Consider the following 112,647-nt stretch of genomic DNA (forward strand, 5'->3'; position numbering starts at 1 on the left):
GCCCGGTTACATTCCGAACCCGGAAGCTAAGCCTTTCAGCGCCGATGGTACTGCAGGGGGGACCCTGTGGGAGAGTAGGACACCGCCGAACAATTCTTCAGGACCCCTGGTCCCAGCGTTCATGCTGGGACCAGGGGTCCTTTTGTTTTTCCTTGATTTTTCTCCACTGCGCGGCTGAGTGCCGGCTGCGCGAGAATGACTGCAGTACCCGAAGACAGGAGTCACGACCATGCCCACCAACTCTCCCGACGACCGTCCGGAGCGCGAGCCGCGTCGCAGGGACGGTGGTGGTGGCGACCGGGGCGGCTTCCGTGGGCCGCGCCGGGACGACCGTGGCGGCGACAACCGGGGCGGGGGCGGCTTCCGCCGCGATGACCGCCGTGACGACCGTGGCGGGGACAACCGGGGCGACAACCGTGGTGGTGGGTTCCGTCGCGACGACCGTGGCGGCGACCGCCCGTCCTTCCGCCGGGACGACAACCGGAGCGGCGGCGGCGGCTTCCGCCGTGATGACCGTCGTGACGAGCGTCCGTCGTTCCGTCGCGATGACCGCCCTTCGTACCAGCGTGACGACCGTCGGGACGACAACCGTGGCGGTGGCTTCCGCCGTGATGACCGTGGCGGCGACAACCGTGGTGGTGGCGGCTTCCGCCGCGACGACCGTGGTGGGGACAACCGGGGCGGGGGCGGTTTCCGTCGCGATGACCGTCGCGACGAGCGGCGTGATGACCGTCGTGATGAGCGTCCGTCGTTCCGTCGGGACGACCGGCCTTCGTACCAGCGTGACGACCGTCGGGACGACAACCGGGGCGGTGGCTTCCGGCGGGACGACCGTGGCGGCGACAACCGTGGTGGTGGCGGCTTCCGCCGTGATGACCGTCGTGACGAGCGTCCGTCGTTCCGTCGGGACGACCGGCGGGACGACAACCGTGGTGGCGACAACCGCGGCGGTGGGTTCCGGCGTGATGACCGCCGTGACGAGCGGCGTGACGAGCGTCCGTCGTTCCGTCGCGATGACCGGCCTTCGTACCAGCGTGACGATCGTCGGGACGACAACCGGGGCGGTGGCTTCCGCCGTGATGACCGTGGCGGCGACAACCGTGGTGGTGGCGGCTTCCGGCGTGACGAGCGGCGTGATGAGCGTCCCTCGTTCCGTCGGGACGAGCGGCCTTCGTACCAGCGTGACGACCGTCGGGACGACAACCGTGGCGGTGGGTTCCGGCGGGACGACCGTGGCGGCGACCGGCCTTCCTTCCGGCGCGATGACAATCGCGGTGGTGGCGGGTTCCGGCGGGACGACAGCCGAGGCGGTGGCTTCCGGCGGGACGACCGGGGCGGTGACAGCCGTGGTGGGTACGGGCGCCGTGACGACCGGGGCGGTCGGGACCGTGACCGGGACCGTGGTGACCGCGCGCCCGTCAAGCGGCTGCCGATCCCGCCGGAGGTCACCGGCGAGGAGATCGACCCGGACGTGCGCCAGGAGCTGATGAGCCTGCCCAAGGGGCTCGCCGAGGACGTCTCGCGCAACCTCGTCATGGTCGCCCAGCTCATCGACGAGGACCCGGAGAAGGCCTACGGCTACTCCAGGGTCGCCCTGCGGCTCGCGTCCCGCGTCGCCGCCGTCCGCGAGGCCGCCGGCTTCGCCGCGTACGCCACGCAGAAGTACTCCGAGGCGCTGGCCGAGTTCCGGGCCGCGCGGCGGATGAGCGGCGGTGTCGAGCTGTGGCCCGTCATGGCCGACTGCGAGCGCGGCCTCGGCCGGCCCGAGCGGGCGCTCGCGATGGCCGGTGAGCCCGAGGTGCAGAAGCTGGACAAGGCCGGGCAGGTCGAGATGCGGCTCGTGGCCGCCGGCGCCCGCCGGGACATGGGGCAGATCGACGCGGCCATCGTGACGCTGCAGAGCCCCGAGCTCGCCTCCGGCGCCGTTCACCCGTGGACCGCGCGCCTGCGGTACGCGTACGCCGACGCGCTCCTGGCCGCCGGTCGCGAGCAGGAGGCCCGCGAGTGGTTCGGCAAGGCCCTGGAGGCCGACAAGGACGGCGCCACGGACGCCTCCGACCGGCTCGCCGAGCTGGACGGCGTCGAGTTCGTCGACGCGTTCGACGACTCGGAGGAGGAGCACGCGGAGGACTCCGTGGAGGAGACCGGCGGCGTTGTCGTCGACGACGTCGAGCTCGACCGTGACGACCGTGACGACCGCGAGGGCCGTGACGGCGACAAGGGCTGATCCGGGCAGAGGCCGGTGAGTGAGAAGGGCGGCACCCCCGGGTGCCGCCCTTCTTCGTTTCCGGTGGTCCTCAGTCCAGCGCGAGGCTTCTCAGGACCAGGCCCGTCGCCGGCTTCGGGCCGAAGGAGGTCGACTTGCGGGGCATCGTGACGCCCTGGCGGGCCAGGTCCCGGACGACCTCCTCCCGTACCGGGTGCATGAGGACCGCCGTACCGCCCCGGCGTTCCGCCTGGGCCACGGCCGCCTCGGTGTCGTGGATGTAGGCGATGTCCTCGGGGGCGTCCGGGACGTGCCAGACGTGCTCCAGGAGGGCGGAGTGCAGGACGGTCGCGTCCAGCGTGCGCCAGGCCTCGGGGCGGTCCGTACGGATCGTGCGGTCCAGGAGGGCCGGGTCCGGGCGGTCCAGGAGGTGGAAGGCGCCGTCGCCCGCCAGGAGGAAGGCGTTGCCGTCGGCCGTGGCGGTCGCGAGGGCCTCCAGCGCCGCCGGCAGGGGGACGTCGAGGCGGCGCACCCGGAAGGAGCCCTCGACGGCCGCGAGGGCGTCGGCGACCGGGAGGCGGTTGAGGAGGCGGTGGATCGCGCGGACCCGCAGGGGATAGCGGGCGGTGTCGACCAGGAGGACCAGGCCGTGGTTCCAGGGGCCCGGGGCGACGTGCTCCTCGCGCAGGCGCAGGTACGTGGCCCAGCGGTGGTGGCCGTCGGCGATGAGGGCCTGGTGGCGGCCGAGGTCCGCGGCGACGGCTGCCTGCTCGGCCGGGTCGGTCACCGCCCACAGGCGGTGGCAGAAGCCGTCCTCGGTGGTGGTGGAGAACAGCGGTTCGCGCTCCGCGGCCCGCTCGATCACCGCGTCCGCGCCGCCGCCCTCCTCCCCGACGTAGGTGAGGAGCAGGGGTTCGAGGTTGGCCGCGGTCGTCCGCATCAGGGCGGCGCGGTCCTCGACCACGTGCGGCATCACGTCCTCGTGCGGGAGGACGACGCCCGCCTCGGGGGCGGAGAGCTCCAGGGCCCCGATGATCCCGCGCTGGAGGATCCCGTCGCCCCGCTGCTCGTACACGTAGAGCGCGGGCACCGGGTCGGGCGCGAGGACGCCGTCCGCGAGCCAGCGGTCGAGGGTGACGGCGGCCTTGCGGTGGCGGGTGCCGGCGGTGAGCGCCTGCGGGAGGATCAGCCGGACGATGTTGTGCGGGTCCGCCGACTCCAGGTGGAGCAGCCCGTCAGGTCGTACGACGACGTCGTAGGGAGGGGACGTCACGGCGGCGAGGCTGCCGACCCGCTCGGGGACGTACCGCAGCCCGCGGAACGGGGACAGGCGCAGCCCCGCGCTGTCGTCGCGGACGTCGGCGGCCGCGTGACCTGAGGTGTTCATCTCGACATCGTATGTGCGCCGGGGCATGAGCGATGATCGGGGTAGTGGGGGGATCACAACCGGTGAGGCGAGGAGCGAGCGTGACGGTGCACGGTGACCAGGGACGGCAGGGCGGCGGCAGGACGCGGCCGGGGAGCAGCGCGGAGCCGCTGAGCGGGGCGTACGACACGGCCCTCCTCGATCTGGACGGGGTCGTGTACGCGGGCGGTATGGCCGTCCCACACGCCGTCGAGTCCCTCGGGACGGCCCGGGACGGCGGGATGCGCCTCGCGTACGTCACCAACAACGCGCTGCGGACGCCGGAGGCGGTCGCGGAGCACCTCACGGAGCTGGGGGTGCCGGCGGAGGCCGGGGACGTGGTCACCTCGGCGCAGGCCGTCGCCCGGCTGATCGCGGACGAGGTGCCGGCCGGGTCCCGGGTGCTGCTGATCGGCGGCGAGGGGCTCGCGGTGGCGCTGCGCGAGCGGGGCCTGGTGCCGGTGGAGTCGGCGGACGACGACCCGGCGGCGGTCGTGCAGGGGTACGGGGGGCCGGAGCTGCCGTGGAAGCGGTTCGCGGAGGCCGCGTACGCGGTGGGGCGGGGCGTGCCGTGGTACGCCTCCAACACGGATCTGACGATCCCCGGGGCGCGCGGGATCGGGCCCGGGAACGGGGCGGCCGTGGAGGTCGTGCGGATCGCCACCGGCGGCCGCTTCGAGCCGAAGGTCGCGGGGAAGCCGCTGCCGCCGATGCACCGGGAGACGGTGCTGCGGACCGGGGCGGAGCGGCCCCTGGTCGTCGGGGACCGGCTCGACACGGACATCGAGGGCGCGTTCAACGGCGGTGTCGACTCGCTGCTCGTCCTGACCGGGGTGACGGACGTGGCGCAGCTGCTCGCGGCCGCGCCCGAGCACCGGCCCACGTACGTGGCGGCCGATCTGCGGGGGCTGCTCACGGGCCAGCCGGAGGTGGTCGCCGACGGGGACGGCGGGTTCGTGTGCGGGGCGTGGCGGGCCTCGGTGAACGGGGGCGCGCTGGCGATCGAGGGGACGGCGGCCGGGGAGGCCGACCCCGTGGACGGCGTACGGGCCCTGTGCGGGGCCGCGTGGTCGGCGGCGGAGTCCGGCGCGGGTGCTTTGGACGGGGAGAAGGCGATCGCGCGGCTGGGGCTGTAGCCCTGGCTGTTGCTGTTGCTGTTGCTGTTGCTGTTGCTGTGGCCGTGGCCGGGACCAAGTGGCTGGGGACGGGGTGAAGGGCTCTGGTCGGAGGGGGGAGGCGGAGGGGCCGGGGCGGACGGCTGCGGGGCGGTTCAGGAAGTTGGGTAGGCTAACCTAACTCCGCTTGGGTCGTGGTCGTCAGCGTCCGCCACGGTCACGGACGAGGAGATCGGGAGTCGCGGGTATGGCGGGTACGGACGGTCGGCGGGAGCAGCGCCTGCGCGCGGAAGCGGTCACCCTGGCGTACGAGCAGCGGGTCATCGCCCGTGACCTGTCCGTCGAGATCCCCGACAACTCCTTCACCGTCATCGTCGGGCCGAACGCCTGCGGCAAGTCCACCCTGCTGCGCGCCCTCTCCCGGATGCTGAAGCCCACCGAGGGGCGCGTCCTGCTCGACGGGCAGTCGATCCACTCCCTGCCCGCCAAGAAGGTCGCCAAGACCCTCGGGCTGCTGCCCCAGACCTCCCTGGCCCCCGACGGCATCACCGTCTCCGACCTCGTCGCCCGTGGCCGCTACCCCCACCAGGGGCTGCTGCGCCAGTGGTCGCCGGAGGACGAGCGGATCACCCGGGAGTCGATGGCGGCGACCGGCGTCGCCGAACTGGCCGACCGGTACGTGGACGAGCTCTCCGGCGGCCAGCGCCAGCGCGTCTGGATCGCCATGGCGCTCGCCCAGCAGACCCCGCTGCTCCTGCTCGACGAGCCGACGACGTACCTCGACATCCAGCACCAGATCGACGTCCTCGACCTGTGCGCCGAGCTGCACGAGACGCAGGGGCGCACGCTCGTCGCCGTCCTGCACGACCTCAACCATGCGGCCCGGTACGCGACCCACCTCATCGCCGTCCGCGCCGGCGAGGTGGTCGCCGAGGGGCCGCCGTCCGAGGTCGTGACCGCCGAGCTGGTCGAGCGGGTCTTCGGGCTGCGCTGCCAGGTCATCGAGGACCCGGAGACGGGAACGCCGCTGGTCGTGCCCGCCGGGCGGAAGGCGCGCGCCGCCGCGACGGCGGAGCCCGCGCTGCGGAAGTGACGCGGGGCGGGGAGCGGCGCGGGCCGGGGGAGCAGAGCTACAGGAGCGAGCGGAGCCGCAGGAGGTCGCGGAAGCCGGCCTCCAGCCTGACCCGGCCCGAGGCCCAGGCCTTCGCGAAGTTCAGCCGCCCGTCCACCATCGCCACCAGGTCGTCGCCGGTCATCGCGAGCCGGATCTGCGCCTTGGCCGGCGGCGGGCCCTGCACCGTGGAGTCCACCCGGATCCGGCCGTCCGCGAGGCGGCCCGTGAAGGTGGTGTCCAGGTCGGTGACGTGGCAGCTCAGGCTGCGGTCGAGCGCGGCGGCGCCGCGCACGTCGCCGTCCGCCCGCGCGAGGCCGTCGGAAAGTCTGTCCAGTGCGCCGCGGCACTCCGTGATCGTCGCCATCGCCGTCGACGGTACCCCAGGGCTTCGCGGTAGCGTCGGGGCATGAGCGACGCGATGCCGGAGCCGGTGGTGGAAGCGGCGGCGGAACCGGTGGTGGACGACCGGGCCGACGAGGGGTTCGAGGAGGCCGGTGGAGCCCCCGGCGGGGCGTCCGGAGAGGAGTCCGGCGAGCCCGCCGCGCCCGCGCCCCTCGGGGTCGCCCGGGACCGCACCGGCCACCCCGCCGTCGACGCCCGCCTCGCGCGTCTCGCCGAGGTCGACGCCCTCCCGGCGGACGGGCACCCGGAGGTGTACGAGGATGTACACCGTGGCCTGCGCGACGAGCTGACCTCGCTCGACGCGCACCCCGCCCCCCGTCCGCACGACAACAGGAGCTGAACAGAACGTGGCAGGAGTGGCACGCCGCCGTCTCGACGCCGAGCTGGTCCGGCGCAAGCTCGCGCGCTCGCGGGAGCACGCGAGCCAGCTGATCGCCGCGGGCCGGGTGACCGTCGGCAAGACCGTCGCCACCAAGCCCGCCACCCAGGTCGAGACCGCCGCGGCCATCGTCGTCGTCCAGGACGACTCCGACCCCGACTACGTCTCGCGCGGCGGCCACAAGCTCGCCGGGGCCTTCGAGGCCTTCGTCCCGCGGGGGCTCGTGGTCCAGGGGCGGCGGGCCCTCGACGCCGGGGCCTCCACCGGCGGCTTCACCGACGTCCTGCTGCGCGCGGGCGCCGCCCACGTCGTGGCCGTCGACGTCGGTTACGGGCAGCTCGCCTGGTCGCTGCAGAGCGACGAGCGGGTCACCGTGAAGGACCGCACGAACGTGCGCGAGTTGACATTGGACGTGATCGACGGCGTGCCCGTCGACCTCGTCGTCGGGGACCTGTCCTTCATCCCGCTCGGCCTCGTCCTGCCCGCCCTCGCGTCCTGCACGGCGCCGGACGCCGACCTCGTCCTGATGGTCAAGCCGCAGTTCGAGGTGGGCAAGGAGCGGCTCGGCACGGGCGGAGTCGTCCGTTCCGCCGAACTGCGGGCCGACGCAGTGAAGAACGTGGCCCGGCGGGCCGGCGAGCTGGGGCTCGGCGTCCTCGGCGTCACCGCCAGCCCGCTGCCCGGCCCCTCGGGGAACGTCGAGTACTTTCTGTGGCTGCGGGCAGGGGCGCCCGCGCTGGATCCGGCGGACGTCGACCGCGCCGTGGCGGAGGGACCTCGTTGAGCTCAACGGCAGCACCACCAGAGACCGCACCACGCACCGTCTTCCTGCTCGCGCACACCGGTCGGCCGGCCGCCGTGCGCAGCGCCGAACTGGTCGTCGAGGGGCTGCTGCGCGCCGGGCTCGGCGTCCGCGTCCTGGAGGCCGAGGCGGCGGACCTGCCGCTGCCGTCCTCCGTGGAGAAGGTCCCCGAGGCCTGCTCCGAGGCCATCGACGACTGTGAACTCCTCGTCGTCCTGGGCGGCGACGGCACCCTGCTGCGGGGCGCCGAGTTCTCCCGCGCCTCCGGGGTGCCGATGCTCGGCGTCAACCTGGGGCGGGTCGGCTTCCTCGCGGAGGCCGAGCGCGACGACCTCGACCAGGTCGTCGACCGGGTCGTCACCCGGGCGTACGAGGTCGAGGAGCGGATGACCCTCGACGTCACCGTCTACCAGAACGGCGACGTCCTGCACCGCGACTGGGCGCTCAACGAGGCGGCCGTGCAGAAGGTGTCCCCGGAGCGGATGCTGGAGGTCGTGCTCGCCATCGACGGGCGGCCGGTGACCGGCTTCGGCTGCGACGGGGTGATCTGCGCGACACCGACGGGCTCCACCGCGTACGCCTTCTCGGCGGGCGGGCCGGTCGTCTGGCCCGAGGTCGAGGCGCTGCTCATGGTCCCGATCGGGGCCCACGCCCTCTTCGCCAAGCCGCTGGTGACCACCCCCGAGTCGATCCTCGCGGTCGAGGTCGAGCCGCACACCCCGGACGGGGTGCTGTGGTGCGACGGACGGCGGACGGTGGAGCTCCCGGCGGGCGCGCGGGTCGAGGTCCGGCGGGGCGCCGTCCCGGTCCGGCTCGCCCGGCTGCACCACGCCTCCTTCACGGACCGGCTCGTCGCCAAGTTCGCCCTCCCCGTGTCGGGCTGGCGGGGCGCCCCGCGCTGACCGGCCCCGCTCCGCCGGGTGTCCGAACGATCGGCGCGCCGGAGGGTTACGGCCGGGCCGATGTCGCATCGGACCAGGGAAACCTCGTAAGGTCTGGGGCGTGCTGGAGGAGATGCGGATACGGTCGCTCGGGGTCATCGACGACGCTGTGGTCGAGTTGTCGCCCGGCTTCACCGCGGTGACCGGTGAGACCGGTGCGGGCAAGACCATGGTCGTGACCAGTCTGGGGCTGCTGCTCGGCGGACGGGCCGACCCGGCGCTCGTGCGGATCGGCGCGGCGTCGGCCGTGGTCGAGGGGCGGATCAGCGTGCCCCCGGGCGCGCCCGCCGCCGTGCGCGCCGAGGAGGCCGGGGCCGAGCTCGACGAGGGGGTCCTGCTCGTCAGCCGTACCGTCTCGGCCGAGGGGCGCTCCCGGGCCCACCTCGGCGGGCGCTCCGTGCCCGTCGGGCTGCTCGCCGAACTCGCCGACGAACTCGTCGCCGTCCACGGCCAGACCGACCAGCAGGGCCTGCTCAAGCCCGCCCGGCAGCGCGGCGCCCTCGACCGGTACGCGGGCGGGGCCGTCTCGGCGCCGCTCGCCTCCTACGGCGAGGCGTACCGGCGGCTGCGGGCCGTCACCGCCGAGCTGGACGAGATCACCACCCGGGCCAGGGAACGCGCCCAGGAGGCCGATCTGCTGCGCTTCGGGCTCGACGAGGTCGAGGCCGTCGCCCCGCTGCCCGGCGAGGACGCCGAACTGGCCGCCGAGGCCGAGCGGCTCGGGCACGCCGAGGCCCTCGCCTCGGCCGCCGCGCTCGCCCACGCCGCGCTCGCGGGCTCGCCCGAGGACCCCGAGTCCGTCGACGCGACCACGCTGGTCGCGGGCGCGGGCCGGGCCCTGGAGGCCGTGCGGTCGCACGACCCGGCGCTCGCCGCGCTCGCGGACCGGATGGGGGAGATCTCCATCCTGCTCGCCGACGTGGCCACCGAGCTGGCCGGGTACGCCGACGACCTGGACGCCGACCCGCTGCGGCTCGCCGCCGTCGAGGAGCGGCGCGCGGCCCTCACCCAGCTGATCCGGAAGTACGGGGACGGGGAGGGCACCGGCGCGGTCCTGGCCTGGGCGGAGGAGAGCGCGGCCCGGCTCGGGGAGCTGGACAACGACGACGACCGCGTCGAGGAGCTGACCGCCGAGCGGGACCGGCTGCGCGACGAGCTGTCCGCGCTCGCGCAGCGGCTCACCGACGCGCGCACGGAGGCGGCGGACCGGTTCGCCGCCGCCGTCACCGCCGAACTCGCCTCGCTCGCCATGCCGCACGCGCGCGTGTCCTTCGACATCCGGCAGACCGATGACCCCGAGGGCGTCGAGGTCGGCGGCCGACGGGTCGCGTACGGCCCGTCCGGGGCCGACGAGGTCGAGCTGCTGCTCGCCCCGCACCCCGGCGCCCCGCCGCGCCCGATCGCCAAGGGGGCGTCCGGCGGCGAGCTGTCCCGGGTGATGCTGGCCGTCGAGGTCGTCTTCGCCGGGGTCGACCCGGTGCCCACGTACCTCTTCGACGAGGTCGACGCGGGCGTCGGCGGCAAGGCGGCCGTCGAGATCGGCCGCCGCCTCGCCAAGCTGGCCAGGACCGCGCAGGTCGTCGTCGTCACCCACCTCCCGCAGGTCGCGGCCTTCGCCGACCGCCAGCTCCTCGTCGAGAAGACCAACGACGGCTCGGTCACCCGCTCCGGCGTCACCGTCCTGGAGGGCGAGGAGCGGGTCCGCGAGCTGTCCCGGATGCTCGCCGGCCAGGAGGACTCCGAGACGGCCCGGGCCCACGCGGAGGAACTCCTCGCCGCGGCGCGGGCGGACGGGTGAGGCGCGCCGTCTCCTTCGCCGTGGCCGCCGGGGCGACCCGCGCGGTGTACGAGGGGCTGCGCGGGCTCCCGCGCGACGCGCGGTGGACGCGGACGAACCACGCGGGGCGCGAGGCCGACCTGTACGCCGGGCCCGCCGTCGCCCTCGGGGCGGCGGCCGGGAGCGGCAGCGCGCCCGTCGCGTTCGCCGTGCTCGCGGCCGGGGCGTGCGGGGCGTACGACGACGTGAGGGGGGATCACCGGCGCGGTTTCCGGGCGCACTTGGCGGCGCTGCGGGACGGCGAGGTGACCAGCGGGGCCGTCAAGCTCCTCGGGATCGGGGCCGCCTCGCTCGTGGCCGGGGCGCTGCTCAAGGAACGGCCCGTGGACAAGGTCCTCGCCGGGATCGTCGTCGCGGGCAGTGCCCATCTGGTGAACCTCGTGGACGTGCGGCCGGGGCGCGCCGGTCTGGCCGTGCTCGCGCTCGCCGCCCCCGGGCTGCTGCGCGGCTCGCCCGCCGCCGCCCCGATGGGGGCCGTCGCCGCGGTCCTCGCGGACGACCTCGGGGAGTCGACCATGCTCGGCGACACGGGCGCGCACGCGCTCGGCGCCGCCGTCGGCGGGGCCGTCGCGGCCGGGAGCGGGCGGCTCGGGCTCGCCGCGCACGCGGCCGCGCTCGTCGCCGCCGCCGTCCGGGGGGAGCGCGCGGCCTCCTCGCGCGCTCACCCGTGTGAGTGAACTCGTGGGATGAGCCCCGGTGTCGGGCGCCCTCCGCGCAAGGGAAACGACTCCATTTCGGTGCCGGAACGTGCGTACGGTCGCAGGTCCGGACTGGCATCCTTGGGCGCGTGACACAGCTCCGTACGGTCCAAGTGCTGGGCGGCGGCAGCGCGGGCGGCAGCGCTCACGTCCGATCACTCGCCGCGGGGCTCGTGGCGAGGGGCGTGCGGGTGACCGTGTGCGCCCCTCCCGCACTCGACCGCGTCCACGACTACCCCGCCGCCGGCGCGCGCTTCGTGCCCCTGCCGCGCCTCGGCGACCCCGCCGCCGTCACCGCCCTGCGCAACGCCTGCGTCGGCGCGGACGTGGTCCACGCGCACGGCCTCCATGCCTCCGTACGGGCCGCGCTCGCGCTGTCCGGCGGGGCGCCGGTCCCGCTCGTGACCACCTGGCACACCCGCGGCCACGCGGAGGGCGCGCGGGGCGGGCTCCTCCGGCTCCTGGAACGGCGGACCGTACGGGCCGCGAGCGTCGTCCTCGCCACCTCCTCCGAACTGGTCGACCGGGCCCGGCGGCGCGGCGCCCGCGACGCCCGCCTCGCCCCCGTCACCCTGCCCGCCGCGCGCGGACCGGTCTGCCTCCACGACGGCAAGGCGCGCGCCGAACTCGGCGCCGTCGACCGACCGCTGCTCATGGCCGTCGGCGCGCTCGAACGCGGCCGGGGGTACCGGACCCTGCTCGACGCGGCCCGGCGGTGGCGGGACCTCGACCCGCAGCCGCTCCTCGTGATCGCCGGGGAGGGCCGCGAACGGGCCTTCCTCCAGCGGCGGATCACCGAGGAGGACCTGCCGGTCCGGCTGATCGGCAGCCGCGAGGACGTCGCCGAGCTGCTCGCGGCGGCGGACGTCGCCGTCCTCCCGTCCCGCTGGGAGGCCCGCTCCCCGCTCGCCCAGGAGGCGCTGCGGCTCGGCGTGCCGCTCGTCGCGACGGCGGTCGGCGGGGTGCCGGAACTCGTCGGGGACGCCGCCGAACTGGTGCCGTACGGGGACTCCGCGGCCCTCGCGGCGGCGGTCCGGGGCCTCCTGGAGGACGCCGACCGGCGGATGGACCTGGCCGCCGCCGGCCGGGTCCAGGCGGGCACCTGGCCGACCGAGGACGACACGGTGGCGCACGTGCTCAGCGTGTACGACGAGCTGGTGGGGCGCTGAGCAGGGGTTACGTCGTGTGGCGGCGGGCCCTGAGCGCCAGGGACAGGGCCAGGACCGTCTGGGGGTCGTCCAGGTCCGTGCCCAGGAGCTCCGAGATGCGGGCAAGCCGGTTGTAGAGGGTCTGGCGGTTGAGGTGCAGCTCGCGGGCCGTCTCCGCCTTGCGGCCCGCGTGGGCCAGATACGTCTCCAGGGTGGGCAGCAGCGGCGGCCGGGAGGTGCGGTCGTGCTCCTGGAGGGGGCCGATCGCCCGGTCCACGAAGGCCGCGAGCACCGTGTCCCCGTGGAAGTGCAGCCGCCACAGGAGCAGGTCGATGTCGAGGCGCCGCGCGTCGTACCAGGGCAGGTCCGACAGGCCCTGCGCCGCCGTCGCCGTCTCCGCCGCGTGCCGCAGGCCAGCCGAGGCCGCCGCCCAGCCGCCCGCCACGCCCACCACGATCACCGGCGGGTGCGTCCCCGCACGCTCCAGACCGGCCCGCTCCACGCCCGCGCGCAGGGCCGCCGCGACCCGGTCCGCGACCGCCGTGCGCTCGGTCTCCGAACGCAGGCCGAGCAGGAGCGGGACCCGGCCCTCGACCGGGCGGACGCCGAGCAGGACGGGCACGCCGACGGAGGAGAACTCCTCCAGGACCGCCCGGGCGAACAGCGCCCAGTTCCCCGACGGGGAGAGCTCCGGGGCCAGCCGCATCACCACCGGCAGGAGCGGGCCGTCCCCGGGCCTGAAGCCGAGCACCCGGGCCTGCGCCGGGGCGTCCTCGGCCGTGATCCGGCCCTCCGCCAGGTCCGTCAGGAAGTCGCCCCGGCCGCGCGCGGCCAGCTCCTCCTCCTGCCGCGCCTGCATGAGGACGACGGCGAGGAGCCCGGCCGCCCGCTCGGCCGCCATCCGGTGGACGGGGGAGAGGGCGCCGGAGACCGCCAGGAGCACCAGACGGGCCCGCACCGAGCCCGTACCGGGGCCGCCGCCGGGCACGTCCACCAGGACCGTGCCGGTGGGCGGACCGGACTCGCGGGCCGCCCGGCCGCCGCGCAGCCCGTCCCACACCTGGAGCGGGTCGGCGGGCGCGGACTCGGTGCCCGCCGCGTACAGCAGCTGCCCGTCGGGGGTCTCCAGGAAGACCGGGTTGGCGGCGAAGTCGGAGAGGATCCGCAGCACCTGCGGGACCCCGCCGCCGCCGAGCAGGGCCTCCGTGCACTGCCGGTGGACCTCCTCGGCCCGCCGCTGGAGGGCGTAGTGGCCGTTGACGATCTCGGTGTGGATCTCCTCCGTCACCGTCACGAACGGCACCTCGCGGTGGAGCTGCACCAGCGGCAGCCCCGCCGTCCGCGCGGCCTCCACTATGGTCGCCGGGAGGCGGGCGAAGCGGGGCCCCAGCTCCACCACGAGCGCCGCGATGCCCCGGTCGGCGAGCCGCCGTACGAAGGCCCGCTGCTCGGCCGGCCGGGTCCCGAGCCCGAGGCCCGTGGTCAGCAGCAGCTCGCCGCCCTTGAGCAGCGAGGCGATGTTCGGCACCTCGCCCGCGTGCACCCAGCGCACCGTCCGGTGCAGCCGGTCCGCGCCGGCGACGACCTCCGGGAGCCCGCCGCGCAGGCCGGGGAGTTCGAGGGCCCGCTGCACGGTGATACCGCCCTGGTTGTCCATGGCCCCGGACGCTACCCGCGTCCGACTTCCGGCGACATCACCCCACGGTCACGGCGCCGGACACTTCGTACACCGCCCCGACAACTCGTCGCCCCCCGAGGACAATTGCGTGATCATGTGTCGAGTGTGTCCTACGTCACTCCAGGGGGGCGGGGGAGGGGTGGATCTCAGGCCGCCGGGGCGATGTTGTGGTTGAAGCGGAACGCGTTCCCGGGGTCGTACGCCGCCTTCACCTCGGCCGGCCGGCGGGCGTTCTCCGCGCCGAGGCCCGCCACCACCCGGTCCGCGCCCTCGGAGCCGATGAAGATTCAGGTGGACGGCGCCGATCGCCCACGGCCGCACGTCGGCCCGGACGTCCGCACCCGACGGATCGCCCGGCGGTCCACGGCCTCGTCCGGGAAGGCGTCCAGGTACTCGGCCGACCAGTGGTTCCGCCGCCCCGGCGGGTCGTCCGGCATGCACTGGAAGTCGGCGTACGGGATCTCCGCCACCACCGTCACCGCCGGGCCGGGCGCGAGCAGCGGCGCCACCGCCTCCCGCAGCTCCGCCTCGAGCCCCGCGTACGTGACGGCCACGGCGCACATCCGCGCCCCCGCCGACCCCGGTCGTGGACGCCCGGCCGCCGGTCACCGCCACGTGGAACGGCCGGCAGGCGCGGTCCAGGTGCGACATGGTCGCCCCGCCCCCGACCCGTACCGTCATGTGCTCGGGGTCCGCGACCACCGCGTGCATCCGGCGCGGGTCCACCACCAGGCCGCCGTCGTTGAGGGCCGTCCCGGCGACGGCGTGGCCGCCGTCGCGCACCGCGACCGGCAGACCGGCCTCCCGGCCGAAGAGCACCGCGTCGGCGACGTCCTCGGGGGTCGCGCACCGGGCGACGACGGCCGGACGCCGGTCGATCATGCCGTTGAAGACGGTCCCCGCCCCGTCGTAGCCGGGGTCGTCCGGCACGAGGACTCACCCGCCAGGTCCTCCCGGAGACCGGCCGGGGCACTGTCGGGGGCGAGCGTTCGGGGAGCCATGGGGTGCCCCCTTCCTCGCGGGGGACAGGACCCTTTCACCGGAGGTCCGGCCCCCGGCCCGTGCGCCCCGGCCGCCGCGCGCCCCCGCGGGTTCCCGTGCGCCGGCCGCGCCCGGCGGGTCAGGCCCGCAGGTAGGTGAGGACGGCCAGGACCCTGCGGTGGGTCTCGTCCGCCGGAGGCAGGTCCAGCTTGGTGAGGATGTTGCCGATGTGCTTGCCGATCGCCGCTTCGGACACCACCAGCTCCCTGGCGATCGCGCCGTTGGACCTGCCCTCGGCGATCAGTGCCAGCACCTCGCGTTCGCGCGGGGTGAGCCGCTCCAGCGGATCGCGGCGGCGGCGCAGCAACTGGCGCACCACCTCGGGGTCGACCACCGTCCCGCCGTCCGCCACCTCGCGCAGCGCCTCCACGAACTCCTCGACCTGGCCGACCCGGTCCTTGAGCAGGTAGCCGACGCCCGTTCCGTCGCCGGAGTCCAGGAGTTCGGCGGCGTACGCCCGCTGCACGTACTGGCTGAGGACCAGGACCGGGAGCGCGGGGCGCTCCTCGCGCAGCCGCACCGCCGCGTGCAGCCCTTCGTCCTGGAAACCGGGCGGCATGCGCACGTCCGTCACCACGATGTCGGGGGCGTGCTCCTCGACGGCGGACACCAGTGCCCGCGCGTCCCCCACGGCCGACACCACCTCGTGGCCGCAGCGGCCGAGCAGGCCGATGAGTCCTTCCCGCAGCAGCACGCTGTCCTCGGCCAGCACTACGCGGAGCGGCCGGCCGCCTCGGTCAACTCGCAAGGAAACTCCACACGCAACAGAGTCGGCCCACCCGGCGGACTGGTCAGGGCCAGTCTGCCATCCAGGACCGACACCCGGTCCGCGAGGCCGGTGAGACCGCTGCCCGCCGAGGGGTCCGCGCCGCCGCGGCCGTCGTCGCGCACTTCGAGGAAGAGGCGTCCGTCGCGATGACCGCCGTCCACCCGCGCGCGGCCGGCCCCGCTGTGCCGGGCGACGTTGGCCAGCGCCTCGCAGACCACGAAGTACGCCGCGGACTCGACCGCCTCGGCCGGCCGGCCCGGCAGTTCGAGGTCGACGTCGACGGGGACCGCGCAGCGGTCGGCGGCGTCGGTGACCGCGGCCCGGAGGCCGTAGTCCGTGAGGACCTTGGGGTAGACGCCCCGGATGAGCTCGCGCAGTTCCGCGAGCGCCCTGCCCGCCTCCTCGTGGGCCCTGGCGAGCTGGTCGGCGAGCGGACCGGGCGGGGCGTCGAGGCGGGCGAGGCCGAGGGCCATCGACAGGGCCACGAGGCGCTGTTGGGCGCCGTCGTGCAGATCGCGCTCGATGCGGCGCCGCTCGGCCTCGAAGGCGTCCACCAGCCGGGCGCGGGAGCGGGCCAGCTCGACCACCTCGGCACCGAGCTCGCCCTCGCGGGAGGCGATCAGCAGCCGGGCCAGCCCCGCGCGGGCGCCCGCCGCGGCGCAGAGCGCGTACGCGCCCAGGCCCAGCAGGAGCAGACCCGGCACGGCGACGCCGAACGCGGTCGGCCAGGTGGTGACCGTCCACTGCTTGAGCACCTTCGCCTCGTGGCCGTCGCCGACCGTGGCCATCAGCAGCGGGGTGGCGACCACGGACAGCGGGAGGAGCAGGGCGACCGTGACGGCCAGGGCGTCGACCGGCCACAGCAGCACGGCGAACAGCAGCGCGTACCCGAGCTCCCGCCAGGTCGCCTGTTCGCGCAGCCGGGTGGTCAGCCAGGCCCACAGTCCCGGCGCGGCCGGCACCCGGTGCCGGCCGGACACCGGGGCGCGGTCGACCAGGCGCAGCCTGCGCCGCTCCACCCAGGCCACGGGGATCCCGCCGAGGGCGACCAGGACGAGCAGGGGCAGCCCCACCAGGACGACGACGAGCACACCGCAGACCGCCACCGCCGTCACGATCCCCACCAGGACGACGGCACCGGTCACCGCGCCGGTGGACAGGTACGCGGCGGCGCGCCAGGGCCAGGCCGACAGCAGGAAGCCCGGCCGGGACATGGCCTGCCACACGTTTCGAGGGTGCATGCGCATGACCGTAAGGGGCCCCGCCGGTCCGGTGCCATCGGCCCGGGGCCCCTCGGGGGTGGGCCTGGCACTACCTCAAGTCTCCTCCGGGCCGTACTGCGTCACGCGGGGCTTCCGCGGTTTCGTGGGGGGACCGACGAGCCGAGGAGCAAGTCCCGATGGGGGAACACATGAGCAACGACGCGATCCGATTGCGTTCCGTGACCCGGCGGTACGGCGCGGGCGGCACCTCCGTCACCGCCCTCGACGAGGTGTCGCTCACCTTCCCGAAGGGGACCTTCACCGCCGTGATGGGCCCCTCCGGGTCCGGCAAGTCGACCCTGTTGCAGTGCGCCGCGGGCCTGGACCGGCCCACGTCGGGCTCGGTCACCGTGGGCGGCACCGAGCTGACCGGGCTGAGCGAGACCGGGCTGACCCTGCTGCGCCGCGAGCGCATCGGGTTCGTGTTCCAGGCGTTCAACCTGCTGCCCTCGCTGACCGCCGAGCAGAACGTCGCCCTGCCGCTGCGGCTGGCCGGCCGCCGCCCGAAGCGGGCCCGGGTGCGGGAGGTGCTCGAACAGGTCGGGATCGGCGACCGCGCGCGGCACCGCCCGACGGAGCTGTCCGGCGGCCAGCAGCAGCGGGTCGCCCTGGCCCGCGCCCTGATCACCCGCCCCGACGTGCTGTTCGGCGACGAGCCGACCGGCGCGCTCGACTCGCGGACCGGCCGCGAGGTGCTGGCCCTGCTGCGCGGCACGGTCGACCGGGACGGCCGGACGATCGTCATGGTCACCCACGACCCCGTCGCCGCCTCCTACGCCGACCGCGTCGTCTTCCTCGTCGACGGCCGTGTCCACGGCGAGCTGGTCGGCGCCTCCGCCGAGGACGTCGCGGCGCGCATGACCAGGCTGGAGGCGGAGCCGTGCTGACCACCGCGCTGAGCACCCTGCGCACCCGCCGGGTCACGTTCGCCGGCAGTTTCGTCGCCCTCTCCCTCGGCGTGGCGCTGATCGCCGTGATGGGGCTGGCCCTGGCGTCCTCGCTGGACGCGCCCGAGCGGGGGCCCGAGCGGTTCGCCGCCGCGCGGGTCGTCGTCAAGGGCCGGGACACCCTGGAGGTGTCCACCCCGATCGGCGTTCGCGGCCAGGAACTCGCGCAGCCGCGTGCCGTGCCCGCCGGCGTGGTCGCGAAGCTGCGGGACCTCGGGACCGTCGTCGAGGACCGGTCGTTCGCCGTACGGGCCGAGGGCGGGCCCGCCGATCTGGTGGGCCACCCCTGGTCCACGGCGGCCTTCGCGCCGTACGCACTCGACGCGGGACGCGCGCCCCGGGCCGCGGACGAGGTCGTCGTCAGCGGGGACTGGGCCCGTCCGGGCACCCGGGTGCGGACCGACGGCGGCACGGTGCGGGTCGTCGGCACCGTGGCCGGACTCGGCTTCGAGAACGCCGTGTTCCACACCGATGCCCGCGCCGCCGAACTGGCGCCGCGCAGCCTCCAGCTCGTGGTCGACGCCGACGCGGCGGCCGTGCGCGAGGCGGTGCGCGGCGGTGAGGGCGTCCAGGTCCTCACCGGGAACGCGCGCCGGTACGCCGACGCCGACCCCGACCGGGACGCCGAGGCCCTCACCGCGATGAACGCCATGTTCGGCACGGCCGGCGGCGTCACCGGGTTCGTGTCGGTGTTCGTGGTGGCCTCGACCTTCGCGTTCGCGGTGGCCCAGCGGCGCCGCGAGTTCGGGCTGCTGCGCACCGCCGGGGCGACCCCGGGCCAGATCCGCCGCATGGTCCTCCACGAGGCGCTCGCGGTCGGTGTGCTCGCCTCGGCCGCCGGCTGCGTGCTCGGTTCCCACGCGGCCCCCGAACTCGTCGAGTGGGCGGTCGACGAGAACCTCGCGCCCCGCTGGTTCACCCTCGGCGACCACACCTGGCCCTACCACCTGGCGTTCTGGACGGGCCTGCTCGTGGCCCTGTGCGGCGTCCTCGCCGCGTCCTGGCGGGCCGGGCGCACCGGCCCCGCCGAGGCACTGCGCGAGGCGTCCGTCGACGCCCGGCCGATGACACGGGGCCGCCTGCTGTGCGGCACGGCCCTGCTGGTCGCCGCCGCGGCGACCCTGGTCCTGGCCCTGGCGACGGACCCGGGCGGCCTGCTGCAGCGCAAGACCTACGTGAGCCGGCCGATGCTGCTGATCACCGCGGTCGCGCTGCTCGCGCCGCTGCTGGTGCGGCCGCTGGTCCGGCTGATCGCCTGGCTGCCGGCCCGGCTGCCGGGCGCCGGCGGGATGCTGGTGCGGGAGAACGCCGCCGCCGGGGTCCGCCGCACCGCCGCCGTCGCGGCGCCCGTGCTCGTCACGGTCGCCCTCGCGGGCTCGCTGCTCGGCGCCACCGCCACCCTCGACGGGGCGAGGGCCACCGAGGTGCGCGAGCGGACGGCCGCCGACTTCGTGGTCGCTCCGGCGGGCGGAGCGGGCTTCGACGGGGCGACGCTGCGGCGGCTCCGGGCCGTGCCCGGCGCCGAGGTCTCGGCGAGCTCGTCGAGCGCCGTGTACGTCCTGGAGGAAGGGGTGGCGCTCGTCAGGTCCGACGCCAGGGCCGCCGAGCCGGGACCGCTCGCGGCGACGACCCGCCTCCCGCTCGCCGCGGGGAGGGCGGACGACCTGGACGACGACTCGATCATCGTCAACGAGGAGTGGGAGAAGCGCACCGTGGGCGAGCGGGTGGACGTGTGGCTCGGCGACGGCACGAGGAAGTCCCTGAGGATCGCCGCGGTCATGACCGTCGGCACCGGCGACAACGGCGTCTACGTCACCCCGCGCAACGCCCCCGCGGCGCCCGTCGACCGGGTCGACGTACGCCTCGCGCACGGTGCCGACGCGAGCGCCGTGGCCGACGGTCTGCGCCGGGCGGTGCGGGCGTCGGGCGGGGAGGTGCTCACCGGGGAGGCCTGGGTGCGGGCGATGCGTCCCGAGACCGACCGGACGACCCGTACGGGGCTCTTCCTGGTCCTCGGCATCGCCCTCCTCTACACCGGCATCTCGCTGGCCAACACGATGGTCATGGCGACCTCCGACCGGGTCCGCGAGCTGGCCGCGCTGCGGCTGGCCGGCGCCACCGGGGGGCAGGTGCTGCGGCTGGTGGGCGCCGAGGCGCTGATGGTGGTCGCGGTCGGCGGACTGCTGGGAGCGCTGGTCGCCGGGCTCGACCTGGCGGGCATGTGGAGCGCGCTGGGCCTGCTCTCGGTGTGGACGCCGATCGAGGTCCCGTGGGCGACGCTCGGGGCGGTCCTGGGCACCTGCGCGGTGCTCGCCGTGATCTCGGCGGTCGTGCCGGCCGGCCTCGCCCTGCGCCGCGGGGCGGTGGAACTCGCGGGCACGCGAGAGTGACCCTCCGGGCCCGGAGCCGGGCCGCCCCGGTCGTACGCGTCGACGACGACCGGGGCGATCCGGCGCGCGAAGGGGGAACCCTCGGCGCCGGAGGCGTGAGCCCCCGCAGCCCCCTCAGCCCCCTCAGCCGCCGTAGGCGCCGCTCGCCGTCAGGCGCAGCGCCGTGTCGATCAGCGGGACGTGGCTGAAGGCCTGCGGGAAGTTGCCCACCTGGCGCTGCAGCCGCGGGTCCCACTCCTCGGCGAGGAGCCCCAGGTCGTTGCGGAGCCCGAGGAGCTTCTCGAAGAGGGTGCGGGCCTCGTCGACCCGGCCGATCATCGCCAGGTCGTCGGCCAGCCAGAAGGAACACGCCAGGAACGCGCCCTCGTCGCCCTCCAGGCCGTCGACGCCGGCCTCCTCGCCGGCCGTGGGGTAGCGAAGCACGAAGCCGTCCTCCGTGGACAGCTCCCGCTGGATCGCCTCGATCGTGCCGATGACCCGCTTGTCGTCCGGCGGCAGGAACCCCATCTGCGGGATCAGCAGCAGCGAGGCGTCCAGCTCCCGGGAGCCGTACGACTGCGTGAAGGTGTTCCGCTCCTTGTCGTAGCCCTTCTCGCAGACGTCCCGGTGGATCTCGTCGCGCAGCTCCCGCCAGCGCTCCAGCGGGCCGTCGGCGTCCCCGGACTCGATGAGCTTGATCGTGCGGTCCACGGCCACCCAGGCCATCACCTTGGAGTGCACGAAGTGCCGGCGCGGGCCGCGGACCTCCCAGATGCCCTCGTCGGGCTGGTTCCAGTTCTTCTCCAGGTACTCGATCAGCTTGAGCTGGAGCAGGGAGGCGTAGTCGTTGCGGGACAGGCCCGTCATGTGCGCCAGGTGCAGGGCCTCGGTGACCTCGCCGTACACGTCGAGCTGGAGCTGGTTGGCGGCGCCGTTGCCGACCCGGACCGGACCGGAGTTCTCGTACCCCGGCAGCCAGTCGAGCTCGGCCTCGCCCAGCTCGCGCTCGCCCGCGATGCCGTACATGATCTGGAGGTTCTCCGGGTCTCCCGCGACGGCGCGGAGCAGCCAGTCCCGCCAGGCGCGGGCCTCCTCGCGGTAGCCGGTGCGCAGCATCGAGGAGAGGGTGATCGCCGCGTCCCGCAGCCAGGTGTAGCGGTAGTCCCAGTTCCGCACGCCGCCGATCTCCTCGGGCAGCGAGGTCGTCGGGGCGGCGACGATCCCGCCGGTCGGCGCGTACGTCAGCGCCTTCAGGGTGATCAGGGAGCGGACCACGGCCTCCCGGTAGGGGCCGTGGTACGTGCAGTGGTCGACCCACTCGCGCCAGAAGTCGGCGGTCGCCTCCAGGGCCCCCTCGGGGTCCGGCAGCGCCGGCTGGTCCTTGTGGGAGGGCTGCCAGGAGATCGTGAGGGCGACCCGCTCGCCGGGGCCGACGGTGAACTCGGAGTACGTGGTGAGGTCCTCGCCGTGGGTCTCGGCCTCCGCGTCCAGCCACACCGAGTCGGGCCCGGCGACCGCGACCGTGCGGTCGCCCACCTTGTGCACCCAGGGCACGATCCGGCCGTAGCTGAACCGCATCCGCAGCGCGGAGCGCATCGGGACCCGGCCCGAGACGCCCTCGACGATCCGGACCAGCTGCGGCGCGCCGTCGCGCGGGGGCATGAAATCGGTCACCCGGACCGTGCCGCGCGGGGTGTCCCACTCGGACTCCAGGATGAGCGAGTCCCCCCGGTAGCGGCGCCGGTCGGCGGGGGCCGGCTCGCCGTCCTCGGGGCCCGCGGGGGCCACCCGCCAGAATCCGTGTTCCTCGGTGCCGAGGAGTCCCGCGAAGATCGCGTGCGAGTCGAAGCGGGGCAGGCAGAGCCAGTCCACGCTGCCGTCCCGGCAGACCAGGGCAGCGGTCTGCATGTCTCCGATGAGTGCGTAATCCTCGATGCGCCCGGCCACGTGCTTCACTCCAGTCGAACGGCCATGTCCGCCCCTCGGGGCGCTTGCTCCAGATGCCCGGCCGCATATGCCGGCCGGGGTCCGAGTGTGTCAGCGATCGGGGGGTCTGCGACAAGCCTCGGTCCGGGATGGGTCCCCGGGCGTTCGACCCCGGAGGGACAGGCGGTGGCGTCGTCGGCCGGCCGGCTCGGCGGGCCATGTCCGAGCAGGATACGTCGCGCCCCGCGCCACCCGTTGATCACACCGGTAACGTCGTTGCTCCAATCGGGTGAACACCCCCTTTCCCCGCCCGGAGCTGGTCGGACTCCGGTCGCTCGCCGTCCGTGAACACCCGGCTGCCGCGTGTGGCCGGAAGCGGCCTCCCCGGGTCGCTGATACCCTGGTACCCCGTGGACCGGTGGGAAACGGCGACAGCCGAGGACCCCGCAACCGCAGCGACGGCACCCCCCGATTCTTCCGGAGGGGCAGCCGGTACGCACCTCCAGAACGCGACCACGGGAGCCCCCTCTTGGCGATGCCGCCCAACACCACGACGACCAAGCACATCTTCGTCACCGGGGGTGTCGCCTCCTCCCTCGGCAAGGGCCTGACCGCCTCCAGCCTGGGTGCGCTCCTCAAGGCGCGGGGCCTGCGGGTCACGATGCAGAAGCTCGACCCGTACCTGAACGTCGACCCCGGCACCATGAACCCCTTCCAGCACGGTGAGGTGTTCGTCACCAACGACGGCGCCGAGACCGACCTGGACATCGGCCACTACGAGCGCTTCCTCGACGTCGACCTCGACGGCTCGGCCAACGTCACCACCGGCCAGGTCTACTCGCAGGTCATCGCCAAGGAGCGGCGCGGCGAGTACCTGGGCGACACCGTGCAGGTCATCCCGCACATCACCAACGAGATCAAGTCCCGGATCCGCCGCATGGCGACCGACGACGTCGACGTGGTCATCACCGAGGTCGGCGGCACCGTCGGCGACATCGAGTCCCTGCCGTTCCTGGAGACCGTCCGCCAGGTCCGCCACGAGGTCGGCCGCGACAACGTCTTCGTCGTGCACATCTCGCTGCTGCCCTACATCGGCCCGTCCGGCGAGCTGAAGACCAAGCCGACCCAGCACTCGGTCGCCGCCCTGCGCAACATCGGCATCCAGCCCGACGCGATCGTGCTGCGCGCCGACCGCGACGTTCCCACCGCCATCAAGCGCAAGATCTCGCTGATGTGCGACGTGGACGAGGCCGCCGTGGTCGCCGCCATCGACGCCAAGTCGATCTACGACATCCCGAAGGTGCTGCACACCGAGGGCCTGGACGCCTACGTCGTCCGCAAGCTCGACCTGCCCTTCCGCGACGTGGACTGGACCGTCTGGGAGGACCTCCTGGACCGCGTCCACAACCCGGAGCACGAGGTCACCGTCGCGCTCGTCGGCAAGTACATCGACCTGCCCGACGCCTACCTGTCGGTCACCGAGGCCATGCGGGCCGGCGGCTTCGCCAACAAGGCCCGGGTCAAGGTCAAGTGGGTCACCTCCGACGACTGCAAGACCCCGGCCGGCGCGGAGAAGCAGCTCGGCGACGTCGACGCGATCCTCGTCCCCGGCGGCTTCGGCGACCGCGGCGTGAGCGGCAAGGTCGGCGCGATCCAGTACGCCCGCGAGCACAAGGTGCCGCTGCTCGGCATCTGCCTGGGCCTCCAGTGCATCGTCATCGAGGCGGCCCGGAACCTGGCCGACATCCCCGAGGCCAACTCCACCGAGTTCGACCCGGCCACCGCGCACCCCGTCGTCTCCACGATGGAGGAGCAGCTCGCGTACGTCGAGGGCGCGGGCGACCTGGGCGGAACGATGCGCCTGGGCCTGTACCCGGCGAAGCTCGCCGAGGGCTCGATCGTCCGCGAGGTCTACGGCGACGAGCCGTACGTCGAGGAGCGCCACCGTCACCGCTACGAGGTGAACAACGCGTACCGCGCGGAGCTGGAGAAGAAGGCCGGCCTGGTCTTCTCCGGCACCTCCCCGGACAACAAGCTCGTCGAGTACGTCGAGTACCCGCGCGAGATCCACCCCTACCTGGTCGCCACCCAGGCGCACCCGGAGCTCCGCTCCCGCCCGACCCGCCCGCACCCGCTCTTCGCAGGCCTGGTGAAGGCCGCGGTGGAGCGCAAGACGGGCAAGTAGGGCGCAGGCGTTAACGTTGCCGGGGTGCGGGCCCGTTCGGGTCCCGCACCCCGGTTTTCGTATGGGCCGTGTGGCCGTGTGTTCGTGTACGGGAGGACAGCTGATGGAGTTGCAGGACACCCCGCAGGAGTGGCGGGTCGTCGCGACGGAGACACCCTTCCAGGGCAAGAAGACGGGCGTCCGCACGGACGACGTGGTCATGCCGGACGGCACGGTCGCGCGCCGCGACTACCAGGTCCACCCCGGCTCGGTGGCCGTCCTGGCCCTGGACGAGGAGGACCGGGTCCTGCTGATCAAGCAGTACCGGCACCCGGTGCGGCAGAAGCTCTGGGAGATCCCGGCCGGGCTGCTCGACGTGCCCGGGGAGAACCCGCTGCACGCGGCCCGGCGCGAGCTGTACGAGGAGGCGCACGTCAAGGCGGAGGACTGGCGGGTCCTCACCGACTTCTACACCTCCCCGGGCGGCAGCGACGAGGCCGTGCGGATCTTCCTCGCGCGGGACCTCGCGGACGCGGAGGGGGACCGCTTCGAGGTGGCGGAGGAGGAGGCCGACATGGAGGTGGCGCGGGTGCCGCTCGCGGAGGTCGTACGGGGTGTCCTCGCGGGCGACCTGCACAACAGCTGCCTGGTGAACGGCGTCCTCTCCCTGGCCGCCGCCCGCGCCGGCGACGGCCTGGACGCCCTCCGCCCGGCGGAGGCGCCCTGGCCGGCCCGCCCCTTCGAGGCGTAGGCCCCGGCGGGGCGGTGCGGATGGACGGGGCCGATCCGCCCCGGGGCCCGACGGGGCCGGTCCGGACCGATCCGCCCGCCCCGGCCGAGCCGTCGCACCCCCGAGGCGCACCGGGGGGCGGGCACAGCGTCCGGTGTGACCATCTGCTGATCCGATCGGGGGACGTGTCCGCCCTGCTCCGCCGGGTACGCGTCCCGCCCTGAACTACGCTCGGAAACGCCCGCACGGAGCCCCTCCCGCGGGATCGGCTCGTGCGCAGGTGGACGGGAGCGTGGCCCGTGACGGATCAGGCGGTGGCGGCAACCGGCAGCCGGCGGTTCTTCGGCCGCCAGCGCGAGTTGAAGGCCCTGCGCGCCGACATCGAACGGACCGGGCTCGACACCCTCACCGGCCGCAAGGTGCCCCGCGCCCGGGTCCTGCTCGTGGCCGGCCGGCCCGGCTCCGGGCGCACCGCCCTCGCCGAGGAGCTGGCCGCCGCGGTCGCCGACCGGTACCCCGACGGGATCTTCCGCGCCCGGCTCACCGAACCCGGCGGCGTGCCCGTGCCCACCGCCCGGGCCGCCCAGGAGCTCCTCGCCGCCCTCGGGGTCGCCGAACCCCCCGGCGCCGCCGAGGACGAGCTGGCCGAACTGGTCCGCGGCGCCTTCGCCGGGCGCCGGGCCGTCCTGATCCTCGACGACGCCGTCGACGCCGCGCAGGCGGACCCGCTGATCCCCGACGAGCCCGACACCCTGGTGATCGGGGTCGCCGCAGGGCCGCTCACCGGCATCCCCGACGTGCGGCCCTGCACCCTCGGCGGCCTCGACCCCAAGTCGGCCATCGAGCTGCTCACCTCCTTCACCGGCTCCGTCCCCGTCACCGTCGACCCGCAGGCCGCCGAGACCCTCGTCGAGGAGTGCGGGGGGCTGCCCGCCGCGGTCGTCCTCGCCGGCGGCTGGCTCTCCACCCACCCCAAGTCCTCCGTCGCCGACCTCGCCAAGCGGCTGCGCGAGCCGAGCGGCGACCCCCTCACCCGGGCCTTCCTGCTCGCCCACGACGGCCTGCCCGCCACCGCCGCCCGGATACTGCGATTCCTCGCGCTCGCCCCGCTCGGCCGGGCCGACGCCCACACCGCCTCCGCCCTGGCCGGCTGCTCGGTCTCGGCGGCGGCCACCACGCTCGCCGACTTCGAGGCCCTGGGACTCGTCTCGGCCGGCGAGGACGGCCAGTACGAGGTGCGCGCCCACCTCGTCCCCCTCCTGCGCGCGCAACTGGAGGAGCGCGACCGGCCCGCCGAGGTGCAGCTCGCGCGGGCCCGGATGCTGGAGCGGACCGTGCGGCTCCTCCAGTCCTGCCGCGCGGTCACCGAACCCGAGGGCTCGCCCGCCCGCAGGAAGCTGGCCGGGCTGCCGCGCGCCCTGCGCTTCCCGACCGCCGCCGCCGGGGCGGCCTGGCTGGACTCCCGGCGGCCCGTCCTGCTCGCCTCCGCCCGCCTCGCCGTCGCGGACGGGGAGCTCGACACCCTGGCCCGCCGCCTGATCGCCTCCCTCGTCCGGGCGCTCGCCGCGCACCGGGGCGCCGAGGCCGCCGCCCCCGAGCTGTACGGGCTGCACCGGCTCGTCCTGGACGTGGCCGAGCGGCACGGACTGCACCGCGAGCGGGCCGCGGCCCTGCTCAACCTGGCCGACCTCGACGCCCGCACAGGCAGGACGAAGGAGGCTCTGCTGCGATATCGGTCGGCTTTGGAGGCCGGACGCGCAGCAAATGACCCGTACGCGACCGGTCGCGCGATGGAATCCGTAGGTGGCTCCTATCAGGAGCTGGGGGACTGGCAGCGGGCCGGCGACTGGTACGGGCGGGCCCTCGCCCAGCGCCTCGCCCGGGACGAGCGCGCCGACCAGGCCCGGCTGTACGCCCGCCTCGGCGCGGTGCAGACCTACGCCGGGCGGTACGGGGAGGCCCTGCGGAACTGGCGGGCCGCCGCCGCCGGCTACCGCAGGCTCTCCGATCTCCCGGGCTACGCGCGGGCGTTGAGCGAGGCGGCGCGGGTCCAGGAGTACGCCGGACGGCCCGAGGAGTCCCTGCGGACCTGCGAGGAGGCCGTGGAGTGGGCCCGCCGGGCCCAGGACGTCCGGCTCCAGGCGGCGCTCCGGCTGCGCCTCGCCGACACCCTCGACCGGCTCGGCGACCCGGCGGCGGCCCGGCTGCACCGGGCCGGAGCGGAGAGACTGCTGGAAACGGAACCTTCTGCCTACGAAATCCGCAGTGGCTCCGTCAAAGATTAGTACTTTGAAAGGCTAGACAGCGGGAACTCCTTCATTAGACTGGCTCTGCCGCGTTCGAACGTGGTCTGCCCCGGTGCGTCGCGATGCATCCGGGTATGTATCGCAGTGCGCCAGTTATCCCTCCCTGATTCAAGGACCGTGATCGACGATGAAGGTCGGCATCCCCCGCGAGGTCAAGAACAACGAGTTCCGCGTGGCCATCACCCCCGCCGGTGTCCACGAGCTCGTCCGCCACGGCCACCAGGTCTTCGTCGAGCAGAACGCCGGTGTCGGCTCCTCGATCACGGACGCGGAGTACGTCGCCGCCGGCGCCGAGATCCTCCCCACCGCCGACGAGGTCTGGGCCACCGCCGACCTGCTGCTCAAGGTCAAGGAGCCCATCGCGGAGGAGTACCACCGCCTCCGCAAGGACCAGACCCTCTTCACCTACCTGCACCTCGCCGCCTCCCGCGAGTGCACCGACGCCCTCCTGGCCTCCGGCACCACCGCCATCGCGTACGAGACCGTCGAGACCGCGAACCGCGCGCTCCCGCTGCTCGCCCCGATGTCCGAGGTCGCGGGCCGCCTGGCCCCGCAGGTCGGCGCCTACCACCTGATGCGCTCGGCCGGCGGCCGGGGCGTCCTGCCCGGCGGCGTCCCCGGCACCCACGCCGGCCGCGCGGTCGTCATCGGCGGCGGCGTCTCCGGCTGGAACGCCACCCAGATCGCCGTCGGCATGGGCTTCCACGTGACCCTGCTCGACAAGGACATCAACAAGCTCCGCGAGGCCGACAAGATCTTCGGCACCAAGGTGCAGACGATCGTCTCCAACGCCTACGAGCTGGAGAAGGCCGTCGTCGAGGCCGACCTCGTCATCGGCGCCGTCCTCATCCCGGGCGCCAAGGCCCCGAAGCTGGTCACCAACGAGCTCGTCGCCAAGATGAAGCCCGGAAGTGTCCTTGTCGACATCGCGATCGACCAGGGCGGCTGCTTCGAGGACTCGCACCCGACCACCCACGCCGAGCCGACCTTCCAGGTCCACGACTCGGTCTTCTACTGCGTCGCCAACATGCCGGGCGCGGTCCCGAACACCTCCACCTACGCCCTCACCAACGCCACGCTGCCCTACATCGTGTCGCTGGCGAACAACGGCTGGGCCGAGGCGATCCGCCGCGACGCCGCCCTCGCCCTGGGCCTCAACACCCATGACGGCAAGGTGGTTTACAAGGAGGTCGCCGAGGCGCACGGCCTCGAGCACGTCGAGCTGAGCAGCCTCCTGGGCTGACCCCCGCGGCGCCGCGTCAACGCGCGCCGTCAATACCACGCACCCGGCCGGACCTTGTTCGACAAGGTCCGGCCGGACGTGTCTCCGGCCACGCCGAAACGTTCGGGCAACTCGCGGCGAACGTAACTCTTTAACCGTTTCGCGCACCCCGGAAACGTGCGGATGCGTGACCGCGCGCCCTTGACAGAGGCGTGTTCGGTTACCGACACATCGGGCCGGGTCCGGCGGATTGTGTTGCTGCGGACCGGTGACACGCCATAGAGTCGCCAACCGTCGGCATGGTGCCACGCTGACCTATCGATAAATGTTCCCGGTCACACCCAAGGAGGTAAGACGACTTGTGAATGAGTCGACATTTACTCCCGGGAGTGGTGCGCCGGGAGCTCCGATCGGCTCCGTCGCGGTGCGGACCTTCGCGACGCACCAGCCCGTGACGACAGCCCACACGATGAAGACGATGGACGGCCTACACGTGAACGCCACGGCCGGCAACGAGATGGGCCGAGAGTCCACCCACTTCGCCGCCTACGACGAGGTGCCCGAGGGGCACTTCTACGACCCCGACGCCGAGTACGAGCCCGATCCGGAGTACGCGGCCACCCTCGCGCCCGACGCTGCCCGCCAGCGCCGCGAGCGGATCGGCCCGACCGGACGGCCCCTGCCGTACTTCCCGATCCCGGGCCCGCTGACCGACCACGGACCCGCGAAGATCATCGCGATGTGCAACCAGAAGGGCGGCGTCGGCAAGACCACGTCGACCATCAACCTGGGAGCCGCGCTCGCCGAGTACGGACGGCGGGTCCTGCTCGTCGACTTCGACCCGCAGGGAGCCCTGTCGGTCGGCCTCGGCGTGAACCCGATGGAGCTCGACCTCACCGTCTACAACCTGCTCATGGAGCGGGGCATGTCGGCGGACGAGGTCCTCCTCAAGACCGCCGTGCCCAACATGGACCTGCTGCCGAGCAACATCGACCTCTCGGCCGCCGAAGTCCAGCTCGTCAGCGAGGTCGCGCGCGAGTCCACGCTCCAGCGCGCCCTGAAGCCGCTGATGAACGACTACGACTACATCGTGATCGACTGTCAGCCCTCGCTCGGCCTGCTGACCGTGAACGCCCTGACGGCCGCTCACAAGGTCATCGTGCCGCTGGAGTGCGAGTTCTTCGCGCTGCGCGGCGTCGCGCTGCTGACCGAGACCATCGAGAAGGTCCAGGAGCGGCTCAACCCCGAGCTGGAGCTCGACGGCATCCTCGCCACGATGTACGACTCCCGGACCGTGCACAGCCGCGAGGTGCTCGCGCGCGTCGTCGAGGCCTTCGACGACCACGTGTACCACACGGTCATCGGGCGGACCGTGCGCTTCCCGGAGACCACGGTCGCCGGCGAGCCCATCACCACGTACGCCTCCAACTCCGTGGGCGCCGCCGCCTACCGCCAGCTCGCCAGGGAGGTGCTCGCCCGGTGTCACGCCGAGTGAGCCTGCCCGGCGCCGACGAACTCTTCCGTACGACCGGGGGGACGGCGCTGCAGGCGTCCTCACCCCGCCGGGCCGTCCCGGCACCGGCGGGCGAGAGCGACCCGGCGGCGGCCGAGGGCTCCGCGGAGCACGCGGCGGCGGACTCCGAGGCGGCGGAACCGCGCGCCCGGACGTCCCCCGAGACCGAGAAGGCGGCTCCGGCCGCCGCGCCCCGGCGGCGCGGCGGAGGCCGCACCGCGAGCCGGCGGCCCAGCGGCCGCGAGCGCCACGACGAGAAGATCACGGTCTACGTCTCCGCCGAGGAGCTGATGGACCTGGAGCACGCCCGGCTCGTGCTGCGCGGCGAGCACGGCCTCGCCGTCGACCGGGGCCGGATCGTCCGGGAGGCCGTCGCGGTCGTCCTGGCGGACCTGGAGTCCCGCGGCGACGCGAGCATCCTCGTCCGCCGTCTGCGCGGCCGCTGACGGTAGCCTGCGGGCTGCCGCGCCCTCCGCTCCCCCTGGACCTCCATGCACCACGCCCCCGACCCCACCCCGGACGAAACGTCCCGCCCGCCGCGCCGCCGCACTCTGGGACACGGCGGGGGCACGGGGCCCCTGCGGGGGGCGTGGGCGGGGCCCGAGGTCCCCGAACCCTCCGGGGCTCCCGAAGCGCCCGCCGGGGCCTTTGCGGCTTCCGCCGGCCCCTCCGGAGCGCCTGCCGGGACCTCCGGGGCGCCCGCCGGAGCCCCCGAGGCGCCCGCCGGGACCTCTGGGACGGTCGTACGGGCCCCCGAGGCGGCCGTACGGGCCCCCGCGCCCGACGGGGAGCCCCCGGGGCCCGCCGCCGAGCTCTCTGCGCCCTCGGGGAAGCCCGCACCCGCGGCCGACCGGGAGCACCCGGAGCCCGCCGACGGGCTCCCGACCGCCGCCGACGAGCCCCCGGCCGCGGTCGCCGCCGACGAGCCCCCGGCCGTCACGGACGGCCCCCCGGCCACCGGTCCCGTTGGGGTCGACGGGCGGTTCACCGTGCGGCTCTCGAACTTCGAGGGGCCCTTCGACCTGCTGCTCCAGCTCATCACCAAGCACAAGCTCGACGTCACCGAGGTCGCGCTCTCGCAGGTCACCGACGAGTTCATGGCGCACCTGCGCGCCCTCGGGCCCGACGGGGACCTCGACCAGACCACCGAGTTCCTCGTCGTCGCCGCCACCCTGCTCGACCTCAAGACCGCCCGGCTGCTGCCCGCCGCCGAGGTGGAGGACGAGGCCGACCTCGCCCTCCTGGAGGCCCGCGACCTGCTCTTCGCCCGGCTCCTCCAGTACCGCGCGTACAAGCGCGTCGCGGCGATCTTCGAGGAGCGGTGGGAGAGCGAGGGCCGCCGCCACCCCCGTACCGTCGGACTCGAACCGCACCACGCCGAGCTGCTCCCCGAGGTCGTCATCTCCATCGGCGCCGAGGGCTTCGCGAAGCTCGCGGTCAAGGCCATGCGGCCCAGGGCCGAGCCGCAGGTGTACGTCGAGCACATCCACGCCCCCCTCGTCAGCGTCCGCGAACAGGCCGCCGTGGTCGCCGCCCTGCTGCGCGAGCGCGGCACGGCGGCCTTCCGGGAGCTGATCGAGGACGCCGGCGACACCCTCACCGTCGTCGCCCGCTTCCTCGCCCTCCTGGAGCTCTACCGGGAGCGGGCCGTCGCCCTCGACCAGGAGACCGCCCTGGGCGACCTCACGGTCTCCTGGACCGGCGGGGACGGGGAGGCCCGGGTCACCGACGAGTTCGACCAGGAACCCGGACAGGAAACGGAGGCCCGCGCGTGAGCGCCCCCGACACCGACACCGACACCGACACCGACGCCGACGACGGCACCACCGGCACCGACCTCAAGCCCTCCCTCGAAGCCGTCCTCATGGTCGTCGACGAGCCCGCCACCGAGGCCCACCTCGCCGAGGTCCTCGACCGCGCCCCCCGGGAGGTCGCCGACGCCCTGCGCGAGCTGGCCGACGAGTACACCGCCCAGGGCCGCGGCTTCGAGCTGCGCCAGGTCGCCGGGGGCTGGCGCTACTACACCCGCCCCGCGTACGCCCCGGCCGTCGAGGCCTTCGTCCTGGAGGGCCGGCAGGCCCGGCTCACCCAGGCGGCCCTGGAGACCCTCGCGGTCGTCGCGTACCGCCAGCCGGTCAGCCGTTCCCGCGTCTCCGCGGTCCGCGGGGTCAACTGCGACGGCGTCATGCGGACCCTCCTCCAGCGGGGTCTGGTGGAGGAGGCGGGCGCGGAACCCGAAACAGGTGCGATCCTGTACAGGACGACGAACTACTTCCTGGAGCGGATGGGCCTGCGCGGCCTGGACGAACTCCCCGAGCTCGCGCCCTTCCTCCCCGAGGCGGAGGCGGTCGAGCCGGACTCCCTCGAAGGCGTCCCGTCGTTCGAACCCGACGCAGACGTAGACGACAAGACGGAACTTTGATGCGAAGCAGCAGCGGCAGGAACAGCAGCGGAAACAACGGCGGGAGCCGTGGTGGCAACAGCGGCGGCCGCGGCGGCAGCGGTGGCGGCCGTGGAAGCGGTGGCGGCGGCGGTGGCGGCGGACGCGGGAACTACCGCGGCGCCGGCAACGGCCGCGACGACCGCCAGGGCGGTGGCCGCCCGGGTCAGGGCGGCGGCCGTCCCGGTGGCCAGGGCGGCGGCTTCCGGCAGGGCGGCCAGGGCGGCGGCGCCAACACGCGCCGGCCGCGCCCGGAGGAGCGCAGCTACGACGTGGAGGGCCTCGCCGGCCGCCCGGACGGCCCGCCCAAGCGCGGTCGCGGCGACGCCGCGCGCGGCGGTGCCAAGGGCGGCCCCCGGCAGTCCCCGCAGCGCGGCGGAGGCCGCACCGCGCCCGCCCGCTCGCGCGAGTACGACGCCCGCACCGAGGAGCGGAACCGGGAGCGGTACGCCGGCAAGCCCGAGATCAAGACCCCCAAGACCTTCCCCGGCGCCGAGCAGGAGGGCGAGCGGCTGCAGAAGGTCCTCGCCCGCGCCGGCATGGGCTCGCGCCGCGCCTGCGAGGAGCTGATCGAGCAGGCCAGGGTCGAGGTCAACGGCGAGATCGTCGTCGAGCAGGGCAAGCGCGTCGACCCGGAGAAGGACGAGATCAAGGTGGACGGCCTGACCGTCGCCACCCAGTCGTACCTGTTCTTCGCCCTGAACAAGCCCGCCGGCGTCGTCTCCACCATGGAGGACCCGGACGGCCGCCAGTGCCTCGGCGACTACGTCACCAACCGCGAGACCCGGCTCTTCCACGTCGGCCGGCTCGACACGGAGACCGAGGGCATCATCCTGCTCACCAACCACGGCGAGCTGGCCCACCGCCTCACGCACCCGAAGTACGGCGTGAAGAAGACCTACCTGGCCGCCATCACGGGGCCGCTGCCCCGCGAGGTCGGCCGGCGGCTCAAGGACGGCATCGAGCTGGAGGACGGCTACGCCCGCGCCGACCACTTCCGCGTGGTCGAGCAGACCGGCAAGAACTACCTGGTCGAGGTCACCCTGCACGAGGGTCGCAAGCACATCGTGCGCCGGATGCTGGCCGAGGCGGGCTTCCCGGTCGAGAAGCTGGTCCGCACCGCCTTCGGTCCGATCGGCCTGGGCGACCAGAAGTCGGGCTGGCTGCGCCGCCTGACCAACACGGAGGTCGGCATGCTGATGAAGGAAGTCGGCATGTAGCACCACCCCTCGGGGGTGCGCGTACGAAGGGGCCCGTGACCGTTCCGGCGGTCACGGGCCCCTTCGCGTCCGCGCCCGGCCCTTGTGGCCGCGGTCCGCCACCCTTTATAGTCAAGGTGACTCTTAAGGAGGCGGGCGTGAGCCTCGCGACTTTGCTCGAACCCCTGCAGCAGCCGCTCTTCACCGTCCTGGACACCCCGGTCAGCTGGACCGAGGTCCTGGGCTTCGGCAGCGGAGCGCTCTGCGTCTGGCTCGTGGCCCGCCAGCACGTGGCCAACTGGCCCGTCGGCATCGCCAACAACCTCTTCTTCGTCCTGCTCTTCGCCCAGGCCGGCCTCTACGCCGACGCCGGCCTCCAGATCGTCTTCATCACCCTCGCCGCGTACGGCTGGTGGACCTGGACCCACGGGGGTGGACCGGGCTCCGACACCCTTCCGGTGCGCCGCACTACGCGCGCCGAAGGGGCGTGGCTGCTCGCGGCGGGGGTGGTGGGGACCCTCGGGCTCACCCTGCTGCTCGACCGCGCCACCGACTCGACCGTCCCCTTCTGGGACGCCCTGACGACCGCGCTCTCCCTCGCGGCCACCTACGGCCAGTGCAGGAAGCGCCTGGAGTCCTGGTGGCTCTGGATCGCCGCCGACGTCGTCTACGTGCCGCTGTACGCGCACAAGGGGCTGTACCTGACCTCCCTGCTGTACGTCGGCTTCATGGCGCTCTGCGTGATGGGCCTGCGTAGCTGGAGCAGGGACCTCGCGGGGGCCCGGCGACCGGCGGCGGAGACGGAGACGGCGGAGGCGACGGCGTGAAGCGCTACGGGCACGGCCTCGTCCTCGGCAAGTTCTATCCGCCGCACGCCGGCCACCACCACCTCGTCCGCACCGCCCTCGACCGCTGCGACCGCCTCACCGTCCTCGTCTGCGCCTCCTCCGTCGAGTCCGTGCCGCTGGAGGAGCGCGTCGCCTGGATGCGCGAGGTCCACCCCGACGCCCTCGTCGTCGGCGCCGTCGACGACCACCCCGTCGACCTCCACGACCCCGACGTGTGGGAGGCCCACATGCGCGTCTTCCGGGCCGCCGTGCCCGAGCGCGTCGACGCGGTCTTCACCTCGGAGCCGTACGGCGAGGAGCTCGGCCGCCGCTTCGGCGCCGCGTCCGTCCTCGTCGACCCCGACCGCGTCCGCTTCCCCGTCTCCGGCACCGCCGTCCGCGCGGACCCCGCAGGCCGCTGGGACTTCCTGGAGGCGCCCGTACGGGCCGCGCTCACCCGCCGGGTCGTCGTCCTCGGCGCCGAGTCCACCGGCACCACCACCATGGCCCTCGCCCTCGCCGACCACTACCGGCGGCGCGGCGGCGTCTGGGCCCGCACCCGGTACGTACCGGAGTACGGCCGCGAGTACAGCGAGCTCAAGCTCGCCGAGCTGAGGGCCGAACGCCCCGGCGCCACCTGGTCCGACGTCACCTTCCGCTCCTCCGACTTCCCCGTCATCGCCCAGCGCCAGGCCGAACTGGAGGAGGAGGCCGCCCGCGACGGCTCGCCCGTCCTCTTCTGCGACACCGACGCCTTCGCCACCACCATCTGGCACGAGCGGTACATGGGCACCACCAGCGCCGACACCGGCGAGATCGCCGCCCGGGGCCGTCAGCACCTCTGGCTGCTCACCGACCACCGGGGCGTCGACTTCGAGGACGACGGACTACGCGACGGGGAGCACCTGCGGCCCTGGATGACCGCCCGCTTCCTCACCCAGCTCGCCCACTCCGGCCGCCGCGCGGTCGTGCTCACCGGCCCGCACGAGGAGCGGCTCGCCAGCGCCGTCGCCGCCGTGGACGCGCTGCTCGCCGAGGGCCCCGGCCTCACCGACCCGCTGCCGGAACGCCGATGACCGCCCACCGGGCCCCCGAGGGCTACGACCCCCGCGCCTTCGAGCCGTTCGCCGTCACCGTCGACCTCGCCGTCCTCACGATCCGCGAGGAGCGCCTCCACGTCCTGCTCGTCGAACGCGCCCAGGAGCCGTACGCCGGGTCCTGGGCCCTGCCCGGCGGCTTCGTGCTGCCCCGCGAGTCCGCCGAGACCGCCGCCCGCCGCGAACTCGCCGAGGAGACCGGGCTCTCCGGCGCCACCGTCGCCGGACTCCACCTCGAACAGCTCCGCACCTACACCGAGCCGGACCGCGACCCGAGGATGCGGGTCGTCTCCGTCGCCTTCACCGCCCTCGTGCCGGACCCGCCCGAACCGCGCGGCGGCGGGGACGCGGCCCAGGCGCGGTGGATCCCGTACGGTACGCACGGGCCGCTCGCCTTCGACCACGACCGGATCCTCGCCGACGCCCACGAACGGGTCGGCGCCAAGTTCGAGTACACCTGCCTCGCCACCGCCTTCTGCCCGCCCGAGTTCACCCTCGGCGAGCTCCGGCAGGTCTACGAGACGGTCTGGGGCGTCGAGCTCGACCGCCCCAACTTCCGGCGCAAGGTCCTCGCCACGCCCGGCTTCGTCCGGGCCGTGGAGGGACCGCCGCGCCTCACCGGCGGACGGGGGAAACCGGCCGCCCTCTACCGGGCGGGCGGGGCCACGGCCCTCCACCCGCCCCTCCTGCGACCGGAAGGACGCTCCTCGTGAACCACGCGCACACCGCCGTCAAGCGGGCCGCGACCGGATCCCTGATCGGCCTCGCGCTGGGCGACGCGCTGGGCTTCCCCACCGAGTTCAACGACGTGCCCGCGATCCTCGCCAAGTGCGGGCCCTGGCGGGAGATGGAACTCGCCGTCAGGAACGGGAAGGCGTACGTCACCGACGACACCCAGATGACCCTCGCCTTCGCCCGGGGCATCCGCACGGCCATGGACCGGGGCGTCCTCGCCCCGAGGCGCCTCGCCCGGCCGGTGCGCGAGGAGTTCGTCGACTGGTACCACTCCCCGGAGAACAACCGCGCGCCCGGCAACACCTGCCTGCGCGCCTGTCGGCTCCTCGACGGCGACCGGCTCTGGCAGGACGCCAGCCAGATCCACTCCAAGGGCTGCGGCGCCAACATGCGGGTCACCCCCATCGGCCTCGTCCCCGGTCTGGACGAGGAGCAGCGGGCCGGTGCCGCGCAGCTCCAGGCGGCGCTGACCCACGGGCACCCGACCGCGCTCGCCGCCTCCGACCTGACGGCCCGCGCCGCGTACCTGCTCGCGCGGGGCGTGGACCCGGCCGGACTCGTCGGACAGCTCCGCTCGTACGCGTACGAGAACCGCTCCCGCTACCACGAGGAGTGGCTCGGCGACCTGTGGACCCGCTCCCAGGACCCCTCCGCCCGGCACTTCACCGAGCGCGGCTGGGACGAGTGCCTGGCGGTCCTGGAGCGCCTGGACGCCGTCCAGCGCACGGCCGACCCGGAGCTCGACCCCTGCACGTACACCGGCGACGGCTGGATCGCGGAGGAGGCCCTCGCGACCGGGCTGCTCTGCTTCCTCCTCTTCCCCGACGAGCCCCTCACCGCCCTGCGCCGGGCCGCCTGCACCCGCGGCGACTCCGACTCGATCGCCGCCCTCGCGGGCGCCTTCGCCGGGGCCCACCTCGGCGCGGACGCCTGGCCGGGGGAGTGGGCGGACCGCGTCGAGTACCGGAGCGACCTCATCGCCTTCGGCGCCCTCTGGGACGTCTGAGCCGCGGCGCCCGGCCCCCGCTCCCGGCTACGGCTCCCGCAGGGCCGACGCGCGGCGGGCGCGGGCCAGGAAGTCCTCCACGCGCGCGTGGTCCGGGGCGGCGGGCAGCGGGGAGGCGTCGTGGGCCCGGTCGGCCTCCTCCTGGAGGCGGTCCATCCAGGACTCGACCTCCGGCCAGGGCACCTCGCCGCGCCTGACCGCGAGGAGGCGGTCGCGGTCCTCGCCGACGTCGACGCGCAGCTCGCCCGTGCGCAGCAGGTCCCGGCAGCTCGTCAGGAGCCGCAGCAGGTGCATGGCGTGCTTCCGGCGCGGATGCCCGTACTGGCGCACGTCCGCGTCCAGCTTGCGGCGCTGCCCGTCCGCGTACCGCACGAACGTCCGGTGCGCCTGCCGGGAGAGGAAGGCGCCGCGCAGGGAGATCAGCTCGCGGCCGAGGTCGTCGGCGTACTCGACGACGGGGGAGTGGAGGCACTCCAAGGCGTTCGGGTTGTTGCGCAGGGCCAGCTCGCAGAAGCGTTCCAGCTCCCAGCTGAACTGCTCCTCGCGCGGCCCCTCCACGTGCGCCGGGGGCTTGTCGAAGCGCCAGAAGAGCGGCGTCGGGGCGAGGTAGACGCCCCGCACGTCCGTGTCGCTGCCCTCGGTCGCCAGACCGAAGGCGCGCGAGCCCATCACACAGGAGTAGATCGTGTGCTCGCGCACCAGCTCGTCCGGAGTCATGCCGGGCAGGTTACGCGAGGGTGATCGTCTCCCCCGAGACATTAATGCGCTCGGCCGGGAGGGGGCGGGTGGCCGGGCCCGTCACCACCGAGCCGTCCGCGACGCGGAACCGCGAACCGTGGCAGGGGCAGTCGATGGTGCCGTCCGCGACCTTGTTCACCAGGCACCCCTGGTGGGTGCAGACCGCCGAGAACGCCTTGAACTCGCCGGCCGTCGGCTGCGTCACCACCACCTTCTCCTCCGGGAAGACCGCGCCGCCGCCGACCGGGATCTCGGAGGTCCTGGTCAGCGCCTCGCCGTCGCCCTCCGGGGACTCGGGGGACTCGGGGGCGTCCGGCGTCTCCGGGGCTTCCGGAGTCTCCGGGGCGTCCGTGCCCGCCGTCGTACCGCCGTCGCCCCCGTCTTCGCCGCCGTCCGAGCCGCAGCCCGTCGTCGTCAGGGCCGCGGCGGCGAACAGGACGGTGCGGCGGCACGCGCGGGGGGACGTCATGGCGCCAGCTTGGCCACGCGCCTCCGCCGGGCCCCGCGACACGCCCGCGTCCGTACCCCGGACGGCGGAACGCGGCGCCCGCCCCCGTCTCGGAGAGCGGGCGGCGCGCTCCCGGCCCCCCGCCCCTGACTAGGCTGAACGGAGCACTGACGCAGGCGAAGGAGCACGACGTGGCGGTACGAGCGGTCCGAGGCGCCGTCCAACTGGAACGGGACGAGGCCGGGCACATGCGCGAGCGGGTCGAGGAGCTGCTCACCGCCGTCCTCGAACGCAACGGCCTCACCGCCGAGGACCTCATCAGCATCTGGTTCACGGCCACGCCCGATCTGCACAGCGACTTCCCCGCCGCCGCGGCCCGGCACATCGGGATCGTCGACGTCCCCCTGATCTGCGCCCGGGAACTCGACGTCGAGGGCGCCATGCCGAGGGTCGTCCGGCTCCTCGCCCACGTCGAGACCGAGCTGCCCAAGTCCCGGATCGCGCACGTCTACCTCGGCGCCGCGGCCGCCCTGCGCAAGGACATCGCCCAGTGAGAACAGCGCTCGTCATCGGAACCGGCCTGATCGGCACCTCCGCCGCCCTCGCCCTCGCCGGCCGGGGCGTCACCGTCCACCTGCGCGACCACGACCCGGCCCGCGCCCGCACCGCCGCCGCGCTCGGCGCCGGCACCGACGAGGCTCCCGGGGGCCCCGTGGACCTCGCCGTCGTCGCCGTGCCCCCCGCCCACGTGGCCACCACCCTCGCCGAGGCCATGACCGCCGGCCTCGCCCGCGGCTACCTGGACGTCGCCAGCGTCAAGGGCGGACCGAAGCGGGAGCTGGAGGCCCTCGGCCTCGACCTCACCGCCTACATCGGCACGCACCCGATGTCCGGCAAGGAGCGCTCGGGCCCGCTCGCCGCCACCGCCGACCTCTTCGAGGGACGCCCCTGGGTCCTCACCCCCACCCGGGACACCGACACCGAGGTCCTCAACCTCGCCCTGGAGCTCGTCGCCCTCTGCCGGGCCGTCCCCGTCGTCATGGACGCCGACGCCCACGACCGGGCCGTCGCCCTGGTCTCCCACACCCCCCAGCTGGTGTCCTCCATGGTCGCCGCGCGTCTGGAGGAGGCCGACGAGTCGGCCGTGCGCCTCTGCGGGCAGGGCATCCGCGACGTCACCCGGATCGCCGCCTCCGACCCCCGCATGTGGGTCGAGATCCTCTCCGCCAACCCCGGCCCCGTCGCCGACGTCCTCTCCGGCGTCGCCGCCGACCTCGACGAGACCGTCCGCGCCCTGCGCTCCCTCCAGTCCGCCGACAAGGACGAGCGCCGGGACGGCGCCACCGGCGTCGAGGACGTCCTGCGCCGCGGCAACGCCGGCCGCTCCCGCGTCCCCGGCAAGCACGGCGCCGCCCCCGCCGCGTACGAGACCGTCGCCGTCCTCATCAGCGACCGGCCCGGCGAGCTGGCCCGGATCTTCGCCGACGCGGGCCGCGCGGGCGTCAACGTCGAGGACGTCCGCATCGAGCACGCGACCGGACAGCAGGCCGGCCTGGTCCAGCTCATGGTGGAGCCCTCGGCGGCCCCGGTCCTCGGCACGGCCCTCCAGGAGCGCGGCTGGGCCCTCCGTACGGGCTGACGCGGACGCCGGGGTCCGGGGACCGGGAGACCGGCCCCCGGGGGCCCCGCACGGGCTGGGCCGAACGGGTGCGTGGGACTCGGTAACCTTGGGGGAGCCCGTCGCGTCCCCGCCGGGTCCTGCCGCCCCACCCCAGGAAGGTGTTCCCACCGTGGAATCCGTGATCGTCGCCATCGACGGGCCGTCCGGCACGGGCAAGTCGAGCACCTCGAAGGCGGTCGCCGCCAAGCTGGGACTGAGCTACCTCGACACCGGCGCCCAGTACCGGGCGATCACCTGGTGGATGATCAGCAACGGCGTGGACGTCTCCGACGGCGAGGCCGTCGCCAACGCCGCCGCCAAGCCGGTCATCGTCTCCGGCACCGACCCGTCCCGGCCCACCATCACCGTGGACGGCGCCGACGCCTCCGGCCCCATCCGCACCGAAGAGGTCACCTCCAGGGTCAGCGCCGTCAGCGCCGTCCCCGAGGTCCGCGCGCTCATCACCGAGCTCCAGCGGACCATCGCCCGGGGCGCCGAGCACGGCATCGTCGTCGAGGGCCGGGACATCGGCACCACCGTCCTGCCCGACGCCGACCTGAAGATCTTCCTCACCGCCTCGCCCGAGGCCCGCGCCGCCCGCCGCTCCGGCGAGCTCAAGGGCGCCGACGTACGAGCCACCCAGGAAGCCCTGGTCAAGCGGGACGCGGCCGACTCCAGCCGCAAGACCTCCCCGCTCGCCAAGGCCGACGACGCCGTCGAGGTCGACACCACCGACCTCACCCTCGACCAGGTGATCGAGTGCGTCGTCACCCTCGTGGACGAGAAGCGGGCGGCCGTCAGGTGACCGTGCCCTCCGCGAAGGGCGCCGCCGTCGGCCGCGGCATCGGCATCGGGCTGATGTACGGGCTGTGGAAGCCGCGCGTCCTCGGCGCCTGGCGGGTGCCGGCCTCCGGCCCCGTCGTCCTCGCCGTCAACCACGCGCACAACATCGACGGCCCCATGCTCATGGGCACCGCCCCGCGCCCCGTGCACTTCCTCATCAAGAAGGAGGCGTTCGTCGGCCCGCTCGGCGGCTTCCTGGAGGGCATCGGGCAGCTCAAGGTGGACCGCCACGGCGCCGACCGCACGGCCATAGCCAACGCCCTGGGCGTCCTGGACCGGGGCGGCGTCCTCGGGATCTTCCCCGAGGGCACCCGGGGCGAGGGCGACTTCGCCTCGCTGCGCGCGGGCCTCGCTTACTTCGCGGTACGCAGCGGCGCGCCGATCGTCCCGGTCGCCGTCCTGGGCAGCACCGACCGCCGGGGACGGCTCGTCAAGGCCCTGCCCCCGCTGCGCGGCCGCGTCGACGTCGTCTTCGGTGACGCCTTCGAGGCGGGCGACGGCAGCGGCCGGCGCACCCGCAAGGCGCTGGACGAGGCCACCGTACGGATCCAGGGGAAGCTCACCGCCCACCTGGAAAACGCCAGGCGCCTCACCGGGCGCTGAGCGAGACTCTCAGTAGTGGAACCCGTCGACCGGGAACCACCGACCACGAATGATCGAGGAACGGACTTCATGAACGACCAGCACGACCACGGGGCACTTGGCGACGCCGAGTACGCGGAGTTCATGGAGCTCGCCGCGGAAGAGGGCTTCGACGCGGAGGAGATCGAGGGCGCGATCGAGGAGGCCGGGCACGGCCCGCTCCCCGTCCTCGCCGTCGTCGGCCGTCCGAACGTCGGCAAGTCGACCCTGGTGAACCGCATCATCGGCCGCCGCGAGGCCGTCGTCGAGGACAAGCCGGGCGTCACCCGCGACCGCGTCACCTACGAGGCCGAATGGGCCGGTCGCCGCTTCAAGGTCGTCGACACCGGCGGCTGGGAGCAGGACGTCCTCGGCATCGACGCCTCCGTCGCCGCCCAGGCCGAGTTCGCCATCGAGGCCGCCGACGCCTGCCTCTTCGTCGTGGACGCCACCGTCGGCGCCACCGACACCGACGAGGCCGTCGTCAGGCTGCTCCGCCGCGCCGGGAAGCCGGTCGTCCTCGCCGCCAACAAGGTCGACGGCCAGTCCGGCGAGGCCGACGCGGCCATGCTCTGGTCGCTGGGCCTGGGCGAGCCGTTCCCGGTCTCCTCGCTGCACGGCCGCGGCACCGGCGACCTCCTGGACGAGGTCCTGAAGAAGCTGCCCGAGGCCCCCGCGCAGCGCTTCGGCAACGCCGTCGGCGGCCCGCGCCGCATCGCCCTCATCGGCCGCCCGAACGTCGGCAAGTCCTCCCTGCTCAACAAGGTGGCGGGCGAGGACCGGGTCGTCGTCAACGAGCTGGCCGGCACCACCCGCGACCCGGTCGACGAGCTGATCGAGCTCGGCGGCGTGACGTGGAAGTTCGTCGACACCGCCGGCATCCGCAAGAAGGTCCACCTCCAGGAGGGCGCGGACTACTACGCCTCCCTGCGGACCGCGGCCGCCGTCGAGAAGGCGGAGGTGGCCGTCATCCTCATCGACACCACCGACACCATCTCGGTCCAGGACCAGCGCATCATCACCATGGCCGTCGAGTCGGGCCGCGCCATCGTCATCGCCTACAACAAGTGGGACGAGCTGGACGAGGAGCGCCGCTACTACCTGGAGCGCGAGATCGAGACCGAGATGCAGCAGGTCTCCTGGGCGCCCCGGGTCAACGTCTCCGCCAAGACCGGCCGCCACATGGAGAAGCTGGTCCCGGCCATCGAGACCGCCCTCGCCGGCTGGGAGACCCGCGTCCCCACCGGCCGGCTGAACGCCTTCCTCGGCGAGATCGTCGCCGCCCACCCGCACCCCGTCCGCGGCGGCAAGCAGCCCCGCATCCTCTTCGGCACGCAGGCGGGCACCAAGCCGCCCCGGTTCGTCCTCTTCGCCTCGGGCTTCCTGGAGGCCGGCTACCGCCGCTTCATCGAGCGCCGCCTCCGCGAGGAGTTCGGCTTCGAGGGCACCCCGATCCACATCTCGGTCCGGGTGCGCGAGAAGCGCGGCCGCAAGAAGTAGTCCCGCGCCGGCGGCGCCGCGCGACACGGCCGGGGGCCGGTACCCGCTACGGGTACCGGCCCCCGGCCGTTCGGTCCTACAGCCCTCTGCGGGGTCCCGGCGGCAGCGCCGGCCGGTGGGTCTGCGGGGGCGGCGGCGCCGGCGCCCGGTCCGCCCACGCCGCGGGGGCCGCGTGCCGGCGCCCCCGCCCGGACCCGCCCGCGCCCAGCGTCGTGCCGAAGGCCCGGAAGGCCAGTCCCTCCTCGCCGCTGCGATCGCCCGGCAAGGTGCGGAACGACCTGCGGTACTCCGAGTACAGGGCGTCGTAGATCGGCGTGGGCGAAGGGCCCGCCGTGACGTCCGGCGCGGGGCGCATGGAGGGGATCTGACTCGGATGAGGCTGGAGGAAAGGGTCGTATGGGTGCACGTAGGTGCCAACGACCCCGCCGCCCGTCGGATGCGGGCGGCTCTCCGAAAGAGGCGCCCGCCGCGGACGCGGCACGGTCGGAGCCCCGGCTCCCGGCGTCCCCCGCCCCGCCGGGGCGCCGCCGACCCGGACCCACCCCGAGCCCGGCCGCGCGCCCTCCCTCACGTGCCGGCCAGGGGCATCGCGGCGGCCACCAGGCGCCCGTTCGCGGCGGCCTTCTCCAGGGCGTCGCGCAGCAGGTCCTCGCGCGGCTGCTGACCGATCGAGCCCACCGGGGCGGCGAAGACCAGGACCGTGTGCGACTTGTTGGCCGCCGCGCGCCAGCCGTCGGTGACCTGGAGCGGCTGGTGCGCCTGCCACCAGGCGGCCTGCCCGGCGCCGCCCGGCCCCGGCTGGAGCACCGAGTGGAGCTGGCCCATGGCGACCAGGACCGACCAGCCCGGCAGCGTCGCCGGCGTCGCCTCCAGGTCCATGACCTGCTGGAAGCCCTGCTCGGCCAGGAGCGGCAGGAACTCGTCGACGAGGCCGTCCGACCCCGGGCGGGCCACCGGGGCGGTCGGCTCCACCACCAGGGCCGGGTGCAGCTCGCCCCGGATCAGGACGAGCCCGCTGGTGACCCCGAGCACGGCCTGCTCGGGGTGGGAGGCGGAGAGCGCGTCGGCGGCGTCCGAGGCCGTGATGGAGGCGACGGCGCCCTGGAGCTGCTCCTCCGCGACCCGGACGACCTGCGAGGGGATGCAGCTGGCGTGGGCGAACGCGAGGACCGCCGTCTCCTCGCCGACGAACAGCACCGTGCTGGTGCGCTCCTGCTCGGAGTCCCCCGGCGTGCGGCAGGAGGTGCAGTCGTAGTGGCCCGGGGCGTTGTCGCCGTCGAGCAGCCGGTCGGCTTCTTCGTCGCCGATCTCGGCGCGTACGTCCTCGCTGACGTCGAGCATGCGCGGCACGGGGGGCTCCCTGGACTCGGTACGGGCGGACGCCGGGCCGTTCCCGGTCGTCTCATGCCGAGTTCAACGGGCCAGGCTCGGCCGGGGTCACGCGCGGATGCGGGACAAGTTGCGGCCGGCCCGCACGGCGGGAGGGTCCGCCGACCGGGTGGGGTGTCGGCGGAGTCCCGCGCGGCACGGGCCCGGGGCGCCCGGGGGCTGCCTAGCCTGCGTCGATGTCGAAGATCAGATTTTTGACGGCCGGTTCCCTCGTGGCGGCCTCCGCGGCCGCGCTCCTCACCCTGGCCCCGGCCCCCGCCCAGGCGCAGGCCCGGACCCAGGCACGGGAGAGCGCCACCGCGCCCCGTACGGCGGCCGCCTCCGTGCCCGCGTACGCCTGCGCGAAGGACCAGTGGCCGTGGGGCTGCGTCGCCGAGTGCGAGAGCGGCGGACGCTGGCACGTCAACACCGGGAACGGCTTCTACGGCGGGCTCCAGTTCTGGCAGCCCACCTGGGTCGAGCACGGCGGCCTCGCCTATGCCCGGCGCGCCGACCTGGCGACCCGCGCGCAGCAGATCAAGGTCGCCGAGGAGGTGCTGCGCACCCAGGGCTGGGGGGCCTGGCCCGTCTGCTCCAAGCGGTACGGCCTGAGCGGGCGCGTCCACACGGTCCGGGCCGGCGACACCCTCAGCTCGATCGCCCGCCGCTTCGGGATCAAGGGCGGCTGGCAGGCGCTGTACGCGGCGAACCGGAGCCTGATCGGGGCCGACCCGAACCGGGTCGCCGTCGGCACCATGCTGCGGATCTCCCCGCTCTGACGGCCCGTCCGGCCGCCCGGGGACACCGGCGCCGCCCCGGCAAGTACAGTCGGGCGACCGACCAACTGACCGGGGGGAACCGGCAGCGCGATGCGTATCTCCTTTCTGCTCCACAACGGCTACCACTACGGCGGCACGATCCGCACCACCTTCACGCTCGCCGAGGAGCTGGCGGAGCGTCACGAGGTCGAGATCGTGTCGGTGTTCCGCCACCGCGACCGTCCGCTGCTCGGCCTGCCCGGCGGGGTGACCCTGCGTCACCTCGTCGACCTGCGCAAGAGCAGCCCGGGGTACGACGGGGACCACCCCGACTTCCACCGCCCCGCCGAGGTCTTCCCGCGCGGCGACGGGCGCTGGAAGCAGTACAGCGCCCTCACCGACGCCCGGATCGGGGAGCACCTGCGCGGGGTGGAGACCGACGTCCTCGTCGCCACCCGCCCCGGGCTCAACGTCCACCTCGCCCGGCAGGCCCGGCGCGGCCCCGTCCTGGTCGGCCAGGAGCACCTGACCCTGGAGGGGCACGGCTACCGGCTGCGCCGGGACATCGGCCACGAGTACGCGCTGCTCGACGCCGTCACCACGGTCACCGAGGCCGACGCCCGCGCCTACCGGCGGCTGGGGTTGTCCGGCGTACGGATCGAGGCCGTGCCCAACAGCGTGCCCGCGCCCTCGCTCCCGCCCGCCGACCCGGCGGCGAGGACGGTCGTCGCGGCCGGCCGGCTGACCCGGGTCAAGCGCTACGACGTGCTGATCGACGCCTTCGCGGAGGTGGCCGGGGACCACCCCGACTGGAAGCTGCGGATCTACGGCTCCGGGGACGCCGTCCAGAACTTCCGGGAGCCGCTCGCCCGGCGGATCGAGGAGCGGGGCCTGGGGGAGCGGGCCTTCCTCATGGGGCCGGTCACCCCGCTGGAGCCGGAGTGGGTCAAGGGCTCGATCGCCGCCGTGACCTCGCAGCGCGAGTCCTTCGGCATGACCATCGTGGAGGCGATGCGCTGCGGCCTCCCGGTGGTCTCCACCGACTGCCCGCACGGGCCGCGCGAGATCATCGAGGACGGGGTCGACGGGCGGCTCGTGCCGGTCGACGACGTGGCGGCGTTCGCCCGGGCGCTGCGCGAGCTGATCGAGGACGACGAGCTGCGGGCGAAGACGGCGCGGGCGGCCCTCGCCGCCTCCGAGCGCTTCGACCCGGCCCGGATCGCCGCCCGGCACGAGGCGCTCTGGACGGAGCTCCTCGACCGGGGCGCGTCCCGGCGCACGCACTCTCCGGCGCGGGCCGCGCTCCACCGGGCCGTGGGCCGGGCCGTCGACGCCGGCTACGCCCAGAAGGCGCGGGCGGGCCGTCTGGTCCGCCGCTTCCGCTGACCCGGCCGGAGCGCCTTCCGCCGATCGCCGGGGCGCCCGGTCCGCATCGAGGACAGCGGCTGTCCGCGAGGGCTGCCAGACTCGGGCGCATGGTGGAGACCTCCGCACGGCTGCTGCGCCTGCTCTCACTGCTCCAGGCCCATCGCGAGTGGTCCGGCGCCGATCTCGCCGACCGGCTCGGCGTCACCCCGCGCACCGTGCGGCGGGACGTCGACCGGCTGCGGGAGCTGGGCTACCCGGTGCACGCCAGCCCCGGCACCGGTGGCGGCTACCAGCTCGGGGCCGGGGCGGAGCTGCCGCCGCTGCTCCTCGACGACGAGGAGGCCGTGGCGGTCGCCGTCGGCCTGCGCGCCGCCGCCGGGCAGGGCGTCGAGGGCATCGGCGACAGCTCCGTACGCGCCCTGGCCAAGCTGGAGCAGGTCCTGCCGGGCCGGCTGCGGCGGCGCGTCGGGGCGCTCAACGCCTTCACGGTCCCGCTGCTGCGCACGCCGAACGAGCGGGTCGACCCGGCGGTCCTCACCGAGCTCGCCCACGCCTGCCGGGACAGCGAGCGGCTCCGCTTCGCCTACCGGGACCACGGCGGCTCGGCCACCCGCAGGACCGTGGAGCCGCACCGGCTCGTCTGCACCGAGCGGCGCTGGTACCTGGTCGCCTGGGACCTGGACCGGGCCGGCTGGCGCACGTTCCGGGCCGACCGGATCGAGCCCGCCCCGCCGCACGGCCCCCGCTTCACGCCCCGCGAACCGCCCGCCGAGGACCTGGCCGCCTACGTGGCGAAGGGCGTGTCCAGGAGCGCCTACGCGACGGAGGCGACGGTCCGGCTGCTCGTGCCGCTCGCCGAGGCCGCCGCGGCCGTCGGCCCGCTGGACGGCGTCCTGGAGGCCGACGGGGACGCGGCCTGTCTGCTGCGCACGGGGGCGCACGGCCTCGACGTCCTGGTGTTCCACGTGCTGATGCTGGGCTTCGACTTCGAGGTGGTCGAGCCGCCGGAGCTCACCGGGCGGATCCGGGACCTCCGGGACCGCCTGTCCCGCGCCCTCGACCGCGCGGACGGCGGGTCCCGTACGGACTCCTGACCCCCGTGCCGGGGTGTTCGGGCGGCGTAAGCATTCTGTAAGGAAAGAGTGAGCGCCCCGCGCGGACGCCGCCGGAACAATTCCGGAAGTCCGCGCGGCGAGAGGTAATGCTCCGCGTTCCGTCGGCGCTCCCCGCTCTCCGCCGAGAAGTGCCGGACATTCTCCGGAAATCGCCGGAGAAGTGGGGGAGAAGTGGCGGACGTCCGGCCTTCCGGGTGACGTGCGACACGGCAAACCGATGTCGAGAACTTGTGACACAAGCGTGACCGGAAAGGGACTAACGTGAGGTTCATGGCACCCACACCGCGCACTCCCGAACCGCCCCGCGACGCCCCCGAGTCCTATGTGGGCCTCGACGCGGAAGGCGCCGAGCAGCTCGCCAGGACCCGGGGCTGGAGCGTCGTCCGCGCCCTGCCGCCCGGCTCGATCATCACCATGGAGTACCTCGCCGGGCGCATCAACTTCGAGGTCCAGGACGGCGCCGTCACCCGCTGCTGGCTCGGCTGACGCCCGGGACCGTCCCACGCACACGGAAGGGCCCCGGCCGGTCGGCCGGGGCCCTTCCGTTCGTACGAGGGGGGGTGGGGATCAGCCCCCGGTCGCCGGGGTGCGCCGGCCGCCGGCCACCCCCACGGGCTCCCGGACCGGCTCCTCGGGGCCGGGCGGGCGGGTCGGGAAGAACCCCGGCCGGGGCCCTCCGGACGCCACCGGCAGCGAGGGCACGAGCCGGCGCCGGTCCCGCAGCCGCTCCCGCAGCCGGTCGCGCGCGGCGAGGATCCACGACTCCGCCACGGCCAGGACCGGCTCGCACCAGGGCAGCGCGAGCAGCACGAGGAGGCCGGCCGCCCAGCCGAGCAGGACGTCGCTCAGCCAGTGGGTGCCCAGGTAGACGGTGGTGAGGCCGACGCCGAGCGCGACCACGGCGGAGAGCGCCGACAGATAGCGCCGGGCCCGCGGGGTGGTCGCCAGATAGGCCAGGATCCCCCAGGTCACGACCGCGTTGGCGGTGTGCCCCGAGGGGAATATGTCGCCGCCCGCGAAGAGCTCGGCGGAGCCGACCTGCGTCGCGTAGTGGGGCCCGAGCCGGCCGAGTCCGAGCTTGACCGAGCCGACCGAGACGTTGAGCAGCAGAAGGGCGGCGCCGAGACACAGCAGGGGGCGCAGGGTGTGCTGGCGCCAGGAGCGCCAGCCCAGCCAGGCGGCCACCATGACGGCCGTGGGGCCGCGCTGACCGAGGACGACGTAGTAGTCGAGGAAGGCGTGCAGCTCCGGCCACTGCTGGTAGGGCCGGAACAGCATGATCTTCCAGTCGAGGGTCACCAGCCAGGTCGACAGCAGGACCGCCACGACGATGGCGAGATAGAACGCCGACGTCCCGCCGAAGAGGGCGAGACGCGTGCGGGTCATCCCCGGGACCTCTATCTTCGGCGGTTCCGGCTCCCGGTCCAGCCGGGCAAAGATGTCGGTACGCACCCAATCGACGTTACAGGGAGTGAGAAGCCGACCCCGTCAAACCGCTCCCTTCGTGATGACGATGTGATGTTGAGCGGCTCGCGAAGGACGGCTCATTACCGGCGTCCGTCCGGAAATCGGATGACCTGCCGACCCATTCCCCGAAGGCGTATTCCGGATGAATGTTTGAACGTCCGGGAATTGTTCCGCGCGATCGGCCCCGGGGAATTCCCCGCGATCCGCGCGCCGCCCCGAGTGGCGTACGCCACACCCGGGGCCCCGGCGGGGTGAGAGGTGCGCCACGCGCTCGACGCTTGAACTCGCGTACGCTGGCGACTCGCTCGCCCGTCGATGCCGGGCCGCCCCGGGGAGGCAACCCCCGGTCGGGGCCCACCGAGCGCGAGAGTCCCACCGGGAGGTACGTACATGTCGCGGACGAACACGGCCCCAGCACGCCCCCGTGCCGCCGCGGGCGGCGGGGCCAACCGCTGGGTCGTCCTCGTCGTCCTCTGCGTCAGCCTCCTCCTGGTCGCCCTGGACGCGACCATCCTCCACGTCGCCGTCCCCTCGCTCACCGAGGACCTGCGCCCCAGCTCCACCGCGCTGCTCTGGATCGTCGACGCCTACCCCCTGATCTGCGCCTCGCTCCTCATCCTCTTCGGCACCCTCGGGGACCGGGTGGGCAGACGCAGGGTCCTGCTGCTCGGTTACGCGCTGTTCGGCGCCGCCTCCGCGGTCGCCGCCCTCGCCACCGAGCCCTCCGTCCTCATCGCGGCCCGCGCGCTGCTCGGCGTCGGCGGCGCCATGATCATGCCCGCCACGCTCTCCATCCTCCGGGCGGTCTTCCCCGACCGGCGGGAGCGCGCCACCGCCATCGGGGTCTGGACGGCGGTCGCCGCGGTCGGCGCCGCCACCGGACCGGTCCTCGGCGGCTTCCTCGTCGAGAACTACTGGTGGGGCTCCGTCTTCCTCATCAACATCCCGCTGATGGCCCTGATCCTGCCGCTCGGCCGCCGCCTCCTGCCCGAGTCCCGGGGCGCGGCCGACGGCCCCTGGGACGTCCTCGGCGCCCTCATGGCCGCGGCCGGCGTGCTCGGCTGCGTCCTCAGCGTCAAGCGCGCCGGGGCCGGCGACCCGCTGCTCGCCCTGCCCACCGCCGGGCCGCTGCTGCTCGGCGCGGCGCTCCTCGTCCTCTTCGTGCGGCGGCAGAAGCGGCGCCCGCACCCGCTGGTCGACACGGGGCTCTTCGCCCGCCCCGCCTTCACCACCTCGGTCGGCTGCATCGTCCTGGCCATGCTGGCCCTGGTCGGCCTGGAGCTCATCGCCGTCCAGTACCTCCAGCTCGTCCTCGGCCTCAGCCCCCTGGAGACCGGTCTGCGGCTCCTGCCGCTGACCTTCGCCGCCATGGCGGCCGGCGCCACCGGCTCGTACACCCTGCGCCGGATCGGGCCGCGCCGGATGGTCGGCTGGGGCTTCGTGCTCACGGCCGGGGCCGTGCTGCTGCTAGTCCTCATGGGGGAGCACGACCGGCCGCTGCTGCTCACGGCGGGCTTCGTGCTGCTCGGCTTCGGCCTGCAGACCACGCTCTTCTCGGCGTACGAGTCGATGCTCAGCGAGGCGCCGCAGAAGAGCGCGGGCGGCGCGGCGGCGATCGGGGAGACCTCGTACCAGCTCGGCGCCGGGATGGGGATCGCGCTGCTCGGCAGCGTGATGAACGCGGCGTACGCCCCCGGTCTCCGCACGGTCCCCGGGGTGCCCGAGGAGGCGGGCCGGGCCGCCGGGAACTCGCTCGGCGAGGCCTACGAGGTGGCCGACCGGCTCGGCGGCGCGGCCGGCGCGGCCCTGCACCAGGCCGCCCGGCACTCCTTCGTGAACGGCCTGCACGTCACGCTCTGCGTCAGCGCCGCACTGCTGCTCGCCGGGGCGCTGATGGCCCTGCGCCTGCCCCGGGTCATGGAGTGTCCGGTGGATCCCGGGGGTTCCGGGGACTCCGAGGCCGGGGAGCGGTCGGCGGTCGACGGTCCGGCGCGGTCCGTGGAGCACGCCCGGAAGGCGGGGCCGTCCGGGACGCGGGTGCCCGCGAGCCGGGAAGCGGTCGAGCCCGCCCGTTCGGGAGGACGTCCGGCGCGCTGATCAGGTCCGCCGGGAGGTGCCCGATCGGGCCGGCGGACCCGGTCAGCTCTGGTTGAAGAAGCCGTCCTGCGGGCGTCGGCCGCCCTCGCTGACGATCTGGGTGTCGGCGGGGGTCAGCAGGAAGACCCGCGTCGCCACGCGCTCGATGGAACCGCGCAGGCCGAAGGCGAGGCCGGCGGCGAAGTCGACGACGCGCTTGGCGTCGTCCGGCTCCATCGCCGTCAGGTTCACGATGACCGGGACGCCGTCCCGGAAGAGCTCGCCGATGCCCCGGGCGTCCCGGAAGCCGTCCGGGGAGACGGTGGCGATCCGGCGGCCCCGGTCCTCGGCCGTGTCGGTGGCCACCCGGACCCGGGGGTCCGTCACCCAGGCGTCGCCGCTCTCGGCACCGTCGGCGTACTCGTCGTCGTAGTAACGCTCGTCGCTGTCCTCGACGAGTCCCAGCCAGGCACTCGCCTTGCGCACCGATCCCATCGACGCCTCCTTTCAACGCGGTCACTTGTGGTTCCGCATGTCCCCATCGTCGTCCATGATGCGGATCGCGCGCCAAGTGGATAAGCGCCGTGCAGGGGATTCGTGACGGTACTGGTGCAGAACGTGAGGGCCGTTTCCTGGCGATTCGTCAGGAAACTTGCGGTATGCGGGTCCTGGCGAGGGGCCATGCAGATGAAAATATGAAAGTCGTGCCGGAAGAGTGACGACGGGCGCGTACGGGCGAACGGGACCGCTCGCTACGATGCCGCGAGGCCGCTCGACGGCCCTTCGTACGGCCCTCCGTACGACCTTGCGCACCGCCTTCCGGACGCCTCTCGGGGCGGTCGGGGGCCACGACTCACGGGGGAGTCCTTGTTCGGAATCGTCAGACCCTGCACGCACCGGCTCACCGACGGCCTCAAGACCGCGTGGACGGCCCACCTCTGCGGCCTCTGCCTGGCCCTGCGCGCCGACCACGGCCAGTTCGCCCGGGTCGTCACCAACTACGACGGGCTCATCGTCTCGGTCCTGACGGAGGCTCAGACCGGCGCCGTGGCGAGCGGCCGGCGCACCGCGGGGCCCTGCCCGCTGCGCGGCATGCGGACCGCGCCCGTGGCCCGGGGCGAGGGGGCCAGGCTCGCCGCCGCCGTCTCGCTCGTCCTCGCCTCGGCGAAGGTGCGGGACCACGTCGCCGACCGGGACGGCCTGTTGGCCCGCCGGCCCGTCGCCGCCGCGGCCCGCCGCGTCGCCCGCTCCTGGGACCGGGCCGGGGCCAGGACCGGCCGCGCCCTCGGCTTCGACACCGCCGTCCTCGTCGACGCCGTCGACCGCCAGACCGGCATCGAGGCCCTCGCCGGACCCGGCACGCCCCTGCTCGCCGTCACCGAGCCGACCGAGACCGCGACCGCCGCCGCCTTCGCGCACACCGCCGTCCTCGCGGGCCGCCCGGAGAACGCCGCACCCCTCGCCGAGGCCGGCCGCCTCTTCGGCCGGCTCGCCCACCTCCTCGACGCCGTGGAGGACCAGGCCGCCGACGCGGCGAGCGGCGCCTGGAACCCGCTCACCGCGACCGGCACCTCCCGCGAGGAGGCCCGCCGGCTCGCCGACGACGCCCTGCACGGCATACGCCTCGCCCTGAAGGACGCCCGGTTCGCCGACGGCAAGCTGGTCCACGTCCTGCTCGCCCACGAGCTGCGCACCTCGGTGGACCGCGCCTTCGGTACGACGACCTGCTCGCACGGGGCGCACGGCGCCGGACAGGGGCCGGTGCCGGGGAACCCGTACGCCCCCCGGGGGCCGGGCCCCGGCAACCCGTTCGCGCCCGGACCCGGCGGCCCCGGCGGACCGGGCGGGCCCTACGCCCCCGGGCCCGGCGGTCCGGGCGGCCCCGGCGGACCGTTCCCGCCCGGACCTCCCGGCCGGCGCGGGCTGATCGCCGGCTGCGCCCTCTGGGTCGGCCTCGCCTGCACCTGCCAGATGTGCTGCGGGACGTACGAGGACCCCTGGAGCCGGCAGCGGCGCGAGGGTCTCTGCGGCCAGTGCGACCCCGGCAACTGCTGTGACTGCTGCGACTGCTGCAGCAACTGCTCCTCCTGCTGCGAGGGGGACGGCTGCTGCTGCGGCGACTGCAACTGCGGCTGCGACTGCTGACGGCCCGTCGGGACCTCCCCGCCACCCCCCGTACCGCTACTTCTCCGGTGCCGGGAGCTCCGGCGGGGAGATCTGCGAGCGCTCGATGCCCGAGCCCGTCACCCCCCACTTCCTCAGGATCCGGTCGTACGTCCCGTCGGCCTTCAGACCGTTCACCGCGGCCTGGAAGGCCGGCGCGAGCGATGTGCCCTTCTTGAAGGCGAAGCCGACGTCGAGGCGCCGGTACTCGTTGAGGAACTTCATGTTCTTCTGCTGCGTCACCGCGTACCGCAGGCCGTTGATCGTGCTCATCACGATGTCGCTGCGTCCCTGCTGGAGCGCCATCCAGACGGCCCCGACCTCGTTGTAGACGTTGATCTCGTACGGCTTCTTCCCCGCCTCCGCGCACCGGCCCTTGTTCTTCTCCAGGGTCCGCTCGAAGGTGGTGCCGGCGTCCACCGCCACCTTCAGGCCGCACAACTGGGTGAGGTCGGTGATCTCCTTCAGCGGACTGTCGGCCCGGGTCGCGAAGCCCTGCCCGTCGTTGATGTACGTGACGAAGTCGATCGTCCTGCGCCGCTCCTCGGTCACGCCGAAGTTCCCCGAGCCCACGTCGTACTTGCCACTGCCGAGGGCCGGCAGGATCGCCTCGAAGCCGACGGCCTCGCGCTTCAGCTCCAGGCCCAGCGCCTTCGCCACCGCCCCGGCGAAGTCGGCGTCCACCCCCACCACGGTCCTGCCGTCCGGCAGGTAGGCCGAGCTGGGCGGGGTGGCCACGGAGGAGGCGATCGTGAAGCCGCCCCGCTGCCGCACGTCGGCGGGGAGCAGCTTCGCCGCGGCCTCGTTCTTCTTCACCCCCGCCACCACGTCCTCGGTGGGGAGCGCGCCCTTCGCCGCGCCCGGGGCGCCCGGGGCCCCGGCCGGCGCGGTCGCGGGATCGCCGCCCGCGCAGGCGGTCAGGCCGAGCGCGGCCACGGTGATCAGGGCGAAGGCCAGGGTGGTGCGGGCGGGGCCGGAACTCGTGCGCGTACTCATGGCTTCGGGTTCTCCAGGAATTTCTCGAACGGCAGCGGGCCGATCGTCTCGGGATCGGCGGACACGTCGAAGAGCGGGCGGTAGCCGCTCGCCAGATAGAGGCCCCTGGCCTCCGGCTGGCGCGGCCCGGTCGTGAGATGGATCCGGGAGTAGCCGCGGGCGGCGGCCTCCCGTTCGAGCGCGGTCAGGACGCGGCGGGCGAGCCCGCGCCTGCGGTGCGCCGAGTGGGTCCAGATCCGCTTCAGCTCGGCGGTGTGCTCGTCGTAACGGCGGTAGGCGCCGCCCGCCACGGGCACGCCCTGCTCCAGGAGGAGCAGGAAGGTGCCGTGGGGAGGGGCGAACTCCTCCACCGGATAGCGGCTCAGGTCCTCCGAGGAGCCGTACCGGGTCGTGTACTCGTACGCCAGCTCGTCGAGGAGCGGGCGCGCCAACGGGTCGTCGGCCGTGGTCCGGCGCACGGACAGCGCGGACTCACGGCTGGGCGTGAGAGGCATGCGTCTCTTTCGGGCGAAGAGAACAGAGAAAAGGAAAGGGAAGAGCGAGGGGAGGGGAGCTCAGTGCCGCACAGGTGAAGGAGACGCCGGCGGCGTCAGGACGGACACCACGGGCGGGAGGAAAGCGGAAGGAGACGCAGAGGGTCGGCTCAACAGGAAGAGGACCACACGCGACCGAAGTCGATGTGGGAGCGCGTGACCAGCTGCTGCGAATGCATGGGCCCAGTGGAACAGGCATCCGTTTCCCCGTCAACCACGACGAGACGAACGGCTCATATTCCGGACGGACTTGACAAGCCTCCGCTCGACGGCCGTAGCCTCACAGGGCGGACACCGGGCTGAGGGGCCCGGCTCCGCGCTCACCGCTCGCCGTGCGTGTGAAGGCGCACCCCGTGCGAACGCCCCGCGCGTTCCCCGTGTGAACGTCCCGCGTGTCCCCGCACCGACGCCCGCCGCGTTCCCCCGCGAACATCCCGGCGCCGTCCCCGTGGACACCGTCCGCGTTCCGTGCGCACTCCCGTGTTCGATCCGCCCCCTGGCATCCACGGAGCCTTCGCATGTCGACACCCCTCGCCACCCTCGCCAAGGAGGCCGCGGCCCCGCCGCCGGCCGAACCGTCCCTCCGGATCGTCCCCACCCGCCGCGCCGGGCAGTGGGCCGCCGCCGGCGTCGTGATCGTCCTGCTCGCGCTCGGACTCGTCTCGGTCGTCCGCAACGAGGCCTTCCAGTGGGACGTCGTCGCCCAGTACTTCACCTCCGCGTCCGTCCTGCGCGGCCTCGGCCTGACCCTGTGGCTGACCGCCCTCGTCATGGCCCTCGGCTTCGCCCTCGGCACCCTGCTCGCCGTCCTCAGGCTCTCCGCCAACCCCGTTCTGCGCTGGGTCAGTTGGGGCTACATCTGGTTCTTCAGGTCCACGCCGATCCTGGTCCAGCTGCTCTTCTGGTTCAACATCGGCATGCTCTACCCGCAGATCCTCGGCGTGAACACGGTCAACCTCCTCGGCCCCGTCGCCGTCGCCGTCATCGGCCTCACCCTGCACGAGGCCGCCTACGCCGCCGAGGTCGTGCGCGGCGGCATCCTCTCCGTCGACCGGGGCCAGATCGAGGCCGCCGAGTCCCTCGGCCTCGGCCGGTGGCGCCGGCTCTCCCGGATCGTCCTCCCGCAGGCCATGCGCGCCATCGTCCCGCCCGCCGGGAACATGCTGATCGGCACCCTCAAGGGCACCTCGATCGTCTCCGTGATCGCCGTCCAGGACCTGCTCTACTCCACCCAGCTCGTCTACCACCGCACGTACGAGATCATCCCGCTGCTCCTCGTCGCCACCCTCTGGTACGTCGCCGTGACCTCGGTGCTCGGCGTCGGCCAGTACTACGTCGAGCGGCACTACGCCCGCGGAACGGGCGGCGCCCGATGAGCACCCGCCCCTCCCTCGTCGTCGTGGGCGCCGGGCCGCGGGGGACCGGCTTCCTCGAACGGCTCGCCGCCAACCTGCCCGAGCTGTACGGCGACCGGCCCCTCGACGTCCACCTCGTCGACCCGCACCCGCCCGGCCCCGGCCGGATATGGCGCACCGAACAGTCCCCGCTGCTCTGGATGAACTCCCAGGCCGAGGACGTCACCATGTTCACCGACGAGACCGTGCACCTCGAAGGCCCCGTCCGGCCCGGCCCCACCCTCGCCGAATGGGCCGGCATCGACGGCCGCACCTTCCCCACCCGCCCCCTCCAGGGCGCCTACCTGCGCTGGGCGTACGAGCGGGCCCGCGCCGCCCTGCCCCCCTCCGTCACCGTCCACGAGCACCGCGCCAGCGCGCTGCGGATCGGCGGCCCCCGCGAGGGACGCCAGCGGGTCTGGCTGGAGGGCTCCGCCGTGCCCCTCCCCGCCGACCTGGTCGTCCTCACCGTCGGCCACCTCGACGCCGAACCCGACCGGGAACAGCGGGCGCTCGCCGACTTCGCCGCCCGCCACGGCCTCGTCCACCTGCCGCCCGACTTCACCGCCGACACCGACCTGAGCGCGCTCCGCGCCGGCGAACCCGTCCTCGTCCGCGGCTTCGGACTCGCCTTCGTCGACCTGATGGTCCTCCTCACCGAAGGCCGCGGCGGCCGGTACGAGGGCGAGGGCGACGACCTCGTCTACGTGCCCTCCGGCCGGGAGCCCGTCCTGCACGTCGGATCGCGCCGGGGCGTCCCGTACCACTCGAAGATCGGCTACGCCCTCGACGGCGAACGGCCCCCGCTGCCCCGCTTCTTCGGCACCGAGCAGACCGACGCCCTGCTCGCGCGCGGCGGCCCGCTCGACTTCCGGCGCGACGTGTGGCCGCTCGTCGACAAGGAGCTCGGCTGGGCCCATTACCACCGCCTCTTCTCCACCCACTCCGAACGGACCGCGCTCCCCTGGAGCGACTTCGAGAAGGCCTACGAGGCGGCCGAGCCGCTCGGCGCCGAACTCGCCGCGCTCGTCGCCGACGCCGTCCCCGACCCCGCCGACCGGCTCGACCTCGACGCCCTCGACCGCCCCCTGGAAGGAGCCCGCTTCGCCTCCGCCGAAGCCCTCCAGGAGGGACTGCGCGGCTACGTCACCGCCGACCTCACCCGCCGCCACGACCCCGCCCACAGCGCCGACGCCGCCGTCTTCGCCGGACTGCTCTCCGTCTACGGACAGCTCCTGCGGCTCGGCACGCGCCTGGACCCCGGCGGCTGGTGGCACGGCTTCTTCAGCTACCTCGCCTCCGGACCGCCCGGACCCCGGCTCCGCCAGCTCCTCGCGCTCTCCCGCGCCGGCGTCGTCCGCTTCCTCGGCCCCCGCGTCGCCGTCGAGACCGACGAGGAACGCGGCCTCTTCCGGGCCTCCTCCGAGGCCGTGCCGGGGGAGTGGACCGAGGCCCGCGCCCTGGTCGAGGCCCGGCTGCCCGACCCCACCCTGGAGCTCACCGGCAGCCCGCTGCTGCGCGCCCTCCACGAGGAGGGGGCCCGCGCCACCGACAGCGGCCTGCTCGTCGTCGACCCCGTCGACGGCCGGATCCTGGAGCGCGACGGACGCCCCCACCCGCGCCGCTTCGCGCTCGGACCGCACACCACCGCCCGCGCCGGCGGGGCCTTCACCCGTCCCCGCACCGGCGGGGTCGCCTTCGGGCAGAACGACGTCACCGCGCGCGCCGCCCTCGCCCTCCTGTGCGACCTGGAGTGTCGCCTCCCGGCCCCGCTGAGCGCCTGACCGGCGCTTTCCTCCCGTACCCCGTACCCCGTACCCCGTACTCCGCCGAGCGCCCGACCGGCCGCTCCCCTCCCGTACCCCGCCCGCACGCCTCCCGAGGAACCGCCATGGCTCTCACCAGCGATCCACCGGTCGACCCGCTCACGAAGGAACCGGCCGCCCCCGCCGCGCCGCCGGCCACCGGCCTCGTGGTCGTCCCCGTCCGCCACCCCTGGCGCTGGGTGGCCGTCGCCGCCACCGCCGTCCTGCTCGTGCAGTTCGCCCACGGGCTCGTCACCAACCCCGGCTGGGAGTGGGACGTCTTCGCCGCGTTCTTCACCACCGAGACGATCCTCAAGGCGGTCTGGGTCACCCTCCAGCTCACCTTCCACGGCACCGCCCTCGGCTTCGCGATCGGCATCGTGGTCGCCTTCATGCGCCTGTCGGCCAGCCCCTTCCTGCGCTCGGTCGCCTTCGGCTACATCTGGGCCTTCCGCTCCATCCCGCTCATCGTCCAGCTCCTCTTCTGGTTCAACCTCGCCTACCTCTACAAGGAGCTGAGCGTCGGCATCCCCTTCGGGCCGAGCTTCTTCTCCTTCGACACGATGGGCCTGGTCGGCGAGATGAGCGCGGCCGTCCTCGGACTCGCCCTGCACCAGGCGGCCTACGCGGCCGAGATCGTCCGAGGAGGCGTACTCGCCGTGGACGAGGGCCAGTTGCAGGCCGCCGCCTCCCTCGGCATCCCCAAACTCCGGCAGGTGCGGCGGATCATCCTGCCGCAGGCGATGCGCTCCATCCTGCCCAACGCCGCCAACGAGGTCATCTCGCTCTTCAAGGGCACCTCGATCGTCTCCGTCATGGCGATCGGCGAACTCTTCTACCAGGTCCAGGTCGTCTACGGCCGCAACGGGCGGGTCGTCCCGCTCCTGATGGTCGCCACCGCCTGGTACATCCTGCTCACCACCGCGCTCTCCGTCGTCCAGCACTACGTCGAACGCCACTACGCGAAGGGGAGCACCCGATGAGCTCCGCCACCACCGTCGAGAAGACCCCCGCCGACACCACCGCCAAGGTCGAGATCCGGGCCGTCCACAAGAACTTCGGCGCCCTGCACGTCCTGCGCGGCATCGACCTCGACGTGCGGGCCGGCGAGGTCACCGTCGTCCTCGGACCCTCCGGCTCCGGCAAGTCCACCCTCCTGCGGACCATCAACCACCTGGAGAAGGTCGACGGCGGCACGGTCAGCGTGGACGGCGTCCTCGTCGGCTACCGGCGCTCCGGGAACAAGCTCTACGAGCTGCGCGAGCGCGAGATCCTCAAGCAGCGCACCCGGATCGGCTTCGTCTTCCAGAACTTCCACCTCTTCCCGCACCTGACCGTCCTGGAGAACGTCGTCGAGGCCCCCGTCTCGGCCCTCAAGCGCCCCCGCAAGGAGGCCGAGGCCGCGGCCCGGAAGCTGCTCGAACGCGTCGGGCTCGCCGACAAGGCGGAGGCGTACCCCAAGCAGCTCTCCGGCGGACAGCAGCAGCGGGTCGCCATCGCCCGCGCGCTCGCCCTCGAACCGGGCCTGCTCCTCTTCGACGAGCCGACCTCCGCGCTCGACCCCGAGCTGGTCGGCGAGGTCCTCGACGTCATCAAGGACCTGGCCGCCACCGGCACCACCATGATCGTCGTCACCCACGAGATCGGCTTCGCCCGCGAGGTCGCCGACACGGTGGTCTTCATGGACGAGGGCCGGATCGTCGAGCAGGGCCCGCCGGCCGAGGTGCTCGACAGCCCGCGCCACGAGCGCACCCGCGCCTTCCTCTCCAAGGTCCTCTGACCCGCCCTTCCCTCCCTTCCTTTCCCTCCCTCTCACGACAGGAGCATCACCATGAAGACCCGCCGTACCCTCCTCACCGCCCTCGCCTCGCTCACCGCCCTCGGCGTCCTCACCGCCTGCGGCTCGGGCGAAGCCGCCACCAACGAGGTCAAGCCCGAGGGGAAGAAGGGCAACGGCATCAACCTGAGCCCGGAGCAGAACCGCGTCCACACCGCCAAGGTCGACGCCATCGCCGCCAAGCTCCCCGCGGCCGTACGGGAGAGAGGCACGCTCGTCCTGGGCGTCTCCGCGTCCAGCAATCCGCCGCTCGCCTTCCGCGCCACCGACGACAAGACGCTGATCGGCGTCGAGGTCGACATCGCCACCCTGGTCGCCGACGCCCTCGGCCTGAAGCCCGAGTTCAACGCGGTCTCGTGGGAGAACCTCTTCGTCGGCCTGGACAGCGGCAAGTACGACGGCGTCTTCTCCAACGTCACCGTCACCGAGGAGCGCAAGGACAAGTACGACTTCGCCACCTACCGCCTGGACGACCTGGCCTTCGAGGCCAAGAAGGGCTCCGGCTGGACGGTGAAGGGGCCCGAGGACGTGGCCGGGAAGGCGATCGCGGTCGGCTCCGGCACCAACCAGGAGAAGATCCTCGTCGACTGGTCCGCGCAGAACGAGAAGGCCGGGCGCGAGCCGGTCGACATCAAGTACTACCAGAACACCTCCGACTACTACCTGGCGCTCCAGTCCGGCCGGATCGACGCCTACCTCGGCCCCAACCCCGTCGCCGCCTACCACGTGCTCTCGGCGGGCCGGACGGAGGTCGTCGGCAAGTTCTCCGGGGCGGGCGCCGGGCTCCAGGGCAAGATCGCGGCCACCACGAAGAAGGACAGCGGGCTCGTCGCCGCCTACGCCGCCGCGCTCGACCACGTCATCCAGAACGGCACCTACGCCCAGGTCCTCAAGCGCTGGGGCCTCGACGGCGAGTCCGTCCCGAAGTCGGAGATCAACCCGCCCGGCCTGCCCCGCACCGAGAACTGACCCGCTCCGCGAGAACCGCGACGGGGCCGGTCCGCCCGGCCCGGCCCCGCGCCGCGACCGGCCGGACCGGCCCCGCACCGCCCCGCTCACCGGCCGGACCGGCCCCCACCGCGCGAACCCTTCCGAGAGAGACCGCATGACCAGCACCCGACCGCTCCACCTCGCCGCCGAGCTCGCCCCGGGCTCCGGTCCGGCCGCCCCGGGCTCCGGCCGGGCCGCCCCGGGCCCGGAGACCGCCGCCCGCACGGTCGCGCTCGCGCGCCTCGCCGAGGCCGCCGGGCTCGACTTCCTCACCCACGACGACTCCTTCGCCCGGCCCGGCCTCGACGCGCTCGCCGTCCTCGCCCGGGTCGCCCCGGAGACCCGCTCCGTCGGCCTGGTGCCGACCGTGACCACCACCCACACCGAGCCCTTCCACGTCCAGGCCGCCGTCGCCACCCTCGACTGGGTGAGCCGGGGCCGGGCGGGCTGGCGGATCGACGTCTCCCCGACCGGCGCCGAGGCCCGGCTCTTCGGCCGCCGCCCGGCCCCGCCCACCGCCGAGCTGTGGCAGGAGGCCGGCGAGGTCGCCGAGGTCTCCCGCAAGCTCTGGGACAGCTGGGAGGACGACGCCGAGATACGGGACGCGGCGACCGGACGGTTCGTCGACCGCCGCAAGCTGCACCACGTGAACTTCCAGGGCGCGACCTTCTCGGTCAAGGGCCCCTCGATCGTCCCCCGGCCCCCGCAGGGCAACCCGGTGACCGTCGTCGACGCCACCCGCCCCGCCGCCCGGGAGACCGCCGCCCACCACGCCGACGTGGTCCTGATCGGGGCCGCCACCGCCGAGGAGGCCGCCGCGCTCCGCGCCGAACTGCACCGGGGCGCCCGCGCCCACGGCCGGGACCCCGGACAGCTGCGCGTCCTGCTCACGCTGGCCGTCGACCTCGACGCGTACGAGGGCGGGCCCGGGGCGCTCGCCGGACTGATCGCGGACTGGCACCGGGGCGGGGCCGTCGACGGCTTCCACCTCGTACCGGCCGTCCCGGAGCGGGACCTGGCGCGGTTCGCCGCCGAGACCGTGCCCCTGCTCGCCGACCGGGGCCCCTTCCGCACGGCCTACGAGGGCACCACCCTCCGCGACCACCTGGGCCTGGTCCGCCCCGGGAGCCAGTACGCCGCCGGCGCGCGCGCCAGGACGGGAGCGGGCGCGTGAGCACCCCGGGACCCCGCAAGCGGATCCACCTCGCCGCGCACTTCCCCGGCGTCAACTCCACCACCGTCTGGGCCGACCCGCGCTCCGGCTCGCAGATCGACTTCTCCTCCTTCGCACACCTCGCCAGGACCGCCGAGCGCGGCCTCTTCGACTTCTTCTTCCTGGCCGAGGGGCTGCGGCTGCGCGAACACGCGGGCCGCATCCACGACCTCGACGTCGTCGGCCGGCCCGAGTCGATCACCGTCCTGAACGCGCTGGCCGCCGTCACCGACCGGCTCGGTCTGGCCGCCACGGTCAACGCCACCTTCAACGAGCCCTACGAACTGGCCCGGCGGCTCGCCTCGCTCGACCACCTCAGCGCGGGCCGGGCCGCCTGGAACGTGGTCACCTCCTCGGACGCCTTCACCGGCGAGAACTTCCGGCGCGGCGGCTACCTGGACCGCGCCGACCGGTACGTGAGGGCCGCCGAGTTCCTCGCCACCGCGCGGGAGCTGTGGGACTCCTGGACCCCGGAGGGCACCCCGAAGCCCTTCGCCCACAGCGGGCCGCAGTTCCGGATCGACGGCGAGTTCACCGTCCCGCGCTCCCCGCAGGGGCACCCGGTCGTCATCCAGGCCGGGGACTCGCCCGAGGGCCGCGAGTTCGCCGCCTCCGGCGCCGACGTCGTCTTCACTCGGCATTCCACCCTTGAGGCGGGCCGGGAGTTCTACGCCGACGTCAAGGGCCGGCTCGCCCGGTACGGCAGGGAGCCCGGCGACCTGAAGATCATGCCGGGCGTGACGTACGTCCTCGGCGACACCGACGCCGACGCGCGGGAGAAGGCCGACGAGATCCGCCGGCAGCAGGTCTCCCCGCAGAACGCGATCCTCGCCCTGGAGCAGGTCTGGGGCCGCGACCTGTCCGGCTACGACCCCGACGGGCCGCTCCCGGACGTCGACCCCGACCCGGACTCGACGCTCGTCCAGGGCAGGGTGCGGGTCGCCGACCCGGTCGGCGTCGCCCGGAAGTGGCGGGCGCTCTCCGAGGCCGGGGGGCTCTCGATCCGGCAGACCGTCATCGAGACCACCGGCAGGCAGTCCTTCGTCGGCAGTCCGGAGACGGTCGCGGCGGCCCTGGAGGAGTTCGTCGCCACGGACGCCGCCGACGGCTTCATCCTCGTCCCGCACCTCACTCCCGGGGGCCTCGACGACTTCGTCGACCGGGTCGTCCCCCTGCTCCAGGAGCGCGGGGCCTTCCGCACGGAGTACACCGGCACGACGCTCCGGTCCCACCTCGGGCTCCCCGAGCCCGTACGAAAGGGTTGAGAAGAACATGAGCACGGATCCACGACAGGACTGGCGGGAGTGGCACGAGGGACGCGAGGCCTCGGTCTCCTCCCCGTACGGACCGCTCTCCCTCACGGGCAACCACTGGCTCTCCGATCACCCGGAGGGTCGAATTCCGGCCGTTCCGGGGGAGTGGCGGGCGGACGGCGACGAAGTGGTCCTGACGGCGGCCGGCGCGGACGGCCTCACCGTCGACGGGAAGCCGTTCACCGGCACCGTCCGGCTCGCCGCCGACCAGGGCCCGCCCGAGGAGTCCCGGGTCGCGGCGGCGGAGCGGCGGATCGTGGTGCTGCGGCGCGAGGGGGAGTGGGCCGTACGGGACTTCGACCCCGGTGCGGAGACCCGCCGCGCCTTCCGGGGCATCGAGGCCACCCCGTACGACGCGCGCTGGGTGGTGCCCGGCGTCTTCCGCCCGTACGGGGAGACGCGCAGCGTGCGGGTGGAGAACGCCGACGGCCGGGAGCGGGGCCTCGGCCTCGCCGGCGAGCTGGTCTTCGCGCTGGACGGCGACGAGCGCGTGCTCCAGGTGGCCGTCGAGGAGGGCGGCTCCCTGTGGGCGGTCTTCGCGGACGCCACCAGCGGCCGCGACAGCCACCGCTTCCGTTTCCTGAAGCCCCCGGCCCCGGCGGCGGACGGCACGGTGACGGTGGACTTCAACCGGGCGCTGCTGCCGCCGTGCGCCTTCGCCGACCACTTCCTCTGCCCGTTCCCGCCGCCGGGGAACACGCTCGACGTCGCCGTCCCGGCGGGGGAGCGGCGCCTCGCGCGCACCTGATCCCCAACCCCTCGGTGGTATCGGGTAGTTGACGGCTGTACGGCTGAAAGGCGCCCTTGCGGCGCGAAGTCGTACGGCCGGAGACTCCCCCACAGCGCCGGCCTCCGGGCCGCGCCTCACGGGCCCGACCCCCCCCACGGCGGGCCCCCGATTCCCCTCGGGAGGAACGAGAAGTGAGGACCATGCGCACCACCCCCACGAGAACGATCCGGCTGCTCGCCGTCGCCGCCGGCCTCGCCGCCGCCGCGACGCTCGCCGTCCCCACCGCGAACGCCGGTCCCACCGGCACCTTCGACGCGAGCGCCCTCGCGGCGACCGGCGACGCCGTCCGCGCCGCCGACGTGGCCGGCACGGCCTGGCACGTCGACACCGCCACCGGCCGGCTCGTCGTCACCGCCGACTCCACCGTCAGCGAGGCGGAGATCGCGAAGATCAAGCAGCGGGCCGGGGCCAACGCCGCCGCCCTCAAGGTCGAACGGACCCCGGGCCGCTTCAGCAAGCTGATATCCGGCGGGGACCCGATCTACGCCGACGCCGGCTGGCGCTGCTCGCTCGGCTTCAACGTCCGTGACAGTGCGGGCACTTACTACTTCCTGACCGCCGGGCACTGCACCGACGGCGCCGGGACCTGGTACGCCAACTCCGCCAAGACCACCGTCCTCGGGACCACCGCCGGGTCCAGCTTCCCGGGCAACGACTACGGCCTGGTCCGCTACACCAACGCCTCGATCACCAAGTCCGGCACCGTCGGCAGCGTGGACATCACGAGCGCCGGCAACGCCACGGTCGGCCTGTCGGTCACCCGCCGGGGCTCCACCACCGGCATCCACAGCGGCAGCGTGACGGGCCTCAACGCCACCGTGAACTACGGCGGCGGCGACATCGTCTCCGGCCTGATCCGCACCAACGTCTGCGCCGAGCCCGGCGACTCCGGCGGCCCGCTCTACTCGGGCAGCCGGGCCATCGGCCTCACCTCGGGCGGCAGCGGCAACTGCTCCTCGGGCGGGACGACCTTCTTCCAGCCCGTGACGGAGGCGCTGAGCGCCTACGGGGTGAGCGTGTTCTGAGAAGGGCCGCCGGGGTGGGCGGTCCCGGTGCGACGACGAGAAGGCCCCGGTGCTCCGGCACCGGGGCCTTCCCGTCGTACCGGGGCGGCGATCCACCTCAACTCCCGCACTATCAGATGGTCATGACGGCACATCACTTTTTACCGACGCGTAACTTCCCAGCCGTGGCTACCCGTGCGTAGCTTGGCTGAAGCGCATCCCCACTTGTGGTCCGGACCGCAGGGCGTAGCACCCCACCTTTCCCCTTGAGCCGCAAGGAGATCGCCCGATGCTGCCCTGGAAGTCCGCCGTCAGAGCGCTGTCCGTCCTGCTGCTGACCGCCGCCGCCGCACTCGCCCCCACCGCCGCCTCCGCCGCCCCCGACCGGGCCGAAACCGCCGCCGTCGCCGCGTCCGGTCGCGGCTGGAACGACTTCTCCTGCAAGCCCTCCGCCGCGCACCCCCGCCCCGTCGTCCTCGTCCACGGCACCTTCGGCAACTCCGTCGACAACTGGCTCGGCCTCGCGCCGTACCTCGTCAACCGCGGGTACTGCGTCTTCTCGCTCGACTACGGGCAGCTCCCCGATGTGCCCCTCTTCCACGGGCTCGGCCCCATCGCCGCCTCCGCCGGACAGCTCTCCACCTACGTCGACCGGGTCCTCGCCGCCACCGGCGCCCCCGAGGCCGACCTCGTCGGTCACTCGCAGGGCGGCATGATGCCCCGCTGGTACCTCAAGTTCCTCGGCGGGGCCGCGAAGGTGAACGCGCTCGTCGGCATCGCCCCCGACAACCACGGCACCACCCTGCTCGGCCTCACCCAGCTCCTGCCGTACTTTCCCGGGGCCGAGGACCTGATCAGCGCCAACACCCCGGGCCTCGCCGACCAGATCGCCGGCTCGCCCTTCATCACCAAGCTCAACGAGGGCGGCGACACGGTGCCGGGGGTCCGGTACCACGTCATCGCGACCCGGTACGACGAGGTCGTCACGCCGTACCGCACGCAGTTCCTGAGCGGTCCGAACGTCACCAACGTCCTCATCCAGGACAAGTGCGCGCTCGACCTGTCCGAGCACGTGGCGATCGGCACGGTGGACCGGGTCGCCTTCCACGAGGTCGCCAACGCCCTCGACCCGGCGCACGCCACCCCGACCACCTGCCTCTCCGTGGCCGGTTAGCACGGCGGTCCGCGCGCGGCCGGGTCCCCCCAGGGAGGGGACCCGGCCACACGCGTCGTCGCTCTGTCGGCGCAACGGAAACGCTCTCTAATGGCACGGCTCGGTGCAATGCGCGCTAATCGTAGTCAAGTGTGCGTTCCTTGCACATCACGAGACAGCCACAGTGAGCGCCTCCGGGATGCCCACGAACGGAGCCTGTGACATGACCACCGACCTTCCTCACATCCACCCGACGGAAGACGACATAGGAAGAGAGCCGATCGAAGGGCCCCTTTCCGGGGCACACCCTCAGCCGGCTGTCTCCCCGTCCCCGGTGCCCGGCGTACCGGCTCTTCCCGACCTCCCGGCCCTGCCGCCCTGCGCCGCGCCGGACGCCCCGGTCCTGACCGCCTCCCCGGCCGACCCCGGGCCCCCCGGGGGCGTGGCCCCGGCGGAGGCACTGCGGCCCGATCGGCCGGCCGAACCGCTGATCGAACCGCCGGCCGAGCCGTCGGCCGCACCACCGGTCGTCCTCGCGGAGACCGACGAGGCGGCGCGGACCGCCCCGGAGGCACCGGGCCAGGACGACACCGGTGACGAGGCGATCCACACCCTCCTGACGACGGCGGCGACCGAGCGCCCGGTGAACGAGGTCGCCGCGCTCGTGGCCCGGCTCCAGGAGACCGGCGAGCTCTCCAGCCCCGCCGACGTGGCACTCCGCGCGGCCGCCGTCTCCCGCCCCCTGGACGAGGTGAGGGAACTGCTCGCCCTCCTGAACGCCTCGGGATACGACCTCCACCAGGCCGAGACCACGCTGCGCGCCGCGGCGGTGGGCCGACCGATCGAGGACGTGGTGCGGCTCGTCGGCATCCTCGGCACCGACGGCGGCGACTGGCGGCCCACCGAGCACCGCGAAACCGCGGAACGGAAGGCCGGGCCCGCGGGGGACTCCGCCCCGGCCGCCGCTGCCGCCGCCCCGAAGCGCCCCCGGGGCGCCAAGCGGGCGGGGTCGCCCCTGGACGGCGCCCTGGCCGCGGGCCCCGGCAGCCACAGCACCTCCCCGGCGCTGCGGTCGGTCCTGCGCTGGCCCGCGGCGCTCGCGCTGCTCGCCTGCGGCCTCGTCCACCTGCCGACGGACCTCACGGGCCTGCGCGCGGGCGGCGACACGGAGACGCTGTCCGTGGTCGTCACCGTGCTCTGCCTGGTGGGCGGCACATGGCTCGCGGTACGGGACACCCTGGTGGCCTGGGCCGCCGCCGCGGGCCTCGGCGTCGCCGTCATCGCGCTCCACGGAGTCGCGAGCGCCCGCACCGTCGACCTGCTGAGCGGCAGCCTCGGTGCCACGTCCGCCTGGGCGAGGGCACTGGCCCTGCTGGCCGCCGTGGCCGTCGTGGCCCTGGCCGCCTCGGCCGTGGTGCGACACACGAAGACGGCCGGCGCGGCGGACAGCGCCTGACGCACCGGCCGCAGAGAACCGTCTCCGCCCGGACAGCCCCGTGCTGCCCGGGCGGACGGCCGTCAGGCCCGGCGGCGCCGGGCGGTCCCGAAGAGCACGGCCGCGCCGACCGCGAGCACGGCGGCGCCGCCGATCGCGAGGTACGGGGTGCTGGAGTCGCCGCCGGTCTCGGCCAGCTCCACGCCGGAACCGGAGTCACCGGCGGGCGCGGGCGCGTTGGGCGTGGCCGGGGCGGCGGGCGTCGGGGAGGCGGGCGTCGAGGAGGACGACGCGTCCGCCGCCGTCCCCTCGCCGCCCGTCCCCGCGGTGCCGGCCTCCGCGGTGCCGGTCCCCTCGGCACCCGTGTCACCGGCGTCCGTCTGCCCGGCGCCGGTCGCCGGGTCGTCGTCCCCGTGTCCGCCGTGCTCGACCGAGGACTGGTCCGCGCCGTCCTCGATCTGCTGGTCGGTGGGCGCGCTCGCGCTCGGCGCCGGGGAACCGCCGTCCTGCCCGAACACCACGTCGGAGCAGGTGTAGAAGGCCTCGGGGGAGTCGGAGCGCTGCCAGATCGAGTAGATCAGGTGACGGCCGGACTTCTTCGGCACGGTCCCCTGGAAGACGTAGTCGCCGTTCCGCATCCCCGGGTCGGTCACCGTCAGGAACGGCTTCGCCTCCAGGTCCGACCACTTCAGCGGCTTCGACGGGTCGTAGCCGTCCTTCGTCACGTACAGCTCGAAGGAACCCTTGTGCGGCGCGGTCCCCTTGTAGCGGAAGGTGTGCGCGCCGGAGTCCAGCCTGCTCGCCGGCCAGTCGGCCCGCGCCAGGTCGAGCCCGCGGTACTTGTCGTTGCCCGCGCTGCACAGCTCGCCGTCCGGGATCAGCTGCCGGTGCTGCCCGGCCGCGTTCGCGATGTTCACCGCGTTCCAGTCGTAGAACGCCTGCGTCCCGCTCGCCGCCACCGCCGCCTTGCAGGCCGCCGACTTCGGGGACTCCGGCCCCTCCGCGTAACAGGCCGAGACCCGGCTCACCGGATCCGTCATCGACCCGTGCGCGGACGCGGGCGCGGCCGAGAGCCCGGACAGGGCCAGCACGGTACCGGCGGTGACGACTGCGGCCGAACGGCGAGAGGTCATGGGGGGACAGCTCCTTCACGAGGGCGGGACGTGGGGGGTTGCCAGCAAGCTAGCCGCCCGGAACCGCGAAAAAGCCCGCGAGGAGCGGGGGACGGCGATCCTTAGGACCCCTTTAAGGAGGCCCTAAGACCGGGCTCAGAGAGCGCCTGCCACGGGGCGCCCAAGCACCTGCGCTGCCCGGCGCTGTTGGTGCGTGGGCGTCCGTCTGCGTTCGCTGGATGTCGTGTGGGATGGCTCCCTGTGTGGCTCCCCTGGGGAAGCCACACAGGGGGAGCGGCGGCGTGGCTATGGTTTCCTTCTCCAAAGCCAGTCACCTCGGCATGGTGCCCAGCGGGCTGGGCCGCGCTGGCGAGATGGGCGCTGTTTGTTGCACAGGAAGTGGGGAACCACCCCGCCGGCCTTGAGTGTCTACTGTCGATCCAGGTCACAGCGACCGATGACTGGTGACTGCTGGTGGGTGTTGGTGCCCTTGGGCCGCCCTCGCACAGCCCAGGGACGGCCCCAAAAGCTAGACGCTCCAAGAGCTCGTAACACGATCTTGCTGAAGAGTCCTGGTCGGCCGTGACCGGTGTGACGATTCGGCCGTTCGAGATGGTATGGCTATCCGGCCGTGGATCGTGGACGATGACTTATGGGCGCTGATCGAGCCGCTGTTGCCGCCCTGGCCCGAGCGGTCGCCGGGGCCGCGGCCGGTGCCGGACCTGCTGTGCCTGCAGGGCGTCCTGTATGTGCTGTACAACGACATTGCCTGGCAACTGCTGCCTCTGGAGCTCGGGTTCGGCTCGGGGCAGACGTGCTGGCGGCGGCTGGACCGTTGGCAGAAGGCCGGGGTCTTCGACCAGCTGCACCGGATCCTGCTCGCCGGGCTGAACGCGGCCGGCAGGCTGGACTGGTCGAGGGCATGCGTGGACGGCTCTCACGTCCGCACGAGAAAGGGGGAGCCGACACCGGTCCGTCGCCGGTCGACCGGCGGAAGACGGGCAGCAAGTACCACCTGATCTGCGACGGACTCGGCACCCCGCTGAAGGTCATCACCACCGCGGCCAACGTCAACGACGTCACCCAGACCCTCGCCCTGGTCGATGGCATCCCGCCCGTCGCCGGACGCCCCGGTCGGCCCCGCAGGCGTCCCGAAGCCCTGCTCGGCGATAAGGGCTACGACTCAGACCCCAACCGCCGTGCACTGCGCAAGCGCCGGATCCTGCCGGTGATCTCCCGCAGGGGTGCCCCGAACATCGAGGGCCTGGGCAAGCTCCGCTATGCGGTGGAGCAAACCTTCGCCCTGCTCCACCAGTTCAAACGCCTCGCTGTCCGCTGGGAACGCCGCACCGAACTCCGCGACGCCTTTGTCTCCCTCGCCTGCAGCCTCATCTGCTGGAGACGTCTCAAGAAGCACAACTCATGATCGTGTTATGAGCTCTAATACTCCAGTGAGATTTCGTGTCCTGAGCTGGTTCTTCTTTGATAGTGGCAGTGTTGGGCTGTGGCTTGGTGGCGTCTGCGCCAGTGGTACCAGTTCAGGGCATGTAGGCGTCTGTCGTGGTGGAGCCGGGGGTGGGGCAGGAGAACGTCCAGCAGGCGCCGGACCTCTGCCACGGTGAGCGGGACGAAGGCTGATCCGTTTCTGCAGCCCCCTTTGCGGCCTCCCGGGCCTGGGCGGCGAGTGCTGTCAGGACGGCGTGAGCGAGCATCGCCAGGGTGATGTGCCGATACCAGCCGGTGTAGCGGCGGACTTCGTACTGGTCCAGGCCGCACTCGTTCTTCGCGGCCTGGAAGCACTCCTCGATCGCCCAGCGGGAGCCGGTGATCCTGGCCAGCTCGGCGATCTCGGCGCCGACGGGTGCGTAGGCGAGGTAGTAGGCGATTTCACCGGGGTCGGAGATGCTGCGGCGGGCCATGACCCAGCGGTGATGGGTCGGCGGGTCGGGGTCGAAGACGATGTTGGCGGGCAGCTTGGCCGCGGCCCAGTCATAGACCTGTGGCCCCTTTGCCCCGTTGCCGCAGGACAGCCGCTGCCAGGCACCATCCGGCGCTTCCTCGATGAGCTGATCGATGCGCCAGGCACCGGCCAGCGACTTGACCTGCTGCGACTTGGGCACTGCCACCACGTAGCCGATGTCGAGTTGTTCGAGCAGACGGCGGAAGTGCCAGTCCTGCCCGTAGGCCTCGTCCGCGGTGACCCATGCGGCGGGCAGGCCGGCCGTGAGGCAGCGGCGGACAATGTCCCGAGCCAGTTCGCCCTTGGTGGCGAAGCCCCGCTCGTCGAGGATCTTCGCGGCCCGGCAGCGTTCGCGATCGGATGCCCAGGCTTTGGGCAGGTAGAGCTCCCGGTCGACCAGGGCACGCCCCGAGGCGGTGGCGTAGGCGGCGAACACCCCGATCTGACAGTTGACGATCTTTCCCGAGGTTCCGGTGTACTGCCGGCCCACCCCGGCCGACGTGGCGCCTTTCTTGATGAACCCGGTGTCGTCGATGACCAGCACCCCGCCCGGACCGAGCCGCTCGGCGACATAGTCACGCAGGTCGTCCCGGACCGCCTCGACATCCCACCGGGCACCGTTGAGCAGAAGCTGCAGACCCGCAGGATCACGATGGCCGGCCCACTCGGCCAGCTGCCAGCCGTTCTTCCGCCCGACCGGCGCCAGCAGACCACGCACATAGTCCCGCATCCGCCGCCGCAGATCCGTCCGGACGAACCGGCCCGCCACCCGAGCGAACACCGACTCCAACTCAGCCTGCCAGCGGTCTACTTCAGCCATCGCCTCCATACCCGGACAACGACAACCCTCAGCTCAGGACGCGAAATCTCACTGGAGTACTAATCAGGCAGTGCCTCGACGCTTGGGTCACCCACAATCCACCATGCGGGAGGAAACCCGGGCGTCGGCGGTGCTGCCGTCAAATGGCTTGCCACTACCCACCGACCTTCGTGACGGCGCATCAGAAAAGTCAAGGCCCCGGGTGCGATAGTGGCAGAGTTGACATAGTATCCTCCACTATTCCCGAGGGGCGCCAAGATGACTAGGTCGTAGTCGCGTGCGACCCGACGGCGACGGCTTGCCCCACCCATCTTCTCGGGGTCAAGGAGTCCCCACGTGCTCTCGAACTCTGAGATCTCTGATTCTTTGTAGTCGGCCCAGGCGTCATGGTCGCTTCTGTCTCGAATCATTTCGGTGGCCACGTTTTCTAGAACTTCAACATTCTCGCCAAAGCGTTCCTGGTTATTCCACAACCAAGCTTGAATCCTGCATAGCAGCCAATTCGGATCTGTCAGGGCAATGGCCTGGTCAAACTCTCCTTTTGCTGCATGCGTGAAGAAGCGGAAGGCGATGTCAAGCTGGCGTCCCTCTCCAAACCTCTCATCCCCGGTGGAGACCATCATGTTGGAGTTCTGCGAGATGCGCTCAGAAGCCTGTTCGGATCGCAGAGGGATCGCACCATCCGGTAGGTCACTCTCATTCTCGGGAAGGATCTCTCGGTTCAAGAACGATCCGTAGGTGGACATTGCCATTAGGAATGCCACGATGCCAGGGAGGACTGAGTACCAGACGAATCCTTCACTGTTCAGCCAGTATGCCCAGTAGCCGAATGCCGCCATGGTCGATGAACTGAAAAATACGCTTCCCCATGGGATGGGTTTCTTGGGGGTCCCCAAATTTTGACCCGATAGCTTTGCCACGTCCAATGCGATTTTGGTGTTTAGCCAAGCGACGGCGGGCGTTTGTTCGCGAATCAGAGAATTCTTTTCAAGCTCTTCCGCGAGTGACAAGTTCTCGCGAATATCGCTTCTCCATCTCTTGCGGCGACTCATGATTGTGGCAAGTGCCCCGAGTGAAGCGATTACGCTAGCGACCGCATTGGCGATAGTCTCAGCATTCATTGTTGCAGGATACGGAAGCGGCCGAAGGGCCGAGGCTCGTTCTCGGAATCTTTCTGCCTCAGCGTCTAGTCGGGGTAGCCTGGCCCCGCTTGCGGCCCGAAGCGCGTCCCCGGCCTCGACGTCCCCACCCTCCGCGAGGCCGGACTCGACACCGAGTTCACCAACTGGCGCGGCGTCGTCGCCCTGCCCGGCCTCTCCGACGCCGAGCGCGACAAGCTCGTCGCCCTCGTCACCGCCCTGCACGACTCCCCGCAGTGGCGCGCGTCGACGAACACCCACGGCTGGGACGACGCCTTCCTGCCCGGCGAGCGCTTCGGCGACTTCCTCGCCGAACAGGACCGGCGCGTCGCCTCCGTACTGAAGGAGCTGGGACTGTGAAGCCGACCGTCCCCACCCGGCTGCGCGGACGCTCCGAACTCGGCGTCGGAGCCCTCCTCTTCCTCCTCGGCGTCCTCGTCCTCACCGACGCCCTCACCCTCGACGCCACCGTCACCGGGCGCGGCCCGGTCGGCCCGGCCACCGCCCCCCTCGTTGTCGGGTGCGGCCTCCTCGTCGTCTCCGTCCTGCTCACCGTCGACGTCCTGCACGGCGGCCGGGGCGAGGCCGAGTCCGGGGAGGACGTCGACCTGACCGAACCCGCCGACTGGCGCACCGTCCTGCTCCTGGCCGGCGTCTTCCTCGGCTTCGCCGTCCTCATCGGCCCCGTCGGCTTCCCCGTCGCCGGCGCCCTCCTCTTCTGGGGCGCCGCGTACGCCCTCGGCAGCCGCCACCTCCACCGCGACCCGCTGATCGCGGCGGCCCTGTCGCTCCTCACCTACGCGGTCTTCGACCGGCTGCTCGGCGTCCCGCTGCCCGGCGGCCCCCTGATGGGAGTGATCTGACCCGTGGATTCCCTGAACTCCCTCCTCGACGGCTTCGGGACCGCCCTCACCCCGGTGAACCTGCTCTGGGCCGCCCTCGGCGTGCTCCTCGGCACCGCCATCGGCGTCCTGCCCGGCATCGGCCCCGCCATGGCCGTCGCCCTGCTGCTCCCGGTGACCTACGGACTCGACCCGACCGGCGCCTTCATCATGTTCGCCGGCATCTACTACGGCGCCATGTTCGGCGGCTCCACCACCTCCATCCTGCTCAACACCCCCGGCGAGAGCGCGGCCGTCGTCGCCGCCATCGAGGGCAACCCGATGGCCAAGGCGGGCCGCGGCGCCCAGGCGCTCGCCGCGGCGGCCGTCGGCCACTTCGCCGGCGGCATGATCGGCACGATCCTGCTCGTCGTCCTCGCCCCCACCGTCGCCGCACTCGCCGTCGACATCGGCGCCCCCGACTACCTCGCCCTCATGGTCCTCGCCTTCATCGCGGTGACCTCCGTCCTCGGCTCCTCCCGCGTCCGCGGCCTCGCCTCCCTGCTCGTCGGCCTCACCATCGGCCTGGTCGGCCTCGACTCGATGACCGGACAGCAGCGCCTCACCCTCGGCTCGCTCCAGCTCGCCGACGGCGTCGACGTCGTCATCGTCGCGGTCGGCCTCTTCGCCATCGGCGAGGCCCTGTGGGTCGCCGCGCACCTGCGCCGCACGGCGGGCGAGGCCATCCCGGTCGGCCGCCCCTGGCTGGGCCGGGAGGATCTGAGGCGCACCTGGAAGCCCTGGTTGCGCGGCCCGTTCATCGGCTTCCCCTTCGGCGCGATCCCGGCCGGCGGCGCCGAGATCCCGACCTTCCTCTCGTACGTCACCGAGAAGCGGCTCTCGAAGCACAAGGAGCAGTTCGGCAAGGGCGCCGTCGAGGGCGTCGCCGGACCCGAGGCGGCGGCCTCCGCCTCCGCCGCCGGCACGCTCGTCTCCATGCTGACCCTCGGCCTGCCCACGACCGCCGTCGCCGCCGTGATGCTGGCCGCGTTCCAGCAGTACGGCATCCAGCCCGGCCCGCTGCTCTTCGAGCGGGAGCCCGAGCTCGTGTGGGGCCTGATCGCCTCGCTCTTCGTCGGCATGCTGCTGCTGCTCGCCCTCAACCTGCCGCTCGCCCCCGTCTGGGCCAGGCTGCTGCGCATCCCCCGCCCCTACCTCTACGCCGGCATCCTCTTCTTCGCCGCCGTCGGCGCGTACGCGGTGGGCGGCGAGGCACTCGACCTGGTCGTCCTGCTCGTCATCGGCCTGATCGGCCTCGGGATGCGGCGCTACGGCCTGCCGGTGCTGCCCGCCGTCATCGGCGTCATCCTCGGCCCGGCCGCCGAACAGCAGCTGCGCCGCGCCCTCCAGATCGGCGACGGCTCACCGGCCGGCCTCGTGAACACCCCGTTCTCGATCACCGTGTACGCGGTCGTCGTCCTCCTGCTCGCCTGGCCGCTCCTGCGGCGGGCGGTCACCCGGCGTGAGGACCCCGCCCCACCGAAGGGATGAACTTCGGCCATCTGACGGCCGGATCCGGGTATCCCTGGCGGGCAGTACCATCCCCCACCCCCGAAGGGACCCCCCATGCGCGTCCGGTTCGTTCTTGCCGCAGCCGCCCTGCTCACCGCCGCCGTCGCCCCCCTCGCCCACGCGGGAGGGGCCGACGGCCACCACGCCGGCGACCACCACACCGACGGCCGCCACGCCACCGACCGGCTCACCGCGAGCCAGGTCCGCGACGGCCTCTTCACCAACGGCCTCTTCGTCGACGCGTACGGAACCGTCGCCGACGACAGCACCGTCACCCTCTCCGGCACCTACCGCTGCCTCGACGACAGCACGGGCCCCGTCTTCGTCAGCTCCACCCTCGTCCAGGGGGACCGCTCCACCGGCATCGGCGGCACCCGGGCCGTCTGCGACGGGCACCTCCACACCTGGACCAACAGCTCCGTGGTGAAGGAGCCCGCCTACAGCCCCGGCGCCGCCCGCGTGGAGGCCACCCTCATGCAGCTCAGCGGGACCGGTCTGCCGCTGCCCCGCTTCCTCGTCAGCGAGAAGGCGGACGTCGAGCTGCGCTGACGACTCCTACGCCCGGCCCAGCAGGTCGACCAGACCGGCGCGGCCGAGCGCTTCGAGCTCGTCCAGGGCGGCCACGGCCCGGTCCGCCGCCTCCGGATCGGAGGCGGCGAGACCGCTCGCCGCGAACTCGTCCTCGTCGAGCCGCAGCACCTCGCTGCCGTCCGCCGACACCCACAGGTCCAGGTCCAGGTCCTCGACCACCACCCCGGAGCCGCCGATCGCGGGCGGCCGGGTGACGTCGCAGTACCAGCCCTTGAGGACGCCGTCGGCCGACCGCACCTCCTTGACCGTGAACCAGCGGTCCCGCCAGTAGTGCTCCACGAAGACGTCGCCCGGCTCGAACCGCACGAAGCCGAAGTCCCGCACCCCCTCGGCCGCCCACGGCGCGCGCACCGAGAGCCGGCCCGGCCCCTCCACGAGGACCTCGGCCGGATAGCGGATCTTCGTCCGGCCCGCCTTCGTCAGGACGACCTCAACCGAGCGTCCGGACATGCCGCACCTCCGTCGCCGCGATCTCGTACCCGAACCACTTGTTGATCGCCAGCATCGGCCCGTTGCCGGCGTCGTTCCCGGTGAACGCCTCCGTACAGCCCGCTTCCCGGGCCCGGTGCAGGGACGCGTTCTTCACCAGCTTGGCGAGCCCCCGGCCCCGGAAGCCCGGAGCCGTGCCCGTCATCCCCGTGTTGTACCGGCCGAGTCCGTCCGTCTGTGCCGCGCTGAACGCGGCGGGCACCCCGTCCACCACCGCGACCGTCGTCAGCGACCGGTCGAAGAGGGGATGCTCCCAGGTGGTCTCCAGCCAGTGCGCGTAGTCGTCCAGCTCGACCGCCACGTCGCCCGGCTCGTCCGCGGTCGTCACCGCGTCCAGCTCGAACAGCGGCCGGGGGTCGGCCGCGAAGTCCTCGGCCGTCAGCAGCTCGACGCCGGAGGGCGGCGCCTGGAGCGGCGGCAGCCCGGCCCCCGTCAGGTCGAGCCGGAGGAAATGGGCGGAGCGGCTGGGGGAGTAGCCCCGCCGCCCGGCCCAGGCACGGTGCTCCGGCGCGTCCAGGACCCAGCTGTAGAGGGTGCGCGCCCCGTGCCCGGCGAGGTGCTCCTCGGCGGCGCGCAGCAGCAGCGTCCCCGCCCCGAGGCCCTGGTGGGCGGGGTCCACGTACACGTTGAGGGAGCCGATGCCCGGCTCCGGCGAGTCGTGGGCGATCCGCAGCTGGACGGTGCCGACGATCCCGCCGTCCCCGGCCACGGCCACGAACGGGCGCGCGTGGCTGTCGGGGTGGGCGTGCGCCCAGTCGAACACGAGCTGTTCCGGGGTCGCGAGCATGAAGGGGAGCGCGGCACGGCGGACCCGGGCGAAGCCCTCGGCGTCCCCGTCCCCCGCGTAACGGACGATCAGAGTCATGTGGGCGCACGTTACGGCCGGAGCACGCACCGCCGCCTCCCCTTTTCCGGCGGGGTGGGGGCAGAATCGGCGGGTGACACTCACCATCGTCGTGGACCACGAATCCACCACCGCTCCCTACGAACAACTGCGTGCCCAGATCTCGGAGCGGGCCCGGTCGGGCGGACTGCCGGTCGGCTACAAACTGCCGACGGTACGGGGACTCGCGGAGCAGTTGGGGCTCGCAGCGAACACGGTCGCCAAGGCGTACAAGGCCCTTGAGGCGGACGGGGTCATCGAGACGCGCGGGCGCCACGGGACCTTCGTCGCCGCCGCCGGGGACGCGGCGAGCCGCCGGGCCGCCACCGCCGCCGCCCAGTACGCCGAGGAGACCCGCCGCCTCGGCCTCAGCCGCGAGGCCGCCGAGGCGGCGATGAGCGAGGCCCTGCGGGCCGCGTACGACAGCTAGTACGACAGCTGGGGTCCGACCCGCCGGACAGGCCCTGGGGGGCTTACAGGTACAGCCCCGCTCCCGCCGTGCGGGGCTCGGGAAGGTCCGCCGGGGGCGTGCCGCGGCGGAGCGCGAACAGCTCCGCCAGCGTCGCGCCCTCGCGCGGCACGCCCTCCTCGCGCCCGAGCCACGCCACCGACTCGGCCCGGCTCAGCGGCCCCACCTCGATGCGGGCCAGACAGCGGCCCGGCCGGACCACGGCCGGGTGCAGCCGCTCCAGGTCCTCGTTGGTGGTGACCCCGACCAGGACGTTCCGCCCCTGTCCCAGCAGGCCGTCCGTCAGGTTCAGCAGCCGCGACAGGGCCTGCCCCGCCGTGTGCTTCGCCTCGCCCCGGATCAGCTCGTCGCAGTCCTCCAGGAGCAGCAGCCGCCAGCGTCCCTTCGCCGTGCCCTCGTCCTCCCCGATGGCGATGTCCATCAGATAGCCGACGTCGTTGAAGAGCCGCTCCGGGTCGAGCACGCAGTCCACCTGGCACCAGTCCCGCCAGGACCGCGCCAGGGTCCGCAGCGCGGACGTCTTGCCGGTCCCCGGCGGCCCGTGCAGCAGCAGGAGGCGCCCCGCGACGGAGTCGGGCGTCACCTCCATCAGCCGGTCCATGGACTCGGCCACCGGCGCCGAGTAGTGGGACCGGACCTCCTCCCACGTCCCGGCGCTGATCTGCCGGGTGGTGCGGTGCGGGCCGCGCCGGGGCGACATGTGCCAGAAGCCCATCGTCACGTTCTCGGGCTGCGGCTCCGGCTCGTCCTTCGCCCCCTCCGTGGCCTCGCCGAGGATCCGCCGCGCCAGCTCCTCGTCCGAGGCCGTCACGGTGACGTCCGCGCCCCGGTTCCAGCGGGAGACCAGGAGCGTCCAGCCCTCGCCCTCGGCGAGCAGGGCGCTGCGGTCGTCGTCCTTCGAGGCCCGCAGCACGCGCGCGCCCGCCGGGAGCAGCGTCGCCTCCGGCCTGACCCGGTCCAGGGTGGTGCTGTGGGCGTGGGGCTGCTCGCCGGTCGCGAAGCGGCCGAGGAACAGCGCGTCGACGACGTCCGACGGCGCGTCGCTGTCGTCGAGGTTCAGCCGGATCGGCAGCGACCGCTGCGGCGCGGACGGTGCCGGTGGGGTGTCAGCCATGGCGCTCATGATCCGGCAACCGGTTGCGCCGCGCACCGTGTTTTGGGCGGGGCACGCTCCCCGGTCGCCGGAGTGGCGGTACGTCAGGTCCCGTGGCCGCGCAGGGCGCCCCGGGCGCGCCAGACGAGCGCGCCGCCCCCGTCGTGCTCGCCGCGCGGCCGGCCGGGGGAGACGAACCTTCCGCGGTGGAGAGCGGGAGCGGACCATCCGCTTCCCCTCGTGGCCGGATCTCGACGGTCCCTGACGGAGGGTCGGAGGAAGTTCACCCCCAGTTTTGACATGAACACTTCCGGGGTGGCGGATCCACTGCTACTACCTGGTAACGCAGAGATCCTGCTACAGGGAGGTTCCATGAGACTGTCCCGATTCACCGCCCTCTCCTCCTCGCTCCTCCTCGGCGCCGTCCTCGCCCTCACCGGAGCGGGCGCCGCCCAGGCCGCGGAGTCCGCCGCACTCGACTACGTGGCGCTGGGCGACTCGTACTCCTCCGGCGTGGGAGCCGGCAGCTACGACAGCGCCAGCGGCGACTGCAAGCGCTCCACGAAGGCGTATCCCGTCCTCTGGAAGAACGCGAACGCCCCCTCCTCGTTCGCCTTCACCGCTTGCTCGGGCGCCCGAACGGGTGATGTGACCGCGAATCAGCTCGGACCGCTCTCGGCCGCCACCGATCTGGTCTCCGTCACGATCGGGGGAAATGACGCCGGTTTCGCCGACGTCATGACGACCTGTGTGCTCCAGTCCGAGTCCACCTGCGTCAGCCGTGTGAATCAGGCCAAGGCCTACGTCGACTCCACCCTGCCCGGCAAGCTCGACTCCGTGTACGACGCCATCAGGGCCAAGGCGCCCAACGCCCGCGTGGTCGTCCTCGGCTACCCGCGCTTCTACCAGCTCAACGGCACCTGCGTCGCCGGCCTGAGCGAGGGCGAGCGCCGCGCCATCAACGGAGCCTCCGACTACCTCAACGCCGCCGTGGCCAAGCGCGCGGCCGACCACGGCTACACCTTCGCCAGTGTCGTCTCCGCCTTCACCGGACACGAGATCTGCTCCGGCTCGGCCTGGCTGCACAGCGTCAACTGGCTCAACATCGGCGAGTCGTACCACCCGACCGCCGCCGGACAGTCCGGCGGCTACCTGCCGACCTTCAGGAACGCGGCGTAGCCGGTACGCCGTCCGCCCCCGTGGCGCCGGAACCGGCCGGAACGGTGCTCGTGACACCGCCCGGCGCACCCGGCCCGGCGCCCGGCCCGTCGTCCCGCACCGCGTGGTAGACCAGCGCCCCCGCGATGAGCAGCGCCCCGACGATCCCGGCCACCAGGACGGGGACCCGGCGGGGCGCCCCCGTCCTCCGGCCGGACGGCGTGCCGGGTGCGGAGGCCGTGCCGTTCCCGTGGGCGCCCTGGTGCGTCGCGGGCGCGTCCGCCGGAGCGGCACCCGTCCCCGGCGCGCCGTCGCCCGCCCGTGCGCCGCCGCCCGCCCGCGTGCCGTCGTCGCCCGCCCGTGGGCCGGACCCGTCCGCCCGTGAGCCGCCCGCGGGCGTCCGTGCGCCGCCGTCCGCCACCCGCCGCAGCTCCCGCTCGGCCCGTTCCGCCGTCGGGACGCCCCCGGGCCCCTCGCCCAGGAGCGCGTCGATCACCGTGCCCAGCGGACCGGACCGGTCGTCCGCGATCCTCCCCAGGAGCGCTCCCAGGGAGCGCAACTCCTCGGTCGGGCCCGCTTCCTCCGTCTTTGCCCGCGACGCGCCGCCGAAGCCGGTGACGACGACCCGGCCGTCGTTGCCCAGGAGCACGTCCTCCGGCTCCACGCCCCGGTGGGGGACGCCCGCCTCCCGGGCCGCCCGCAGTCCGGCCAGGACCTCGGCGCCGACGCGCGCGGCCTCGCGCGCCGGCAGGGGGCCGCCCGCCTCCAGGGTCTCGGCGAGGGTGAGGCCCCGGACCAGCTCCGTCGCCACCCAGGGCCGGCCGTCGTCGGTGACCACGCCGAGGACCCGTACGACGGAGGGGTGGGAGATCCGCGCGGCGGCCCGCGCCCCGCGCTCCCGCCGCGCGTGGAGCAGCGGCACCTCGTCCGCCGGGAGGCCGGGCGGGACCCGGGACTCCTTCAGGGCCACCTCATGGCCGCTCGTCCCGTCCAGGGCGCGCCAGACGGTGCCCGTCGCCCCTTCGGCCAGGACGTCCAGAAGCCGGTAACGACCCGCGATCACCGTCATGGATCCACGGTAACCGAGGGCCGCCCTCCCGGCTCCGGTCCGACGCGGGTGCGGACCTCCTGGTCCCGCCGGTGGATCTTGGTGGTGGAGATCACACGTCCCTCCGCACCCCGGGCGGTCACCCCGGAGTGCAGGATGGTTCGTGACGGTTCGACAGGTGTTCGAGCCCTGTCCAACTCGCCCTGGAATCTGACGGATTCGGAGGGTGACCGTCAACCCCCGTACGAGTGCGTTGAATCCCGACGCCGGGATACACGGGTGTCATGACGGAGCGATAGGGTTAACCTGCCCGGGTCGGGTGCCCTTGTACGGGTGGGGAGTGACATGGAACAGATAGCAATGCGCAGCAGGCCGCGAGTGCCTGCCATCACCTGCGGGAGCAGCGCGACCAGTTCGCGGCTCGACCGTCACCTCGCGGTGCTCGGCGGTCCCGCCGTGCCCCAGCGCGAGGCGGCCGAGGCGACCCTGCTGATGCGGGAACTGACGACGCGTACGCGGGAGGCTCCGGTGCACGGCCACCGCAGCCGCAGCGCCCGGGTCTCGCTCTTCGCACCGCTCCGCCGGCTCCGCCGCTCCCTCTTCGGCACCCGCCACTAGCCCGTCCGCGTCCCGGCCGCCCGTACGGCCCCGACCACGACCCCGCCGGACGTGTCCCCGCCCGTCCGGCGTTCGTCGTGCCCGTACCGCCGGGCCCCGCACGGCCCCCCGGGCCCGATCCGTCCCCGTAGTACCGCCGGACCCCGCACGGTCGCCCGGGCCCGAGCCGTCCCCGTACCGCCGGGGCCCGCGCGGCCATCCGGGTCCGGCCCGCCCCCGTACCACCGCTTCCCCCACGGCCGCCCCGGTCCGGACCGCCCCCACCCCGGCCCCCCACCCCGTCAGGCGACCACGCCCGCGTCCCTGAGCTCCCTCACCTCCGCCTCCCGCAGGCCGAGTTCGGCGAGGACCTCGTCCGTGTCCTGTCCGAGCGCCGGGATCCGGTCCATCCGCGGCTCCGGCGCGTCCGGGAACACGATCGGGGGCAGCAGCGTCCGCAGCGGCCCGACCGGCGACTCCACCTCCCGCCACCGGTCACGGGCCGTCAGCTGCGGATGGTCCGCGAGCTGCGCCACGGAGTTGAGCCGGGCGCAGGCGATGCCCGCCGCGTCGAGCCGGGCCAGCGCCCCCTCCGTCGTCAGCGGGGCCAGCGCCCGCGCGACCACCGCGTCCGTCGCCGCGCGCCCGGCCACCCGCGCCGCGTTCGTCGCGAAGGCCGGATCGTCGGCGAGACCGGGCCGGCCGATCACCTGCTCGGCGAGCCGCCGCCACTCCCGGTCGTTCTGCACGGAGAGCAGCACCAGGCCCCCGTCCGCCGTCGGATAGGCGTCGTACGGGGCGATCACCGCGTGCGCGAGCCCCGTGCGCGCCGGGGCAGCGCCCCCGTGCGTTCCGTGGTGCAGCGGATGCCCCATCCACTCGGCGAGCGAGTCGAGGAGGGAGACCTCCACCGGCCCGCCCCGGCCGGTCGCGCCGCGCCGCACGAGCGCGGCGAGGACGCCCGAGAAGGCGTACATCCCGGCGGCGATGTCGGCCGCCGGGATGCCCGACTTGACGGGCTGCTCCGGGGTGCCGGTCACCGACACCAGGCCCGCCTCGCACTGGACGAGCATGTCGTAGGCCCGCCGGTGCGCGTACGGCCCCTCCGCCCCGTACCCCGAGACGTCCACCGCGATCAGTCGCGGGTGCGCGGCGCACAGGGTGGCGGCGTCGAGGCCGAGACGGGCCGCCGCGCCCTGCGCCAGGTTCTGCACGAAGACGTCGGCCCCGGCCGCCATCCGCCGGACGAGGGCCAGGCCCCGGGGGTCCTTGAGGTCGACCGCCACCGACTCCTTGCCGCGGTTGCACCACACGAAGTGGGAGGCCAGGCCCCGGGCGGCGGTGTCGTACCCGCGGGCGAAGTCACCGCCGTCGGGGCGCTCGACCTTGACGACGCGGGCGCCGAGGTCGGCGAGCTGACGGGTGGCGAAGGGCGCGGCGACCGCCTGCTCGACGGCGACGACCGTGATCCCTTCGAGGGGGAGGGGCTGAGTGCTCATGACCGCCCTGCCTACCCTGCCGGACCGGCCCTTGTCACCCGGGGATGCGTCACTCCCCGGCCGGGCCCGCACCCGACCCCGCTCCCGGTCACAGGAGCATGAACTGCCCCTCCGGGCCCTCCTCCCGGTGGTCCAGTACGGACGCGGGGCGGCGGGCCCGGGCGGGCGGCGGCAGCACTCCGGCGGCGCGCAGGGCCGTCGCGCCCTCCGTCCGGCCCTCCGCCGCGAAGGCCGCCCGCTCCGGCTCCCGCGCTCCGAGCAGCGCGAGCACGGTGATCAGGTCGAGCAGCTCCGAGGTCCACTCCTGCGGCCAGGCGGCCGGCCCGATCGCCTCCAGGGTGCCGGGCTCCGCCGGAGCGGTCCGGTGCGCGAACCACTGCTCCAGGACCCGCACCCCGCCCACCCGGAACTCCCAGGCCTCCGCCGGTACGGGGGAGATCCGGCCCCCGTCGAGGACCAGCGCCTCGTCCTCGGAGTCGTACGCCAGCGTCGTCGGGCGCGCCGGGACCGCCGCCCGCACGTAGGGGCGGCGGCCGCCCGGAAGGCGGGGCTTCGTCCCGCTCAGCGCGCCCCGCAGCTGCACGTCGAGGAGGTCCCGGCCGAGCGCCACGCCCGCCGTCCAGGCCTCCGGGCCGGCGGGGAGCGGGACGCGGCACCCGGCGGGGGAGGGGCGGGCCGCCGCCACCGTCCACGCCAGCCAGTCATGGGCGTCGGCCCCGTCCCCGTACCGCTCCCCGATGAAGTCCAGGAGGCCGGGCGCGAGGTTGGGCTCGTGGCCGCCGGGACGCCGGAACAGCGGCCGGATCCGGCCCGGACGGCCCGCCGGGGAGCGGCCCTCCGGCAGCGCGGCCGTCACCAGGAGCGCGGGCCCGGCCGCCCCCGGCGCGTACCCCTGCTCGACGGCGAAGAGCTGCGGCTCCCCGGCGACCCGCCACAGCTCCGGCCGCGCGGTGTCGATCAGCCGGTGGTCGGGGAGCAGCCACTGCTCGTCGAACGGGCCGTGCGCCACCCGCACCGGCGCCGGGCACGGACCCGCCTCGCGCGCGAACCGCACGGTCCCGGTGCGCTGGCCGGGCAGCGCCGCCACCGCGCTCGCCGGGGTCCGCGCCCGGCTGGGCCGGAACAGCGCCTCCCGCTCGGCCCCCTCGGCGGCCACGAGCCGGTCCCAGCGGGTCCGCAGGGTCCGCGCGTCGGGGGCGACGATCCAGGAACGGCCGAACCGCAGCGGGGCCACGGACCACGGCATCAACTCGTCGAGGAGGGGCGCGTCCTGCGGCCGGGCGTCATCGGTCACGCCCCGCATGCTAACGACCGCCGTCGGTGCGCCTCCAGCACGTCAGTGGGCTTCGACCGTGACGGTGAAGGAGAAGCGGTCGCCGCGGTAGCGGATCCGGGCCACGTCGACGACCCGGCCCTCCTCGTCGTAGGTCACGCCCGTGTAGTGCAGGATCGGGGAGAGCAGCGGGACCTGGAGCAGGCCCGCCGTCTCCGGGTCGGCGAGACGGGCCTCGACCGTGTCCGTGATGCGGCTGATCCGCACCCCGACCACGTCCCGCAGCACCTTCGTCATCGGCCAGCGCTCCAGGTCCGCCGGGTCGATCACGGCGGCGAGCTCGGGCAGCACCGCGTTCTCCGCCCAGTTCGTCGGCTCGCCGCTCTCCCCGTCGCTGCGCAGCCGCCGGTACGCCACGACCTCGGGCACGTCGGGGAAGTACTCCGCGAGCTCCCCGGGCACCGGCTCCGTGCCGTGCCCGAGGACCGTCGTCCGCTCGCCCGACTGCTGGGCCACGATCGCGTCGATCGAGCCCAGCAGCCGGCGCGGGGTGGAGCGGCGGGCACCCGGCTCGATGAAGGTGCCGCGCCGCCGGTGCCGGCTGATCAGGCCCTCCTCCTCCAGCTCCTTGAGGGCCTGGCGCATGGTCAGGACGCTCACGCCGTAGTGGGCGGCGAGCTGCTCCTCGGTGGGCAGCCGCAGCGAGGCGTCGGACGTGCGGCCCAGTATCGAGGCGCGCAGCGACTGCGACACCTGGTACCAGAGCGGCAGCTTGCGGTTCAGGACCAGCGAGTCGGGAGCGAAGGCGGTCACGGGTCCTCCGTACGGGGGCTACGGTCTTCCGGCCGGGGCGTCACGGCCGGAAATGGCGCTCCAGACCCTGCCACACGTCGTCGTACCCCCTCTGCAGGTGGTCGGCGTCCGCGGCCTGCGGGGTCGCGGTCACCGGCCAGCGGGTCTCGAACATGAAGGCGAGTCCGTCGTCGATCTTCTGCGGCTTCAGCTCGGCGGCGCTGGCCTTGTCGAAGGTCTCCCGGTCGGGGCCGTGCGCGGACATCATGTTGTGCAGCGAGCCGCCGCCGGGTACGAAACCCCCCTTTCCGGCGGTCTTGGCGTCGTACGCGCCCTCGATCAGGCCCATGTACTCGCTCATCACGTTCCGGTGGAAGTACGGCGGCCGGAAGGTGTCCTCGCCGACCAGCCAGCGCGGGGCGAAGGCCACGAAGTCCACGTTCGCGAGCCCCGGGGTGTCGGAGGGCGAGGTGAGCACCGTGAAGATCGACGGGTCGGGGTGGTCGTAGGAGATCGACCCGATGACGTTGAAGCGGTGCAGGTCGTAGACGTACGGGGTGTGGTTGCCGTGCCAGGCGACGACGTCCAGCGGGGAGTGCCCGTACGTCGCGGACCAGAGGTTGCCGCAGTACTTGTTGACCACCTCGACCGGGCCCTCGACGTCCTCGTGGGCGGCGACCGGGGCCCGGAAGTCCCGGGCGTTGGCCAGGCCGTTGGCGCCGATCGGGCCGAGGTCGGGGAGCTGGAAGGGGGCGCCGTAGTTCTCGCAGACGTAGCCGCGCGCGGTCTCGTCGAGCAGTTCGACGCGGAAGCGGACCCCGCGCGGGACCAGCGCGACCTCGCCGGGGCGGACGCCGAGCAGGCCGAGCTCGGTGCGGAGGAGGAGGCCGCCGCGCTCGGGGACGATCAGCAGCTCGCCGTCCGCGTCGCCGAAGACCCGCTCCATGGAGGCGTTGGCGTGGTAGAGGTGCACGGCCATGCCGGTGCGCTGGGTCGCGTCGCCGTTGCCGCCGAGCGTCCACAGGCCGGCCAGCCAGTCCGTGCCCGGCGCCGGGTCGGGCAGCGGGTTCCAGCGCAGCCGGTTGGGGTCGGGCACCGTCTCGGTGAACGGGGCGCCGCGCAGCGCACCGTTGTCGATCCGGGTGTACGGCGGGTGCGCGGCCGACGGGCGGATCCGGTAGAGCCAGGAGCGGCGGTTGTGCGTCCGCGGCTCGGTGAAGGCGCTGCCGCTGAGCTGCTCGGCGTAGAGGCCGAGGGGTGCGCGCTGCGGCGAGTTGCGGCCGTGCGGCAGTGCGCCGGGGACCGCCTCCGAGCTGTGCTCGTTGCCGAAACCGGTGCTGTAGGTGAGCGCCTCGGCCGTCTTCCTGGCCTGCTCCGTGGTCATCGCCCGCTCCTGTCCTGAGCCCGCAAGGGAATCCTATGGGAGACCGTAGGATTCCGCGCGCCTCCCGTCAACGGTGCACGGGTGCGGGAGTGCGGGAGTGCGGGGGGTGGGAGCGCGGGGGTGCGGGGGTACGGACCGATGTGTGCGCGAAGGGGTCAAAAAAGATGAACATTGCTCTACTCTCACGCGCATGTCCCGGACCCGAAGGTTCGTCCTCGCGCTCTCGGTCGTGCTCGCGGCGCTCGCCGCGACCCTCTTCACCGCCCCCGGGGCCCAGGCCCACGAGGAGCGGCCCGTCACCTTCCCCGACGGCTCCGGCAGCGTGCCGAAGCTCCGCACGGGTGAACCCGACCTCCTCGTCTGCAAGACCGACCGGGCCGACTTCGCGCGTCGGATCTCCGGCTTCCCGGCCGCCCTCAAGGCCCGCAACCTCGCCCTCTTCGAGCGCTGCGCCACCTCCGGACACCGCCACCTCCAACAGGCCGTCGACGCCGTCGACCGGCCCGGCCTCACGATCGCGATCCTCCCCGGCCTCTACGAGGAGGAACCCTCGCAACCCCCGCCCACCGGAGCCTGCGCCCGCCTGAAGGCCCCGAACTCCGCCCTCGGCTACCAGATCCTCAGCTACGAGCAGCAGCGGCAGTGCCCGCACAACCAGAACCTGGTCGCGATCCTCGGCAAGAAGGACCTCCAGATCGAGGGCACCGGCGCCTCCCGCCTCGACGTCGTCATCGACGCCACGTACCAGAAGCTCAACGCGATCCGCGCCGACGGCTCCGACGGCGTCTACTTCCGCAATTTCACCGCCCAGCGCACCACCTTCAACTCGTTGTACGTCCTCGCCGCCGACGGCTTCGTCATCGACGACGTCCTCACCCGCTGGAACGACGAGTACGGCTTCCTCACCTTCGCCTCCGACCACGGCCTCTACAAGAACTGCGAGTCCTACGGCAACGGCGACTCCGGCCTCTACCCGGGCTCGGCCTCGAACATCAACGACGGCCGCGGCTACGACGTCCCCCGCCACTCCATCGAGATCACCGGCTGCCGCAGCCACCACAACATGGTCGGCTACTCCGGCACCGCCGGGGACTCGGTCTGGGTCCACGACAACGAGTTCGACCACAACATGGGCGGCGCCTCCATGGACTCCGCCTTCCCCGGCCACCCCGGACTGCCCCAGAACCACGCCCGCTTCGAACGCAACCTGATCCACGACAACAACCAGAACTACTACCCGTACGTCGCCGACGGCACCTGCGCCAGGCCGCCCGTCGAACGCGGCTACGAGCGAGGCGTCGTCTGCCCCCAGATCTCCATGCCGCCCGGCACCGGCATCATCACCGCCGGCGGCAACTGGAACCTCTACGAGGACAACTGGGTCTACGGCCACCAGCGCACCGCCTTCTACCTGAACGCCGTCCCCGCCTTCATCCGCGGCGAGTCCGCCTGGGGCAAGCAGACCGACACCTCCCACCACAACCGCTACGCCGGCAACCACCTCGGCGTCGACCGCTCGGGCGCCTCCCGCCCCAACCGCACCGACGTCTGGTGGGACGGCCAGGGCGGCGGCAACTGCTGGCAGGCCGACGCGGGCGCCACCACCCCCGGCGCCCCACCCGAGTGCGGCGCCCGGCGCGGAGACGTCTCCGGCGCCGCCGACCGCCTCGTCGGCGAACCCGTCAAACTCGCCCAACTCCTCGTCTGCGCCGACTACGACGTCCAGGCCCGCCGCCTCCCGGCCGGCTGCGACTGGTACGGCGCCCGGGGCCTCCAGCGCGTCGAGACCCAACTCGCCCTCGGCAGCGCCCTCGTCCTCGCGCTCACCGGCGGCGCCCTGTGGTGGCGACGGCTGCGCGGCAACCGGCTCGCGGGCACCGCCACCCTCCTCGGCCTCGCGGGCCTCGCCCTGGACGTCGCCGGTTCGACCCTCGCCCTCACCCCGACCGCCGTCCCGGCCGTCGCCCTGCTGCTCACCGGCGTCTGGTGGACCCTCCTCGGCCTCACCCTGCGCCCCGTCCGCCCCGCCTTCGCCCTGACCACCGTGATCCTCGGCGCCCTCACCCTCCTCGACGCCTTCGACAAGGCGGTCCTTATGATCCCCGGCACCCCCGTGAGCCCCGCCTGGCTCCGCCTCCTCCTCGGCGTCGTCTGGGTCCTCTGGGCCGTGGTGGCGACGGGTGCTCGCCCTCCGGCCGGGGGGTCGGCGGGCGGGTCGACGGGAGGGACTGCCGGAGGGCCGGTCGGAAAGCCGGCCGAGCCCGGGGATGCGGTGGCCGGACCCGGGGGCGCCCCCACCTCCACTTCCGGTCCCGGCCCCGCCCCGGCCTCCGGTCCCGTCCCGACCTCCGGCTCTGGCCCCATTCCGGCCCCCGGCCCCGGCCCAGCCCCCGGCCCCATTCCGGCCCCCGGTTCCGGCCCCGCCCCAGCCTCCGGTCCCGTACCCCCGCAGGTCTCCGACGCCCGCCCCCCGCATCATGGGGAGGGACCCGCGTGAGGCGCGCACTCGGGGCGCCGTCCCCCGGGCGCAGGTTCGCTGGCCTCTGCCTGGCGCTCGCCCTGGCCGCCGTACCGGTCCTCGCGGGCTGCGGCGGCCGGCCCACCACCCACCACAAGCCCGGCACCGGCCACCAGGAGGCCACCGGCGGCAGCGGCACCCTGCTGCCGGCCCGGGACGAGGCCGGGCACCGGCTCAGGGAGCTTCCCGCGGCGGAAGCGCCCACCGTCCGGGCCGAGGTCCGCCCCGACTCCGAGGGCGGCTGGAACGTCCACCTCACCGTGGAGAGGTTCCTCTTCACCCCGGAGAGCACCGGCGGCGCGGCCGTCCCGGGCAGGGGCCACGCCCGCCTCCTGGTCGACGGCCGCGAGACCGGCCGCCTCTACGGCCCCTGGGGGTACGTACCGGCCGGCGCCCGCACCCTGACCGTCCGGCTCCACGCGGACGACCACACCGTCTGGGCCGTCGACGGCGCTCCCGTCCAGACCACCGTCCCCCTGGCCGGAGCCCCGGCCACGTCCGCCCCGCCGAGCCCCCGTCCCACCGCGCCGGGTCGGACCGTCACCCTCACCATCACCGGAAAGACCGTCCAACCACCCCCCTCCCGCATCGAATTGAAGAAGGGCGAACAGCTCACCCTCCGCGTCACCAGTGACCGCGACGACACCCTCCACGTCCACGGCTACGACCGTGAACTGCCGCTCTCCTCCGGCACGCCCGCCACCCTCACCCTCACCGCGGACCGCACCGGACTCTTCGAGGTCGAGACGCACGGTTCCGGACTCGTGCTGACCCAACTCGTCGTCCGATGACCACGGCCCTCGTCCAACTCCTCACCCCCGTCCCCGTCTCCGTTCTCGTCCCCGCACAAGCCCCTGTCCCCGCCCGGGTCCTCGCCCACGGCGTGGGCTCCCGGCACGACCTCCCCCTCTCCCCCTTCTACGCCTACGCCGGCGCCTTCGCCGCGCTCCTCGTCTCCTTCCTCGCCCTCGGCCTGCTCTGGTCCTCCTCCCGCTTCCGGGGCGACCTGGCCGGACGCCCGCTCCCCGCCGCCCTCCAACGGGCCGCCGACGCCCCGCCCACCCGCGCCGCCCTCCGGCTCCTCGGCGCCGTCCTCGCCCTCGTCTTCCTCCTCCACCTCCTCCTCGGCCCCGACGACCCGGACCGCAACCCCGCCCCCGGCGCCGTCTACGTCCTCCTCTGGGTCGGACTCGTCCCCGCCTCCCTCCTCCTCGGCCCCGTCTGGCGCCTGCTCAACCCCCTGCGCGTCCTCCACGCCCTCCACCCGCCGCGGAACCCCCGCCCGCTGCCCGCCGCCCTCGGCGTCCGTCCCGCCGCCGCGGGCCTCCTCCTCTTCACCTGGCTCGAACTCGTCGCCCCCGACAACACCTCCCGCACCACCCTCCTGATCGCCCTCGCCCTCCACGTCGGCGTCCACCTCCTGGGCGCCGCCCGCCACGGCGACCGCTGGTTCGCCCACGCCGACCCCTTCGAGGTGTACTCCTCCCTCCTCGCCCGGCTCTCCCCGCTCGGCCGCCGCGCCGACGGCCGACTGGTCCTGCGCTCTCCCTTCGACGGCCTCGACTCCACTCCCCGCATCCCCGGCCTCGTCGCCACCGTTTGCGTCCTCCTCGGCTCCACCGCCTACGACGGCCTCTCCGACAACCCCCGCTGGATCACCACCCTCCAGACCTCACCCCTCGGCCCCGTCCCCACCGCCACCCTCGGCCTCCTCGCCGCCGTGGCCCTCGCCGCCGCCTGCTACGGCCTCTGCGCCGGCGCCCTGCGTCTGGCGGACCGCGAACTCACCACCCCCCTCACCTCCTTCGCCCACTCCCTGCTGCCCATCGCCCTCGGCTATCTCACTGCCCATTACTTCTCACTCCTAGTCACTGAATTTTCACGTACGGTAATCATGGCAGGGGGCACTGACAACGCCCCCTCGCCCGCCCCGCCCCTGAGTCCCGGCGGTCTCGCGACCCTTCAAGTCACCGCCGTCGTCACCGGTCACGTCCTCGGCGTCGTCGCCGCCCACGACCGGTCCGTGCGCCTGTTCCCGCCGGCCCGGGCCGTGGCGGGCCAACTCCCCCTGTTCGTGCTGATGATCGCGTACACCCTCGGAGGCATCGGCCTCCTCGTCGCCTGAGGCCCCGGCTTCGCCCGCCCCCGCCGGAGCGGCATCATGGACCCCGTGTCCCAGACCCGCCCCCAGACCGCTCCGGCGCTCCGCCGTGCCCCCGTGCAGCAGCGCAGCGCCGAGCGGCTCGCCCGGATCCTCGACGCCTGCGCCGTACTCCTCGACGAGACCGGGTACGAGCGGCTGAGCACCCGGGCCGTCGCCGCCCGCGCCGGCGTTCCCATCGGCTCCGTCTACCGCTTCTTCGGCAACAAGCGGGCGATGGTCGCGGCCCTCGCCCTCCGCAACCTCGACCGGTACGCCGAGCGGGTCTCCGAGCGGCTCGCCGCGACGCCGCCCCTCGACGCGTACGGGGCCATCGACGGCGTCCTCGACGAGTTCATCGCGATGAAGCGGACCGTTCCGGGCTTCGCCCTCGTCGACTTCGGCGTGCCCGCCGCCGCGCCCGGGGAGGTCCCGGGCGGTACCTCCGACGAGGCCCCCGGCACCGAGGGGGACGCCGACGGCAAGAGCGACGGGGAGGGCGGCTCGCGCGGTGAGTCCGAGGACCCGAATCGGCTCGTCGCCGAGCGGATCTGCGGGCTCCTCGCCACTCATCTGGGCCGCCCCGCCGACGAGGAGCTGCACCGGAAGGTGCTCGTCGGGGTGGAGACCGCCGACGCCCTCGTCCGGCTCGCCTTCCGCGCGGACCCCGCCGGGGATCCGGCGCTCGTCCACGAGACCCGCCTCCTCCTCTACGCGTACCTGGCGCCCTCCCTCTCGTAACGGCGGCAGCCGCCCGCCCCGCCCGTCCCCGCCCCCTCGTCGTCCGGAGTTGTCGCCCCATGTCCGCCTCCTCGGCTCCGCCCGTCGCCGAACACCTCGACGTCCTGGTCGTCGGCGCCGGGATCTCCGGCATCGGGGCCGGTCGCCATCTAAAGACCGAGCTGCCGTCGAAGACCTTCGCGATCCTGGAGGCCCGGGCGGCCTCCGGCGGGACCTGGGACCTGTTCCGCTATCCGGGGATCCGGTCCGACTCGGACCTGCACACCTTCGGCTACGCGTTCAAGCCGTGGCGAGACGAGCAGTCCATCGCCGACGCGCCCCGGATCCTGTCGTACCTGCGCGAGACCGTGGTCGAGAACGGGCTCGACGACCACATCCGCCACCACCACAAGGTGCTCTCCGCGTCCTGGTCGAGCGACCGGGCGCGGTGGACGGTGCACGTCGAACGCGCCGACACCGGAGAGCGGACGACGCTGACGTGCTCTTGGCTGTTCTGCGCGAGCGGCTACTACCGCTACGACCAGGGGTTCACCCCGCACTTCGAGGGCCGGGAGCGCTTCCGCGGCACGATCGTGCACCCGCAGCACTGGCCCGAGGACCTCGATCACGCCGGCAAGCGGGTGGTGGTGATCGGCAGCGGCGCCACCGCGGTCACGCTGCTGCCCGCGATGGCCGGGACCGCCGCGCACGTGACGATGCTCCAGCGGACCCCGTCGTACATCATGCCGGTGTCGAAGAACGACGTGATCGCCAACGCCCTGAAGAGGTACCTCGGGCAGGAGCGGGGCTACGCGCTGACCCGGCGCAAGAACATCGCCCAGCAGCGCTTCGTCTGGACCTTCTGCCGGCGGTACCCGAAGGCCGCGCGCCGGTTCATCCGCCGGGTCAACGCCAGGCAGCTGCCCGAGGGGTATCCGGTCGACGAGCACTTCAACCCGCCGTACGACCCCTGGGACCAGCGTCTGTGCGCCGCGCCCGACGGGGACCTGTTCCAGGCCATCCGCGCCGGAAGGGCCTCGGTCGTCACCGACCGGATCGCCACCTTCACCGAGGACGGGGTACGGCTGGAGTCCGGCCGCGAGCTCGGGGCCGACGTCGTCGTCACCGCGACCGGTCTGAACGTCCAGGTGTTCGGCGGGATCCGGATCACCGTCGACGGCGAGGAGGCCCGTCCCTCCGACACCGTCGCCTACAAGGGCATGATGCTCTCCGGGGTGCCCAACCTCGCCTTCTCGATCGGCTACACCAACAGCTCCTGGACGCTGAAGGTCGGCCTGCTGTGCGAGCACTTCTGCCGGCTCCTCGCCCACATGGACGCCACCGGCCACGACGTCTGCCGGCCCGAGCCGGCCGATCCGGCGATGCCGACCCGGCCGTTCCTCGACTTCGGCGCCGGTTACATCGAGCGCGCGGTCGACCGACTGCCCCGGCAGGGCGACAGGATGCCGTGGCTGACCTCGATGGACTACCACTCGGACATCAGGCTGCTCCGCGCCGACAGCGTCGTCGACCCGGAACTGCACTTCACCCGGGCCGGTGCCGGTGCCGGTGCCGGTACCGGTGCCGGTGCCGGTGCCGGTGCCGAGGCTGGGACCGGCGTCGGGACTGAAGGTGAGCCCGAGACCGAGACCGAGACCGAGCCCGAGACCGGGACCGGAGCCGTCCGTGACGCGACGACCACCTCCCGGCACGCGGTGTGAGAGGTGCGAGCACGCCCCTCCCCACCCTCCCTACCGGTCGGTATGCTCGGCGCCACCCGACACACCCAGGGAGACGCCGTGTCCACCGCCCTGCGCATCTGCCCCCTCTGCGAAGCGACCTGCGGACTGACCCTGACGCTCGAAGGGACCCGGGTCACCGGCGCACGCGGCGACCGCGACGACGTCTTCAGCAAGGGGTTCGTCTGCCCCAAGGGCGCCGCGTTCCCCGAGGTCGACGCCGACCCGGACCGGCTCCGCCGCCCCCTGGTCCGCAAGGACGGCGAACTCCGCGAGGTCGACTGGGCCGAGGCGTTCGACACGATCGCCTCCCGAATCCGTCCGATCGTCGAGGAGTACGGGCCGGACGCGGTGGGTATCGTCCTGGGCAACCCCAATGTGCACACGATCGCCGGAGCCCTCTACCCGCCCCTGCTCGTCGGCGCGCTGCGCACCAGGAACCTCTTCACGGCGTCCACGCTCGACCAGATGCCCAAGCACGTGTCCAGCGGCCTGCTCTTCGGGGACCCCCTCGCCGTCCCCGTGCCGGACCTGGACCGCACCGACCACCTGCTGATGCTCGGAGCCAACCCGCTGGACTCCAACGGCAGCCTGTGCACCGCCCCCGACTTCCCCGGCCGGCTCAAGGCGCTCCGCCGGCGCGGCGGCACCCTCACCGTCGTCGACCCCCGGCGCACCCGCACCGCGCGCCTCGCCGACCGGCACGTCGCGATCCGCCCCGGCGCCGACGCCCTGCTCCTCGCCGCCCTCGTCCACACCCTCTTCGCGGAGGACCTCACCGACCTCGGACCGCTCGCCGCCCACGTCGAGGGCGTCGAGGAGGTACGGGACGCGGTACGGGAGTTCAGCCCCGAAGCGGTCGCCGCCGCCTGCGACGTGGACGCCGCCACCCTCCGCACCCTCGCCCGGGAGCTCGCCGCCGCGCCCACCGCCGCCGTCTACGGGCGGATGGGCAGCTCCACCGTGGCGTACGGCACCCTCGCCAACTGGCTGGTCGACGTCCTCAACGTCCTCACCGGCAACCTAGACCGGCCCGGCGGCGCGCTCTTCCCGCTCTCCGCCACCGCGCCCGCCCCGCGCCCCGCCGGGCCCGGCGGGGGCTTCGCCCTCGGCCGCCGGCACAGCCGGGTCTCGCACCACCCCGAGGTGAAGGGAGAGCTGCCGCTGGTCGCGCTCGCCGAGGAGATCGAGACCCCGGGGGAGGGGCGCGTCCGCGCCCTCGTCACCATCGCCGCCAACCCCGTCCTGTCCGCCCCCGACGGAGACCGCCTCGACGCGGCCCTCGGCTCCCTCGACCTCATGGTCGCCATCGACCCGTACCTCAACGAGACCACCCGCCACGCCGACGTCCTGCTGCCACCGCCCCCGCCCTCGCAGAGCGCCCACTTCGACTTCGCCTTCAACGGGTTCGCCGTCCGCGACCAGGTCCGCCACACCCCGGCGGCCGTTCCCCTCGAAGCAGGCCGGATGGACGAGTGCGAGATCCACGCCCGGCTGGTCCTCGCCGTCTCGGGCCTCCACGGCGCGCCGCCCTCCGCCGTGGACGACCTCGCCGTCCGCACCACCCTCGCCAAGGCCGTGACGCAGGAGCACTCGCCGGCGTACGGCGCCGACCCCGAGGAGTTCGCGGCCCGGCTCACCGGGGACACCGGGGCCGAGCGGCGGCTCGACCTGATGCTGCGGCTCGGCCCGTACGGGCTCACCCTCGACGAGCTGAAGGCGCACCCGCACGGCATCGACCTCGGACCGCTGAAGCCCCGGCTGCCCCGGCTCCTCAAGACCCGCAGCGGACGGATCGAGCTCCTCCCCGCGCCCCTCGCCGCCGACCTGCCCCGGCTGCGCGCCGCGCTCGACGCCGTACCCGACCCGGACGCCCTCCGGCTCGTCGGGCGCAGGCACCTGCGCTCGAACAACAGCTGGCTGCACAACACCCCCGCGCTCGGCGGCGGCTCGAACCGCTGCACCCTCCAGGTGCACCCCCGGGACGCGGACCGGCTGCGGCTGACCGACGGCGGGCTCGCCCGGGTCAAGGGGGAGGGCGGTGAGCTGGAGGTGCCGGTCGAGGTCACCGACGGGGTGCGCCCGGGCGTGGTGAGCCTCCCGCACGGCTGGGGACACGACCGGGCGGGCACCCGGCTCGCCGTGGCGTCCGCCCGCCCCGGCGTCAACGTCAACCAGCTGCTCGACGGGACGCGGATCGACCCCCTCTCCGGCACCGCCGTGCTCAACGGCTTCCCCGTCGAGGTGTCGCCGCTGCCGTGAACCGGGCGCCGTCCTGCCGTGCCCCGGACGCCGCCCGGCCGTCCCCCGGAGCGGCGCCCCGCCGTGCCTCCGAGCCGTACCCCTTTATTGACCTGGGGTTTTGCTCTTATTGCTCACGCGTCAACACCTTGTTAACGGCGGAAGGGGGCACCTACCGTCATCCGGACCGCCGCTCGGCGGCAGTTCAAGGGTGAACGTGAGGTGTCCTCCATGCTGACCGTCCTCGGCTTCGCCATGATCGCGACCTTCCTGGTCCTGATCATGACGAAGAAGATGTCGCCGATCGCGGCGCTCGTGCTGATCCCCGCACTCTTCTGCGTCGTGGTCGGGCAGGGCGCCCGGCTCGGCGACTACGTCATCGACGGCGTCGGCAACCTGGCGCCGACGGCCGCGATGCTGATGTTCGCGATCGTCTACTTCGGCGTCATGATCGACGTCGGTCTCTTCGACCCGATCGTCCGGGCCATCCTGCGCTTCTGCAAGGCCGACCCCGTGCGGATCGTCGTGGGCACCGCGGTGCTCGCCGCGATCGTCTCCCTGGACGGCGACGGCTCCACCACCTTCATGATCACCGTCTCGGCGATGTATCCGCTCTACAAGCGGCTCGGGATGAGCCTGGTCGTCATGACGGGCGTCGCCGCCACCGCCAACGGCGTCATGAACACCCTGCCCTGGGGCGGTCCCACCGCCCGCGCCGCGACCGCCCTGAAACTGGACGCCGCCGACATCTTCGTGCCGATGATCCCCGCGCTCGGCGCGGGCCTGCTCTTCGTCTTCTCCCTCGCGTACGTCCTCGGCCGCCGCGAGCGCAAGCGCATCGGCTACCTCACGCTCGACGAGGCCCTGGTGCCGGAGATCGACACGGTGCTGGCCACGGCCGGCGGCGGGAACGGGGGCGCCGCCGCCCAGGCCGGTGCCGGGACCGGCACCGGGACTGGGACTGGGACCAACGCCGGTGCCGGGGCCGGTACGGAGGAGGGGGGCGGCGACGGGTTCCAGGGGCTCGACCCGGAGCGTGCCACGCTCCGGCCCCGGCTGTACTGGTTCAACGCCGGTCTGACGGTCGTGCTGCTCAGCGCGATGATCCTCGAACTGCTGCCGATCCCGGTGCTGTTCCTCCTCGGCGCCGCCCTCGCGCTCACCGTCAACTACCCCAACATGGCCGAGCAGAAGGCCCGCGTCGCCGCCCACGCCGAGAACGTCCTCAACGTCTCCGGCATGGTCTTCGCCGCCGCCGTCTTCACCGGCGTCCTCACCGGCACGGGCATGGTCAAGCACATGGCGGACTGGCTCGTCGGCGCGATCCCCGAGGGCATGGGGCCGCACATGGGCCTGGTCACCGGCGTGCTGAGCCTCCCGCTCACCTACTTCATGTCGAACGACGGCTTCTACTTCGGCGTGCTGCCGGTCCTCGCGGAGGCGGGCGCCGCCCACGGCGTGTCGTCCCTGGAGATCGCCCGGGCGTCGATCGTCGGCCAGGCCCTGCACATGTCGAGCCCGCTGGTGCCGGCGGTGTACGTGCTCGTGGGCATGGCGAAGGTGGAGTTCGGCGACCACACCAGGTTCACGGTGAAGTGGGCCGCGCTGACCTCGCTGGTCGTCCTGGCGGCGGCGGTCCTCTTCGGGATCGTCTGACGAGGTCGGACCCGGCGGATCCCGGCCGGGCCCGGCAGGTTCCGGGAGGGTTCAGGGCGGGTCGGGCGGCCTCTGAGCCGGACGGGCGACTCGGAGATCGACACGAGCATGTCGCCACCCTCCGCAGTGATGTGATGACTGATAGTCGGATTATCGGTTGAAACACCCGACATGTCCTTTCCTGGAGGAACCCGCATGCCTGCTCGTGCTCTCCGCCCCCTCGCCGCCACCCTCGCGGCCACGGCCGCCTTCGGCGGCCTCGCCCTCGCCGGCGCCCCGTCCGCGTTCGCCGCACCCGGCGACAACGGCGACATCAAGGTCCACAAGGTCGGCACCCCCTACGGCGACCTGAACGACGAGGCGAGGGTCTGCAAGTTCTACCTCGCGGCCTTCAACTTCGACATCCTCGACGAGGTGAGCTGGGAGATCACCCCGCAGCCGCCCCGTCCGGAGGTCCCCAGCCTCAGCGGCCGCGTCGCCCTGAACACCGGCATGGGCCACAGCAGCCCGCTGTCGCTGCCCGAGGGACAGTACCGGGTCACCTGGACCTTCCCGGGCGCCGCCGCCACCGGCAAGCAGAAGGTCTTCACGGTCGACTGCCACGGCAACGGACCGGGCGGACGGCCGGGCAACGGCCCGAACAACGGCCAGGGCAACAACCACTCCGGCGCCAACAACAACTGGTCCGGCAGCGACAACAACAGCAACAACAGCAACAACAACTGGTCCGGCAGCGGCCAGGGCCGGCCCCCGCAGGGCGCGGTGGGCGCGGGCGGCGGCGGCAGCGTGGAGCTCGCCGCGGCCGAGGACTCCTCCGCGTTCGGCGTCGGAGCGGCCGTCGCCGCCGGTCTCGCCGGCACGGCCGGACTGGTCATGATCCGCCGCTCGCGCCGCCGCAACGATGGCGCCGCGTAGGTCCCGCATCACGCGCAGGCGACGGCGCCTGTTCCGGCTCGCCAGGACCGTGACGGTGGTCGTGGTCCTGGTGGTCGGGGGCTTCTGGTGGTCGGGTGACGAGGAGCCCGCCGCCCCGTCCCTCGCCGCCGCCCCGGTGGCCGGTCGGGCCGGTGGCGCCGGGGCGGAGGGAGCGGCGGCCGGAGCGCCGGCCGCCCTGGACCACAAGGCGGAGCCCGAGGCCCCGCCGGAGCGCACGCCCCCTTCGGAGAGCGCCCCCTCTCCGAAGGGCGGGCCCTCCCCGAAGGCGGCCCCGAAGGCCGCGCCCGCGCCGAAGGCCGCACCCCGGCCGAAGGACGCGTCCCGGCAGGCCCCCGCGTCGCTTCCCCGCTCGCGTCCCACCACCGTCGCCGTCCCGGCCATCACCATCGAGGCGCCCGTGACCGACCTCGGCCTCGACGCCGAGGGACGGCTCGCCGCCCCGCCGGTCGACAACCCCAGGATCGTCGGCTGGTACGCCAAGGGCCCCACGCCCGGCGAGCGCGGGACCGCCGTCGTCGTCGGTCACCGCGACACCCGCACCGGCCCCGCGGTCTTCCTCAACCTCGGCGTGCTCAACCCCGGCAACACCGTCCGGGTCGCCCGCGCCGACGGCAAGGTCGCCGTCTTCACGGTCGACCGCGTCAAGACGTACGCCAAGGACGGCTTCCCCGACAAGGAGGTGTACGGCGCCACCGGGCGGCCCGAACTGCGGCTGCTCACCTGCGGCGGATCCTTCGACCGCAAGACGGGGTACGACGCCAACATCGTCGTCTTCGCCCACCTCACCGACATCGCCCAGAAGATCTGACGCCCCGGAGCCCGGGACCTCCACGGTGCGAACCGCCGGAAGGTTCGAACCACCGGAAAGCTCGAACCACCGGAACACCCGAACCACCGAAGCACCCGAACCACCGGAACGTCCGGCCGACGGATCCCAGCCGCTCCGTCGACCCCCTCCCGCCGCGTCCGGCGGGCCGCGCCACCCGGCGCGCGCCCCGCCGGACGCGGCGGCGTGTCCGGGGAGCACGCGCCGGACGGGCACGCGTCGGGCGACGAGGCGGAACGGCCCGGTTCCGGCACTCCCCGCCTGTCCGGTCCCACCGTGGACGGCGCCGGGCCCGGGGCGGCACGATCGACTCCGTACCGAAACCCCGTACTGAAACCCCGTACTGAAACCCCGTACCGACTCCGTACCGGTCGCGGACTGAGACCCGGGGCACGCTCCGCCACCCTGGCGCCGGAAAACTAACGGCGCTAGTTTGGGTGGGCGACGAACCCGTCGGCAACGTGAGGAGACAGGGATGAAGGCGCACGACGCGATGTACATCGGCGGGGAGTGGCGCCCCGCCTCCTCCACGGAGACCATCGCGGTGGTCAACCCGGCGGACGAGCAGGTCATCGGCCACGTCCCGGCCGGCACCGCCGAGGACGTCGACGCCGCCGTACGCGCCGCCCGCGCCGCGCTGCCCGGCTGGGCCGCCACCCCGCCCGCCGAGCGCTCCGCCCGCATCGCCGCCCTGCGCGACGCGCTCGCCGCCCGCGCGGAGGAGATCGCCGCCACCGTCACCGCCGAGCTCGGCGCCCCGCCGCAGCTCGCCGCCGCCGTCCACGCCGGACTGCCGATCGCCGTCGCCGGCACGTACGCCGAACTCGCCGCCACCCACCCCTTCGAGGAGAAGGTCGGCAACTCCACCGTCTACGCCGAGCCGGTCGGCGTCGTCGCCGCGATCACCCCCTGGAACTACCCGCTCCACCAGATCGTCGCCAAGGTCGCCCCGGCCCTCGCCGCCGGCTGCACCACCGTCCTCAAGCCCGCCGAGGACACCCCGCTCACCGCACAGCTCTTCGCCGAGGCCGTCCACGAGGCGGACCTGCCCGCCGGCGTCTTCAACCTGGTCACCGGCCTCGGCCCGGTCGCGGGCCAGGCGCTCGCCGAGCACCCGGACGTCGACCTCGTCTCCTTCACCGGCTCCACCGCCGTCGGCCGCCGCATCGGCGCCCTCGCGGGCGGCGCGGTCAAGCGGGTCGCCCTCGAACTCGGCGGCAAGTCCGCCAACGTCATCCTGCCGAGCGCCGACCTGCCCAAGGCCGTCGCCGTCGGCGTCGCCAACGTCATGTCCAACTCCGGCCAGACGTGCAGCGCCTGGACCCGCATGCTGATCCCCGCCGACCGCTACGAGGAGGCCGTGGCGCTCGCCGCCGAGGCCGTCGCCAAGTACGTCCCCGGCGAGCGCGTCGGCCCGCTGGTCAACGCCAAGCAGCAGGAGCGCGTCCGCGACTACATCGAGAAGGGGATCGAGGAGGGCGCCCGGCTCGTCGCCGGCGGCCCCGAGGCCCCGCGCGAGACCGGCTACTACGTCTCCCCGACCGTCTTCGCCGACGTCACCCCGGACATGACCATCGCCCAGGAGGAGATCTTCGGGCCGGTCGTCTCGCTCCTGCGGTACGAGGACGAGGAGGAGGCCCTCGCCCTTGCCAACGGCACCGTCTACGGCCTCGCCGGGGCCGTCTGGGGCGACCCCGGGGAGGCCGTCGCCTTCGCCCGCCGCATGGACACCGGCCAGGTCGACATCAACGGCGGCCGCTTCAACCCGCTGGCCCCCTTCGGCGGCTACAAGCAGTCCGGCGTCGGCCGGGAGCTGGGCGCGCACGGCCTCGCCGAGTACCTCCAGACCAAGTCCCTGCAGTTCTGAGCCCGTTCGCCCCCCCTCCCGCAGTTCCGAGCCCCGAGGAGCACCGCACGTGAGCCCGATCCGCGCCGCCGTCCTGCCCGCCGTCGGCGCTCCGCTGGAGATAGCCGACATCGAGCTCCCGGAGCCCGGCCCCGGCCAGGTCCGGGTCCGCCTCGCCGCCGCCGGGGTGTGCCACTCCGACCTCTCCCTCTCCAACGGCACCATGCGCGTACCGGTCCCGGCCGTCCTCGGCCACGAGGGCTCGGGCACCGTCGTCTCCGTCGGCGAGGGCGTCACGCACGTCGCCCCCGGCGACGAGGTCGTCCTCAACTGGGCGCCCTCCTGCGGCACCTGCCACCCCTGCTCGCTCGGGGAGGTCTGGCTCTGCGCCGACGCCCTGACGGGTGCGGGCAACGTCCACGCCCGCACCCAGGACGGCACCGAGCTCCACCCCGGACTCAACGTCGCCGCCTTCGCGGAGGAGACGGTCGTCGCCGCCCGCTGCGTCCTGCCCGTGCCCGACGGCGTCCCGCTCGCCGACGCCGCCCTGCTCGGCTGCGCCGTCCTCACCGGCTGGGGCGCGGTCCACCACTCCGCCCGGGTCCGGGAGGGCGAGACCGTCGCGGTGTACGGCGTCGGCGGCGTCGGTCTCGCCGCGCTCCAGGCCGCCCGGATCGCGGGCGCCTCGACGATCGTCGCCGTGGACGTCTCCCCGGAGAAGGAGGCCCTCGCGAGGGCGGCCGGGGCCACCGAGTACGTCGTCGCCTCCGACACCACGGCGAAGGACGTCCGGAAGCTGACCGGCGGGCAGGGCGTCGACGTGGCCGTGGAGTGCGTGGGCCGCGCCGTCACCATCCGCACCGCCTGGGAGTCGACCCGGCGCGGCGGCCGGACCACGGTCGTCGGCATCGGCGGCAAGGACCAGCAGGTCACCTTCAACGCCCTGGAGATCTTCCACTGGGGCCGCACCCTGGCCGGCTGCGTCTACGGCAACTCGAACCCGGCCGAGGACCTGCCGGTCCTCGCCGAGCACATCCGGGCCGGACGGTTCGACCTGGGATCCCTCGTCACCGAGCGGATCACCCTGGACGGCATCCCCGGCGCCTTCGACAACATGCTCGCGGGCAGGGGCGGCCGGGCCCTGGTCGTCTTCCCCTGAGACCCGTACGGACCCCGGTCACAGGTCGAGGGTGAGGCGTGGGCCGCGCGAGCGGCCCACGCAGATCATCATCGAGGTCCCCGCCGCCCTCTCCTCCTCGCCGAGGACGGAGTCGTGGTGCTCGGGCGTCCCCGCGAGCACCTTCGTCTCGCAGGTGCCGCACCAGCCCTCCTCGCAGGAGTACGCCACGCCCGGCACCACCTCCCGCACGGCGTCGAGCAGGCTCCGCCCCGGCTCCACCCGGACCGTCCGCCCGCTCCGGCGCAGCTCCACCTCGAAACCGCCACTGGAGCCCTCGGAGCCGTCGGAGGCAGCCGCCCCGAACCGCTCCGTGTGCAGCGCCCCCTCCCAGCGCTCCTCCACCGCCCGCAGCAGCCCCTCCGGACCGCAGCAGTAGACGGCCGTCGACGGAGGCAGCCCCCCGAGGGCGGCGTCCAGGTCGAGGAGCCCCTCCGTGTCCTGCGGCACCAGCGTCACCCCGGGCAGCCCCGCCAGCTCCTCGCGGTACGCCATCGACGCCAGGCTCCGGCCCCCGTAGAGCAGGGACCAGGAGCCCGGGGGCAGGGAACGGACCATCGGAAGGAGCGGGGTGATGCCGATGCCGCCCGCGACGAACAGGTACCGCTCGGCGGGCACCAGCGGGAAGCGGTTGAACGGCCCCCGCACCCCGAGGACCGTGCCCGGCCCCACGGAGGCGTGCACCTCCTCCGAACCGCCCCGGCCCGCCGGCTCCCGCAGCACCCCGAGCCGGTAGGCGCCCCGGTCGCCCGGGTCGCCGCACAGCGAGTAGTGCCGGACCGCCCCGGACGGCAGGGTGACCTCCAGGTGCGCGCCGGGCTCCCACGGGGGCAGGTCGGCGCCCTCGGGGTCGGCGAGCAGGAGCCCCAGGACGCCCTCGGCCTCCCGGACGACCGACCGGACCGTCAGCCGGAACACGGACATGCGACACCTCGCAGCAGAGAGGAACAGAACGGAGGGGAACGGGTACGGGGTCAGCGCGCGGCGCCCGCCGGCGACGGGAGCAGCGGCTCCGGCCACACCCGGCACAGCACCCCGTACAGCACCGCCGCCACCGTGAAGGAGGCCGGCAGGCTCAGGTCCACGCCGCCGGTGAGGTCGGTCAGCGGGCCGACGTACAAGGGGTTGTTGACCCACAGGATCCCGACGGCGGAGCCCGCCGCGAAGGCGGTGGCGGCCCGCGGGTTGACCCCGCGGACGTACCAGTACCGCCCGCCCCCGCCCGTGGTGAAGGAGCGCAGCGCCTCCGCGTCGTACCGGCCCCGGTGGAGCCCGTACCCGACGAAGAGCACGGCCGCCCACGGCGCGACGACGGTGAGCAGCAGCGTCACGAACGCCGACATCGCGTTCATGGCGTCGTACACCACCGCCCCCAGGTACAGCACGGCCCCGGCGAGCAGCGCGACCACCGTGGTCACCGCCGCCCGGGAGGAGCGCCAGAACACCGAGTTGGCGGAGAGCCCCGCCGCGTACAGGCAGAGGCCGGCCTGCGGCAGGGTGCCCGCGAAGCCGAAGAGCACCACCGCCACCGCGAACCAGCCGGGCACCGCGTCGGTCAGGCCCTGGAGCCACGGCTCGTCGGGCACGGGGAAGAGAGTCGTCACGTACGCGCCGGTGAGCAGCGCGGCGAGACTGCTGAGGAACATGGCCGTGCCGCTCGCCCGGGCGACCCGCCCCGGCCGGACGGAGGCCGGCATGAAGCGGGTGTAGTCGCCCTGGAAGGTGGCGTAGGACAGCGGCACGGTCGCGGAGGCGGTCGCCGCCAGCAGCCAGGTGTGCAGGACGCCGTCCAGGGCGAGCGGACCGCCGCCGTACCCCGGGTCGAAGTCCGGGGCCAGGACGAGGACGGTGCCGAGCAGGACCGCCCCGCCGGTGACGGCGGTGATCCGGTACGTGCGGACGAGGGTCTCGTGGCCGCGCACGGCCACCAGCGCGACCGCCGCCGCCGTCACGAGCATCGCGACGGTCAGCGCCCCCGGACCCGTCGGGGTGGAGAGCAGCCGGTGCCCCGCCACCATGACGGCGGTGCCGCCGGTCCACACGGCGATGGCGAAGAAGCCGAGCGCGGTCACCACCGTGAGGACGTTGCCGACGACCCTGCCCCGCACCCCGAAGTGCGCCCCGCTGGAGACGGGGTCGTTGGTGCCGGTGCGGACGCCGAACCGGGCCAGCGGCGCGAGCAGCACCGTGCCGACGGCGACGCCCACCGCGATGGCGCTCGCCGAGGCCCACCAGCCGAGGCCGAAGACCACGGGCAGCGCGCCGAGCACGACCGTGCCGAACGAGAACTGCGCGGACGGCCAGATCCAGCCGAAGTCGGCCGGGGACGAGGTGCGTTCGGCATCGGGCACGGGCGCGACGCCGTCGTGCCCGGCCGTGGCCGCACGGGGCGGCGTCGCGGTGGACGCCGCCCCGGTCGGTGTGGTGGTCACGGGGCGCCTCCGGGGGCGGGGTCGGGAGCGGTGACGTCCTGGCCGGGCAGGACGTCGACCACCCGGAGGGCGGCGCACGCCGCCCCCGAGAGGCGCTCCCCGCTGGTCAGGTCGAAGGTCGTGTGGTGCAGGGGGCAGGTGATGCGCAGCCTGTCCCCGTCGACCCTGCCGTACTTGAGCCGGCCCCCGCGGTGGGGGCAGACGGCGGCCGCGAGGACCTTGCGGCCGCCGGTCTCGACCAGGACCAGGTCCTCGGTCACCTGGCGGACGACCGGCTCGTCGTCCCGCCGCCGTCCGACGGGCACGGCCGTCATGCGACGGTCTCCCGCGCCCGCGCCACGGCCGCCTCCGTGGCCGTGCCGACGATGTCGGAGGCCAGCCGCACGCCCGCCCAGATCTTCGCGAGGTCCGGCTCGTCGAGCGCGCGGATCGCCGTCCGCATGTGACTGCTGTGGTACGCGTCGATGTAGAGGTGCTCGGTGTAATAGGCGTCGTTCCTGATCCCGAGCCGCCGGGCCGCCCGCGCGAAGCTCTGGAAGGCGTACAGGACGCTGGTCTCGAAGTAGGCGTACGCGCCCAGGAAGTACTGGGGCGAGGGCGCCCGGCTCGCCAGCCAGTGGAACATGTTGACGTACGCGTAGCACTCGGGGACCGTCTCGTCGAGGTAGTCCTCCGGGCGCAGGCTCAGGCCGAGTTCGGTCAGCAGGTCCCGGTAGAGCTGGGAGTGCGCCTTCTCCTCGTTGCCGCAGCCGAGTTCGTCGATGAGGACCCGGAAGACCGCCATCGCCGAGCGGTACGGCAGCCGGGGCACGACCGGCAGCAGGGACTCGGACTCGGTGAGCCCGTCCAGGGCGAACTGCCGCACCACCGTCGTGAACTGCTCCAGGGTGGCGTGCTCGGCGAGGAAGGTGGCGCTCTCGGGGAGCGCGGCCTCCTCCTCGGCGAGGAAGTCCTTCAGCGCGCCGAGGAGTTCGCCGACCGAGCCGAACCGGGGCGCGGACGCCTCGTACGCCCGCGCCTTGGGCAGGATCCAGCGCTCCTCGATCGCGGCCATCGACCCGTGGTCCCCGAGGGTGGGCACCCGCCGGTAGAGGGCGTGCAGTTCGCGCTGGGCGGTCGCGGCCGGGGCCGTGACCGAGTGCGCGGCCACGGGGGCGGAGGCGGAGGGGAGGCCGCTCATGCCGCCTTCGCCTCCTCGTGGACGGTGGGCGAGGAGATCACGCCGCGCTCGTGCAGCTCCTTCTTGACCCAGCGGTACCAGTCGTCGCGGAAGACGCCGTACCGCTCGCAGACGGCGTTGAGCTCCGCCTGGCGCTCCGGGGTGGGGTCGACCAGCATCGCGTTGCACAGGGCGGGTTCGAGGTTGGCCAGCGGGCCGATGAAGCCGTCGACGCCGCGGACGTCGGCGAGGAGGTTCTCCCAGCCCTCGAAGACCGGGATGCCGGTGCCGGCGTCGGCCGTCTTCCGGGTGAAGGCGGCGTCGCCGCTCGACTCCTTGATGCCGACGATCCCGGGGATCTCGCAGATCCGCAGCAGGGTGTCGAACTCGATGCGGTTGCCCGACAGCGCCTCCTCGTTGTAGAGGAAGACCGGTATGTCGAGGGCGGCCCGGATGGCCCGGTAGTGCTCGACGATCCCGTCCTGCGTCACGTCGGCGCCGAACGGGGTCGTGACCACGACGGCGTCGACGCCGAGCTCGACGGCGGTGCGGGCCCGGTCGATCACCGAGGCGGTGTCGGGGAGCTGGATCCCGGCGAGGACGGGCAGCCCGCCGGCGTGTCTCACGGTGTACGCGACGACGTCCCGCCACTGCCGGGCGTCGAGCCTCCAGCCCTCGCCGGAGGTCAGGGCCGGCATGAGGCCGGTGACCTCGGCGCGGACGTGGTCCACGAGGCGGGCGACGCTCTGCTCGTCGACGGTGCCGTGCTCGTCGAGGGGGGTGATCAGCGGGACGATCGTCCCGGAGTAGGTGCCAGACATGGAGGGGCCTTTCCGAGGTCCGTTCAGAGGGTGTCGGAGGGGACCGTCAGCACCAGCGACCGCCGGTAGAGGTCCTCCAGGTACGCGGGGAACGCCGGCTCCCCGTCGGGGTCCCCGCCGGGGGAGGGAGCGCCCGCCGGCGCGGCCGGGACGAGCGGTGCGACCGGCAGGCCGGCCGTCCGCAGCAGTCGGGGGCTCGCCGTGTGCAGGGTGCCCCCGCGGTGGACGACCTGGGCGAGCAGCAGCCGCTCGTGGGCGGGCAGGCCGTCCAGCTCGGGCGCGGTGAAGGCCCGGCGGACGTCCGCCTCCTCGTAGCCGATCCGCTCGACGGCGAGGTCGGTGTGGAGGACGTCCATGAAGGGGTAGTACTCGTCCTGCGTCTTGCGGTCGTACCCCCACACGAGGTCGTCGCAGCGGCCGACCTGCTCCCAGCTCATGACGACCCGGCCGGCCTTCCCGGCGGCGAGCCGGCCGGTGAAGAAGGCCTTGGCGGCGCGCCGGACGGCGTCGTCCTCGCTGTGCATGCCCATGAAGAGGGCGGCGTCCACGAAGGTCGGGGCGTCGGTGTCAGGCCGCATAGCGCTCGAGCACCTTCCGCATCCGGTCCATGGCGCCGGCGAACACCTCGGGCTCGCGGGCCAGGGCCAGCCGGACGTACCGCTCGCCCTTCTCCTTGCTGTTCCAGTAGAAGAAGGTGCCCGGCAGGACGTACACCTCCTCGTCGAAGAGGACGGCCTGGAGCCGGGTGGCGGTCAGTTCCTCGGAGGTGATCCGGAACCAGGCGACGCTGGTGCCGACGACCGGCTCCTGGAACTCCAGGATCGTGCCGTCGAGGGCGGCGCGGGCGGCCGCGGCGTTGGTGGTGATGATGTCGCGGACGGAGGCGAAGCCGTCGGCGATGGAGTCCTCGACGTACTGCGTGACCATGTTGAGGACGAAGGGCGAGACGTTCAGGAGGACGCTGGTGTGGAGGTTGTAGACCTCCTCCTGGATGTTCCGGCTGGCGGTGATCATGGCGCACTTGGCGTCCTGGATCGGCCAGGTCTTCCCGGTGTCCTCCATGACCATGTACGTGACGCCGGACTCCTCCAGGAGTTCGTAGACGTCCACCCGGCCGATGCCCTCGTCGCACAGCGCGAAGGAGGCGAAGCAGAAGTCCATCACCAGGACCTTGTCGTGGTCCACGCAGTAGCGGACGACCTCGCGGAAGCCCTCCAGCTTCTCGGCGAGCAGGGTGAAGCCGGTGGGGTTGTTCGGGTCGACGAGGTAGATCGCGTCCGCGTCGATCGCCTCGGCCAGCCGGTCGTAGATGGCGTCCTTGTCGTGCAGCACCGACTCGTCCACGGGACCGAGCGGCACCTGCATGTTGCGCAGCAGGTCCACGAGGTTGTCGAAGCAGGGCTCGACCAGCTGGACGGACATGCCGCGCTGCTTGAGGAACATGCCGGCGACCATGGTCGAGACGCTGGCGGAGTACGACAGGAGCGTGCGGTCCATGGCGCGGGCGGTCGGCTGCCGGTGCAGCCGGAAGAACGCGTCCAGGAACCGGCGCTCGAAGTGGGCCTGCTGCTTCGACTCGGACTCGTGCCACAGCTCGGGGAGCCGCGAGACGATCCGCTCCTGGGAGGCGGACTGACGCTGGTGGGTGTGCGCGTCGGCCAGGTTGAACCGGGTCTTCAGGGCTTCGATCTCGTGCTGGGTGAGGTCGACGAACGTGCTGACGTCTGCCTTGTCGGTCAACGACATGAAGAGCTCCCGCTGTCGATGCGAATCTGCGTCCGGAATTCCGGCGGCGGGGACGACTGTAGGAGCTTCGAGTGCCCTTGCGAATAACGGCCGGGTCACGCAATTAATAATCACCGCGATGTTATGAACGCGAAAAAAAGGTACGACGGCCAGGCATTCCTCCCGGAGGAACGCCTGGCCGTCGTACCCGATGTTCGGTCGATTATGGAAGGGAATTCAACTGTGCGGCGGGCGGTATTCGGTGGACGGTATTCGGCGGACGCTATTCGGTGGCGGCCTGGAGCAGGATGTCCTCGTACACCTTCGGGTCGTCGGAGGCGATCACCGGCCAGCCGATGCCGTACGCGCCCTCCCAGCCCACGTCGATGCCGGGGTTGGCGTGGTCGGAGCCGTCGGACAGGAACAGGTGGGGGCTGCAGTTGATCCGGTCGGTCCGGGAGAGCGCGGCCTGGTCCGCGAGGTCCCGGCGGGCCCGCCCGTCGTCCAGCGCCTCGGTGAGCGCGTCGACGTCCACCGCGCCGGTGTCCGCGGCCACGTCCAGGATCACCTTGCGGTGGCTGATGCACCGCGACTCGGCCCAGAAGGCCCGGCGCAGCCCGAGGTCGAGCTGCTCCGACGCGTGCAGACCCTGCTCCTTGGCGGCGAGGACCGCCTCCAGGGCGGGCAGCGTCGTCGAGGGGTACAGCCAGTCCTTGGCCTGCCAGAGCTGCCAGCCGGCGGCCGGCTCCAGGCTGGCCATCCGGGCGACCTCGCTGTCCGTGCCGGGGCGCGGGCTCGGGGCGTCGTTCAGCAGCTCCAGCGGGAAGGCGCGCAGGTCGAAGGAGACCTGCTCCTCCAGGCCCAGGCGGGCCCGGGTGGTGTGCAGCCGGTGGACGGCGATGTGCGCGAAGGAACACCAGATGTCGGAGAAGACGGTGACGACCCCGCGCGGCGGGGTCGGGTCGGTGAGGACGGAGTCGGACATGGTTCTCCTCGGTTCGTGTGCGGGCGGAGCGGGGGCTCAGCCGGAGGGGGACTCGTGGGCGTCGAGCGCCGCCTCGAGGTCGAGGTCGGCGCCGGGCAGCCAGGCGGGCAGGGAGGGGATGCGGGCCATGGCGTCGAAGAGCCGGGGCACGGCGTCGCCGCGCACGGTCGGCCCGTGCGCGCTCAGCAGGCGCGCGGGCCGCAGGGCGGCGAGCTCGCGCACCGGGCGGAGGAACTTCGCCTCGTCGACGAGCGCGGTCCAGGGGGCTATCGCCCGGTTCAGGACCTCGAAGCCGTGGAAGAACTCCTCCTCGGCGAGCTCGGTGAAGTCCTCCGTTATCTCCTCCACGACGGTGCCGAAACTGTCGGAGCTGTAGAGGGTGCCGTCGGAGTGGTCGAACACGGCGAGGGTTCCGGGCGAATCGAACGTGGGCGGCCGGTGAAAACTCAGCTCGCGGTCGCCTGTTTTGATCCGGCTTCCCGGGTTCGCGGTCACCAGGCGTTCCTGCGGAATGCCGAATTCCTCGGACATGCGTGTCACCGATATCGCGTTGGCGAGCACCCTGGCGTTCGGCGCGGCCTCCAGGAGGCTGGCGAGGGCGCCGGTGTGGTCGCGGTCGTCGTGGGTGACGACGATCCAGCGCAGCTCGGCGGGGTCGATCAGCGACCGGAGGGAGTCCAGGAAGCCCTCCCGGTCGACGGGCATGCCGGTGTCCACCAGGACGGGCTGTCCGGACCGTAGGAGGAAGGCGTTCACCGGCTGGTCGCCGAGGCCGGGGATGGGCAGGGCCGAGGGGAGGACGTGGATGTCCGGCCCGGCGGTGTAGGACGCTTTCATGACGCACCTTTCATGACGCACCTCACGGCGCGCCGTTGCGGGCGCGCCTCCTGCGGCGCGTCTTCCGCGACGCGCCGGACGGGTCGGACGGGCCGGAGCCCCCGGGCGGGGGCCCCGGGGGCTCCGGCCCGGGTTCAGACGAGCTGGATGGTCAGGGAGCCGGCGATCAGCAGGGCGAGACCCAGGGCGCGCGGCTTGGTGAGGGAGCGCTGCGGCAGCTTGAACAGGCCCTTGTGGTCGATGAGGGCGGAGGTGAGCTGCTGGCCCGTCACGGTGAGGGCGATGGTCACCGCCGCGCCGATGGACGGGATGAGCAGGAAGGTGCCGGTGACGTAGGCGGCGGCGCAGGCGCCACCGAGCCAGCCCCACCAGGGCATCTTCTTCAGCGGGGCGATCTTGGGCTTCGGGGTGCGGCGCGTCGCGTAGAGCACGAGCAGGACGACGGCGATGGTGAAGGTCGCCACGGCGAAGCTGATCACCGCGACGGTGATGGGCTCCTTGAGCTGGGCGCGCAGCTGGGCGTTGACCGCGCCCTGGATCGGCAGCACGCCGCCGGCCACGACGCCGAGGGCGAGCCAGCCGGCGCGGCCGGCGCTCGACATCCTGGGGGCGCCGGCGGGGGCCGCGGCCTTCATGCCCCGGATGATCACGACGATGCCCGCGAGGACCGCCACGGCGCCCAGGACGATGCCGGCGCTGAGCTCCTTCCGCTCCAGGCCGAGGAGGCCGAAGAGGTCGAGCGCGAGCGAGGCGAACATCTGGCCGGTGACGAAGAGCCCCACGGCGGCGAGGGCGCCGAGCCGGGGGAAGAGCAGGATGCCGCTGGTGATGTAGAGCGGGCTGGCGAGCCCCCCGAGCAGTTGCCAGGGCTCGACGTCGGGCAGCTTGCCGAGCGCGCCGAGCGCGCCGGCCGCCACGGCGAGGACGACGAGCAGGCCGGTGGCGACGCCGAGCTGGATGGTCGAGGCGCCGTAGGGGGTGCCGACGGCCGAGTTGAGCTGGAGGTTCACCGAGGCCTGGACGGCCAGGAGGCAGCCGACCAGCAGGGCCGCGGCGAGGAGCGCGGTGTGCATGGGATCTCCCTGGGGCGGGATGGCGAGCGGTAAGTGGACACTGAGTCCGTTTAGCATGCCACTCGACACGGCAAGTGGACAAGGTGTCCACTTATCTTGGGGAGAACTTGAGGGAAGTAGGGTCGGGCCCATGAGCGACGACGAGCAGCGGAGCGGCGGAGCCGACGCCGTGCACCGGGTCGACGGTCTCCTCGGCGACCTCCAGGCCGCGGACGAGCGGCCGGTCGCCCCGCGCAGACGCGCGGACGCCGAGCGGAACCGCGCCCAGATCCTGGCCGCGGCCGAGCGGCTCTTCGCCGAACAGGACCCCCGGTCGGTCACCATGGACCGGATCGCCAAGGCCGCCGGGGTGGGCCGCGCCACGCTGTACCGGAGCTTCCCCGACCCGTCCTCGGTCGCCGTCGCGCTGCTCGACGAGCACGAACGCCGGCTCCAGGGGCAGCTCATCTACGGACCCCCGCCGCTCGGGCCCGGCGCGCCGGCGGGGGAGCGGCTCGCGGCGTTCTACCTGGCGATGCTCGACCTCCTCGAACGGCACCTGCCGCTGGCACTGGGGGCGGAGACGGGCCCGGCGCGCTTCCGGACGGGCGCGTACGGCTTCTGGCGCGTCCACGTCCGGACGCTCCTCGTCGACCACGGGGTCGAGGACCCGGACCCGTTGATCGACATCGCGCTCAGCCCGCTGGCGCCGGAGCTCTTCCAGTTCCAGCGGCACGGACTCGGCCTGTCGGCCGAACGCGTCGGCCGCTCGCTGACGGCCTTCGCCCGCCAGTTGCTGCGGTCGGGGGACGGGCGCTGACGGCTCCTCGGGCGAGGGCGCCGGGGGCGGACTCCTCGAAGGGGGGCGCGGGGCGGACTTCTCGAAGGGAGCGCGGGGCCGGACGGCACCGACGGGGGCTCGGCCCGTCGATGCCCTCGGCCCGGTGTCGCTCGGGCCGGTGCCGCTCAGGCCGGCATGGGTCGTGAGGCGTGCGGGGCCGGCCGGGGCGGGGGCGTGGGGCCCGGCGTCGGGTGGGGGGCCTGCCCCTGGGGGCGCGGACCCGGCGCGGCGGTGCGCGGGGTCGGGGGGTGAAGGCCCGGGACGGCGGGGGCGTGCGGGGCCTGGGCGCGCGGACCCGGCGTGGCGGTGCGCGGGCCCTGGGTGCGCGGGCCCTGGGGAAGGGGGCCCTGCGGGTGGGGAGCGGGGGGCGGAGCGGAGCCGTACGACGTCTGCCCCGGCGCGAGGGGTGCCGGGGTCGAGGTCGGGCCGG

At 73.7% G+C, this 112,647-nt stretch carries 101 protein-coding genes, 1 rRNA gene and 2 pseudogenes (1 of these 104 only partly in view); 68 read left to right on the forward strand and 36 right to left on the reverse strand.

Annotated elements, in window-relative coordinates; all coding sequences use genetic code 11:
- The 3 genes from rrf to ACIP5O_RS32505 all read left to right on the forward strand — a co-directional run.
- A 5S ribosomal RNA gene (gene rrf, locus ACIP5O_RS32495) occupies positions 1-91 on the forward strand; the annotation flags it as partial.
- 280 nt (positions 92-371) lie between these two features.
- The gene (locus ACIP5O_RS32500; protein WP_401300267.1) at positions 372-1,487 is read left to right on the forward strand and encodes a hypothetical protein; all 1,116 of its coding nucleotides are present in this window, start codon (positions 372-374) and stop codon (positions 1,485-1,487) included.
- Entirely contained in the window at positions 1,427-2,227 is an 801-nt protein-coding gene (locus ACIP5O_RS32505; RefSeq protein ID WP_401300270.1) for a hypothetical protein, read from the forward strand. The genes ACIP5O_RS32500 and ACIP5O_RS32505 overlap by 61 nt, the downstream gene beginning before the upstream one ends.
- Before the next feature lie 70 nt (positions 2,228-2,297).
- Here the strand turns inward: ACIP5O_RS32505 and ACIP5O_RS32510 are convergent, their stop codons facing one another.
- Positions 2,298-3,593 (reverse strand): DUF1015 domain-containing protein, encoded by a 1,296-nt coding sequence (locus tag ACIP5O_RS32510; protein WP_401300048.1) that lies wholly within the window; start codon positions 3,591-3,593, stop codon positions 2,298-2,300.
- Positions 3,594-3,673: 80 nt separating this feature from the next.
- Here ACIP5O_RS32510 and ACIP5O_RS32515 point away from each other — a divergent pair, with 80 nt between their 5' ends.
- Both ACIP5O_RS32515 and ACIP5O_RS32520 read left to right on the forward strand, forming a co-directional pair.
- Positions 3,674-4,747, forward strand: coding sequence for an HAD hydrolase-like protein (locus tag ACIP5O_RS32515; protein ID WP_401300051.1), 1,074 nt, complete (start codon positions 3,674-3,676; stop codon positions 4,745-4,747).
- A 226-nt stretch (positions 4,748-4,973) separates the two neighbouring features.
- Entirely contained in the window at positions 4,974-5,819 is an 846-nt protein-coding gene (locus ACIP5O_RS32520) for an ABC transporter ATP-binding protein (protein ID WP_356545997.1), read from the forward strand.
- Between the two features lie 37 nt (positions 5,820-5,856).
- Here ACIP5O_RS32520 and ACIP5O_RS32525 read toward each other — a convergent pair whose 3' ends face one another.
- Positions 5,857-6,204 carry an SCP2 sterol-binding domain-containing protein gene (locus ACIP5O_RS32525; RefSeq protein ID WP_401300054.1) on the reverse strand — a complete coding sequence of 116 codons (348 nt, stop codon included), beginning with the start codon at positions 6,202-6,204 and terminating at the stop codon, positions 5,857-5,859.
- A 42-nt stretch (positions 6,205-6,246) separates the two neighbouring features.
- Here ACIP5O_RS32525 and ACIP5O_RS32530 point away from each other — a divergent pair, with 42 nt between their 5' ends.
- The 6 genes from ACIP5O_RS32530 (at position 6,247) to ACIP5O_RS32555 (ending at position 12,068) form a co-directional block, all read left to right on the forward strand.
- A complete protein-coding gene (locus tag ACIP5O_RS32530) occupies positions 6,247-6,582 on the forward strand; it encodes a hypothetical protein (protein ID WP_401300056.1) in 336 nt (111 codons plus the stop codon).
- A 7-nt stretch (positions 6,583-6,589) separates the two neighbouring features.
- On the forward strand, positions 6,590-7,405 hold the full coding sequence (locus tag ACIP5O_RS32535; RefSeq protein ID WP_356546003.1) for a TlyA family RNA methyltransferase: 816 nt from the start codon (positions 6,590-6,592) through the stop codon (positions 7,403-7,405).
- On the forward strand, positions 7,402-8,325 hold the full coding sequence (locus ACIP5O_RS32540) for an NAD kinase (RefSeq protein WP_388663908.1): 924 nt from the start codon (positions 7,402-7,404) through the stop codon (positions 8,323-8,325). Before ACIP5O_RS32535 ends, ACIP5O_RS32540 begins: the two co-directional genes overlap by 4 nt.
- Positions 8,326-8,437: 112 nt before the next feature.
- Positions 8,438-10,162, forward strand: a complete 1,725-nt coding sequence (recN, locus tag ACIP5O_RS32545; protein WP_401300273.1) for a DNA repair protein RecN — start codon at positions 8,438-8,440, stop codon at positions 10,160-10,162.
- Positions 10,159-10,878, forward strand: coding sequence for a hypothetical protein (locus ACIP5O_RS32550; RefSeq protein WP_401300060.1), 720 nt, complete (start codon positions 10,159-10,161; stop codon positions 10,876-10,878). Before recN ends, ACIP5O_RS32550 begins: the two co-directional genes overlap by 4 nt.
- A 110-nt stretch (positions 10,879-10,988) precedes the next feature.
- The gene (locus ACIP5O_RS32555; RefSeq protein WP_401300063.1) at positions 10,989-12,068 is read left to right on the forward strand and encodes a glycosyltransferase family 4 protein; all 1,080 of its coding nucleotides are present in this window, start codon (positions 10,989-10,991) and stop codon (positions 12,066-12,068) included.
- Between the two features lie 7 nt (positions 12,069-12,075).
- On the opposite strand, the gene ACIP5O_RS32560 is transcribed toward ACIP5O_RS32555, so the two are convergent.
- From ACIP5O_RS32560 to ACIP5O_RS32575, 4 genes and pseudogenes are all read right to left on the reverse strand, one after another.
- Entirely contained in the window at positions 12,076-13,704 is a 1,629-nt protein-coding gene (locus ACIP5O_RS32560) for a PucR family transcriptional regulator (protein WP_401300066.1), read from the reverse strand.
- A 167-nt stretch (positions 13,705-13,871) separates the two neighbouring features.
- Positions 13,872-14,726, reverse strand: a pseudogene (locus ACIP5O_RS32565) (FAD-binding protein).
- 119 nt (positions 14,727-14,845) lie between these two features.
- On the reverse strand, positions 14,846-15,478 hold the full coding sequence (locus ACIP5O_RS32570) for a response regulator (protein WP_401300069.1): 633 nt from the start codon (positions 15,476-15,478) through the stop codon (positions 14,846-14,848).
- Positions 15,478-16,749 carry a sensor histidine kinase gene (locus ACIP5O_RS32575; RefSeq protein ID WP_401300276.1) on the reverse strand — a complete coding sequence of 424 codons (1,272 nt, stop codon included), beginning with the start codon at positions 16,747-16,749 and terminating at the stop codon, positions 15,478-15,480. The genes ACIP5O_RS32570 and ACIP5O_RS32575 overlap by 1 nt, the downstream gene beginning before the upstream one ends.
- Positions 16,750-16,946: 197 nt before the next feature.
- Here ACIP5O_RS32575 and ACIP5O_RS32580 point away from each other — a divergent pair, with 197 nt between their 5' ends.
- Both ACIP5O_RS32580 and ACIP5O_RS32585 read left to right on the forward strand, forming a co-directional pair.
- Complete coding sequence (locus tag ACIP5O_RS32580; protein WP_401300072.1) at positions 16,947-17,684, forward strand: ABC transporter ATP-binding protein; 738 nt, start codon at positions 16,947-16,949, stop codon at positions 17,682-17,684.
- On the forward strand, positions 17,678-20,134 hold the full coding sequence (locus ACIP5O_RS32585) for an FtsX-like permease family protein (RefSeq protein WP_401300075.1): 2,457 nt from the start codon (positions 17,678-17,680) through the stop codon (positions 20,132-20,134). Before ACIP5O_RS32580 ends, ACIP5O_RS32585 begins: the two co-directional genes overlap by 7 nt.
- Positions 20,135-20,257: 123 nt before the next feature.
- On the opposite strand, the gene ACIP5O_RS32590 is transcribed toward ACIP5O_RS32585, so the two are convergent.
- Entirely contained in the window at positions 20,258-22,060 is a 1,803-nt protein-coding gene (locus ACIP5O_RS32590; RefSeq protein ID WP_401300078.1) for a glycoside hydrolase family 15 protein, read from the reverse strand.
- 514 nt (positions 22,061-22,574) lie between these two features.
- On the opposite strand from ACIP5O_RS32590, the gene ACIP5O_RS32595 reads away from it, so the two are divergent.
- The 13 genes from ACIP5O_RS32595 to ACIP5O_RS32655 all read left to right on the forward strand — a co-directional run bounded on the left by ACIP5O_RS32595 (position 22,575) and on the right by ACIP5O_RS32655 (position 37,278).
- On the forward strand, positions 22,575-24,224 hold the full coding sequence (locus ACIP5O_RS32595) for a CTP synthase (RefSeq protein WP_351971411.1): 1,650 nt from the start codon (positions 22,575-22,577) through the stop codon (positions 24,222-24,224).
- 103 nt (positions 24,225-24,327) lie between these two features.
- Positions 24,328-24,954 carry an NUDIX domain-containing protein gene (locus tag ACIP5O_RS32600; protein ID WP_401300081.1) on the forward strand — a complete coding sequence of 209 codons (627 nt, stop codon included), beginning with the start codon at positions 24,328-24,330 and terminating at the stop codon, positions 24,952-24,954.
- Between the two features lie 278 nt (positions 24,955-25,232).
- The gene (locus ACIP5O_RS32605) at positions 25,233-27,218 is read left to right on the forward strand and encodes a tetratricopeptide repeat protein (protein WP_401300084.1); all 1,986 of its coding nucleotides are present in this window, start codon (positions 25,233-25,235) and stop codon (positions 27,216-27,218) included.
- Between the two features lie 148 nt (positions 27,219-27,366).
- Positions 27,367-28,482: an alanine dehydrogenase gene (gene ald, locus ACIP5O_RS32610; RefSeq protein ID WP_356546021.1), complete on the forward strand. Its 1,116-nt coding sequence runs from the start codon at positions 27,367-27,369 to the stop codon at positions 28,480-28,482.
- Between the two features lie 448 nt (positions 28,483-28,930).
- Positions 28,931-29,956: a ParA family protein gene (locus tag ACIP5O_RS32615; RefSeq protein ID WP_030212665.1), complete on the forward strand. Its 1,026-nt coding sequence runs from the start codon at positions 28,931-28,933 to the stop codon at positions 29,954-29,956.
- Positions 29,953-30,420, forward strand: coding sequence for a hypothetical protein (locus ACIP5O_RS32620; protein ID WP_062759055.1), 468 nt, complete (start codon positions 29,953-29,955; stop codon positions 30,418-30,420). Before ACIP5O_RS32615 ends, ACIP5O_RS32620 begins: the two co-directional genes overlap by 4 nt.
- Positions 30,421-30,465: 45 nt before the next feature.
- Entirely contained in the window at positions 30,466-31,749 is a 1,284-nt protein-coding gene (locus ACIP5O_RS32625) for a segregation/condensation protein A (protein WP_401300088.1), read from the forward strand.
- Positions 31,746-32,396 carry an SMC-Scp complex subunit ScpB gene (gene scpB, locus ACIP5O_RS32630; protein ID WP_401300092.1) on the forward strand — a complete coding sequence of 217 codons (651 nt, stop codon included), beginning with the start codon at positions 31,746-31,748 and terminating at the stop codon, positions 32,394-32,396. The genes ACIP5O_RS32625 and scpB overlap by 4 nt, the downstream gene beginning before the upstream one ends.
- Complete coding sequence (locus ACIP5O_RS32635) at positions 32,396-33,634, forward strand: pseudouridine synthase (protein ID WP_401300095.1); 1,239 nt, start codon at positions 32,396-32,398, stop codon at positions 33,632-33,634. The genes scpB and ACIP5O_RS32635 overlap by 1 nt, the downstream gene beginning before the upstream one ends.
- A 137-nt stretch (positions 33,635-33,771) precedes the next feature.
- Positions 33,772-34,440: a nicotinamide riboside transporter PnuC gene (gene pnuC / locus ACIP5O_RS32640; protein ID WP_401300097.1), complete on the forward strand. Its 669-nt coding sequence runs from the start codon at positions 33,772-33,774 to the stop codon at positions 34,438-34,440.
- Positions 34,437-35,516 carry an AAA family ATPase gene (locus tag ACIP5O_RS32645; RefSeq protein WP_401300100.1) on the forward strand — a complete coding sequence of 360 codons (1,080 nt, stop codon included), beginning with the start codon at positions 34,437-34,439 and terminating at the stop codon, positions 35,514-35,516. Before pnuC ends, ACIP5O_RS32645 begins: the two co-directional genes overlap by 4 nt.
- The gene (locus ACIP5O_RS32650; protein WP_401300103.1) at positions 35,513-36,250 is read left to right on the forward strand and encodes an NUDIX hydrolase; all 738 of its coding nucleotides are present in this window, start codon (positions 35,513-35,515) and stop codon (positions 36,248-36,250) included. The genes ACIP5O_RS32645 and ACIP5O_RS32650 overlap by 4 nt, the downstream gene beginning before the upstream one ends.
- Positions 36,247-37,278, forward strand: a complete 1,032-nt coding sequence (locus ACIP5O_RS32655; protein ID WP_401300106.1) for an ADP-ribosylglycohydrolase family protein — start codon at positions 36,247-36,249, stop codon at positions 37,276-37,278. The genes ACIP5O_RS32650 and ACIP5O_RS32655 overlap by 4 nt, the downstream gene beginning before the upstream one ends.
- 27 nt (positions 37,279-37,305) lie before the next feature.
- Here the strand turns inward: ACIP5O_RS32655 and ACIP5O_RS32660 are convergent, their stop codons facing one another.
- Positions 37,306-37,995, reverse strand: coding sequence for a DNA polymerase beta superfamily protein (locus ACIP5O_RS32660; protein WP_401300109.1), 690 nt, complete (start codon positions 37,993-37,995; stop codon positions 37,306-37,308).
- 10 nt (positions 37,996-38,005) lie between these two features.
- A complete protein-coding gene (locus ACIP5O_RS32665) occupies positions 38,006-38,485 on the reverse strand; it encodes a Rieske (2Fe-2S) protein (protein WP_401300111.1) in 480 nt (159 codons plus the stop codon).
- A 170-nt stretch (positions 38,486-38,655) separates the two neighbouring features.
- On the opposite strand from ACIP5O_RS32665, the gene aroH reads away from it, so the two are divergent.
- The 5 genes from aroH to der all read left to right on the forward strand — a co-directional run bounded on the left by aroH (position 38,656) and on the right by der (position 43,088).
- Positions 38,656-39,018 carry a chorismate mutase gene (aroH, locus tag ACIP5O_RS32670; RefSeq protein ID WP_356546038.1) on the forward strand — a complete coding sequence of 121 codons (363 nt, stop codon included), beginning with the start codon at positions 38,656-38,658 and terminating at the stop codon, positions 39,016-39,018.
- The gene (locus tag ACIP5O_RS32675) at positions 39,015-40,103 is read left to right on the forward strand and encodes a prephenate dehydrogenase (RefSeq protein ID WP_401300115.1); all 1,089 of its coding nucleotides are present in this window, start codon (positions 39,015-39,017) and stop codon (positions 40,101-40,103) included. Before aroH ends, ACIP5O_RS32675 begins: the two co-directional genes overlap by 4 nt.
- A gap of 151 nt (positions 40,104-40,254) precedes the next feature.
- On the forward strand, positions 40,255-40,929 hold the full coding sequence (gene cmk / locus ACIP5O_RS32680; protein ID WP_401300117.1) for a (d)CMP kinase: 675 nt from the start codon (positions 40,255-40,257) through the stop codon (positions 40,927-40,929).
- The gene (locus ACIP5O_RS32685; RefSeq protein ID WP_401300120.1) at positions 40,926-41,570 is read left to right on the forward strand and encodes a lysophospholipid acyltransferase family protein; all 645 of its coding nucleotides are present in this window, start codon (positions 40,926-40,928) and stop codon (positions 41,568-41,570) included. Before cmk ends, ACIP5O_RS32685 begins: the two co-directional genes overlap by 4 nt.
- Positions 41,571-41,639: 69 nt before the next feature.
- Complete coding sequence (gene der, locus ACIP5O_RS32690) at positions 41,640-43,088, forward strand: ribosome biogenesis GTPase Der (protein WP_125657084.1); 1,449 nt, start codon at positions 41,640-41,642, stop codon at positions 43,086-43,088.
- A gap of 76 nt (positions 43,089-43,164) precedes the next feature.
- On the opposite strand, the gene ACIP5O_RS32695 is transcribed toward der, so the two are convergent.
- On the reverse strand, positions 43,165-43,443 hold the full coding sequence (locus ACIP5O_RS32695) for a hypothetical protein (RefSeq protein ID WP_401300123.1): 279 nt from the start codon (positions 43,441-43,443) through the stop codon (positions 43,165-43,167).
- A gap of 212 nt (positions 43,444-43,655) precedes the next feature.
- The gene (locus ACIP5O_RS32700) at positions 43,656-44,438 is read right to left on the reverse strand and encodes a hypothetical protein (protein WP_356546045.1); all 783 of its coding nucleotides are present in this window, start codon (positions 44,436-44,438) and stop codon (positions 43,656-43,658) included.
- A 215-nt stretch (positions 44,439-44,653) separates the two neighbouring features.
- On the opposite strand from ACIP5O_RS32700, the gene ACIP5O_RS32705 reads away from it, so the two are divergent.
- The 4 genes from ACIP5O_RS32705 (at position 44,654) to ACIP5O_RS32720 (ending at position 48,183) form a co-directional block, all read left to right on the forward strand.
- On the forward strand, positions 44,654-45,235 hold the full coding sequence (locus ACIP5O_RS32705; RefSeq protein ID WP_401300126.1) for a transglycosylase family protein: 582 nt from the start codon (positions 44,654-44,656) through the stop codon (positions 45,233-45,235).
- A 90-nt stretch (positions 45,236-45,325) separates the two neighbouring features.
- On the forward strand, positions 45,326-46,600 hold the full coding sequence (locus ACIP5O_RS32710; protein ID WP_401300129.1) for a glycosyltransferase family 4 protein: 1,275 nt from the start codon (positions 45,326-45,328) through the stop codon (positions 46,598-46,600).
- Positions 46,601-46,689: 89 nt separating this feature from the next.
- Positions 46,690-47,676, forward strand: a complete 987-nt coding sequence (locus ACIP5O_RS32715) for a helix-turn-helix transcriptional regulator (protein WP_401300131.1) — start codon at positions 46,690-46,692, stop codon at positions 47,674-47,676.
- A gap of 291 nt (positions 47,677-47,967) precedes the next feature.
- On the forward strand, positions 47,968-48,183 hold the full coding sequence (locus tag ACIP5O_RS32720) for an I78 family peptidase inhibitor (RefSeq protein ID WP_356546052.1): 216 nt from the start codon (positions 47,968-47,970) through the stop codon (positions 48,181-48,183).
- Between the two features lie 81 nt (positions 48,184-48,264).
- Here ACIP5O_RS32720 and ACIP5O_RS32725 read toward each other — a convergent pair whose 3' ends face one another.
- A complete protein-coding gene (locus ACIP5O_RS32725) occupies positions 48,265-49,083 on the reverse strand; it encodes a phosphatase PAP2 family protein (protein ID WP_401300134.1) in 819 nt (272 codons plus the stop codon).
- A 471-nt stretch (positions 49,084-49,554) separates the two neighbouring features.
- Here ACIP5O_RS32725 and ACIP5O_RS32730 point away from each other — a divergent pair, with 471 nt between their 5' ends.
- The gene (locus tag ACIP5O_RS32730) at positions 49,555-51,261 is read left to right on the forward strand and encodes an MFS transporter (RefSeq protein ID WP_401300137.1); all 1,707 of its coding nucleotides are present in this window, start codon (positions 49,555-49,557) and stop codon (positions 51,259-51,261) included.
- Between the two features lie 42 nt (positions 51,262-51,303).
- Here the strand turns inward: ACIP5O_RS32730 and ACIP5O_RS32735 are convergent, their stop codons facing one another.
- Entirely contained in the window at positions 51,304-51,735 is a 432-nt protein-coding gene (locus ACIP5O_RS32735; protein WP_356546058.1) for a cell division protein SepF, read from the reverse strand.
- Positions 51,736-52,107: 372 nt separating this feature from the next.
- Here ACIP5O_RS32735 and ACIP5O_RS32740 point away from each other — a divergent pair, with 372 nt between their 5' ends.
- Positions 52,108-53,385, forward strand: coding sequence for a DUF5685 family protein (locus tag ACIP5O_RS32740; protein ID WP_401300140.1), 1,278 nt, complete (start codon positions 52,108-52,110; stop codon positions 53,383-53,385).
- 36 nt (positions 53,386-53,421) lie between these two features.
- Here the strand turns inward: ACIP5O_RS32740 and ACIP5O_RS32745 are convergent, their stop codons facing one another.
- Together ACIP5O_RS32745 and ACIP5O_RS32750 are read right to left on the reverse strand one after the other, a co-directional pair.
- Positions 53,422-54,399, reverse strand: coding sequence for an ABC transporter substrate-binding protein (locus tag ACIP5O_RS32745; RefSeq protein WP_401300142.1), 978 nt, complete (start codon positions 54,397-54,399; stop codon positions 53,422-53,424).
- Positions 54,396-54,893, reverse strand: coding sequence for a GNAT family N-acetyltransferase (locus ACIP5O_RS32750; RefSeq protein WP_401300144.1), 498 nt, complete (start codon positions 54,891-54,893; stop codon positions 54,396-54,398). Before ACIP5O_RS32750 ends, ACIP5O_RS32745 begins: the two co-directional genes overlap by 4 nt.
- A gap of 557 nt (positions 54,894-55,450) precedes the next feature.
- Between ACIP5O_RS32750 and ACIP5O_RS32755 the strand changes: the two genes are divergently transcribed.
- From ACIP5O_RS32755 to ACIP5O_RS32805, 11 genes are all read left to right on the forward strand, one after another.
- Positions 55,451-56,308 (forward strand): amino acid ABC transporter permease, encoded by an 858-nt coding sequence (locus ACIP5O_RS32755; protein WP_401300147.1) that lies wholly within the window; start codon positions 55,451-55,453, stop codon positions 56,306-56,308.
- Positions 56,305-58,110: an FAD/NAD(P)-binding protein gene (locus ACIP5O_RS32760; RefSeq protein WP_401300149.1), complete on the forward strand. Its 1,806-nt coding sequence runs from the start codon at positions 56,305-56,307 to the stop codon at positions 58,108-58,110. Before ACIP5O_RS32755 ends, ACIP5O_RS32760 begins: the two co-directional genes overlap by 4 nt.
- A 107-nt stretch (positions 58,111-58,217) precedes the next feature.
- Positions 58,218-59,114 (forward strand): amino acid ABC transporter permease, encoded by an 897-nt coding sequence (locus ACIP5O_RS32765; RefSeq protein ID WP_401300151.1) that lies wholly within the window; start codon positions 58,218-58,220, stop codon positions 59,112-59,114.
- On the forward strand, positions 59,111-59,911 hold the full coding sequence (locus ACIP5O_RS32770) for an amino acid ABC transporter ATP-binding protein (RefSeq protein WP_356546071.1): 801 nt from the start codon (positions 59,111-59,113) through the stop codon (positions 59,909-59,911). Before ACIP5O_RS32765 ends, ACIP5O_RS32770 begins: the two co-directional genes overlap by 4 nt.
- A gap of 51 nt (positions 59,912-59,962) precedes the next feature.
- Positions 59,963-60,937, forward strand: coding sequence for an ABC transporter substrate-binding protein (locus ACIP5O_RS32775; RefSeq protein WP_401300154.1), 975 nt, complete (start codon positions 59,963-59,965; stop codon positions 60,935-60,937).
- A gap of 136 nt (positions 60,938-61,073) precedes the next feature.
- Positions 61,074-62,132, forward strand: a complete 1,059-nt coding sequence (locus ACIP5O_RS32780) for an LLM class flavin-dependent oxidoreductase (protein ID WP_401300157.1) — start codon at positions 61,074-61,076, stop codon at positions 62,130-62,132.
- Between the two features lie 23 nt (positions 62,133-62,155).
- Positions 62,156-63,436: an NtaA/DmoA family FMN-dependent monooxygenase gene (locus tag ACIP5O_RS32785; RefSeq protein ID WP_401300281.1), complete on the forward strand. Its 1,281-nt coding sequence runs from the start codon at positions 62,156-62,158 to the stop codon at positions 63,434-63,436.
- Positions 63,437-63,443: 7 nt separating this feature from the next.
- On the forward strand, positions 63,444-64,232 hold the full coding sequence (locus ACIP5O_RS32790; RefSeq protein ID WP_401300160.1) for a DUF1684 domain-containing protein: 789 nt from the start codon (positions 63,444-63,446) through the stop codon (positions 64,230-64,232).
- Between the two features lie 182 nt (positions 64,233-64,414).
- Positions 64,415-65,299, forward strand: a complete 885-nt coding sequence (locus ACIP5O_RS32795; RefSeq protein ID WP_401300162.1) for a S1 family peptidase — start codon at positions 64,415-64,417, stop codon at positions 65,297-65,299.
- Between the two features lie 268 nt (positions 65,300-65,567).
- Positions 65,568-66,452, forward strand: a complete 885-nt coding sequence (locus tag ACIP5O_RS32800; RefSeq protein ID WP_401300163.1) for an esterase/lipase family protein — start codon at positions 65,568-65,570, stop codon at positions 66,450-66,452.
- 313 nt (positions 66,453-66,765) lie between these two features.
- A complete protein-coding gene (locus ACIP5O_RS32805; protein ID WP_401300165.1) occupies positions 66,766-67,887 on the forward strand; it encodes a hypothetical protein in 1,122 nt (373 codons plus the stop codon).
- A gap of 62 nt (positions 67,888-67,949) precedes the next feature.
- On the opposite strand, the gene ACIP5O_RS32810 is transcribed toward ACIP5O_RS32805, so the two are convergent.
- Positions 67,950-68,999 carry a lytic polysaccharide monooxygenase gene (locus ACIP5O_RS32810; RefSeq protein ID WP_401300168.1) on the reverse strand — a complete coding sequence of 350 codons (1,050 nt, stop codon included), beginning with the start codon at positions 68,997-68,999 and terminating at the stop codon, positions 67,950-67,952.
- Positions 69,000-69,595: 596 nt separating this feature from the next.
- Between ACIP5O_RS32810 and ACIP5O_RS32815 the strand changes: the two genes are divergently transcribed.
- Positions 69,596-70,404 (forward strand): IS5 family transposase gene (locus ACIP5O_RS32815; RefSeq protein ID WP_401300171.1). Its coding sequence is split into 2 segments (ribosomal slippage): positions 69,596-69,913 and positions 69,916-70,404, totalling 807 coding nucleotides; the frame shifts between segments, so codons are not numbered across the junction.
- A 112-nt stretch (positions 70,405-70,516) separates the two neighbouring features.
- Here ACIP5O_RS32815 and ACIP5O_RS32820 read toward each other — a convergent pair.
- Positions 70,517-71,758: an IS701 family transposase gene (locus ACIP5O_RS32820; protein WP_401300174.1), complete on the reverse strand. Its 1,242-nt coding sequence runs from the start codon at positions 71,756-71,758 to the stop codon at positions 70,517-70,519.
- 1,214 nt (positions 71,759-72,972) lie between these two features.
- Between ACIP5O_RS32820 and ACIP5O_RS32825 the strand changes: the two are divergent.
- From ACIP5O_RS32825 to ACIP5O_RS32840, 4 genes and pseudogenes are all read left to right on the forward strand, one after another.
- Positions 72,973-73,257, forward strand: a pseudogene (locus ACIP5O_RS32825) (tripartite tricarboxylate transporter substrate binding protein); the annotation flags it as partial.
- Positions 73,254-73,760: a tripartite tricarboxylate transporter TctB family protein gene (locus ACIP5O_RS32830; protein WP_401300176.1), complete on the forward strand. Its 507-nt coding sequence runs from the start codon at positions 73,254-73,256 to the stop codon at positions 73,758-73,760. The pseudogene ACIP5O_RS32825 and the gene ACIP5O_RS32830, both read left to right, overlap by 4 nt.
- A 3-nt stretch (positions 73,761-73,763) precedes the next feature.
- Complete coding sequence (locus tag ACIP5O_RS32835) at positions 73,764-75,269, forward strand: tripartite tricarboxylate transporter permease (RefSeq protein ID WP_401300178.1); 1,506 nt, start codon at positions 73,764-73,766, stop codon at positions 75,267-75,269.
- A gap of 75 nt (positions 75,270-75,344) precedes the next feature.
- A complete protein-coding gene (locus ACIP5O_RS32840) occupies positions 75,345-75,839 on the forward strand; it encodes a DUF6299 family protein (protein ID WP_401300181.1) in 495 nt (164 codons plus the stop codon).
- Positions 75,840-75,845: 6 nt separating this feature from the next.
- Here the strand turns inward: ACIP5O_RS32840 and ACIP5O_RS32845 are convergent, their stop codons facing one another.
- The gene (locus ACIP5O_RS32845; protein WP_401300184.1) at positions 75,846-76,331 is read right to left on the reverse strand and encodes a DUF402 domain-containing protein; all 486 of its coding nucleotides are present in this window, start codon (positions 76,329-76,331) and stop codon (positions 75,846-75,848) included.
- Positions 76,312-77,235, reverse strand: coding sequence for a GNAT family N-acetyltransferase (locus ACIP5O_RS32850; RefSeq protein WP_401300187.1), 924 nt, complete (start codon positions 77,233-77,235; stop codon positions 76,312-76,314). Before ACIP5O_RS32850 ends, ACIP5O_RS32845 begins: the two co-directional genes overlap by 20 nt.
- A gap of 73 nt (positions 77,236-77,308) precedes the next feature.
- On the opposite strand from ACIP5O_RS32850, the gene ACIP5O_RS32855 reads away from it, so the two are divergent.
- The gene (locus ACIP5O_RS32855) at positions 77,309-77,683 is read left to right on the forward strand and encodes a GntR family transcriptional regulator (protein WP_365540075.1); all 375 of its coding nucleotides are present in this window, start codon (positions 77,309-77,311) and stop codon (positions 77,681-77,683) included.
- Positions 77,684-77,726: 43 nt separating this feature from the next.
- Here ACIP5O_RS32855 and ACIP5O_RS32860 read toward each other — a convergent pair whose 3' ends face one another.
- Entirely contained in the window at positions 77,727-78,845 is a 1,119-nt protein-coding gene (locus tag ACIP5O_RS32860) for a DUF5925 domain-containing protein (RefSeq protein ID WP_401300190.1), read from the reverse strand.
- A 342-nt stretch (positions 78,846-79,187) separates the two neighbouring features.
- Here ACIP5O_RS32860 and ACIP5O_RS32865 point away from each other — a divergent pair, with 342 nt between their 5' ends.
- Entirely contained in the window at positions 79,188-79,994 is an 807-nt protein-coding gene (locus ACIP5O_RS32865) for an SGNH/GDSL hydrolase family protein (protein ID WP_125663236.1), read from the forward strand.
- On the opposite strand, the gene ACIP5O_RS32870 is transcribed toward ACIP5O_RS32865, so the two are convergent.
- A complete protein-coding gene (locus ACIP5O_RS32870; RefSeq protein ID WP_401300194.1) occupies positions 79,978-81,042 on the reverse strand; it encodes a protein kinase in 1,065 nt (354 codons plus the stop codon). The genes ACIP5O_RS32865 and ACIP5O_RS32870 overlap by 17 nt on opposite strands.
- Positions 81,043-81,366: 324 nt before the next feature.
- Here ACIP5O_RS32870 and ACIP5O_RS32875 point away from each other — a divergent pair, with 324 nt between their 5' ends.
- Positions 81,367-81,639 carry a hypothetical protein gene (locus tag ACIP5O_RS32875; protein WP_125663232.1) on the forward strand — a complete coding sequence of 91 codons (273 nt, stop codon included), beginning with the start codon at positions 81,367-81,369 and terminating at the stop codon, positions 81,637-81,639.
- Between the two features lie 281 nt (positions 81,640-81,920).
- Here the strand turns inward: ACIP5O_RS32875 and ACIP5O_RS32880 are convergent, their stop codons facing one another.
- From ACIP5O_RS32880 to hmgA, 4 genes are all read right to left on the reverse strand, one after another.
- Positions 81,921-83,117, reverse strand: coding sequence for a CaiB/BaiF CoA transferase family protein (locus ACIP5O_RS32880; protein WP_401300197.1), 1,197 nt, complete (start codon positions 83,115-83,117; stop codon positions 81,921-81,923).
- Positions 83,118-83,205: 88 nt separating this feature from the next.
- A complete protein-coding gene (locus ACIP5O_RS32885) occupies positions 83,206-84,420 on the reverse strand; it encodes a type ISP restriction/modification enzyme (RefSeq protein WP_401300200.1) in 1,215 nt (404 codons plus the stop codon).
- Positions 84,421-84,453: 33 nt separating this feature from the next.
- Complete coding sequence (locus ACIP5O_RS32890; protein ID WP_401300203.1) at positions 84,454-85,203, reverse strand: GntR family transcriptional regulator; 750 nt, start codon at positions 85,201-85,203, stop codon at positions 84,454-84,456.
- A gap of 40 nt (positions 85,204-85,243) precedes the next feature.
- The gene (gene hmgA / locus ACIP5O_RS32895) at positions 85,244-86,566 is read right to left on the reverse strand and encodes a homogentisate 1,2-dioxygenase (RefSeq protein ID WP_401300206.1); all 1,323 of its coding nucleotides are present in this window, start codon (positions 86,564-86,566) and stop codon (positions 85,244-85,246) included.
- A gap of 190 nt (positions 86,567-86,756) precedes the next feature.
- Between hmgA and ACIP5O_RS32900 the strand changes: the two genes are divergently transcribed.
- From ACIP5O_RS32900 to ACIP5O_RS32950, 11 genes are all read left to right on the forward strand, one after another.
- Positions 86,757-89,063, forward strand: coding sequence for a right-handed parallel beta-helix repeat-containing protein (locus tag ACIP5O_RS32900; RefSeq protein WP_401300209.1), 2,307 nt, complete (start codon positions 86,757-86,759; stop codon positions 89,061-89,063).
- The gene (locus ACIP5O_RS32905) at positions 89,060-89,875 is read left to right on the forward strand and encodes a hypothetical protein (protein ID WP_401300211.1); all 816 of its coding nucleotides are present in this window, start codon (positions 89,060-89,062) and stop codon (positions 89,873-89,875) included. Before ACIP5O_RS32900 ends, ACIP5O_RS32905 begins: the two co-directional genes overlap by 4 nt.
- Positions 89,872-91,209, forward strand: coding sequence for a hypothetical protein (locus ACIP5O_RS32910; protein WP_401300214.1), 1,338 nt, complete (start codon positions 89,872-89,874; stop codon positions 91,207-91,209). Before ACIP5O_RS32905 ends, ACIP5O_RS32910 begins: the two co-directional genes overlap by 4 nt.
- Before the next feature lie 36 nt (positions 91,210-91,245).
- Complete coding sequence (locus tag ACIP5O_RS32915; protein ID WP_401300217.1) at positions 91,246-91,965, forward strand: TetR family transcriptional regulator; 720 nt, start codon at positions 91,246-91,248, stop codon at positions 91,963-91,965.
- Positions 91,966-92,024: 59 nt separating this feature from the next.
- A complete protein-coding gene (locus ACIP5O_RS32920) occupies positions 92,025-93,665 on the forward strand; it encodes a flavin-containing monooxygenase (RefSeq protein ID WP_401300220.1) in 1,641 nt (546 codons plus the stop codon).
- A 42-nt stretch (positions 93,666-93,707) separates the two neighbouring features.
- Positions 93,708-95,945, forward strand: a complete 2,238-nt coding sequence (locus tag ACIP5O_RS32925) for a molybdopterin-dependent oxidoreductase (protein WP_401300222.1) — start codon at positions 93,708-93,710, stop codon at positions 95,943-95,945.
- 210 nt (positions 95,946-96,155) lie between these two features.
- Entirely contained in the window at positions 96,156-97,580 is a 1,425-nt protein-coding gene (locus tag ACIP5O_RS32930; RefSeq protein ID WP_401300225.1) for a CitMHS family transporter, read from the forward strand.
- Between the two features lie 195 nt (positions 97,581-97,775).
- A complete protein-coding gene (locus ACIP5O_RS32935; protein ID WP_401300228.1) occupies positions 97,776-98,495 on the forward strand; it encodes a hypothetical protein in 720 nt (239 codons plus the stop codon).
- Positions 98,482-99,324: a class F sortase gene (locus ACIP5O_RS32940; protein ID WP_401300230.1), complete on the forward strand. Its 843-nt coding sequence runs from the start codon at positions 98,482-98,484 to the stop codon at positions 99,322-99,324. Before ACIP5O_RS32935 ends, ACIP5O_RS32940 begins: the two co-directional genes overlap by 14 nt.
- 493 nt (positions 99,325-99,817) lie before the next feature.
- A complete protein-coding gene (locus tag ACIP5O_RS32945; RefSeq protein ID WP_401300233.1) occupies positions 99,818-101,209 on the forward strand; it encodes an aldehyde dehydrogenase family protein in 1,392 nt (463 codons plus the stop codon).
- Between the two features lie 49 nt (positions 101,210-101,258).
- Entirely contained in the window at positions 101,259-102,347 is a 1,089-nt protein-coding gene (locus tag ACIP5O_RS32950; protein ID WP_401300236.1) for a Zn-dependent alcohol dehydrogenase, read from the forward strand.
- Between the two features lie 18 nt (positions 102,348-102,365).
- Here ACIP5O_RS32950 and ACIP5O_RS32955 read toward each other — a convergent pair whose 3' ends face one another.
- The 10 genes from ACIP5O_RS32955 to ACIP5O_RS33000 all read right to left on the reverse strand — a co-directional run bounded on the left by ACIP5O_RS32955 (position 102,366) and on the right by ACIP5O_RS33000 (position 111,397).
- Complete coding sequence (locus ACIP5O_RS32955) at positions 102,366-103,289, reverse strand: PDR/VanB family oxidoreductase (RefSeq protein ID WP_401300237.1); 924 nt, start codon at positions 103,287-103,289, stop codon at positions 102,366-102,368.
- Between the two features lie 50 nt (positions 103,290-103,339).
- On the reverse strand, positions 103,340-104,797 hold the full coding sequence (locus ACIP5O_RS32960; RefSeq protein ID WP_401300240.1) for a purine-cytosine permease family protein: 1,458 nt from the start codon (positions 104,795-104,797) through the stop codon (positions 103,340-103,342).
- Complete coding sequence (locus ACIP5O_RS32965) at positions 104,794-105,111, reverse strand: Rieske (2Fe-2S) protein (RefSeq protein WP_401300243.1); 318 nt, start codon at positions 105,109-105,111, stop codon at positions 104,794-104,796. Before ACIP5O_RS32965 ends, ACIP5O_RS32960 begins: the two co-directional genes overlap by 4 nt.
- Entirely contained in the window at positions 105,108-105,977 is an 870-nt protein-coding gene (locus tag ACIP5O_RS32970; protein WP_356546121.1) for an iron-containing redox enzyme family protein, read from the reverse strand. The genes ACIP5O_RS32965 and ACIP5O_RS32970 overlap by 4 nt, the downstream gene beginning before the upstream one ends.
- Positions 105,974-106,777, reverse strand: coding sequence for a dihydrodipicolinate synthase family protein (locus ACIP5O_RS32975; protein ID WP_401300246.1), 804 nt, complete (start codon positions 106,775-106,777; stop codon positions 105,974-105,976). Before ACIP5O_RS32975 ends, ACIP5O_RS32970 begins: the two co-directional genes overlap by 4 nt.
- A gap of 23 nt (positions 106,778-106,800) precedes the next feature.
- Positions 106,801-107,355, reverse strand: coding sequence for a DUF6190 family protein (locus ACIP5O_RS32980; protein ID WP_401300248.1), 555 nt, complete (start codon positions 107,353-107,355; stop codon positions 106,801-106,803).
- The gene (locus tag ACIP5O_RS32985; RefSeq protein ID WP_125665007.1) at positions 107,345-108,523 is read right to left on the reverse strand and encodes an aminotransferase class I/II-fold pyridoxal phosphate-dependent enzyme; all 1,179 of its coding nucleotides are present in this window, start codon (positions 108,521-108,523) and stop codon (positions 107,345-107,347) included. Before ACIP5O_RS32985 ends, ACIP5O_RS32980 begins: the two co-directional genes overlap by 11 nt.
- Positions 108,524-108,785: 262 nt before the next feature.
- Complete coding sequence (locus ACIP5O_RS32990; RefSeq protein WP_356546127.1) at positions 108,786-109,487, reverse strand: DsbA family protein; 702 nt, start codon at positions 109,485-109,487, stop codon at positions 108,786-108,788.
- 36 nt (positions 109,488-109,523) lie between these two features.
- A complete protein-coding gene (locus ACIP5O_RS32995) occupies positions 109,524-110,324 on the reverse strand; it encodes an MBL fold metallo-hydrolase (protein WP_401300251.1) in 801 nt (266 codons plus the stop codon).
- A gap of 134 nt (positions 110,325-110,458) precedes the next feature.
- On the reverse strand, positions 110,459-111,397 hold the full coding sequence (locus ACIP5O_RS33000) for a DMT family transporter (RefSeq protein WP_356546131.1): 939 nt from the start codon (positions 111,395-111,397) through the stop codon (positions 110,459-110,461).
- Between the two features lie 130 nt (positions 111,398-111,527).
- Here ACIP5O_RS33000 and ACIP5O_RS33005 point away from each other — a divergent pair, with 130 nt between their 5' ends.
- Positions 111,528-112,196, forward strand: coding sequence for a TetR/AcrR family transcriptional regulator (locus tag ACIP5O_RS33005; RefSeq protein ID WP_401300254.1), 669 nt, complete (start codon positions 111,528-111,530; stop codon positions 112,194-112,196).
- Positions 112,197-112,342: 146 nt separating this feature from the next.
- Here the strand turns inward: ACIP5O_RS33005 and ACIP5O_RS33010 are convergent, their stop codons facing one another.
- Positions 112,343-112,647, reverse strand: partial view of a TetR family transcriptional regulator gene (locus ACIP5O_RS33010; RefSeq protein WP_401300256.1) — the 3' portion only. Its footprint extends 709 nt past the window's final position; only the last 305 of its 1,014 coding nucleotides appear in the window; the start codon falls outside the window, past its right edge; it ends in the stop codon at positions 112,343-112,345.

This window comes from Streptomyces sp. NPDC088915 (assembly GCF_044749825.1).
In the GTDB taxonomy this organism is placed as follows: domain Bacteria; phylum Actinomycetota; class Actinomycetes; order Streptomycetales; family Streptomycetaceae; genus Streptomyces.

What these genes read in the sequence shown, in the direction of transcription:
- ACIP5O_RS32720 (WP_356546052.1), top strand. Translation starts at nt 47,968, where the DNA reads ATGGCACCCACACCGCGCACTCCCGAACCGCCCCGCGACGCCCCCGAG.
- ACIP5O_RS32995 (WP_401300251.1), bottom strand. Translation starts at nt 110,324, where the DNA reads ATGAAAGCGTCCTACACCGCCGGGCCGGACATCCACGTCCTCCCCTCG.
- ACIP5O_RS32625 (WP_401300088.1), top strand. Translation starts at nt 30,466, where the DNA reads ATGCACCACGCCCCCGACCCCACCCCGGACGAAACGTCCCGCCCGCCG.
- hmgA (WP_401300206.1), bottom strand. Translation starts at nt 86,566, where the DNA reads ATGACCACGGAGCAGGCCAGGAAGACGGCCGAGGCGCTCACCTACAGC.
- ACIP5O_RS32885 (WP_401300200.1), bottom strand. Translation starts at nt 84,420, where the DNA reads ATGCGGGGCGTGACCGATGACGCCCGGCCGCAGGACGCGCCCCTCCTC.
- ACIP5O_RS32965 (WP_401300243.1), bottom strand. Translation starts at nt 105,111, where the DNA reads ATGACGGCCGTGCCCGTCGGACGGCGGCGGGACGACGAGCCGGTCGTC.
- ACIP5O_RS32730 (WP_401300137.1), top strand. Translation starts at nt 49,555, where the DNA reads ATGTCGCGGACGAACACGGCCCCAGCACGCCCCCGTGCCGCCGCGGGC.
- ACIP5O_RS32985 (WP_125665007.1), bottom strand. Translation starts at nt 108,523, where the DNA reads ATGTCGTTGACCGACAAGGCAGACGTCAGCACGTTCGTCGACCTCACC.
- ACIP5O_RS32665 (WP_401300111.1), bottom strand. Translation starts at nt 38,485, where the DNA reads ATGACGTCCCCCCGCGCGTGCCGCCGCACCGTCCTGTTCGCCGCCGCG.
- ACIP5O_RS32580 (WP_401300072.1), top strand. Translation starts at nt 16,947, where the DNA reads ATGAGCAACGACGCGATCCGATTGCGTTCCGTGACCCGGCGGTACGGC.
- ACIP5O_RS32880 (WP_401300197.1), bottom strand. Translation starts at nt 83,117, where the DNA reads ATGAGCACTCAGCCCCTCCCCCTCGAAGGGATCACGGTCGTCGCCGTC.
- ACIP5O_RS32935 (WP_401300228.1), top strand. Translation starts at nt 97,776, where the DNA reads ATGCCTGCTCGTGCTCTCCGCCCCCTCGCCGCCACCCTCGCGGCCACG.
- ACIP5O_RS32770 (WP_356546071.1), top strand. Translation starts at nt 59,111, where the DNA reads ATGAGCTCCGCCACCACCGTCGAGAAGACCCCCGCCGACACCACCGCC.
- ACIP5O_RS32595 (WP_351971411.1), top strand. Translation starts at nt 22,575, where the DNA reads ATGCCGCCCAACACCACGACGACCAAGCACATCTTCGTCACCGGGGGT.
- ACIP5O_RS32575 (WP_401300276.1), bottom strand. Translation starts at nt 16,749, where the DNA reads ATGTCCCGGCCGGGCTTCCTGCTGTCGGCCTGGCCCTGGCGCGCCGCC.
- ACIP5O_RS32715 (WP_401300131.1), top strand. Translation starts at nt 46,690, where the DNA reads ATGGTGGAGACCTCCGCACGGCTGCTGCGCCTGCTCTCACTGCTCCAG.
- ACIP5O_RS32865 (WP_125663236.1), top strand. Translation starts at nt 79,188, where the DNA reads ATGAGACTGTCCCGATTCACCGCCCTCTCCTCCTCGCTCCTCCTCGGC.
- ACIP5O_RS32755 (WP_401300147.1), top strand. Translation starts at nt 55,451, where the DNA reads ATGTCGACACCCCTCGCCACCCTCGCCAAGGAGGCCGCGGCCCCGCCG.
- ACIP5O_RS32800 (WP_401300163.1), top strand. Translation starts at nt 65,568, where the DNA reads ATGCTGCCCTGGAAGTCCGCCGTCAGAGCGCTGTCCGTCCTGCTGCTG.
- ACIP5O_RS32725 (WP_401300134.1), bottom strand. Translation starts at nt 49,083, where the DNA reads ATGACCCGCACGCGTCTCGCCCTCTTCGGCGGGACGTCGGCGTTCTAT.
- ACIP5O_RS32560 (WP_401300066.1), bottom strand. Translation starts at nt 13,704, where the DNA reads ATGGACAACCAGGGCGGTATCACCGTGCAGCGGGCCCTCGAACTCCCC.
- ACIP5O_RS32955 (WP_401300237.1), bottom strand. Translation starts at nt 103,289, where the DNA reads ATGTCCGTGTTCCGGCTGACGGTCCGGTCGGTCGTCCGGGAGGCCGAG.
- ald (WP_356546021.1), top strand. Translation starts at nt 27,367, where the DNA reads ATGAAGGTCGGCATCCCCCGCGAGGTCAAGAACAACGAGTTCCGCGTG.
- ACIP5O_RS32820 (WP_401300174.1), bottom strand. Translation starts at nt 71,758, where the DNA reads ATGGCTGAAGTAGACCGCTGGCAGGCTGAGTTGGAGTCGGTGTTCGCT.
- ACIP5O_RS32710 (WP_401300129.1), top strand. Translation starts at nt 45,326, where the DNA reads ATGCGTATCTCCTTTCTGCTCCACAACGGCTACCACTACGGCGGCACG.
- ACIP5O_RS32795 (WP_401300162.1), top strand. Translation starts at nt 64,415, where the DNA reads ATGCGCACCACCCCCACGAGAACGATCCGGCTGCTCGCCGTCGCCGCC.
- ACIP5O_RS32915 (WP_401300217.1), top strand. Translation starts at nt 91,246, where the DNA reads ATGGACCCCGTGTCCCAGACCCGCCCCCAGACCGCTCCGGCGCTCCGC.
- ACIP5O_RS32750 (WP_401300144.1), bottom strand. Translation starts at nt 54,893, where the DNA reads ATGCCTCTCACGCCCAGCCGTGAGTCCGCGCTGTCCGTGCGCCGGACC.
- ACIP5O_RS32615 (WP_030212665.1), top strand. Translation starts at nt 28,931, where the DNA reads ATGAAGACGATGGACGGCCTACACGTGAACGCCACGGCCGGCAACGAG.
- ACIP5O_RS32810 (WP_401300168.1), bottom strand. Translation starts at nt 68,999, where the DNA reads ATGACCTCTCGCCGTTCGGCCGCAGTCGTCACCGCCGGTACCGTGCTG.
- ACIP5O_RS32695 (WP_401300123.1), bottom strand. Translation starts at nt 43,443, where the DNA reads ATGCGCCCCGCGCCGGACGTCACGGCGGGCCCTTCGCCCACGCCGATC.
- ACIP5O_RS32945 (WP_401300233.1), top strand. Translation starts at nt 99,818, where the DNA reads ATGAAGGCGCACGACGCGATGTACATCGGCGGGGAGTGGCGCCCCGCC.
- ACIP5O_RS32765 (WP_401300151.1), top strand. Translation starts at nt 58,218, where the DNA reads ATGGCTCTCACCAGCGATCCACCGGTCGACCCGCTCACGAAGGAACCG.
- ACIP5O_RS33005 (WP_401300254.1), top strand. Translation starts at nt 111,528, where the DNA reads ATGAGCGACGACGAGCAGCGGAGCGGCGGAGCCGACGCCGTGCACCGG.
- ACIP5O_RS32650 (WP_401300103.1), top strand. Translation starts at nt 35,513, where the DNA reads ATGACCGCCCACCGGGCCCCCGAGGGCTACGACCCCCGCGCCTTCGAG.
- ACIP5O_RS32760 (WP_401300149.1), top strand. Translation starts at nt 56,305, where the DNA reads ATGAGCACCCGCCCCTCCCTCGTCGTCGTGGGCGCCGGGCCGCGGGGG.
- ACIP5O_RS32660 (WP_401300109.1), bottom strand. Translation starts at nt 37,995, where the DNA reads ATGACTCCGGACGAGCTGGTGCGCGAGCACACGATCTACTCCTGTGTG.
- ACIP5O_RS32775 (WP_401300154.1), top strand. Translation starts at nt 59,963, where the DNA reads ATGAAGACCCGCCGTACCCTCCTCACCGCCCTCGCCTCGCTCACCGCC.
- ACIP5O_RS32600 (WP_401300081.1), top strand. Translation starts at nt 24,328, where the DNA reads ATGGAGTTGCAGGACACCCCGCAGGAGTGGCGGGTCGTCGCGACGGAG.
- ACIP5O_RS32980 (WP_401300248.1), bottom strand. Translation starts at nt 107,355, where the DNA reads ATGCGGCCTGACACCGACGCCCCGACCTTCGTGGACGCCGCCCTCTTC.
- ACIP5O_RS32735 (WP_356546058.1), bottom strand. Translation starts at nt 51,735, where the DNA reads ATGGGATCGGTGCGCAAGGCGAGTGCCTGGCTGGGACTCGTCGAGGAC.
- ACIP5O_RS32530 (WP_401300056.1), top strand. Translation starts at nt 6,247, where the DNA reads ATGAGCGACGCGATGCCGGAGCCGGTGGTGGAAGCGGCGGCGGAACCG.
- ACIP5O_RS32635 (WP_401300095.1), top strand. Translation starts at nt 32,396, where the DNA reads ATGCGAAGCAGCAGCGGCAGGAACAGCAGCGGAAACAACGGCGGGAGC.
- ACIP5O_RS32900 (WP_401300209.1), top strand. Translation starts at nt 86,757, where the DNA reads ATGTCCCGGACCCGAAGGTTCGTCCTCGCGCTCTCGGTCGTGCTCGCG.
- ACIP5O_RS32525 (WP_401300054.1), bottom strand. Translation starts at nt 6,204, where the DNA reads ATGGCGACGATCACGGAGTGCCGCGGCGCACTGGACAGACTTTCCGAC.
- ACIP5O_RS32920 (WP_401300220.1), top strand. Translation starts at nt 92,025, where the DNA reads ATGTCCGCCTCCTCGGCTCCGCCCGTCGCCGAACACCTCGACGTCCTG.
- ACIP5O_RS32850 (WP_401300187.1), bottom strand. Translation starts at nt 77,235, where the DNA reads ATGACTCTGATCGTCCGTTACGCGGGGGACGGGGACGCCGAGGGCTTC.
- ACIP5O_RS32940 (WP_401300230.1), top strand. Translation starts at nt 98,482, where the DNA reads ATGGCGCCGCGTAGGTCCCGCATCACGCGCAGGCGACGGCGCCTGTTC.
- ACIP5O_RS32870 (WP_401300194.1), bottom strand. Translation starts at nt 81,042, where the DNA reads ATGACGGTGATCGCGGGTCGTTACCGGCTTCTGGACGTCCTGGCCGAA.
- ACIP5O_RS32875 (WP_125663232.1), top strand. Translation starts at nt 81,367, where the DNA reads ATGGAACAGATAGCAATGCGCAGCAGGCCGCGAGTGCCTGCCATCACC.
- ACIP5O_RS32970 (WP_356546121.1), bottom strand. Translation starts at nt 105,977, where the DNA reads ATGAGCGGCCTCCCCTCCGCCTCCGCCCCCGTGGCCGCGCACTCGGTC.
- ACIP5O_RS32910 (WP_401300214.1), top strand. Translation starts at nt 89,872, where the DNA reads ATGACCACGGCCCTCGTCCAACTCCTCACCCCCGTCCCCGTCTCCGTT.
- ACIP5O_RS32745 (WP_401300142.1), bottom strand. Translation starts at nt 54,399, where the DNA reads ATGAGTACGCGCACGAGTTCCGGCCCCGCCCGCACCACCCTGGCCTTC.
- ACIP5O_RS32975 (WP_401300246.1), bottom strand. Translation starts at nt 106,777, where the DNA reads ATGTCTGGCACCTACTCCGGGACGATCGTCCCGCTGATCACCCCCCTC.
- der (WP_125657084.1), top strand. Translation starts at nt 41,640, where the DNA reads ATGAACGACCAGCACGACCACGGGGCACTTGGCGACGCCGAGTACGCG.
- ACIP5O_RS32990 (WP_356546127.1), bottom strand. Translation starts at nt 109,487, where the DNA reads ATGTCCGACTCCGTCCTCACCGACCCGACCCCGCCGCGCGGGGTCGTC.
- ACIP5O_RS33000 (WP_356546131.1), bottom strand. Translation starts at nt 111,397, where the DNA reads ATGCACACCGCGCTCCTCGCCGCGGCCCTGCTGGTCGGCTGCCTCCTG.
- ACIP5O_RS32520 (WP_356545997.1), top strand. Translation starts at nt 4,974, where the DNA reads ATGGCGGGTACGGACGGTCGGCGGGAGCAGCGCCTGCGCGCGGAAGCG.
- ACIP5O_RS32840 (WP_401300181.1), top strand. Translation starts at nt 75,345, where the DNA reads ATGCGCGTCCGGTTCGTTCTTGCCGCAGCCGCCCTGCTCACCGCCGCC.
- ACIP5O_RS32500 (WP_401300267.1), top strand. Translation starts at nt 372, where the DNA reads ATGACCGCCGTGACGACCGTGGCGGGGACAACCGGGGCGACAACCGTG.
- ACIP5O_RS32860 (WP_401300190.1), bottom strand. Translation starts at nt 78,845, where the DNA reads ATGAGCGCCATGGCTGACACCCCACCGGCACCGTCCGCGCCGCAGCGG.
- ACIP5O_RS32790 (WP_401300160.1), top strand. Translation starts at nt 63,444, where the DNA reads ATGAGCACGGATCCACGACAGGACTGGCGGGAGTGGCACGAGGGACGC.
- ACIP5O_RS32510 (WP_401300048.1), bottom strand. Translation starts at nt 3,593, where the DNA reads ATGAACACCTCAGGTCACGCGGCCGCCGACGTCCGCGACGACAGCGCG.
- ACIP5O_RS32845 (WP_401300184.1), bottom strand. Translation starts at nt 76,331, where the DNA reads ATGTCCGGACGCTCGGTTGAGGTCGTCCTGACGAAGGCGGGCCGGACG.
- ACIP5O_RS32930 (WP_401300225.1), top strand. Translation starts at nt 96,156, where the DNA reads ATGCTGACCGTCCTCGGCTTCGCCATGATCGCGACCTTCCTGGTCCTG.
- ACIP5O_RS32705 (WP_401300126.1), top strand. Translation starts at nt 44,654, where the DNA reads ATGTCGAAGATCAGATTTTTGACGGCCGGTTCCCTCGTGGCGGCCTCC.
- ACIP5O_RS32925 (WP_401300222.1), top strand. Translation starts at nt 93,708, where the DNA reads ATGCTCGGCGCCACCCGACACACCCAGGGAGACGCCGTGTCCACCGCC.
- recN (WP_401300273.1), top strand. Translation starts at nt 8,438, where the DNA reads ATGCGGATACGGTCGCTCGGGGTCATCGACGACGCTGTGGTCGAGTTG.
- ACIP5O_RS32780 (WP_401300157.1), top strand. Translation starts at nt 61,074, where the DNA reads ATGACCAGCACCCGACCGCTCCACCTCGCCGCCGAGCTCGCCCCGGGC.